Raw genomic sequence first — 83,771 nt, forward strand, 5'->3', positions numbered from 1 at the left:
CCGGGAACACGGAGGACAGGGGGAACAGGTGAAGACCGTCCGGCTACACCCAGCCGGCGCCCTGGGAGATGCGTATGGCGTCGACGCGGTTGCGGGCGCCGGTCTTGCGGGTGATCGCGGACATGTAGTTGCGTATGGTGCCGCGCGACAGGTGGAGGCGGCCGGCGATCTCGGAGACGGTGGCGCCCTTGGCGGCCAGGGACAGGACGCTTAACTCCCGCGCGGTCAGCGGCATGTCCGCGGCACGCAGAAGATCGTGGGCGAGGGACTCGTCCACGTATCTCCTGCCGGCGGCGACGTGCCGGATTCCCTCTCTGAGCTTCTGCGGGGTCGCGTCCTTGTTCACGAATCCCAGCGCCTGCGCGTCATAGGCCCGGCGCAGCAGACCGGGTCTTCCGGGAGTGGCCAGAACCAACAGGCCGCATTGTGCCGAGGACATATGCCGACACAGATCCGCGATACCGCCTCCGTTCGGCGACTCCGGAAGTTCCGTGTCGACGACGCACACGTCGGCCCGCAGGGACCGAAGTCGGCCGGGATCACCGGACCAGGGGACGTCCTTGACTTCCATGTCGGGCGCCTCGTCCAGTAGCGCGGCCAGGCCGGATCGCAACAGGCCCAGGTGGTGCACCAGCAGTACCTGAATCACGTTCGGCTCCTTCAGTGCCCTGTTCGGGTGACGGTTGTCGAACACCCGTCAACAGATACCTATAAAGGCCACCGGATAACGCGCACTTTCGGCCAGTACCGGCCAGTACGGGAAGCAGAGGAAGTGATCAGGGGGCGCGCGTGAACCGGAATGATTATCGGCGTGCGCCCCCGGCGGATTCCGATTCGACGAGCCTGCACACCGTCTCGATGTCCGTCCGCACCTGTTCCGCGGAGGAACGCCCGGAGAGCCAGCCGATCAGGGTGGAGTGCCAGGTGTGCTCGACGACCCGGACCGCCGAGAGCAGCTCGGGCGTCGGCGGCCCCTCCAGACCCGTGGCGTCCAGGATGATCGCGGTGGTGAGCCGGGAGACCGCGTCGACCTCCGCGCCGGCCGAGCGGTCGGCGAAGGTGAACGCGCGCACCATGGCCTCCGCCAGGTTCGGCTCCCGCCGGAGCGCGCGGAAGGCGCGCAGCAGGGTCTCCGCCACGCGCGCCGCCGGCTCCGGCTCCTCCGGCGGCCGCCGGTGCAGCGTCTCGTGCAGCCGCTCCAATTGGTCGTGCATGGTGGCGACCAGCAGGTGGACCTTGGAGGGGAAGTAGCGGTAGAGCGTGCCGAGCGCGACGTCCGCGGACTCGGCGACCTCGCGCATCTGCACCGCGCCGAAGCCACCGCGCCGGGCCAACTCGGCGGTGGCGTCCAGGATGCGGCGGCGCCGCGCCTCCTGACGCTCGGTGAGCGGCGGGGCGGAGGGAGGGGTGGAGTGTGCCGTCATGCTCTCCTGCCATCTGTCCCGGCGGGCCTCCCGGAGCCGGTCCGCGGCGGCCCGGGGTCCGCATCCTCCCAGGACGGAGCCGTGGCGTGAATCACCCGGACCCGGCCGGTCCGGATCTCGTACCGGCCGGTAATCTTGCTGGCCGGGGCCGTGGACGGTCTCCGGAACCGGGTGCGATCGGGGTGCGGGCGGAGCACGGCCGGACCATCCTTGAAACTTGTTCCAGATTAACGCGAGCGGTTACGCTCCCGCGGACGTTTGCCGCGAGGACCTTCGGAAGGGGGCCGTGAGTGACGGCAGAGGCCACCTGGGACGCCGCGCCCGGCCCCCTGACGGGTACGGCCGCCGACGGCGACCGGCCGCTGCGGATCGCCCTGCTCAGCTACAAGGGGAATCCGTTCTGCGGCGGCCAGGGCGTCTACGTGCGCCACCTGTCGCGCGAACTGGCCCGGCTCGGCCACCGCGTCGAGGTCATAGGCGCCCAGCCCTACCCCGTCCTGGACGACGAGGACGGCGTCAGCCTCACCGAGCTGCCCAGCCTCGACCTCTACCGGCAGCCCGACCCCTTCCGCACGCCGAAGCGCGAGGAGTACCGCGACTGGATCGACGTGCTGGAGGTCGCCACCATGTGGACCGGCGGCTTCCCCGAGCCGCTGACCTTCTCGCTGCGCGCCCGCCGCCATCTGGCCGCCCGGCGCGGCGACTTCGACGTCGTCCACGACAACCAGACCCTCGGCTACGGCCTGCTCGGCCTGGAACGCCTGGGCTTCCCCCTGGTCACCACCATCCACCACCCCATCACCGTGGACCGGCGGCTGGACCTGGAGGCCGCGCGGGACTGGAAGCGGCGGGCGTCCGTGCGCCGCTGGTACGGCTTCACCCGCATGCAGAGGCGGGTCGCCCGGCGGCTGCCGACCGTGCTCACCGTCTCCGGCTCCTCCCGCCGGGAGATCACCGAGCACCTCGGGGTGCGCCCCGAGCGCGTCCACGTCGTGCCCATCGGCGCCGACACCCGGCTGTTCTCGCCCGACCCGTCCGTGCCCGAGGTCCCCGGCCGCATCGTCACCACCTCCAGCGCCGACGTCCCCCTCAAGGGACTGGTCCACCTCGTCGAGGCCCTGGCCAAGGTCCGCACCGAACACCCGGACGCGCACCTGGTGGTCGTCGGCAAGCGCGCCGAGAACGGCCCCGTCGCCGCCGCGATCGAGCGGTACGGGCTGGAGGGCGCCATCGAGTTCGTCAAGGGCATCAGCGACCGGGAGCTGGTGGACCTGGTGCGCGGCGCCCAGGTCGCCTGCGTGCCCTCCCTCTACGAGGGCTTCTCCCTGCCCGCCGCCGAGGCCATGGCCACCGGCACCCCCCTGGTGGCCACCACCGGCGGCGCCATCCCCGAGGTCGCCGGCCCCGACGGCGAGACCTGCCTGGCGGTGCCCCCGGGCGACGCGGGCGCGCTCGCCGCCGCGCTGGGCAGGCTGCTCGGCGACGCGGACCTGCGCGCGCGGCTGGGCGCGGCCGGACGGGAGAGGGTGTTGAGCCGCTTCACCTGGGAACAGGCCGCCCGCGGCACGGTGGAGCACTACCGCTCGGCGCTCCAGGACACGGCGGTCCGGCGCACCTCCGCCTCCGCCCTCAGCTAGTTCCCCGCACGTCACCGAGGAAGGCAGACCGCCAGTGCTGACCGTGGACTTCTCCCGTTTCCCGCTCGCCCCCGGCGACCGGGTCCTGGACCTGGGGTGCGGCGCCGGACGCCATGCCTTCGAGTGCTACCGGCGCGGCGCGCGCGTCGTGGCGCTCGACCGCAACGGCGAGGAGATCCGCGAGGTCGCCAAGTGGTTCGCCGCCATGAAGGAGGCCGGCGAGGCCCCGGCGGGCGCCGAGGCCACCGCCATGGAGGGCGACGCCCTCGCGCTGCCCTTCCCGGACGACAGCTTCGACGCCGTGATCGTCTCCGAGGTGATGGAGCACATCCCCGACGACAAGGGCGTCCTCGCCGAGATGGTCCGGGTGCTCCGCCCCGGCGGCCGGATCGCGGTGACCGTGCCGCGCTACGGCCCCGAGAAGGTCTGCTGGACGCTCTCCGACGCCTACCACGAGGTCGAGGGCGGCCACATCCGCATCTACCGCGCCGACGAACTGCTGGCGAAGATGCGCGAGGCGGGCCTGCGGCCGTACGGGACGCACCACGCGCACGCGCTGCACTCCCCGTACTGGTGGCTCAAGTGCGCCTTCGGGGTGCACCGGGACGGCGACGACGCCGCGCTCCCGGTGCGGGCGTACCACAAGCTGCTGGTCTGGGACATCATGAAGAAGCCGCTGGTCACCCGGCTCGCCGAGGACCTCCTCAACCCCGTGATGGGCAAGAGCTTCGTGGCCTACGCCACCAAGCCGCACCTCCCCGTCGCCGCGGCATCCGGTGCGGAGGGGGCGTGACGAGCCCGGGCCGCACCGAACGGCTCGTCCTGCCGGGCGTCCTCACCGCCGAACAGGCCGCGCGGACCGTGGCGGGCATCGCCGCCCTCCAGCGCCCCGACGGCGCGATCCCCTGGTTCCGCGGCCACCACCTCGACCCCTGGGACCACGTCGAGGCCGCCATGGCGCTGGACGCCGCGGGCGAGCACGAGCGGGCCGAGGCCGCCTACCGCTGGCTGGCCGAGCACCAGAACGCCGACGGCTCCTGGTACGCCGCGTACGCCGACGGGGACGCCGACCGCCCCACCGACCTGGGCAAGGAGAGCAACTTCTGCGCCTACGTCGCCGTCGGCGTGTGGCACCACTACCTGGCCACGGGCGACGACACCTTCGTGGAGCGGATGTGGCCGGTGGTCTTCGCGGCGATGGAGTTCGTCCTCGCCCTCCAGCGGCCCGGCGGACAGATCGGCTGGAAGCGGGAGGCCGACGGAACCCCCGTCGCCGACGCCCTGCTGACCGGCTGTTCCTCCATCCACCAGGCGCTGCGCTGCGCGCTCGCCCTCGCCGAGCACCGCGAGGAGCCGCAGCCGGACTGGGAGTTGGCCCTGGGACAGCTCGGGCACGCCATCCGGCACCACCCCGAGCGCTTCCTGGACAAGAGCCGCTACTCGATGGACTGGTACTACCCCGTCCTCGGCGGCGCGGTGACCGGACCCGCGGCCAAGGAGCGGATCGAGGAGGGCTGGGACCGCTTCGTCGTCCCCGGCCTGGGCGTGCGCTGCGTCCTGCCCAACCCGTGGGTGACCGGCGGTGAGAGCGCCGAACTCGCGCTGGCCCTGTGGGTGATGGGGGAGTCGGACCGGGCGCTGGAGATCCTGCGCTGGATGCAGCACCTGCGGGCCGAGAACGGCATGTACTGGACGGGCTACGTCTTCGAGGACGACGCCTTCTGGCCGGAGGAGCTGACTTCCTGGACCGCCGGTTCGCTGCTGCTGGCCGTGGCCGCGCTCGGCGGCGACCAGGCCACGGTGGCGGTCTTCGGCGGGGAGGGACTGCCGGCGGGGCTGGAGCCGGACTGCTGCTGAGGCCGTCCGGTCCCGCCCCGCACCGTCCCCACAGCCGCCCGGGCCGTCAGTACCGACGGACCCGGGCCGCCAGCAGATGGCCCAGGAACAGATAGGCCACCGCCGCGATTCCGTAGTTGATCAGCACCTGGAACCAGCCGGGCTCCAGGTCGAACAGGTCGTGGGACCAGCCCGCCAGCCAGCGGGCGGAGTCCTGGACGAACACCACCAGGTCGTTGCCCCGGTTGGCGTCCAGCACGTACAGCAGGATCCAGAGGCCGATGACGGCCGCGACGATGTCCGCGACGACCCGGATCACCGCGGCGGCCTGGTTGCCTCCGTAGCGCCGTCTGACAGTAGTGACCATGTGCTCCGGGTTGCCGCTTGTGTCGTGGACAAACCCAACTCGCCCTTTTTGAGCGCCTGTTGAGGCTGCTGTCGGGAAATGTGGCGTATGGTGCGCGACGGTGTGCGGCGCGGGGCCGGAGGACGGCCACGGCCCTCCGCCCGAGCGGGGCGGAGGGCCGTGGGTGTGTGTGCCGCCGGACGCCGGCGGGGGCGTCAGCCGCGCTGGATGCCCGAGGTGTCCTGCAGGACGCCGCGGCGGCCGTCCTGCGTCTGCGCCACCAGCGCCTGGCCGCGCTGCTCGACCGCCAGGTACCAGGTGCCCGGCGCCAGTTCGGCGATCGGGTTGGGCGAGCCGTCCTCCGGGAACAGCGGGCGCGCGACCGGCACGGCGAACCAGAACGGCTGGAAGTTCGGGTCGGGGGCGCCGGCCGCCGCCGGGGCCGGCCCGCCACCGCCGTACCCGCCCGGCTGGGGCTGACCGGGCTGCGGGTGACCCGGCTGCGGGTGGCCCGGCTGGGGACCGCCCGGGTAGCCGTACCCGCCCGGCTGCGGGCCGCCCGGGTAGCCGTACCCGCCCGGCTGCGGGCCCGGGCCGTAGGGGTTCGGGGCCGCCGCCCGCGGGGAGGGGGCCGGGAGCAGCGCGCCCTTGAGCGCCGGCACGGTGTTGCCCAGGACCGCGAAGACCGCCATGACCAGGCCGCCGATGAGGGTCAGCCAGGCGCCGACGCCCAGCTCCACCCCGTCGTTGGCGCTCCCGTAGCCGGTGTCCACCTCGGGCACGAGGTCGGAGAAGGCCGACCACAGGGCCGACCAGCCGACGAAGACCGCCAGCGCGGTGCCCCACTGGTCGAGACCGAGCCCGAGGACCTTCCGCTCTCCGGGGAGCATGTGCCCGAGGGCGAGCAGGGCCGCGGCGGCCAGACCGGCGATCGTCACGGTCGGCAGCAGCGGGAAGAGGGCGGGCTCCCAGGTGTTGAACGAGCAGGTCCCGGTGCAGTTGTCGTCCTCCGCCTGGAAGAAGGAGAGGAAGGAGGCGATGAACAGCAGCACCGCTGCTCCGATTACCGCGCCATCGCTTCGGGTGAGCGAGCGGATGTTCACGTAATATCCTTAATCGGTTTCGTCATGGTCTGGTCAGACGGGGGCGGGCCCTATCGTACGGAAGGACGCCCGGCGCGGTCCGGCGGGTCCGTCTTGTTCGTCTCACCGTCGTAACGGTCGTCCGCGTCCCGCAGGAAGGCCGTGATGCCGTCGGCGATGCCGCGGGCCGCGCGCTCCCGCCACTCCGGGTCGGTGAACCGCCGGGCGTCGTGGGGGTCGCGCATGTTGCCGCACTCCAGGAACACCTTGGGCACCCGGGACAGGTTGAGCCCGCCCAGGTCGCCGCGGGTCACCAGCCCGGTGTCGGCCGTGGAGGAACCCAGGTACTCCGCCGGTTCGAAGCCGGTCGCCTCGGCGAAGGCGTCGGCCAGGCGCTCGCCCAACCGCCGTGACGGACCCGTGATCCGCGTGGTGTCGGCGGCCCCCTCCGTCACCCGCGCCGGGAGGATCACGTGGAAGCCCCGGTCGCCGACGGCCGAACCGTCGGCGTGCACGGAGACCACGGCGTCGGCCCCCGCCTCGTTCCCGACCCGGGCGCGCTCGTCGATGCACGGCCCGTACGGCCGGTCCCCGTCGTGCGTGAACTCCACCGTGGCGCCCCGCTCTTCGAGGACGGCGCGGGCGCGGCGCGCGACGTCGAGGGTGAACAGCGCCTCCGCGTAACCGGAGTCCGTGGCCGTTCCGGTGGTGTCGCACTCCTTGCGGCCCGTGCCGATGTCGACCCGGCGCGCGATCTCCCGGGTGTGCTCGCGGTTGTCCGGGTTGTGCCCGGGGTCGAGCACGATCACCGCGCCCCGCAGCGGCCGGCCGTCCCCGTCCGGTTCCGCGGACGCCCCCGGCCCTCCGGACGGCTCCCGCGCGTCGCCGCCGGCCGACGGGGCGGCGGACGCCGGGGAGGGGGGCCGCCCGGGCGCGGGTCCGGCGTCCGTCCGTCGCGCCGCCTGCCACGCCGACCAGCCCACGAGGCAGACGGGCAGCAGGACCGCGAGGACGATGAACAGCCGTCTGCCGAGGGACATGACCGCAGATCGTAGCGGCGGGCGTCAGACGCCCGGACCCGTGCGCCGCAGAACGCGCAGCGAGCGGACCGCGGAGACCTCGGCGAAGGCACCGGACTCCAGGGCCCGCCGGTAGATCCGGTACGGCGCCTGCCCGCCGTCGGCCGGGTCCGGGAACACGTCGTGGACGACGAGCAGCCCGCCCTCGGCCAGGTGCGGCGCCCAGCCCTCGTAGTCGGCGTTCGCGTGCTCGTCGGTGTGGCCGCCGTCGACGAAGACCAGCCCCAGCTTCCCGCCCCACACGGACGCGATCCGCGGCGAGCGGCCGACGAGCGCGATCACGTGGTCCTCCAGCCCGGCCGCGTGCAGGGTGCGGCGGAAGGTCGGGAGGGTGTCCATCAGACCGACCTCCGGGTCGACCAGCTCCGGGTCGTGGTACTCCCAGCCCGGCTGCTGCTCCTCGCTGCCCCGGTGGTGGTCGACGGTCAGGACCGTCACGTCCCCCTCCGCGCGCCGGGCGGCGTCGGCCAGCAGGATCGTGGAACGTCCGCAGTACGTGCCGATCTCCAGCAGCGGCAGCCCCAGCCGCGCCGCCTCGCGGGCGGCGGCGTACAGGGCCATCCCCTCGTCGACGGGCATGAAGCCCTTCGCCGCCTCGAACGCGGCGACCACGTCCGCCGCGGGCTTGACGGACTCCTCCATCGACGACCTCCCCGACCCGATCCGACCGGCCCACCCGGTCCGTCCGGCCCGGTGCCGCGGCCCATGGTGCCGCACCGCCCCGCCGGGCCGGTCACGGGGGGTGGGGGAGAGGGACCGGCCGGCTCGACACGGTCCCGCCACGGTATGTGCGCTATACAGGTAAGACCCGCACAGGCAAGCCGCCGGGCCGGAACGCCTCCCCGCTTCCGGTACGGCCGGGGGCGGGCCGCGGCCCCTGCCCACCTTTCCACCCGTGGTCGCCGAGGAGCGAGCTTCCATGCCCATCGACGCCGCCAAGGCCCTCGCCGCCGAGCCGGTCACCACCGAACTCGCCTGGGGCCACCGGGACGTGCAGCTCTACCACCTGGGGATCGGCGCGGGCACCCCCGCCACCGACCCGCTGGAGCTGCGCTACACCCTGGAGAGCAGGCTGCGCGTCCTGCCCAGCTTCGCCACCGTCGCCGGCGGCCGGCTGACGCTGCTGGACGGGCTCTCCGCGCCGGGCGTCGACGTCGACCTGGCCTCCGTCCTGCACGGCGGCCAGTCCCTCACCCTCCACCGGCCGGTCCCGGTGAACGGCCGGGCCCGGCAGACCTCCCGGATCACGGCCGTCCACGACAAGGGCGAGGCCGCCGTCATCACGCTGCGCTCGGAGGTCGCCGACGGCGACGGGCCGCTGTGGAGCTGCGACGCCGTGATCTTCGTCCGCGGCGAGGGCGGCTTCGGCGGCGAGCGCGGCCCGTCCGTCCGCACGGATCCGCCCGGCCGCGAGCCGGACCTGGTCCTCACCCGGCCCGTCCGCGAGGACCAGGCGCTGCTGTACCGGCTGTCGGGGGACTGGAACCCCCTCCACGCCGACCCGGACTTCGCCCGCGCCGCGGGCTTCGACCGGCCGATCCTCCACGGGCTGTGCACCTACGGCATGACGCTCAAGGCCGTGGTGGACACCGTGCTGGACGGCGAGACCGACCGGGTGCGCGCCTACGGCACCCGCTTCGCCGGGGTGGTCTTCCCCGGAGAGACCCTCCGCATCCGCGTCTGGCGGCAGGACGACACCCGCCTGAAGGCGTCCGTCACCGCGGTCGAGCGCGACGATGCCCCCGTCCTGGCCGACACCGTCGTCCACCACGCGTAGCGCGTCCGGCCGGTCCCGCCGTCCGGCGGGGCCGGGCCTAGCCGACCTGTTCCTGCGCGGCGGGGCGGCGGTGGCGGCCCTGCGCGGGCACCGTCGCCTCCTCGCCGACGGCGGCCGGACCCCGGTGCCTGCCTCGGCTCTCGGCGGTCTCGCCGCTCGGGCGGGCGCCCGCCGTGCCGCCGGGCGTGCTCTGGTTCGGGTTCGGGGTCGTGATCTGGGTCGGGCTCTGGATCGGGCCGTGGGCCTGGGACATCGCCAACTACTCCGTGAATCCGGTCGGTTCCCTCCGTACCCGACCGGATCGTAGTAGTTCTACGATCTTCGCTCCGCGGCGGTCCGGGCCAACGGCGCCTGTTGCAGCGGAACCGGCGTGCGCGCCACCGAGCGGAGCGTGAACACGGTGAACGATCCGCTCTCCTCGCCCGCCGCGGACGGCCCCCGCGGCACCGCCCCGGCCCCCTCCGCCACCGGCTCCGGACGCGGCCTCGGCAGCGGCTCGGGCTCCGGGGCCGGCACCGCGATCCGGGCCAGCCCGCACGGCGTGTGGTCGGTGGAGTACGGCAACCGCAGCTCCCCGTCCACCGTCCACAGCCCCGAGCCCCGCAGCCACCCCTGCGGAGCCGCCAGATGCCGCAGCCTCCGCTGCGTGGGCCGCCACACGGCCACCCACGTCCCGTTCGGCCCGTCCACGCGCAGCGCCACCGCGCAGCCCTCCGGCACCAGCGCCTGACCGGGCTGGATGGCGAACGGGGTCAGCGCCACCCCCTGCGGGCGCAGCGCCTCGGGGAAGCGCACGGGCCGGTGGCTGCCGAGCACCCCCCAGCCCAGCCGCGTCTCGCCCGGGGCGTCGGACCGCACGAGCAGCAGCCCGCTGTCGGGGTCGGCGAGCAGCAGCCGGTCGTCGCTGTCGTCGGTGATCTGCAACAGCGGGGAGACCTCGCCGCGCTCCAGGTCGACGACGACGGCCTTGGTGCGGCCGGAGGCGTCGGTGCGGTCCAGCGCCAGCAGCCGCCCCTCCCGGTCCAGCCAGGTGCCGCCCGAACAGCGCCCGGGCACCTCGGCCACCGGCTCCGGGCCGTAGGAGCCGCCGTGCACCAGCCACACCGCCGTGCCGCGCCCGCCGGAACGGCCGGGGGAGAGGGCGTGGACCGACAGGCCGTCCGGGGCGGGCGGCAGCAGCGTCAGACGCTCGGACTCCACCGAGCCGAGGGGAAGCTCGCCGGTGCGCGGGCCGGAGGGGTAGAGCAGTGCGAGGTGGTGCCGGTCGGCGGCCCTGCGGCAGATCAGCACCCGTCCGTCGGGCAGCGGCAGCACCTGGGTGCCGGGCCCTTCCGGCCGCGGCCCCGGCAGCGGCACCGCGTACGGCTCGGGGCCGTCCAGCGTCCAGCGCTCGGGGATCCACCCCCCGCCTCCCTCGGCCACCGTCAGCCTGGCCGCGTAGGAGCCGTCCGCGGCGATCGCGAAACCGGTGGGCGCCGCCCTCCCGCCGTTCCCCGGAACGGTGTCGACAGCACAGACAGTCATCGACCCATCACCTCCGGTAGCGACGCTAGTTTTCGCCTTCCCGGCCGGGCGGCGACAGCCGGGAGCCTTCACACGTTCGGGGGACGGTGTACGGATTCGCGAGGGGAAGCGGGACGCGGTGTGCTCCATCCGGCGCGGAGACGGGACGCCCCGCCGGCCCGCCGGGCGCTCCGGCGGGCCGGCGGGCCTCCGACCCGGCACTCCGGGGCGGACGGAAGGTAACCTCTCACCCGTGCCTGCACTCTCCGATGTCATCGCCGCGCTCGACGACCTGTGGCCCCCCGAGTGGGCCGAGCGATGGGACGCCGTCGGAACGGTCTGCGGCGACCCCGACGCCGAGGTGAACCGGGTGCTGATCGCCGTCGACCCCGTACGGGAGATCGCCGACGAGGCGGTGGAGCTCGGCGCCGACCTGCTCCTCACCCACCACCCCCTCTACCTGCGCGGCACCAACACGGTCTGGGCGGGCACCTTCAAGGGCCGCGTCGTCCACACCCTGATCCGGAACGACATCGCCCTGCACGTCGCCCACACCAACGCCGACCGCGCCGACCCCGGCGTCTCCGACGCCCTCGCCGGGGCCATCGGCCTGCGGGTCGTGGCACCGCTGGTGCCCGACCCCGCCGACCCCACCGGCCGGCGCGGACTCGGCCGGATCTGCGAACTGGACGCGCCCGAGCCGCTGGCCCGGTTCGTCCGCCGGGTGGCCGCCGGCCTGCCCGCCACCGCGCAGGGCGTCCGCGCCGCCGGCGACCCCGAGCGCCCGATCCGCACGGTCGCGGTCTGCGGCGGCTCCGGCGACAGCCTCTTCGACGAGGTGCGCGCGGCCGGCGTCGACGCCTACGTCACCGCCGACCTGCGGCACCACCCGGCCTCCGAGGCCGTCCAGCACGGTGCCCTCGACGGGGGACCGGCGCTGGTGGACGCCGCGCACTGGGCCACCGAGTGGCCCTGGTGCGAGCAGGCCGCCGCCGAACTCGACGCGGTGTCCGAACGGCACGGCTGGGGACTGCGCGTCCACGTCTCCCGCACCGTCACCGACCCCTGGACCACCCACGCGGCGTCCGCCCCCGCCGACGGCGCCGCACCCACCACCGACACAGGAGCCCCCAACTGAACGCCGAGCCAGCCGACCAGATCCGTCTTCTCGACGTCCAGGCCCTCGACCTGCGGCTCACCCAGCTCGCGCACCGGCGCAAGAACCTGCCCGAGCACGCCGAACTCGAAAGCCTGAACGCCGACCTCACCCAGGTGCGCGACCTGCTGGTCGCCGCACAGACGCAGGAGAGCGACACCGCCCGCGAGCAGACCAAGGCGGAACAGGACGTGGACCAGGTGCGCAAGCGCGCCGCCCGCGACCAGGACCGGCTCGACTCCGGCGCGATCACCTCCCCCAAGGACCTGGAGAACCTCCAGCGGGAGATCGCCTCCCTCGCCAAGCGCCAGAGCGACCTGGAGGACGTCGTCCTGGAGATCATGGAGCGCCGCGAGGCCGTGCAGCAGCGGGTCGCGGAGCTGACCCGGCGCGTCGAGTCCGTCCAGGCCAGGATCGACGACGCGGTGGCGCGGCGCGACGCCGCGCTGGAGGAGATCGACGCCGAGACCGCCACGATCACCAAGGAGCGCGAGGTCGTGGCCGGCTCGGTTCCGGCCGACCTGATCGGGCTCTACGACAAGCTGCGCGCGCAGCACGGCGGCGTCGGCGCGGCGCGCCTGTACCAGCGGCGCTGCGAGGGCTGCCGCCTGGAGCTGAACATCACCGAGCTCAACGAGATCCGCCAGGCCCCGGCGGACTCGGTGGTGCGCTGCGAGAACTGTCGCCGCATCCTGGTCCGCACCCCCGAGTCCGGCCTGTGATGACGGGGTCTCCCGAGTCCCCCCGGTCCTTCGTCGTCGAGGCCGACGGAGGCTCCCGCGGCAACCCCGGCCCGGCCGGGTACGGCGCGGTGGTCCGCGACGCCCGGACGGGTCGGGCCCTCTCGGAGACGGCCGAGTACATCGGCACCGCCACCAACAACGTCGCCGAGTACCGCGGCCTGATCGCGGGCCTGCGCGCGGCCCGCGCGCTCGACCCGGAGGCGACGGTGCGGGTCCGGATGGACTCCAAGCTGGTCGTCGAGCAGATGTCGGGCCGCTGGAAGATCAAGCACCCCGACCTGCGCCCGCTGGCCGCGGAGGCCGCCTCGATCCTCCCGCCCGACGCCGTCTCCTACGAGTGGATCCCGCGCGAGCGGAACAAGCACGCGGACCGGCTCGCCAACGAGGCCATGGACGCCGGCCGCCGCGGCGGGACCTGGCAGCCGTCCGCCTCGACGGCGGAACTCGCCGCGGGGGACGCCGACGCCCGCGCCGAGGCCGCCCCGGCCACGGCCGAGAGCTCCGCCGAGGCACGGGCGGCGGCCCGCGCCGCCGTGCGGCAGGCCGTGCGCGACGGCGTCTCCCGCACCGGCGGGACGGCCCCGGACCCGGCGCCGGGCACCTCGGCCGACCCCACCGCCCTCGCCGCGCGGACCGAGCCGAGGACCCCGCACGCGGGCTGGGGCCCCGACCTGGGCGCCCCCACCACCGTCGTGCTGCTGCGGCACGGCGAGACGCCGCTCACCCCCCTCAAGAAGTTCTCCGGCAGCGGCGGCACCGACCCCGCGCTCTCGGAGGCCGGACTGCGGCAGGCCGAGGCCGCCGCCGCGGCGCTCGCGGCGCGCGGCACCGTCCAGGAGGTGGTCAGCTCGCCGCTGACCCGCTGCCGCCAGACGGCCCGGATCGTCGCCGCGCGGCTCGGCCTGAAGGTCGAGGTCGACGAGGACCTGCGCGAGACCGACTTCGGCGCCTGGGAGGGGCTGAGCTTCGCCGAGGTGCGCGAGCGCCACCCGGAGGACCTGGACGCCTGGCTCGCCGACCCCGAGGCGGCCCCCACCGGCGGCGAGTCCTTCGCCTCCGTCACCCGCCGCGTCGAACGCGCCCGCGACCGGATCCTCGACCGGTACCCGGGCCGGACGGTGCTGGTGGTCTCCCACGTCACGCCGATCAAGGTGCTGGTGCGGCTGGCGCTGGGCGCCCCGCCCGAGTCGCTGTTCCGGATGGAGCTGTCGGCCGCGTCCCTGTCGGCGGTGGCGTACTACGCCGACGGCAACGCCTCGCTGCGGCTGCTCAACGACACCGGTCACCTGCGCTGAGACCGCCGGGGCGCGGGCCCGGCCCGGCGTGCGCGCCGAGCCGGGCGGCCTCGCGGGCCAGGCGCTCGATCCGGGGCCAGTCCCGCGTCCGCACCGCCTCCGGCGGCAGCATCCAACTGCCGCCGACACAGGCGACGTTGGGCAGGGCGAGGTAGTCCGGCGCGGAGTCGGGGCCGACACCGCCGGTCGGGCAGAAGCGGGCCCGCGGCAGCGGCGAGGCCAGGGCCGCCAGATACGCCGGGCCGCCGGCCGCGCGGGCCGGGAAGAACTTCATCTCCGTCACCCCGCGCTCCAGCAGCGCCATGACCTCCGACGCGGTCGACACCCCGGGCAGGAACGGCACGCCCGACGCCCGCGCCGCCTCCAGCAGCCGATCCGTCCAGCCGGGGCTCACCAGGAAGCGGGCGCCCGCGTCCACGGCCGACGCCACGTGCTCCGGCGTCAGCACCGTGCCCGCCCCGACCACGGCCTCGGGCACCTCCGCCGCGACGCGGCGGACCGCCTCCTCGGCCCCCGGCGTCCGCAGCGTGATCTCGACCGCGGGCAGGCCGCCCGCCACCAGCGCCCGCGCCAGCGGCACCGCGTCCCCGGGGGCGAGACCGTCCAGGACGACGACCGGGAGCACGGGCCCCAGGCCCAGCACGGAGGGCGGGGGGACGGACGGGGCGGCGGTCATGGGCGCCATCCTGCCGCCGCCCGCCACATGCCGCAACGGCCGTTGCGCACTGTGCAACAGCGGGCCGTCGGGCTTCCGCCGGGGTGCCGTCAGAGCTCGGTGACGACGACGTCCAGCCGCCAGGGCGTGCCGCGCTTCGCCGGAGGCTCGACCTCCACCGTGTGACCCAGCCCGCGCAGCACCTCGGCCAGCTCCGCCGGACCGGCCGGCTCCGCGCCCGCCTCCAGCAGCGCCCGGACGATCCGCCCCTTGGTGGCCTTGTTGAAGTGGCTGACCACCGACCGCTTCTCCACGCCGTCGACGACCTTCGACTGGAGCACCCGCACCGTCGCGGTCCGCTCGGCCAGGTCGCCCGCCGGCTTCCACATCGCGCCGTACGCCGACGACCGCAGGTCCAGCACCGGCCCGTCGCCGGCCGCCTCGGGCAGCACCGACGCCAGCGGCTCCCGCCAGTACCGGCCCAGGCTCCCCAGCCCCGGCAGTCTCACCCCGCCCGAGCAGCGGTAGGGCGGGATCGGGTCGGTGATCCGCACCGCGCCCCACAGCCCCGAGAACACCAGCAGCCGGCGCTCGGCCCGCTCCCGCGCCGCCGCGTCCAGGCCGGCCAGGTCCAGCGCGTCGTAGAGCACGCCGGTGTAGACCTCGCCGGCGGGCAGCGTCGGAGCCGTCCGCAGCGCGGCGTTCCGGGCCACCTCCCCGCGCAGCCCCTCGCTCAACCCGAGCACCTCGCGCGCCTTGTCCTCGTCGGCCGAGCAGAGCGCCACCAGCTCCTCCAGCACCGCCTCCCTCGCGGCCGTCAGCCCCGGCAGCGACAGCGCGTCCAGGTCGAGCGCGGGACCGGAGGCGCCGGTGGCCTTGCCCTCGGACGGTGGCAGCAGTACGAGCACGGTGGTTCTCCTCACGGGGTGGTACGCGCGCCGCCGGTTCCGGCGCGTCCAGCAGCGTACGTCCGCCACGCGGACGCACCGGCTCCGGATGCCGGTGTCGGCCTCCGGCGACGCGGTAAGTCGGTCAGGGTGAAACCCTTCCGTCCTCCTGGAACGCCCCACGCCGAGAAGGCCCGCACGCCCCTGTGGACGTGGCCCGCCGCGGGAGGCCTGTGCGCCTTCGCCGTGGCGCTGGTGCTGGGACGGATCAGGCCCGAGCGCGGCACGCCGCTCTCGGGCCTGTGGCCCGGCGACAACGACTCCGCCTCCACGGCGCTGCAGGCGCTGGCGACCGGGGCCGTCACGGTGACCACCGTGACGTTCAGCATCACCGTGGTGACGCTGCAACTCGCCTCCCAACAGTTCTCCCCGCGCCTGCTGCGGCGGTACGCGCGCGACCGGACCATCAAGACCGTCCTGACCGTGTTGATCTCCACGGCCGTGTTCACCCTGACGGCCCTGGCCTTCCTGGACGCGAAGCGGCCGGTGCCCGCCGTCGCGCTGTTCGTCGCCGCCACGCTCGGCATCGCCTCGCTGGCCGCCGTGTTGGGGTTCCTGACCCACATCGTCCGCGAGGTGCGGGTGGACTCCATGATGCTGTCGGTCCACGACGAGACCGACGAGGCGATCAGGATGTTCTACCCGGCCCGCACCGACCCGCCCCGGCGTTCCCCGGGCGAGCCGCCGGACCGGGTGCCCGGCACGACGGTGCACGGGCGGAGCAGTGGCTTCGTGCGGTCGGTCCGCGTCGAGGAGCTCGTGGAGGGGGCCCGCCGGGCCGGTGCCGTGGTGTGGCTCCTCGTCCGCCCCGGCGACCTGGTCGTCTCCGGCAATCCGATCGCCGTCGTGTGGGCGCGCGACCCCTCGACGGGAGCGTCGGCCCCGTACCCCGACGAGGCGGGCGCCGCCGACCTGGTCGAGGGGCTCCTGGTGCTCGGCTACGAGCGGACCCTGGAGCAGGACGTGGCCTTCGGCTTCCGGCAACTGGAGGACATCGCGGTCAAGGCGGTGTCGCCGGGGATCAACGACCCGCAGACCGCCTGCACCGCCGTGGGACACATGGCCGACCTGCTGGTGAGGGTCGCCGGAAGCCGGCTGGGGGCGACCGTGCACGAGGACCGGGACGGCGTCGGACGGGCGGTCGTACCGGACCGCGACCTGCGGTACTACCTCGACCTGGCCTGCGGGCAGCTCCGGCGCTACGCGTCCGCCGAGCCCACCGTGCTGGGAGCCCTGCTGCGCATGCTGCGCGACCTGGCGGTGGCCGTGCGCGCGGAGGAGGACGTCGCCGAGGTGCGCCGGGCGGCGGACCTGGTCCGGGACACGGTGGCCCCCTCCGTCCGCCCCGAGGACGCCGAACAGGTCCACGACCTGCACCGGCGCGTCGTGGCGGCCCTGGAGGGCCGGACGGTCGAGGCGTACCTGGACCGCAGCGGCGAGACGCGGTCGGTGTAGCCGCCCGTGTCGGGTCGAGTGGGCGACGACAGGCATACGGACCCCGCCGACGGGCACCCGAGCGCCGGAAAAACCCGATATGCGAATGAAGTAGTCATATGTGTGCTGTTCGGGTTGCCCCGGACGGCCGGGAGAACAGGGGTGATCATGGCCAGGGAGAGCGAGAACCGCGACGAGAAGATGAAGGAGACCGCCCGGGAGCACGTCCGTCACATCTCCGGGGAGACGGCCAAGGGCCGCGTCGACCCGGCCGCGGCGGGACGGCGCGCCAAGGAGGAGGACACCCCCCACGAGAAGCCCGGCAAGGGAACCCGGCAGAAGGGCACCGGGAACGTCCGGGGCAGCGAGGGGATGCCGCGCTCCGGCGCGGACCTCGGCGACCGCAGCACCGGCGGCGAGGCCGCCCGCGAGGCGATCGGGGCCGACCCGGCCAAGTCCGGCGGCGAGGTGGAGGACCGCAGCACCGGGGAGTCCACCCGCGAGGAGATGTTCGACGACAAGAAGAAGAGGAAGTGAGGAAGTCCCGACGGACACCCGGCGACACACGGGCCCGGGCCGCTCCCCGAGGGGCCGGGCCCGCCGCCGGATCAGCCGGCCGGCAGGGGCCTGCGTCCGCCCGCCTCCCGCAGCGCCGCGACCGCCGCCCGGGGGTCGTCGGCACAGAAGCGCAGCACCCGCGCCCGCTCCCGCCCGCCCAGCGGACGGACGACCTCCACGGGGGCGTCCAGCTCCACCGTCACCGTGGTCCTCCCCGCGACGACCAGATCCAGCACCCCGTCGTCGACCCGGATCAGACGCCCGTCCGGGAAGCGGTGCTCGACCCGCGCCGAGACGATCCGCCCCGCGGGGACCCACACGTCCACCAGCGCGCCGTACCGCACCCGCAGCGAGCCGTCCGCGCCCACCACGTGCGGACGCACCACGCAGGCCGCGTGCAGCCCCAGCGCCAGCACCACGCCCCACACGTCCAGCACCAGCACGACCAGGTGCGCCGCGGGGAAGGGGGCCAGCAGCACCGCCATGCCCACCGTCTCCACCACGGCCACGAACAGCAGCCCGTACATCATCGGCGCCTGCCCGCCCGCGTACGGCACGGCCGTGTCCCCCGCGCCCACCCCGTGCGGGCGCCGGGCCGCCCACCGGGCCAGGCTCGCCGCCACCCGCAGCTCGTGCACGACCAGCCGCCGCACCGGGGCGGGCACGGCGGCCCGCACGGCCTCGCGCACCGCCTCCCGGCCGCGCAGCCCCCGCCCGCGCGCCCGCCGCCACGCGCGTCCCAGCACCACCGCCTCCGCGGCGAGCACGCACCCCACCGCCGCCTCCGCGGCCACGACCACCGGCGCCGGCACCCGCACCCCGGCCACCAGGCAGACCACCAACACCAGCTCGAGCGGCAGCACCGCCGCCGCGGCCCACCTCGCCCGCCTCACCGGGCACGCTCCGCCAGCAGCCGCATCGCCCGCCGCAGGGCCTCCGCCTGGGCGGGGGAGAGGTCGGCGAAGAACGCCTCGGCGAAACCGCCCGAGAGGTCCTCGTCGGACGGGACGTCCCCGATCCCCTCCAGCACCTCCTCGGGCACGGAGTCCGCCACCGCCCGCGCCGCCTCCGCCACGCGCGGATCGTCCGCGTCGGCCTCCGCCAGCGCGTCCAGCAGGGCGTACACCTCGTACATCCGGGCGACCGCCGCCGGGTCGCCGCCCATGGACCCCAGCGCGGCGAACAGCTCCCGACGGGCCTCGGGCGGCGCGGTCGTCTCGATCAGGGCCAGCAGCTCCCGCTCCCTGGCCGCCATCGCCGGCTCGGGACCGGGCAGGTCCGCCGTGGCCCGGGCCATCTCCCCGAAGAGCGCGGCCAGTTCGGGGGAGACCGGCCCCTCGGCGGGCAGCTCGCCGCGCTCGGCCAGCCGCAGCAGCTCACGGACGCGGGCCCGGCGTTCGCGCAGCGCCTCCTCCTGCCGGGCCAGGTCGCCGTCCAGCTCGGTCAGCACCTCGTGCAGCTCGCGTCCCGCGTCGTCGGCCAGGACGTCGCGCACCTCGTCCAGGCTCAGCCCCAGCTCGGTCAGCCGCCGCACCCGCGCCAGCAGCACCGCGTCGCGCAGCCCGTACTCGCGGTAGCCGTTCGCGCGCCGCGTGGGCTCGGGCAGCAGCCCCAGCCGGTGGTAGTGCCGCACGGTGCGGGTGGTGACCCCCGCCAGGGCGGCCAGCTCGCCGATTCTCATGGACCCGAGTCAACACATTGACGTCGCGACAAGGTCAAGCGCGGCCGTCCCCCACGGCCGGTAGCATGGGCGGCACGGCAGACGAGTCGTGCGGGCGGTCGCGGCGGAGTCCCTCCGGGGAACCCGCCGAGGAACGTCCGGGCTCCACAGGGCAGGGTGGTGGGTAACACCCACCCGGGGCGACCCGCGGGAAAGTGCCACAGAAAGCAGACCGCCGGGGGCCCCACGGCCCTCGGTAAGGGTGAAACGGTGGTGTAAGAGACCACCAGCGCCCAGGGTGACCTGGGCGGCTCGGTAAACCCCACCCGGAGCAAGGTCAAGAGGGGCTGCCGTCCCGACGAGGGGCGGCGGCCCTGCGCGGATGTTCGAGGGCGGCCCGCCCGAGTCCGCGGGTAGACCGCACGAGGCCGGTGGCGACACCGGTCCCAGATGGATGGCCGCCTCCCGGCGGGCCGCGAGGCCCACCGGAGACAGAACCCGGCGTACAGCGCGGCTCGTCTGCCGCTGGGGCCCTGCCGGGTTTCGGACCGGGACGGTCCTTCAGGATTCCGCTGGCCCCGGTCCTCCGGACCCGATACGGGAACCGGGAGATCAGCCCTCAATGTCAGCTGCTGCGGGAAGGAAACGACTGCTCCTGCCTGTGTAGGACACGTACAGTTCCTCGCGTGCGCGTGTGCAGGCCACGAAGAGAAGGCAGCGTTCGGCCAGCATGTCCGCCTCGTGCTGCAGTCGGTCCACATCCGGTGGTGTGACGGCCGGCGGGAACGGGAAGGTGCCTGCCGTCACGCCGATCACCGCAACGCACCGGAACTCCAGGCCTTTCATCGCGTGCAGAGTGGCGAGCCGCACCCCCACGTCCTGCTGCCCTGGTCCCTCCCTGACCAGGACCGCGGGCAGCCCGGCGCGTTCCAGTCGCGCCTTGACCTTGTCCAGCGTCTGGTGGAAACGGGCGGCTACCGCGATCTCCGCCGGCGCCGCGCCGCCTGCGACCCACTCGCGGATCTTCGCGACGACCGCGTTCAGCTCGGCGTCCTCACTTCCAAAACCCCTCAGCGCGGGCCGACGGCCGTGCAGGAGGGAACGGTAACCGGCAAGTGAGTCCTTGCCGTCGCCCGACAGTGACTCCACCGGTTCGTCCTCCATCAGGGCCGCTGCCCAGCGGAGGATCTCCTCCGTGCTGCGGTAGTTGATGCGCAGCCGGCTGGAACGGCCCGCGACCGGGATACCGAGAGAACCCAGCGAGACACGTGAGTCGTAAATGCGCTGGTGCGGGTCCCCCGTGATGAACAGGTCGTCGGGCCCCGGTGCGACGGCTCCGCGCAGGACCCGCCACTGGACCGGGTGCAGATCCTGTGCCTCGTCGACCACGACATGGGCGTACGGCGGGTCACCCGCCCCTGGTTCGCCCAAGAGTCTGGCGGCCTCCGCGCACAACTGCAGGTAGGTGCACTTCCCGTCCTTGCGCAGGCCCTGCTCGAACATCCTCATGGCCCGCCACACCTGCGTCCGCTTGACCGGTCCCAGGGCCGACCCCCTGCCGCGCCGCACCACTCGCAGATACTCGTCCTCGGTGGAGATCGACTGGGTGAGCACCACATGCCGGTATTCCTGGGAGAGGAACTGCTCGTTCCACTCCAGCCCGAGGTTCTGCTGGACCTTGCGCCAGCGGAAGCGTTCGTCGGCGTCGTCGCACAACCGGGGCACCGAGCCACGGCGGCGGCGCACGACGTCCCGGGCCAGAGCGTCGACTGTGGTGACATCGACCCGCTTCAGCAGGGCCTCGTCCTCCAAGAGCAGCGCGAGGCTCTCCCTGAGGGACTTCGCCAGCGCGGTCGTGTACGTGGTGAGCAGGATCCTGCCTGCGTGCGGCGACCTCTGGAGCAGGTGCTTCACACGGTGCAGGGCCACCACGGTCTTGCCCGTGCCGGGGCCACCGGTGACCTGGGCGGGGCCGGTATAGGTCGCCCGGTAGGCCACTCGGCGTTGGGTGGGGTGGAGAAAGATGCGCCAGGCGGCGAACGGCTTGGTGAGGATGTCCTCCAGTTCCTCCGCTCCCGTGACCACGGTGATACGGCTGTGAGTGTTGGCGATGGCGGACGACAGGTCGTCGGGGTCGTAGGGCCCGGGGTCCGTAGGACGGCGTACGGCTACGACCTCCCGCCAGACCGTGTCTTCGTCGAACCCCTCGGCGAGGAACTGCAACACCTCGAACTGGTCCTCGGGGAACAGTGAGGCGAACGCCTCCAGCTGGGCTTTGTCGGTGATGGTGCGGGCCGCGCGCAGCGTTCCCGCGTCGATGCCGAGCCGGGTCAGGGACGCGTCCGAGAAGCCGTCGAACAAGCGCTCCTGTACCTTCGTCGCAGTCTGCTCCAGCACCGGGGTGAGCTGCTCGATGGCGACGACATTGCGGACTTCCAGGCCGCGCGTGGCGGTGTTGACCGTATAGAGCCGCTTGGCGGCCCATTCGTAGGCTTTGTCGTGCTGTACGACGTTCACCAGGAGGAAGGTGTCACCGCCGTCGTCGGGTGCGAGGACGACACCCCGCCAGAAGTCGGTGATCCTGATGGTCCGCAGGCGCGGATCACGGGCGTTCTCCACGGACTCCAGGTGCAGACCCTTGTCGGCGCGCAGTTCGGCGACGGTGAGTTGCTGAAACTTCTTCATCGCCTTCCGTACGCCTGCCCGGACCGGCTTCTCCAGCTGCTCGTACTTGTCCCAGAAGGTGTTGGCGAAAGCCAGCTGCGGCAACGGACCGTCCTCCCCACGCGGTGCGATGTGCACACCCTACTCAGGGGCCTGTCAGCCGGCAGGCCCCTGACCGGGACCAACGAGGTCCTGTCGGTACTCCATGAGGAGCCTGCGCAGTCGTGTGGACGCCGCCGAACCGGGGAGTCTGCCGTCCGCAATCGCACGAATGATGCGTGCACCGTGGTGTCCTGCCTGCCGGATGAGCGCAGTCCGACCGAGGTGGGACGTCATGCGCTGTGCGGCCAGCTTCACCCCGTCCGGTGAGAGCCCGTCGTTTCCGGCCGAGGGCCGGAACATGCGGGTTACCGGCCTCGCGGCGCGCGGGCGACGCTTCGGCCGCTGCTTGGGGCCGGGGCGTGAGGGGGCCTGCTCTTCCTCCGTGAGGATCTCCTTCAACCGGTTGCGGGCCTTGGTCTCCAGCTGTCGGATCCGTTCCCTGGTGACGCCGTACACGGAACCGATCGCATCGAGGGTCTGCACCTCCTGGTCGATCAGGCCGCTGCGCCGCCGCAGGATGTCCGCCGACTTCGCGTCGAGCTTGCTCAGCAGCCTTTGCTCGATGTCCTCGCGCGACCACTGCGGGGACAGCAGGTCTTCGGGACCTAGAGAAGGCAGGTCGTAGGAGAGGGCGTCGCCGAGGTTGGCGCCCTCGAACAGCTCACGGTCGAGAGAGGCGGTCACCCTGCTGATACCGCGGATCTCCGCCACACGGGTCACCGTGAGACCCGTGGCAACGGCGACGGCCTCCTTGGTGGCCGTACGGCCCAGTGCGTGCAGCTTGGCTTCGGCCGCGGCCACCTTGTGCATCTCCTCGTGCAGGTGCACCGGAATGCGGATGGCGCTGCCGAAGTCCGCGATCGCGCGTGTCATCGCCTGACGGATCCAGTGGTAGGCGTAGGTCGAGAGCTTGAAGCCCCGGGCCGGGTCGAACTTGCAGATCGCGTGCATCAGGCCGAGCACGCCGTGGTGAAGCAGATCCTCGTCCTCCAGGCCCTGGCCCGTGTATTTCTTGCGCAGCTCGTGGACAAGGCCCAGATTGTGCTCGACGAGAGCCTCGTAGGCCTGGCGGCGGACGTCGCTGCGTGGCAGGGCGGCGAGTTCCTCCTCGGTCGGCTCCGGGGAGCCTGAAGTGGTGGGCCACCCGCGCAGCAGAAGGGTCAGCCCGGTTTCCTCCTGTGCCGTCAGGATGCGTTTGGCAGGGCGGCGCAGAAAGCGGCGTTCCGCGAGCAGCGACCTGGCGGCGGAGACCTCGGCCGACCGCTTCTCTCCGATGGGTGGGGACGGTTGGGCAGGGATGGCGGGCAAGGGCTCCAGACCCCGTTTCGCTTTCTGCCCGGCCTGCTGCGGTTGCTCGTCGCGGCTGGGCGCCGGGCGTGGTGGTTTTGTGCGTGTCGCGTCGAACCCGGCCTGCTGCGGCTGCGCGGTGGGTCGACGGACCGATACCGGCGACTCCACGCATGCCGGACCAGCCAGCGCTGCTGCCAGCCGGCCGGTCTCGTCGTCGTCTAGCCCGCACAGTCGCGCAAGTCCCGGTACGACACGAGAGGCCGGGGTTGCGCAGTCGGCGTACCGCTGCGCCAGCCTCAGCACCGCTGTCATCCTCGGGCCCAGGTTCTCGCCCCGCGGTGACGGCCTGGCCGGGCCGGGCGACCGGTTTTCGACCGTATGCCCCACGGCGGTCGCCCTGGCCGATCCGGTGAGAGTCGTACTGTTCCGCATCGGAGCACGGATCGCCGTCGCTGCGCCGGTCACGTTAGTCGCCCGCAGCGGCGCCGAACGGCTGTCGGCCGCAGTCGCCGGACGGCGAGAAGTCGCGACCCTGATGCCGAATTTCCTCAACTCATCTGACAAACGGATCAGTTGGTCCTCGCTCAGGCCGAGGTCGGAGGCGGCTGCGAGGAACTCCTCGCGTGTCACCGCCCCGTCCGTGGCCAGCTCGCGCAGCCGTCTCAGCAGCGCCCCCAGCGCCAGCCGCATCCCCTGCTCCCTGTCCCCCCGGGAGCCCGGCGTCATGCCTGCCATGGGACGACTGTGCCACGGGGATACGACAACTGGCCCAGACGTACCGGAATCGGCGCTAGGATCCCCGGTCTCGGCGTGGGGACGCCGGGTGGGAACGGCCGCGCACGTACCGGCCGCTGCAAGGGGGGCACGATGGATCCACGGGACGAGTTGACCGCGTACCTGCGCAGGCAGCTGATGGGTCCGGCGGACGGTGAACGTGAGGTTCTGCTGTTCCCGCCCGACCGCCAGTACCTCGTCGGCACCCTCTACCCGCGTGATGCGGACTTGCACGGGCAAATGCGCCTGGCGGGCGACATGGAGGACGAGGACGAGGGCCAGGGAACGGAGGAGGTCCGCGAGGACACGAACCCGGCCGTCGACCCGCTGCCCTCCGTCAATTCCTGGTTGCCCTCCTCACTGGGCATCAGCTTCTACACCGACGCCACGGAACTGCAGGTCACCTGCTCCGCCGCCCGCTACCTCACCGAACAGGGGGAGCGGGCCCGGCAGTGGCGGCGTGAGCCGCTGCCCGAGGAGACCAGGACCGTCGGGCCCAAGGGCGACAGTCCCGTCAAGGTTTTCGGGGGGCAGGGCGAACTGACCGTCCACTGGCGGTCGTTCAGGGAAGGTCACCTCGTTACCGTGGGCCTGGTGAACGCCGCCCGGGCCAGTGACAAGGACCGGTGTACACCCCCCTGGGACCGCATGCTGTTCCAGGCGCGCCTGGCTGTCACCGTGCCGGGCGGCCGGATCCGTCAGTATCCGAGCACCACGTTGATCAGCCGGGACGAGGAGGAGCAGGAGCTGCGCCTGCAGTACCGGCACGTCCGCACCTACGCCATCGGTCACGGGTGCGCGGTCGGCGAAGTGTTCGCCGACGGGCGGGTCGTGGGGCTGAAGACCGAGCTGCTGCCGCACGTCGATGTTCCCGATGTCCGGGCCGCCGGGCCGACCGATCTGCCCGTCCTGCGGCTGGCCTGTCTCTCGGACGGCCAGGTGGCCGTCGGCGACCTGCGCAAGGAGCTCCGCGCGTTCGCCACCGGGTACCGGACCTGGTACGAGGAGCAGCGCACCCTCGACGTCCCGCCCTGGGGACGCCCGGCCGCCGACCGCATTCTGGCCAGGATCGAGGCCGCCGTTACGCGCATCGAATCCGGCATCGAGACGCTCTGCGATCCGGAGCGCCCGGAGATCCTCGCCGCCTTCCGGATCGCGAACCAGGCGATGGCGCTCCAAATGCGGCACAGCGCGCGCGACCAGGCCGGTGAGCGCCGAGAACGCCGTACGGCCGTGCTTCTCGAACCCGACCCCGACCCGAAAGCGGCGTGGCGTCCCTTCCAGCTGGCCTTCTTCCTGCTGGCGCTGGACGGCGCGGTGGACCCGGGGCACCCCGACCGGGACACCGTCGACCTGATCTGGTTTCCCACGGGCGGTGGCAAGACCGAGGCGTACCTGCTGCTGGCCGCGTTCGTCATGGTGCTGCGCCGCTTCCAGGAGGACGGCGGCGGCACCGCCGTGCTCAGCCGCTACACCCTGAGTCTGCTCACCACTCAGCAGTTCCAGCGTGCCGCCACCATGGTCTGCGCGCTGGAACGGCTGCGCCATGCGGACACGCAACGGCTTGGCAGCGAGTCGTTCACCATCGGTCTGTGGGTCGGCGACACCACCGTGCCCAACCGCTACGCGGACGCGAAACAGGTTTTCGACAACCTGCGGGACGCGGCGCACCCGGGGGAGGCCTTCATTCTCGACCGCTGCCCCTGGTGCGGCACGCGCATCCTGCCGCACGCCAAGTCCGCGGACCGGGGCGACTACGGCATCCGTGCCACGGCCACGTCCTTCGCGTTCTTCTGCCCGCGCGACGAGTGTTTCTTCCACGAGGAGCTGCCCGTCGCCGTCGTCGACGACCATCTCTACGACCGACCGCCGACCTTCGTCCTGGGCACCGTCGACAAGTTCGCGCGTCTGGCCTGGGAGGCCAGAGCCGGACGGTTCTTCGGCGCCGGGGGAGCGGGCAGACGCCCGCCCAGCCTGGTGATCCAGGACGAACTCCACCTGCTCGCCGGCCCGCTCGGCTCACTCACCGGGCTGTACGAGTCGGCGGTGCTGTCCCTGTGCGTGCATGAGGGACGAGGCCCGAAGGTGGTGGCGTCGACGGCGACCATCCGCCGTTCGGAGGAGCAGGTGCGCCGGCTCTACGGCCGGGAGGTGCAGTTGTTCCCGTCCGCCGGTCTCGACGCACGCCACTCGTACTTCGCCGAACCCGACACCAGCCCTCGCGGCCGGCGGGGCCGCCGCTACCTGGGCGTAATGGCCCAGGGCCACACCGCGGGTCGGGCCTCCGTCGCCACCGCGGCGGCGATGCTGCAGGGCGCGTACGAACTGCCGGAAGAGCACCGGGACGCGTACTGGACCCTCGTCGCCTACCACCACAGCCTGCGCGAGCTCGGCCGTACGGTCACCGCGACCGGAGACGAGATCCCCGCCCAGCTCGCCGGCATGGGCGGTGCCGCAGGCGCCCGGGAGCTGACCGATCAGCAGGTGCAGGAGCTCACCAGCAACCTGAACCGGGCCGAACAGCCCGTGCTGCTGGACCGGTTGGCCAAGCCCTGGACCGAGCCGGGGGCCATCTCCTTCCTCGCCTGCACCAACATGCTGTCGGTGGGCGTGGACGTGAAACGGCTCGCGCTGATGCTGATGCTCGGACAGCCGAAGACGACCGCCGAGTACATCCAGGCCACCAGCCGCGTGGGCCGCGACAAGGTGCCCGGTCTCGTCGTCGCCTTCTTCAACGCCACCCGCCCGCGCGACCGGTCGCACTACGAGACCTTCGGCGTCTACCACCGCTCGTTGTACCGGCACGTCGAGCCGACCAGTGTCACGCCCTGGTCGGTGCCGGCCCGCCGGCGTGCCCTGCACGCCGCGTTGGTGGTGCTCGTACGGCACCGTCTCGGACTCGCGGCGGAGGATCAGGCGGGTGAGCTGCTGGACCAGCTGCCAGGGGCCGTGGTACTCGCCGAGGAGCTCGTCGCCTGGGTGCGCGCGAGCGACCCGCGCGCCGCGGACGCCGTGCGCGACGAACTCGACGGGCTGCTCGCCGCATGGCAGCAGCGTGCCCAGGAGGCCCGGGACGCGGGCAAGCCGCTGTACTACCGCGGCCAGGGCAAGGGACATCTGAATCTGCTGAAGAACTTCGAGCAGTACGGCGGCCTATGGGAGACCCCGCACTCCCTGCGCACGGTCGACCGCGAATGCCAGGTCACGGTGAAGGGAGCCGACCGATGAGCCGCAAACTGAGGGTGCGCCAGGCACAGACCGTGCTGCCGTTCGGTGTCGGGGCCGTCCTCGACATCCAGGGCGAGTCGTTCGTCGCCACGGGCATCGCGGACTGGCCGCGCAAGCGACAGCCGGTGGACTCACCACGGCTGGCCACACGGTTGCGAGTGAGCGGTTTCTTCGCGGCCCCACCGACCCTCAACGACCGCTATGACAACCAGGACGCGCCCGGAGCCCCGTACATCCGGTTCCCGACCTGGCTGTTCTGCGGCAGCTGCCGCCGCATGCGGCGCTGGCGCATCGCCGACGAGACCCCGGGCACTCCTCCGCAATGCCCCCTGTGCTCACCGAGGCGCCCGCTCGTCCCGATGCGGTTCGTGCAGATCTGCAAGGCGGGACACCTCTCCGACGTCGACTGGTGGTTCTGGGCGCACTCCCGGCTCGACCCGGAGGACCGTCAGGCCTGCCCGTCCCGGGAGTCCCGGGACTCCCGGGCACAGCTGAGCTTCCGCGTCGAACAGCGCGCCGCTGGCCTGGAGGCTCTCTCGGTCGTCTGCACGGTGCCGAAGTGCCGGGGTGCCCGGGACCTCCTCGACATCCTCGGCACACACGGCCTGCGCTGCTCCGGACGCAACCCTTGGCAGCGCGCGACGGAGCGGGTCGACTGCCGCGAGACCGTTCAGGTCGTGCAGCGCACCGCCGGAAACCTCTACTACCCCGTGGTCCACTCCGCGCTGGACATCCCCGAGGCCGAGGGACCTCCGGTCTGGGAGGGCGAGGCGGCCGAGCGGGTGCGGACCAGCACCCTGTGGCTCGCCCTGTGCAGTGCACCGAACGGCCCGAACGCGCCGGCCCTGCGCGAGATGATCAAGCAGGAGACCCAGGCCGACGACGCGCTCATCGACGCCCTCTTGGCCGAGGAAGCCGGCACGCCCGTCACCACCGCCGCCGCACTGGACAAACCGGTTTACCCGGACCTCAGCAGCGAGGAGTGGGCGGCGCTCACCGCGCCCGCACCGGAGGCCACCCGTGACTTCGTGGTCCGGCACACCGGCCTGGGGCTGGCCGGGGAGAACCAGGCGCCGTGGACGACCCTGCGGGAGCGGATCGGCAAGGTGGTGCTCGTCGACCGGTTGCGGGAGGTACGGGCGCTGCAGGGGTTCACCCGAGTCGCTCCGGACGCCACCTTCGTGCCCGCCGACACCTCGCGCCGACTGCGCTGGCTCCCGGCGGTCGAGGTCTACGGCGAGGGCGTCTTCCTCACCCTCGACGCCGGACGCCTCGCCGACTGGGAGCGCGACCCCGCCGTACGCAGCAGAGTGCTCGGTATCCGCGCCGACCTGGACCGCAGCTTCCAGAAGGACCGGCTGGAGGCACACACCGGCACGGTGATGGCCCCGCGTTTCATCCTGCTCCACACGCTCGCGCACCTGCTCATCCGGCAGCTGTCGTTCGAGTCCGGCTACACCACGGCGAGTCTGCGGGAGCGTGTCTACGCCCGCGCCGACCGCGACCAGGCCGGACTGCTCGTCTACACGGCGGCCGGCGACGCGGCCGGCACCCTCGGTGGCCTGGTCCAGCAGGGAGAGCCGCCGCACCTCGCCGAGACCCTGCTGCGCATGATCGAGGCCGCGGCCTGGTGCTCCGCCGACCCGCTGTGCGCCGAACACCCCGGACAGGGCTTCGGCAACCTCAACAGGGGCGCCTGCCACGCCTGCACCCTGCTCCCGGAGACCAGCTGTGAGACGGGCAACACCCTCCTGGACCGGGTGCTCGTGGTCGGCGGCGGCGAGGTACCCGGCTTCTTCGAGGACGTGATCACATCGGCCCGTGCGACCGCGGTGGACCAGGAAGAGTAAGACCGGTGGTAGTGGACTTCCTCTCGCTGGCCCCGGACCAGCAGGACGTGCTGGCCTCCCTCCCCTTCGACGGCCATCACCTGGTCACCGGCCCGCCAGGATCAGGCAAGAGCGTCCTCGCGGTACAGCGTGCGGTCATGCTCGCCCTGACCGGAGAGCCCGTCACCCTCCTGACCCGCTCCAACCTGCTCCGCCAGTCACTCGAGCCGCTGGCTGCGGCCCTCGGCCCGGAGGAGGGTCTGGACGTGTCGACTGTCCACCGCTGGCTGCATTCCTGGCATCGCGCCCGGACGGGCCGTCCCGCCCCGCAGGCGGACGACGGCTGGTTCGACTGGGCGGCCGTCTTCCAGGTGGCCGCCGCCCGATACCACGGCACTGGACCGCTGCTGGTGATCGACGAGGGTCAGGACCTGCCGCTGGACTTCTACCGGCTGTGCCGGCTGATCGGCGCCCGTACGACCGTCTTCGCCGACGAGTGCCAGCGCATCACGGACACCCAGTCCACGCTCGCCGAGATCAGCTCCCTTCTCACCGGCCCGAACCGCCATGATCTGACGGCAACCCACCGCACCACCCGCCCGGTGGCAGTCCTGGCCGCCCGCTTCCACGTCGGCGGGACCCGGCCGGCCCTCCCCGACCGTGCGGGCCCGACACCGTCTCTGCATCGCTACGGCAACGCGCAACAGGTGGCGGCACGCGTCGCCGAGTACACGAAGACCCGGCCCGACGAGCACGTCGGTGTGATCCTCCGCCACACCCGGCACCAGATGGAGCTGGCGGAACGCCTGGAGCGCCTGATGCCACGCTCACGCCTCCAGACCTACGTGGGGGAGGGCGCCGGCCGCTACCGCACGCTGGACCTGACCCGCCCCGGCGTGACCGTTCTGAACCGGAGGAGCGCCAAGGGCCTCGAGTTCGACACGGTGTTCGTCCCCGACACCCACCTCGACGCCGGTGACGACCCGACCGGCGCCGGTCTGCGAATGCTGTACTACGTCCTGGTCACCCGGCCCCGCACCCGGCTGTTCCTGGGATACGCGGGGGACAAGGAGCCACCGCTGCTGGTGCACATTCCGGCGACGGAGCTGGTCAGGGATCAGAGCGCGGATACCATCGCCTCATGACCACCCCGGAGATCCAGAAGGCGCAGACGGCCCGTGAGGAGTACTTCCTCGACAAGGGTATGGACGTCGAGGTCGAAACCGAGGCGGACGAGGAACCGCCGGAGATTGACAGGCCGTGGAACCCGGAACAGATCAGGGTCAATACCAAGCAGTTCTCGCTGCGAAATGCCCTGGACATGATCGACGACGAGTCGCTCGAGCTGGCCCCGGACTTCCAGAGGGGACGCGTTTGGAAGTCCGTCCAGAAGTCTCAGCTCATCGAGTCGGTCCTACTGCAGATCCCGTTGCCCGCGTTCTATTTCGCCGAGGACGCGGACGGGTTGCTGCGCGTGGTGGACGGCCTGCAACGGCTGTCGACCATTCATGATTTCGTCCGCGGTGGTGAGAAGTCGGGGTTCGCGCTGAAGGGGCTCGAATATCTGGCCCATGTCGAGGGGAAGCGCTTCGACGAACTCCCCGCGCCCTGGAAGCGGCGTATCAACAATGCCCAGATCATGGCGCACGTGATCGACCCCACGACTCCCCCGGAAGTTATGTACGACATCTTTCGGCGGATCAACACCCTGGGCACTCCCCTCAACGCGCAGGAGATCCGGCACTGCATGAGTCGTCCCCGGAGCCGTCGCATCCTCAAGGAAATGACCTCGACGGACGCGTTCTACCAGGCTACGGGCATGCGGAACCACATCCGGATGAACGACCGGGAAATGGCGCTGCGTTTCGCGGCATTCTGGCTGATGGGCCTGGATGGGTACGTGGAGGACGCCGCCATGGACCCCTTCCTGCACCGGGCGACTCGGTTGCTGGACTCGGTCGGTGAGGTCGACGACGACAAGGTTGCCCGCATCCAGGCGGACTTCAACAAGGCCATGACAAACGCGCGACTGGTCTTCGGCGATCATGCCTTCAGGAAGTGGCCCGAGGACGTTTCATGGCGGAATCCGATCAACCGTCCTCTCTTCGAAACCTGGTCCCTCGCGCTTGCCCGATACGACACTGATGATCTCGTGCGGAGGAAGGACGCGATCGTGGCACAGGCCCGCAGCCTTATGACGCACGACTTCAGGTACCTCGAAGCCATTACGTCGTCCACTGGTGACGTCAGGCGTGTCATGTACCGCTTCCGCCTCACGGAGATGGCGGCGGAGGCCGGCAAGTGATCACCTCCCTGGGCGTGCGCCACTTCAAGCGCTTCGCCGACGCCTCGTTCGCGCTGCGCCCGCTCACCGTTCTCACAGGCCTCAACGGCACGGGCAAGAGCACGGCCATTCAAGCACTGCTACTGGCCCGACAACTGGCGGACATGCACAGCGGCAGCAGCGTGGTACAGCTCAACGGGCCGTACGGACTGGCCTTGGGCGAGGCGCACGAGGTACTGCATCCCGACGCGCCGGACTCCGTCATCGAGATCCGCCTGGACAACGACGGCGGTGACTCCGTCGTGTACCGCCTTGCCGCACCGGACGAGCAGGCTCTCTATCTGGAGTTTCTCGACTCCGAACAGGCCCTTCCCGAACTGAGCGGTTGGGGGAGCGAGTTCACCTACCTCTGCGCCGAGCGGCTGGGGCCGAGGGATCAGCTCGGCGTGTCCGCGGAGCACCCGAACGCCATCGGCGTGGGCGTGCAGGGCGAGTACACGGCGCAGGTCCTGGCGTTGCACGAAAGCGATCAGGTCCCCGAAACGCTGCTTCACCCGGACACCACGGCGACGCACGGCGTGACCATCCTGCGCACTCAGGTCGAGACCTGGGCCTCCGACATCATCCGCCCGATCAAAATCACCGCACAGTGGCCGCCCGGCATCACCGCGAGCACGATCCGGTTCCAGGAGCCGGGCCTGTTGAGCGAGCCGATCCGCCCCACCAACATGGGCTTCGGTTTCTCCTACGCCCTGCCCGTGATCGTCGCCGGACTGCTGGCCCGGCCGGGGGATCTGCTGATCGTGGAGAATCCCGAGGCTCATCTGCACCCGGGAGGCCAGTCCAAGCTGGGACGGTTCCTGGCCAGGGTCGCGGGCACGGGCGCTCAGGTGATCGTCGAGACTCACAGCGATCATGTGCTCAACGGTGCCAGGCTCGGGGTCGCGGAGGACGGGGTGTTGGCTCCGGAAGCCGGCCTGGTCCATTTCTTCGGCACGGAGGAGACCGACTCGATTCCGATCGGGTTCACGGAGCGGGGCGAGCTGACGGACTGGCCCGAGGGATTCTTCGACCAGATCGAGCAGGACTTGGGGAGGCTGGCACGTGCCAGACGCAGGGCGCGGTGAACCGTACCGGTTCGTGGTGGATGAGACGTCCTTCGACTTCCGGAGACTGACAGAGCAGCAGCTCACGGAGCTGATGGAAGAGTTCAGCGACGCCCTCGCGGAGTTACGGGAGCGGCACGAGGTAGCCGTCTCACCGTGGTGGACCGAGGCCGAGTGCGCGGACGGGCGGGAGCTGTTCCATGTCCTGTACGAGGGCGGAACGCCACGCGCGGGCCGCGACGCCCGGGTGAGGATGGCACGCCTGATGGACCGCTGCCCTGCCTGGGACACAGCCCTGCCTGGCCTGCCCGATCAGGTGGAGCTCGGTGGACACAGGCGGGAGTTCGCCTGGTCGGTCGGATACGCCTGGTGGCACACGGTCCATCGGCATCATGTCGCCTGCCTCGTCTTCCCGGCGGTGGATCGCCGGGACTGGCAGCCCGTCTCCGCCGTGGACGGAGCGAACAGCGCGACCGCGGAGGTCAAGGTCTTCTTCTTGGCGGAGCCGGCGGCGCTGACCTCTTTCTGGCGCTCTTTGTTCGCCCGTGAGGACGTGGCCGAGCCGGACTTTTTCGACCGGGCACGGGAGGCGTTTCCGGACCTGGTCCTTGCTGACTCCCTTTCCTTCCGCAAGTTCGATGGGACGTACCGGGAGATGAGGGACTGGGTCGTCCGCGTACTGTCCGTGGTGCACGATCATTTCGCGGCTGCTCTGGCCAAGCATGCCGGGAAACCGGCGGATGTGCAGGCCGAGCTGGGCCGGCACGGGCTCGTATTGTCACCGGAGAGTCCCAGAACGCGATCGAAACCGAAAATCATGAGACAGCGGGACGTGTTGCACGAGGGGGAGATCTATCACTGCGAATGGCACGCGAAGAAGGAACCGCATCGCAACCGCGTGCACTTCAGCCTGCCGGAGCAACGTCTCGGCGGCCGCGTACTGATCGGCATTTTCGTGGATCATCTCGACACGGAGTGATCGAGGATCACCGGCGTTGAAACGCGTGGTCGCCGGCGACTACGGTGTGCGTCTTGAGCAGCGGCTGCCCGGAGACGCGGACCTCCCGGTACACGGGAAGGTCGTCACCTGCCGGTCAACGGCAGCACCGATCCCACCCATGCCGTCGCCTCCTGCGGGAGTGTGCGGGTGTCGACGCCGAGGACGTGGATGTTTCCGAGGCACCCACGCGGGCTGTCGACCTGCAGGGCACGGTAAGAGTGCCCACCGGTACGTGGGTGGACTATTACGGCACGCCGATCGTCGCTCGAGGTGTAGCCGGCGCTGTAGGTGAGGAGCTGGTGAACATCCGCGGCACCGACACCGTGGCGGTCGTAGCGCTTGTACTTGGCATCCACCGGCAACAGCGTGCGCACAGTCGGGTCCCGGCCAGGAAGGCCGAGCAGGACGTCCGGTCGGAAGGCCGAGGTGATACCGAGGTCGCCCCGCACGGTGATGCCTGACGCGCCGCTGCTGGGGACGGCGTGCCCGCCGTGCGGGATGGCGGCGTCGGTGACCAGACGCCGGACGACGGCCTCCCAGAGGGCGGGCATGGCGAGCAGGAGGCCGTCCGCCGCGATGCCGCGGTCGGTGAGGATGTCCGTCACGCCGCCGCCGCGCAACAACAGCCGGGCCCAGGTGTGTGCGGCGCGGTAGCGGGCGTTCAGCCGGGTGTACCCAATGTGGTCCAGGGCGCGGAGGGCGGCGTCGGGAGACGTGGCCTTCGGGAACGCGTCGGCGATGGTGTGGAGGTCGCGGGCCAGGTCGGGGCTCGTGATCAGGGCGCGGGCCACCTGCAGCGCGGTTCCCAGGACACGGTTGTCCCAGATGTTCGTCTCCCGGTCGAAGGTGCGGATGTGTAGCTTGTCCAGCTGTCCGTAACGGCGGGTCGTCTGGGTCGCGACGTCCAGGCGTCCTCGCAGGACCGGTTCCACATTCTGGCAGCGTACGTAGTCCCGGCGCAGTCCCTCCCGCAGCAGCCGCTCGCACTGCTCCAGCAGGGCCGAGGCCACAAGGTCGGCGTAGCCTTCCGGGCCGGCGGCCCAGTGCCGTGATGTCACCGGGAGCGGAGCCGGCGCACCGAGGGCGTACGCGAGCCAGCCCATGAGCCGATCGCCGGAAACGGCGAACTTGGGCTCGATGACCAGACGGATGCGGTCGAGCACCAGTAGGCCGACCGTCGCACCGGCCTTGAGTCGCCATCCTGTCGGAGTCTGTTCCAAACTGAGACGACCGTGCGCCTGCAGGGCGCCCAGACGCATGACGTCACGGGGCGTGAGCTGTGAGTCCGCCAGCAGGGCTGAGCCGTACTCCCCGATCCGTACCGCGGTGCGATCAGGCATCGGGGCCCGGCGTGCCGCTGGTGAATTCGCTGGCCAGTGCGGCGACGAGGTCCTGCGGCGACATCAGCGCGGGACGCCCGGTGTCCGCATCGACGAGACCGCCGAGAATGCGGTGCAGCAGGTCGGCGCGCCCGAGGCAGTAGTCCTCCAGCAGCGGAATCACCTCGTGGTGGAAGGCGGCGGCCAGATCTTCCTCGGTGGCGATCGGCTCGCCGTCGCGAAGCAGGTAGGCGTGTCCGATCTGATGGTCGGTGTCGAGATGCCGGGTGATGCGGGTGTTGAGGGACTCGAAGAACTGTGCCAGGTCCAGTGGACCGACGGTGCCGGACACGACATCCGGGTCGGGGCCGACCGGAAGGAAGGCGAAGCGGCGGCGTACGGCGGCGTCCAGGTGGCTGATGCTACGGTCCGCCGTGTTCATGGTCCCGATGATCCGCACGTTCGGCGGTACCGAGAACGTGCGTCGGCTGACGGGCAGGGTGAGAGGCAGGCCGCGCTTGTCGAGTTCGAGGAGCGTCACCAACTCGCCGAAGATGCGCGGTAGATCACCTCGGTTGATCTCGTCGATGATCAGGAGGAACTCCTCGTCCGGGCGGGCGGAGGCCTGGGTGCACAGCGTGTGGAACACCCCGTCGGTGAGCGCGAGCGTCAGTCCGGGACCCGTGACGTTCATGTCCGGTTTGAAGCCCTCGACGAAGTCCTCGTATCCGTAGGAGGGATGGAAGGTCACCATGTGGACGCGACCGGCCCGCAACATCTCCGCTTGGGCGGCGGCACGCTGCTCGGGCGGAGAGCTCAGGGCGTCCGCCCGACCGGTGAGGGCGAGGGCGGCACCGAGCGCGAGTCGGGTCTTGCCCGTTCCCGGGGGTCCGTGCAGGATCACCTGTCCCTTGCGGCCCAGTGCCTCCAGTACGTTCTCGACGTCCTCGGGCAGCATGACGGGATCACCGGTGTGCGGCTCCGCGGTGTGTGTGCCCGGGGCCGTGATACTCGCGGAGATCCGCGCGAAGAGGGCCGCGTCGACCTTGGCGAACGTGGACCGCCAGCCGTGTTGCGGCTCCGGCAGTTTCCGCGCGTGCGAGACGTCCCACGTCACCGGAACGACGTGCCGGTATTCGACATGGTCGGGCTCGAAGCGGTAGCTACCGCTGACGGTGCCGGTCGCGAGGACCTCGTCCGTCCCGCGGTTGGCGACGATCCGGTCCCCCGGCTCCAGGTCCCGGAAGGCGAGCAACCGCCGGGCGAGTGTCAGGCTGCCTCCGCTGCTGCGTGGCCAGCGCGCGTCGAGTGCCTGTTTGAGTTCGGTGTCGCTCTGGTACTGACCCAGGTCACCGAGCTCGTCCCACCCGACGCGGATCACCGCGCCGTCACGGCACTCCTCCCACAACCGGCCGCGCTCACCGGGTGCGATCTTCCAGATCGTGTTCTGCCGCGGGCGCGGATCGAACCTCAGGTACAGGAAGCGCATGACCTGCTGCCCGCTCCATCCGTCGAACTCCGGGCAGGAGCGGACGAGTTCCAGCAGATGACGGTTGCTGTGCCAGGCCGGTGCGTCGGTATGCGCTGAGCCCCCCAGCAGGGTGATGAACCGGCGCAGATGCTCGGCCGCGTAGATGGGCAGAAAGTGCTCGGGGAAGTACGTGGCCAGGGACTTGGTCACCAGTGCCGGTCCGAATCGCAGCACCTCCAGATCGTCCACGGCGTCGAAGTCCCCGGTACCCACGGCCTCGAAGGCCTGCACGAACTGTTCGCGCAGTTTCTCCCACGCTTCCTGCGGCTCCATCCCGCGCAGCGGAGCGGCCAGCCGCCACTCGCCGGAGTTGTGGTGGTACATGATGTGCTTCGCGGCGCTGCCACCCTTGATGCTGCCGAGGTTCGGGGTACCGAACTCCATCAGTCTGCAGTACGTTGGTCCGTCCGCGGACGGCGCCGGCTGCCCCAGGGCGTAGCGCGACAACGGCATCGTCGCCCACTCTTCCAGAGGGAACCGCGACAGCACCTGCTTGCGTTCGTCTTCGGCTGCTGTCTCGGCTTCCGTCACCGTGCTTCGGTCGAATTGCGCTGCTGCCGTCTGCAGGTCCGGTTCGTCCGCCATGAAGGTCATGATGCCGGAACATCGGCATCCGAGGGCTGGACTCAGGAAGGCCGTGGCTGGTGCCGGAACGGGGAGCCCCGGTGGGGCTTCTCCCCGTCCCGGCTGTGCGGTCACCAGGATTCGAGCACCCGTGTGCCGGGCGTATCGGCGGGCAGCGACGCCTCTCGAGCACGGGAGTTGAGGGCGGTCAGCCTGCCCGTCGTTCGGTCCAGGTGGAAGGCGTACGCCTTGGCCTTGTCGGCGAACTCCGCTGCCGGGCGGGTGAGACCGCCGCCCGTGATGAGGATCAGACGCTTGGGCAATTCCTCGCCGGCCGCCGCGGCCATGCCGTTCAGCCGCTGGATCTCGGGGGCCGACAAGTCCTTGCCGGTGGTGCTGCGCCACTCGATGTGGAACACCTCGGACTCGATCGGGATGCCGGCCTCACCTTCCACGAGGTCCGAGAAACCGAGCGTGGTGAGTTGGTGGAGGACCGCTTCCGTGATCTCCCGAGGGGTCAGCGAGCCCGGGCGGCGTTCGGGTGCGCTCTCCTCGAACCCGTCCAGGAGATCGGGGAACTCCTCCATCCACTCGGGGACGTCGTTCTGCACGGGCAGGTCTGCGAAGAGGCTGTCCTGCATGGCGGATCGGGGCTTTGGAGAGGTTGGGGCGGCGGGCTCCGGCGGTGCCCACGGCGGCTCCGTGTCCCATGCTTCCGGTCCTTTGCCCAGCAAGTCGGCGAGTTCCTCCACGGATACGTCCGTACGTGGCACGCCCGGTGTGGGGGACGATGTGCGGCGGAGGCACCATGCGAGTTCGACACGGCCCCACCCGCCCCACCGCGGTGTGTGCACGTCCACCAGCCATCCGAGGGTGGGCTTGAGTGAGACGCGCACGAAGGCCTCGGGAAACTCGGCTTCCAGGAACGCTCCCTCGCGGGTGTCGACGACGTCGAGCTTCGGCGCGTGGCGTGGCCCGTAGGCGAAGTACCCGTTCCCGGCGACCACCCGTCGCACGCGTACACCCCGCATGTCCAGGAGGTCGGCCAGCTCGGTCATCTCGGACGGCTCGCTCTCGTTCCAGCGCCAGGGAGAAGGCAGCGGCTCTCCGGTGAGCTGGGCCGAGGCATGGGCGTGCACGGCGTCCACGAGCACATCGTTGGGAGTGTTCAGCGGCCAGAGGGACGGCTCGCTGTTCAGGACGGGGCCCATCACCGCCCAGACGATGCTGTGCCCCACGCGTAAGTGGGCCAGGCCGACCGACTGGGTCCCGGACAGGAGGACCTTCAGGATCATCCGTCCTTGTGAGTCGTCGAAGAGGACCCTTCCGGCCAGTTCGGGATGGCGTTCACGCAGGACCTGTTCCAGGGACTGGAAATGCATGTGTAAGCCGAAGGCGGCAACCATGTCACCGGGCGGAAATTGCAAGGGACCTGACTCCTGTCGGGGCGGGCCGCGCGCTCGACGGGCGGCAGTGTCGTGGTGCCTCGTCGTAGCGTAGGCCACTTCGTCATCGGCGCTCGAGGGAGTGGTCACCCACCACTGAGCGGTAGGGCTTCAGGAGCGGCTGCAGTTCCCGCTTGATCAGGGCCGCGTCGGCGTCCGGCAGCCGGAGCGGGGCCCGGCGCATGCGGAAGCTCCAGTGAACAGGGTCGGGGAAGACCTGGAGATCATTGACGAGATTGCGCAGGACGACGCCCTCGCGGAAGGGCGTGAGACCGGGACGCGCAGCCGGCACCCTTCGGCGGAGCGGCGTTCCGGGGCTCGCCGGTGGTGTCAGGCGTTCACCGGGGTCCCTATGATCAGTCGCGGGGACGAGGACAAGGGGGGAACGGCGTGACCACGAGGTACGGCACAACGCCCGACGCGGAGGTCCCGGGCGACCGCGAGGACGACGACCTGGACCAGTCACTGCGGAACATCGAGCAGGCGGTGCGCACCGCACAGCGGGCCTTCGACGAGATCGGCCGGTGCAACCAACTACTCGATCACGCGCAGGAATCCGGTGACGAGGCGATACAGGAACTCGACGTGTTGCTGCGCCACCGCGAGCACGCGGCCGTCCCGGCCCTCCTCGACCGGCTCGACGTGCTCGCGGCCGAGGTGGCCAGGTCAGAGGCGGACCGCACGGTGGTGTGTCGCATTCTGTTCGGCGAGGACGAGGAAGACGGACCGGCCGATGCCGTCGACGCATGGACGGTTCCGCGCCTCACCGCGGACGACCTGCCACGGATCCCCACGGTGCACGACGTGGAGGACCCGGGAGACAGCACGCTGGAGGACATGTGGGAGCGCGATCGGGCGCTCGCCTCACGGCAGCACGAGGTCCGGCAGGAGCGGACCCGGATCGCCGCCGATCACCTGCGCACGGTGACCGCGAAGGCGGTGGACTCCTTCGGCACGCCGACCGCCACGGCCGCACTGCTCGCGGAGGCTCGTCGGGCGTACGTACTGTGGGCGTCCTGCGTCCGGTGAGTCACTGCACCCCGTCGAGGATCCGCCACACCGTCCGGTAGGCCGGGCCCTTGGCACCCAGAGCCGACCGCCAGGCCGTCTCGGGCAGCGCGGCGAGCCGGCTGCGCGCCGCCGCGGGGCCGCTCACGCGGTCCTCGGTGGCGATCGCCGCGGCCATGCGGGCCGCCGCCGAGCGCGGTACGCCGACGAGCCGCATCGCGATGGCGTCCTCGGTGCGGACGCCGTAGAAGGCGTACGACGGGATGTTCCGCAGTTCGCGCTGCGTCTCGGTGGTGAGGGTCGCGAACTCCTGGCCCAAGGTCAGTGACTGCAGTGCCGACAGGCCCCAGGAGACCGTGGGGGCCATTTCCCCGAACAGCCGTTGGCAGCACCGGGTGATGGCCTTGAGGCTATTCCTCTCGCCGGCCTTCATGAAGTGGTCTTCGGCCAGCTGCGGTACGGACGCACCGCCCACCCAGTCCTGGATGACGCGCGCGATGTAGTCACCACTGCGGCCCTCGTGCTCCGCCGTGATGTCCTGGAGGCTGTCCCGCAGTTCGGGCACCTGGAGCATGATCCCGATCAGCTGGGCGAGGGGTCTGCGGTCCCCCTCGAACAAGGGATTCCCCCACACGTCGCGGTCGATCTGCGCCTCCCCCAGTCGTTGCAGCGTGCCCGCGACGCTCTCCCACGAGAAGCCGGTGCTGTCGACCAGCCCCAGGGCCTTTCCGGACAGGCGTTCCGCGTACTCGCGCACGCTGCGCGTCAGCTGGGCGGCCCAGTCGCGGTTGGTCTGCCGCAGGTTCTGGAAGCCCAGCGTGCCGCGGAGGATCTGCTCGGCCTCCTCGGCGAACTCCTCGTGGTCGCCGATCTGGCGGTACGTGTGGGCCAGGTACTGCACGAAGGACGACCACTCGGGCAGGTGCGCCAGGGTGTGCAGGTCGAGGTGGCCGTATTCGCTCATGGCCTTGCGCACCATCTCGACGAGGGTGGAGTTCAGCTCCGCCACCTGCCGGCCGACGAACTGCCGCAGCTTCCCGGCGCGCACCTCGTCCTCCGCGGCCAGCGCGATCAGGCCCACCTCGCCTTGCTCGACCCGCCCGGCACGCCCGACGAGGTTCCAGAAGTCGGGCGCCGGAATGTCATTGCCGTACGGGAACTGGTGCGAGGCCAGGACGACGTTCGCCACCGGGAAGTTGACGCCCTGGGCGATGGTCGTGGTGGACACCAGATGGGTCAGGTCACCGGTCTCCATCAGGTACTCCGTGACGACTCGGATCTCGTCCGGGAGACCGCGGTGGTGGACGCCGATCCCCTTGGCGAGCAGACCTGCCAGCGGGAAGTCCGCGCCGAACTCCTCCTCGACCACCTCCCGCACCGCCCGCAGGTTCTCGCCCTCATCCGTCAGCTCGGTACGCCCGCCCGCAATGGTCTGAGCGATCGACCAGGCGTGGCCCGGCTGCTGCGCCAGCGTGATGGTCTGGCCGCGCGCCGCGAGAACTGTCGCCGTCGCCGCGGCAAGCTTGCCCGGGCTGCTCACCTGCGACCAGGACAGCCCGAGCGGCCGGTATCCGTCCAGGGGCAGCAGGTCCGGCACGCTGAGTGTTCTCCGGCTGGTGACCAGGGGTTCCAGGGCGATCCGGAAACCGCCGCTGCCCGGGGCGCGCTCGCGCTGGGCCAGCGCCAGGATGCGGTCGTTCGGGGTCCAGTCCACGGACAGGCCGACCGACTGGCGGCTGCCGCTGTCCAGCCACTCGGCGATGACGTCCCCGTTGTCGATGAAGGGCGTCAGGAGCAGGAACCCCGCGTCCTGGGCCTCGCGGTTGACTGTGGCGAGCAGCAGCTCCAGTTTGATCCCGCGTTTGTCCACGCCCAGGTGGTGTGCCTCGTCGGCCACGACCAGACACAGCGGACGCCCGATCTTCTCCTGCCAGCCGGACCGCAACAGCAGGTCCAGCTTCTCCGGTGTGGACACCAGCACCCGGAACTGCCGCTCGCTGCGGTCGGTGAGCATGTCCGCCTCCAGGCCGTCGAACTCCAGGGCCGGGCTGACCCGCTCCACCCCGATTCCGAGGCCGGCGAAGTCGCGGCGCAGCCGGCGCGTCACCTGGTTCACGAGTGCCCGGTTCGGGGCGACGTACGCCACCCAGCCGCGCTGCCTGTCGTAGGCGTTCAGCGCCTGGAGGATGCGGAACTGGGCGATCAGGGTCTTGCCCGCGCTGGTGGGCAGGCTGACGACCACACTGCGGTGCGCCGTCCTGATCAGACCCTGCTCGGCGAGGGCCACGCGCTGCGGCGGCAGCACCTCGAAGATGGGGCGCGGCCGCCCCCGGTCGACGAGGGAGGCGACGAAGGCGTTCACTTCCGGGCTGACCGCGCGGGCCACCGTCCACAGACTGTTGTCGACGATCTGATCCGCCGTGGCCGCGAGCAGCCGGACCAGCACTTCCAGGTCCGGATCGGCGGAGGTCATCGCTGCCTCCAGGGCCCGGTCGCAGTGCGCCTGCACGCGCTGGCGCACCCCGTAGTGACGGCTGGGCCGCTTCTCCCGCATCAGGTGCCCGGTCGCCAGGTACTCGGCGAGCAGTTCCGCCGTCTTGAGCAGGTGGTAGTGCGCGGCCAGCGACCAGGCGGCGGGCCGGGCGTCGTCCCCGGCCTGCGACAGGTACGCCTCCTCCCACGCCGCTTGGTCCTCGCGCAGCCCGGCGACGACGTGGTCCAGTGCGTCGAGGTCCTCCCACCCGCGCTTGCGCAGCAACAGCAGCCACGCGTCCGCCGTGCCGCGCCGCACCCGGCCCTCCCAGTCCTCCTCGGGATCCGGTGCGGAGGGCAGCTCGACGTCCGCGAGCAGCCGGGCCGCGAGCGGCGTCTCGTCGGCGATCCACCCCAGGCACGCGGTGCGCAGCAGCTCCAGCCGCGCCTCGGGGGAGTCGCCCTCGGGCAGCCGCGCCCGCGCCAGGGCGAACATCTGCCCGCACAGCCGTCGTGTGGAGGTGGCCTTCGGATCCTCCGCGATGGCGTCCCATGCCAGCAGATCCAGGGCCCCCACCGCGAAGTCGACCGCCTCGCGACTGTCCGGGGAACCCTGGGGAACCTCCGCGTCGACCGCCCGCAGGGCCGAGCCGATCAGCACGCGCTGCGCCCGCTCACCGGCCTCCTGTACGAGTTCCGGTTCGAGCGCGCCTTCCAGCCAGCCCAGATCAGCCAACGTCACCCACCCCCGCGTGGGCGGGCCAGGCGGCCATGCCGATCGGCAGGTACCAGGCGGTCAGCAGCGCGTGCATCGGCTCCACGACCGTCTTGGCCAGCTCGGCGGCGGGCCCGCTCAGGTCCGTGGCCAGGGGAGCGGTGTCCCGCACCAGGCAACCGAACAGCCGGAAGTCCCTGCCCCGCGAGCTGATGAAGCGGTGGGCCGCGATCTGGTAAGCGCTGACGTGCTCGGCGCTGCGGCACCGATGGCGCAGCCACTTCATCAGCGTGAAGTGGTCGTTCCCCTGCGACAGCCGCTTGAGCTGCTCGATCATGCCGTCCGGCCGGGCGGTCATCACCTTCGGCGGACTCTTCGCCTCCGACGACGACTTCACCTCGCCGAACAGCAGCGTCGCCGTCCCGTCCGCCACCCATAAGCCCACCAGGTCGGCACCCGGCAGGCTCGCCTTGCGGGTGCGCCGATCCCGGGCGCCGTCCCACAGCCACACCGCGCCGTGCCAGTGCTCCAGCAGCACCTCGGCCAGGGCCTCGCCGAACTGCCAGGGTTTCGGCTCCGGCTCGGTCGCCAGCAGGGCGCCGATGAACTCGGTCTCCATGTCGGTCGTGGCCAGCGACCGCAGCTCGGCGACGATGTCCCGGGTCGCCTCCAGGTCGCCGGCCCGCTCGGCCCACGGCCCGGCACCTAACTCCCGCATCACCTCGGGCGTCAGCCCGACGCCGCTCCAGGTCACGGCTCCGTCGGTGCCGCCGTACAACTCGATCCCCTGTGGGATGCGCGGTGCGGCACTGCCTTCCCCCATGCGTACGTCCTTCCCCCACCCGGCACCCCCGTGCCGGCCCCGTGTCACCGCCCGACCGGGCCGGGTGGTGCGTCCGGCCACTGCTGAGCACGATGATGTGAACAGGATTCTCTCCACCTCCCCGGCCGTTGTCCACGCCGTGTGTCCGTCTGTGAACGGACTGTCTCGCATTCCCCGTCAGGTGAGTGGGAGACATGCCCAGACGGTCTTTCCGGAAGGCGGCCGGGGCTCCGTGCCCCAGCGGGGGGCGAGCGCGTCGACGAGGACCGGACCGCGCCCGGACTCGTCGGGGTCGGGGCCGGGAACAGTGGTGGTACGGGGCTGGGGTCGGCGCTCGCCGCGGGGGTCGGCGACCTCGACACGGAGGGTGTTCGGCGCCTCGACGACCAGCCCGAGGCGGAAACAGCGGTCTTTCACCCGGCCGTGGGTCACCGCGTTCGCGGCCGGCTCGGCGACCACCACGGCCGCGGACTCCCTGGCGGTGCATGAGGGCGGCCATCCCCACTCCGCGAGCTGCTGCGCCGCCAGGAGCCGAGCCAGGCGGACACCGCGGGGCGTGACGCTGAGGAGCTGGGTGAACTGCCGGGTCACCCCGGGGGTGGAGATGTGCGGCTTCATATCACCGAGCGTGGTCGGCCCGCTCACGCTGACCAGCAATCCCTTCGGTACGGAGGGTGCGTGTACCGGTACGGACGGTGTCCCGTGCGGGATGTCGGCCGTGATCTGAGATGGGGGTGATGGTGTCGGCGGCGCAGGAGTCCTACGAGTCGTACGACGACGGCGAGCTGAGCAGCGACCTGATGCGGGCGATCGGCAAGCAGCCGAAAGTGCTGCGGGAACGGGCCGGGATGGCGCAGAAGGAGCTCGGCGACGCGCTCGGGTACAGCGAAGATCTCATCTCCTCGGTGGAGAGAGGGAGGCGGACGCCGCAGCGGGGGCTGCTGGAGGCGGCGGATGAACTCCTCAACGCCGGTGGGGTGCTGAAGGCAGCCATCGACGAATCTGTGCTGCGGCGCAAGCTCGGAGGACGCAAGGTGCGGCAAGGGCAGTTGGGGCGCCTGGTCGAGCTCGGTCGGTTGCGCAACATCACTCTGCAGGTGCTGCCGCTGGACTGCGAGGAGAACCCCGGGGTGGACGGGCCGTTCGTGCTGCTGACCCCGAAAGGGAAGCAGCAGGTCACCTACCTGGAGGTGCAAGGTGTCGGCCAATTGATGGCGGACCCCGAGGAGGTGCGTATCCTGGCCGCGCGCCACGGAATCATTCGTGGGCAGGCCCATACCCCGCGTGAGTCCCTCGCCCTGATGAAGGAACTGTTGGGAGAGAGATGACCACTGACGCAACCTCGCCGGAACTTGCCTGGTTCAAGAGCAGCTACAGCGGAGCGGAAGGCGGCGAATGCCTGGAGACCGCCGCTACTCCCGGCGCCGTGCACGTGAGGGATTCCAAGGGCCCCGCCCGTGCCCAGCTTGCCTTCCGGCGCCGGGAGTGGGACGCGTTCGTACGGTTCGTCTCCGGACGCTGAGCGCTCAGGTCTTCGTGTTGGTGGGGTGCGGGCCGAGGTAACCGACGTATACCAGGCCGGTGTTGGGGCCGTCGTCGTGGAAGTAGAGCCGTGGGGCCACCATGTTGCCGCCGCCTATGCGGAGGTGGGCCTCCATGAACAGCTTCTTGCTCGGGTGGACGGTCTCGGGAACCGGGAACGTGCGCTCCCGGCGCCAGTTCTCGCGACTCCCGACGGTCTTGGACTCCTTCATCTTGACCTTGCCTGCCGGGAAGGGGTGCTTGCAGTCGTCCGGCAGGTGGGAGCACCAGTGGCGGAAGTCGCCGCCCGCCGTGCCGGCGGCTGACGCGGCGGCGTAGTCATTGAGGGCGCAGAGGGCGTCCCAGGCGACCTCGACCCAGTTGCCGATGCACTGGGCGTCGAGTTCCCTGGTGATCTTCTGGTTGCCCGTGAAGCGCAGATGGGGGAACTCGCCCATCCGGTCGAGGATCTCGGCGAAGGTGGCCGGGTAGTCGGCGGGTTCCTCGACGGGCACGTGCGCGAGGTCGTACTGACCTGCCTTTTCAAGCCGTATCTGCAAGGCCCGTATCTGGCGCTCGGCGTGCTTGAGCTTGGCGTACAGGTCCTGGTTCTCGGCGGCCTGGTCGAATTCCAGTTCCTCGGCGATCTGGAGCTGCTGGCGCAGGTCGCGCAGGACGTCCGCGTTGGCGTTCTCCCGTTGCTCCGCCTCGGCGAGCATCTTGGTCAGGGTGGCGTTCTCCGCACGGAGTTCGTCCAGGCCCGAGCCGTGGGCCGCCGGGCGGGGGCGGGTGCGCTGGACGGGCAGGTTGTCCAGGGGCCCGGGGAGCGGCAGGCGCAGGGCCAGTCGCTGAGGGAGGGCCGCGAGGATGGCCGCCGCCCGTTTCGGATTCGCCTCCAGCGTGGCCCGTGACATCACCGGGTGGCGCTGGGCGTCAGGCTGCCAGGCCGGATCCACGCCGGGGAGGTAGGTGCGGATGCCGCCGCCGAAGACGCGGTGGTGCTCGAAGGTGTCCTCGAACAAATGCTGTGCGTCCGGGCGAAGCACGTACATCACGGCGAGGCCGGCGAGGGGCTTGAAGGCCGGTTCGACGACCTTCTCCGTCCAGACCTCCGGGTCCTGCCCGTAGGGCACGCTCGCCACGACGATGGGGAGCCTGCGGTCCAGATCGCAGAGTTCCTCGATCACCTCCTCCACGTCGTCCGGTTCGATGAACTTCGGGACCGTGCCGACGTCGGCGAGACCGTCCTGGGCGTCGAGCGCGTCGAGCAGCAGCTTGGCGATACCGGGCGTGTTGGCGCGGATGGGCCGCACGGTCGAGGACGCCGGGAGGTGCTCGATGTCGACCTGGATCCAGGTGCGGCGGTCGTCCTCCCGGGGGTCCGAGCGGACGACGAGCGTGGACTGCCAGGTGCCCGGGACCGGCCGCTCCTTCCACTCGCGCAGGCGCCAGCGGGAGTAGGCGCCGTGCCGGCCGGAGACGGTGTCGTAGTCGAGGGTCACCCCCTCGGCTATCTCGTTGCGGCCCTTGTCCAGGGCCGAGGTGTCGTATCGCTTCATCACCCCCAGCCAGTGGTGCAGTTGGCGATCCGCGATGGCGGAGGCCGTGACGAAGTCCTGCTTGGTCGACACGACCATGCGGTAGTTGCGTGGTTCCATGGGCGGCTCCTGGATGGTGCGGCGGCGGGTGCTGGAGACGCCGAGTACGGCGCACCGCTAGGGCGGTGCGCCGGTGGGGGGTGCTCAGGCGTGGTGGTGTGGCAGCGGTGGGCTACGCCGGGTGGCGGGGACCCTGGCCGGGGGGCGGGTCGAGGATGGTCTGGTAGGCGGTGCCGGTGCGCTTGGCTTCGGCCATGCGGTCGTAGATGTCGAGAATCAGGTCCTTGGTGCGGTAGGTGCCGTGGACGGCCTCGTCCTCCCGCTTGACGATGGGGAACGTCTCCATGACGTAGTCGACCTCGTCACGGTCCAAGCCGTACAGGTGGAAGAAGGCGGCGTCCAGCTCGGCGCGGATCAGTTCGCGACGGTGTTCGTTCCAGCGAAATGGAGGGCCATCGATGCCCAGGTCACGGGCGTAGTAGACCATGTCGTGAGCTGTGTATGTGAGTTCTGCAATTCGGTGGATCACCCAAGCGGCGCCGTCATCCAGGTCGTCGAAAGCGGAGGGCAGCGGGACCGGGAGCTGATACAGGTAGCCGTGAGTAAGGTGGGTACCAGCGATCTTCTGCCTGATGACGTAGTCAAGCGCGAAGGCGCTGAAGCATGCTTGAAGAAGGGCTGCAGACTTAGCGTCTTCAGGAAACATCAGGTAGTAAGTGTGGCCAACCGGGTAGGCGGGGAGAGGAGATGCCACCATCGTGCGTGCGTTTGTTGCATTGCTGATATCACGCCAACCCATGAGCCAGCCCCGACGCCATCCCTTCTCCGTCAATCGAGAGGCCATACCTGGCTCTTTGACTGCGTTCCCTTTTCTGTCCTGCTTTCCGGTCTCCACGTCGAATTCTGGCACCCAGTACCGCGGTATCGATACGAAGCTCGGATCGTCGTGCTGCTCCGTCGTCACCCGAGGCAATGTTCCCATGTTGGCCTGGGCTTCCGTCTGGCCGTCATACGTGCCCAGGCGGTGGTCGAAGTGGTGCAGCATCTTCGCCTCGTACAGCGGCAGGTACCGCTTGCCGTCCCGCTCGAAGACGTTGCCGTTCAGGTTCCAGCCTTCGGCTACCAACTGCTCTCGCCTACGGAACAGATGTGCGTCGTCCGACATGTGGAACAACCTCGTGAACGACAAACCCCACGGGTTGCCGTCCGGGTCGCCCTCCCTGATCAGGACCGGCACCCGGCGGTAGATCCCCAGCGTAATCTCGGCGTCCCGGCGTGAGTGGAACAGAGGCAAGGTGCCGGTGTTGGGATTGACCAGCAGGATCTCCTCGGGGGGCATAGTGAAGCGGCGGCTCGGCAAATCTTCCATGTACCGAGTGCCGAAAGCGAAGGACGCCTCCCGCACTCGCTCTTCCCGGCCTGTCACTGTCATCAGGCAGAACCGAGTGAAGTGGTGAACTTCTCGGCTCAGCAAATACGCCTCATTCTCGAACCCCAGGAAGGACGCGACTCGCGCACTTCTCGCCAACTGGGAGAAGAACGGCGCCGTCGTCGCGTCCGTCGCGATGCCGGTCGGCAGCACCAGGCCGAAGCGCCCGTGCGGGGCGATGCCCAGGGACGCCGTCTCGGCGAACACGGCGTACGTGTTCACGTCACCCCGGCCCGCCAGCGGGAAGCGGCCCGAGTCGCGCAGCAGGTGACTGATGCCCTCCGCCTGGCGCTTGGCCGCGACGAAGTCCGTGTACAGCTTGCGCTCCGCCGGCTCCTCGCTCGCCACCAGCGCCTTGATCAGCCGTTCCCGGGCCGCCTTGTTCTTCGCGCCCGCGATCTTCTCGCTCCGCGTCGCGAAGAATTCCTGCTCCTGGAGCTTGACCCGCTCCCACGGCGGATTTCCCAGTACACAGCTGAACCCCCCGCCCCACCCGGTGCGCTCATCCACCCCCGTGGCCGAGAAGTCCGCGTCCTCCGGGACGGAGAACACCTCGGGGAACTCCAGGTGCCAGTGGAAGAACCGGTAGTCGTCCCGCAGCCGGTGGACCTCCTCCCGCGTGCCCTCCGGCAGCTTCTCCCAGCCGCCCTCCCGCAGGGCGAGCAGGCTCTCCAGGGTCAGGGCCGGCGGCCGGGCCTCCTTGGTCTTCTCCCAGACGAACGCCGCGCACCACGCGTCGGCCAGGTCCCGCTCACGGACGTAGTCCGACTCCGGGTCCGCCGTCAGCGCCAGATACGCGTCCCGCTGCCGGTGCACGTGCTCCAGGTCGTCGTTGCGCGCGTTGGTGATGTCCGCAGCCGCCCGAGCCAGCTTCACGTTCGAGCTGGCCAGCGCCGTGACCGACGTGAACAGCTCGCCCTGGTGGACGCCCGACAACCGGGCCTGCCACGCCGCCCGCTCCGCGGCGTTGCGCTTGCGCAGCGCCGTCACCCACGTCTTGTCGTCGCCCTCGATCGGCTTGAATGCCTCGTCGGGCAGGCCCTCCGCCAGCAGCTTCGGTGTCGTGCCGACCAGGCCGTTGCCGTGCCTGAGGTGCGCGTCGAGGAAGCTGAGCGGCTTGCCGGGCTCCAGGGACTCGATCCACAGGGACACCTTGGCCAGTTCCACGGCCATGGGGTTGAGGTCCACGCCGTAGATACAGCGGCTGATCACATCCCGAAGCGCAGTCCTCGTCGCCTCCGCGCTCGGCTCCGGGGAGTCCGTACGGACCGCCGCCAGGCGCTTGGCGATGCGGCGGGCCGCCGCGACCAGGAAGTGGCCGGAGCCGCACGCCGGGTCGCACACCGTCAGGCGCAGCAGCGCCGCCTCCTGCTCCTCGCGGGTCGTCCCCGACTTGACCGCGTCGTCTATCACCGGGTCCAGGGCGGAGTCGAGCAGGCAGTCGATCAGCGAGGAGGGCGTGTAGTACGAGCCGGTCGTCTTGCGTTCGTTGCCGGCGAGCGTGCGCAGCTCGAAGCTGTTCGCCGCGGGGTTGAAGCGCGGCACCAGCTCCAGCAGGGACTCGTAGATGGAGCCCAGTTCCTCGGCGCCGAGGTGGCGGTAGTCCACGCGGCGCGGGCGGTTCAGCTTGGGGTCGACCACGACGGACAGGGCCTTCACCGCCGTGAACAGGGCCTCGTTGGACAGCTCCAGGCCGTCGAGCACCGCGTCCTTCTCCGTGCGCTCGAACAGGCCGCCCAGGCCCGGCAGGCCGAGCTCCGGCAGGCCGCCCTCCTTGCCGAGGCCGTCCAGGACCAGGCGCAGGGCGTGCCACTGGTCGCCGTGCGGGCTGCCCGTGCGGCGGGTGGCCGTGCGGCGCAGGCGGGCCGTGGAGAAGTACTTCTCGTAGCGCTCGCGGGCCTCGGCCGGCGCGTCCGGCGGGATCAGCAGGTCGCGGTCCTCCGCCACGAACAGGAACAGCAGCCGGTACACCAGGTTCAGCAGCGCCGGGTGCACCTCCCGGACCGTGACCTCGGACGCGTGGAGCTTCTCGCGGAGCCCGCCGTTGTCCGGGTGGGAGATGAATCCGGTGCCCAGGGTGACCAGGGCCTTCTCCACGCCCTTGCGCAGCTGGTCGAGGGCGCGGGTGCCGCTCGCGACGGCCTCCGTGCGCCACTTCTCCAGCCAGCAGCCGGCCGGGCCGCTGTCGCCGCGGGGTTCCAGGCGGGAGCGGTGGGCCAGGCGCCACAGGAGCAGGAAGTCGGCGAAGCGGTCGCCCTCGAAGATGCCCTCGACGTCGAACTCGACGTACGCCGAGCCGACCAGGGAGGTGGAGTCGCGCAACAGGCGCAGCAGTCGGCCGTTGGCGAGCACGCCCCACAGGGCCTGGTCGCCGCTGCGGTTGAGGTACTCCTGGAGCAGCGACTGCGGGGCCGGGCCCGGCAGCGTCGCGTTCCTGCGGTCCAGGTCGACGTTCCAGCCGGTCAGGTGCACCGGCGCGCCCTGCCACACGTGGCTGACCGCGAACCGCTTCTCGCCGTCCGCCGACGGCAGGCCCTCGGCGGGCGCGTCCGGCAGACGGCCGTAGCCGAACTGCTCGAACAGCGGCAGCAGCCAGCGCTCGACGGTCACGCCCACGGCCGGGATGCCGTCGTTCCTGTCGGCGCCGTCCTTGGCGAGCTGGTCCTGGAAGGCCGCCCACACGCCCTTGAGGTACGACCAGGAGCGCTCGGCGGCGTCCCGGACGGTGTCGTTGACCGCGAACAGGCCGTAGTCGGCGGGCTGGGCTCCCGGCACGTCCTTGCCGTCGCGGATGCGCATCAGCATGTCCGGCGGCAGCAGGCCGCCGACGGTGAGGACGGAGTCGGTGACGATGGTCTTCGCGAGGCTCATCAGCGGGCTTCCCCGTTCGTGGTGGTGCCGGTGAGGACGGGGACCGGCAGGTAGTGGTACACGCCGAGCACGTCCGGGCGACCCTGGACGGCGACGCGCAGGCCGCGGCGGGCCGGGCCGGAGGCGCCGCGCACGTCCCGGAAGGCGCCGCGCACCCGACGGTGCGACTCCAGCAGGCGGGCCGCCAGCTCCTCGCCGTGCTGCTCCAGCGTGGGCATGAGGGAGTCCAGGGAGGACAGGATCTTCGTGATGTGGTCCTGGGCGAACTGGCGCTCGGTGTTCTGCGTCGCACGGGCGTCCAGCAGCGCGAACGCCTCCTCCTCGGGCAGCCACTCGGGGTTCGCCGCGCCGCCGCGGAAGGCCAGCAGGCGGGCGTCCTCGGCCAGTTGCTGATGGTTCTTGCCGTCGCGGCCGGGCAGCGTGAGCTGGAAGCGGTAGCGGACCAGGAGGAGCGTGGTGCGCTTGGTCACCGCCGTCGTACGGACCACCCCGCAGCGGCGGGCCGGGCGCTGCCACTGCGGCATCCGGTCGTCGAGCGCCGCGTCGAGGACGAAACGGGCGACGGCCGCCACGACCGGGTCGGTGCGGGTGAGCGCCACCTCACCGCGCGGGGCGGTCGGCGCGTCATGGAACGCCACCGGCCGGGGATGGCGCGGGCCGAGCAGCGTGTCGAAGGCGTCGCGGAGCGCCGCGGGCAGGGCCTCGGTGTGCAGGGTGAAGCCGTCCGGTTCGCCGCGCAGCGGGCCGGCGACGCCGCGCAGCGCGGTCAGAGCGTGACGGGTGAAGCGGCGTACCTCCTCGCCCGTGCCGAGCGACGCCCGCACCTCGGCGACCTCCCTGGCCACCTCGTCCTTCTTCACTGCGTGCTGCGCGTACCGGGAGCGGGAGGCCTTCTCCCGCTCGGCGGCGCTCTGCCAGGCCTCGTGCAGGTCCGCCGCCTGCTTCCCGGCGACCGACTCCACCGCGAACAGGCCCTCCTGCTCGAACTCGGCCCGCTCGCCGCGCAGGATGAGCCCCTCCAGGACGGCCTGCATCACGTTCTCGGACGAGTCCGGCACGGGCACGGAGATGCCGGTCGCCTTGCGGATGCGGGCGTGCTTGCGCAGCAGCACGTCCAGGACGATGCCGTCGATCGCGTTGTCCGCGCCGTACAGCGTGACCGCCTTGACGACGTCCCGGCGCTGCCCGAAGCGGTCGACGCGGCCCTCCCGCTGTTCGTGCCGGGTCGGGTTCCAGGCGAGGTCGTAGTGGATGACGGCGTCGAAGCTCTCCTGGAGGTTCACGCCCTCGGAGAGGCAGTCGGTGGCCACCAGCACCCGGCGCTCCGGGGGCGCCTCGCCGTCCTCGCCCTCCTCGGTCAGCGCCGCGATACGGGCCACCCGCTGGTCGGGGGAGAGCTCACCGGTGACCGCCTCGACGGCGTACGCCTTCTTCCCGCTGCCCTTCTTTCCCTTGCCGCCCTTGTTGAGGGCGGCGTCCAGGTGATCCTTGACGTACTCGGCGGTGGAGATGAAACGGCAGAAGACGATGGGGTTGTAGCCCTCCTCCAGCAGCTCCCGCACCGTGGCGATGAGCTGCTTGAGCTTGCGGTCCTTCGCCGGGCCGGCGAGCGCCTCGGCGGCCTCGGCCATGGCCAGCAGGCGGGCGCGGTCCTCCTCGTCCAGGGACTGGGCGTCCGGGTCGGTGTCGCCGGGGACCAGCAGGGTGCCGGGGACGGCGTCGGCGGACTCGGCCGACTCGTCGTCGGCGGGGTCGGTGACGGTGCGGCTGCCGATGGCGTCTGCCTCGGTCACCGAGTCGGCGTCCTGCACCCCGGCCCGGGTGCGCAGCGTCTTGCGCACGGCGGCGGGGGAGGAGCCGAGTGCGCGCAGCAGGGCGAGCGCCGACCACCAGCGGATGCGCTGCTGGAGGGCGCCGTCCGCGCCGCGCACCGTCTCGCGGGCGTAGCCGAGCACCTCCCCAAGGAGGTTCCGGTACTCCGGGTGCAGCGTGTAGGAGACCTCGCGGGAGAGCCGGTCGCTCGGGAAGTTGGCGTCGTCGCGGAAGTCGTCGCGGATGTCGGCACGCCGGCGCTGCACGAAGTGCCGGGCGAGCAGGGCGCGGCCCGCCTCGTGGTCGAGGCTGATCGACTCCAGCTTCTTGTCCAGCAGGCCCAGCAGGTTGCGGAAGGGCTCCTCCTTGCCGCTGTGCGGGGTCGCCGTCACCAGCACCAGGTGGCGTGCGGGGTCGTCGGCGAGGGCACGCAGCAGGGCGTAACGCTGCTGGCGCTGCTGGCGGCCGCCGCCCGGGGAGGAGTCCGCGACGCAAGTGTGCGCCTCGTCGACGATCACCAGGTCGGGGCAGTTCTTGATGAAGTCGTCCCGGTGCCGGGGCGACTTGATGAAGTCGGTGGAGACGACGTAGTTGCGGTCCGGGCGGAACACCGACTGCCCGTACAGGCGGCTGCGCTCCAGGCGTCCGATCGTGGAGGCCAGCACCAGCTCGGCGTCGATGCCGAACTTGCCCCGCAGCTCCGCCCGCCACTGCTCCGCGAGTGCCGGGCTGCACAGCACGACCAGCCCGCGGGCGTCGCCCTGGGCCAGCAGCTCGGCCGCGATCAGGCCCGACTCCACCGTCTTGCCGATACCGACGTCGTCGGCGATCAGCAGCCGCACGGTCTCCTGCCGCAGCGCCATCAGCAGCGGTACCAGCTGGTACGGGCGGGGCTCCACGGAGATGCCGGCCAGGCAGCGGAACGGGCCCGCGCTGGAGCGGAAACCGATCCGCAGGGCGCTGCGCAGCAGCCCGGCCGCCGCCTGGTCACCGAGGTCGGCGGGGCTCGGCGGGGCGAAGCTGGCGTGCTCCACCGTCTCCAGGGCCGGCAGCACCCCGGCGATGTCGTCGTCCGTGCCGCCCAGCGGGCGCAGGACGAGCAACTCGGGCTTCGACTCGGGCAGTACGACCCATTCCCGGCCGCGGGCCCGCACCAGCGAGCCGACCGCGAACCGCGTCTCGCCGTCCCGGGCGGGCGCGGCGGTGGTGGGCGACGTCATCGGTGGACCTTTCGGAAGAAGCGTGCGTGGTGTGAGACTGAGCAGGTCAGGAGGCGTCGGTGCCGAACACCGAACGGTAGCGGCCCACGACCTCCGACCAGTCGTCGTCGTGACGGAAGCGGATGACGTCCCAGCCGTCGTCGTACAGCCGCTCCTGCGCGTCCTCGTCCCGCTGGGCCTGTACGTCGCCGTCGTGGTGCGGCCCGTCGATGAACACTGCCACCGGGCCCGTCTTCGTCTCGTACACGAAGTCCGGGCGGGACAGCGCGCTGGGCACGAAGACCTGCTGCTTGTCGGGCAGCTTCAGGCCCTTCCGGGACAGGAAGGCGATGAACCGCCGCTCCAGCGAGCTGTCGGCGGCGTCGGTGAGGGCCTGGGCGTGCTCGTCGCGGGAGACACCCGGGCCCGCGTCGGCGACCTTCGCACCGGCGAAGCGCAGCAGCAGGTCCTTCACCAGCTTGCGGTCGATGACCTGGTGCCAGCGCTGGTTGCCGAAGGACAGCAGGCAGTCGTAGCAGCCCATCTCGCAGCGCGGGCCGCCCTCCCGGCCGCCGGTGTCGGCGCCGTCGGGCCGAAAGTGGGCGATCTCCAGGGCCCGGGCCGCGGCCCGGCGCAGCGCGTCCGGCTCGGCCTGCAGGCGGCGCAGCACGCCCGCCCCGCCCTCGGCGCTCTCGATGAACAGGATGCGGTCCCGCGGACCGTCCAGCGGGGGCAGCTGCTCGGTGTCCAGCTCGCCGTCCTCCAGCTGGAACTCCGCCTCGATGCCGCGCTCCAGGGCGTACTGCAGCGTCACCGCCACCTCGGGAGCCACCTTCTCGGCGAGCCGGAGGACCAGGATGTTACGGGTGTCCTGCACGTACGGGATCACCGGCACCTTGCGGTCCGCCTTCTCCGCGCTCTCCAGCCCGTCCTGCTCCTCGGTGGTCTCCTTGCCCGGCTTGTCCTGGCCCTTCTTGGCGTCCAGCCACTTGCCCTCGACCGGGTCCAGCCAGAAGCCGGAGCGCTGCTTGCTGCGCCGGTAACCGAGGTTGGTGAGGCGGACGGTGGCGCTGTCGCCGTAGGTCAGCTCGGCGAGTGCCGCGCCGTCCGCGTCGACCGCCGTCGAGTTGAGCGAGCCGTCCCGCGTGCCGTGCTTGTTGAACTTGTACGACACCTCGACCCAGTAGCCGGTGCGCTGCCGCTCCTCCTCGTCCGAGGAGATCCGGTCCCGGCGCTTGGTGAAGACCGTGCGGAGCTGGAGCAGGTTGTAGCGGGCCTCGGACAGCTCCTGGCCGCAGAAGTCGCAGGTGCTCTCCAGGGTCTCGCCGGTGTGCAGGTAGCCGCAGTGCTCGCAGACCTTGGCCTCCTCGGTCTGCAGATCGCCCGAGGCGCTGGTGGGCAGCTGGATGCGGTCGACCTGGAAGCGGCTGCCCTCGTGGTAGATGAAGGCGCCGGGGCCGAACTCGCGGATCGCGATGAAGCGCGAGCGCTGCAGGTAGTCGCCGTCCCGGCCGCCGCGCGTGGCCCGCCCGGTGCCGGGGATGAACGCGGCCAGCGGCAGGCGGGGGAAGGAGTACCCGGGCAGGAAACCCTCGGAGGCCAGATACCGGTACGGCGTGAAGTCCGACAGCAGGGTGCTGCCCGAGGTGTCCTCGTTCTTCAGCAGCTTCAGCTGCGTCTCCGCCTGGTGCCGGCGGCGCTCGGCCTGCGCCGAGGCCTCCTTGCCCAGGGTGTTGTCGAGGATGCGCCGGTGCTGGACCTCCCGCTCCCGCAGCGCCTTGCGGAACAGCTCCCGCCAGCGGCCCAGCGCGTTGTCGAAGCCGCCCGGCGCCCTCTCCACCGTGCGCTGAAGCCACTGCTCGTCCCACCAGGAGGTGGCGCTCAGCCGGTCCAGTGACTCCTGCAGCACCGCGGTGGCCCGCTTCAGCGCCCGCCGCTGTGCGGCGGGGTCGCGGATCTGCTCGACGACGTGCGGGAAGAGCCGCAGCGACGGTTCCTCGCCGTCGGCGTCCAGGATGTGCGGGATGCGCCGGCCCAGTTCCAGGCCCGTCTCCGCGAGCCAAATGGCGTGCACGTGCGAGCGCACCAGGTCCTCGTTGGCGAGGTCCAGACGGGGCGGGGCCACCTCGCCGGCCACCATCAGATGGGACAGGCGGAAGTAGTACTGGTCGTGGCTGTTGCCGGTGGCGCAGTACGTCGTGACCAGCGCCGGCTGGCCCTGCCGGCCGGCGCGGCCGCTGCGCTGGGCGTAGTTGGCCGGCGTGGGCGGGACGTTGCGCATCGCGACCGCGTTCAGGCTCGCGATGTCCACCCCCAGCTCCATGGTGGGGGAGCAGTAGAGCAGGGGCAGCGGGGTGCCGGCGCGGAAGTCCGCTTCACGGGTCTCGCGGACCGGCGCCGGAACCTGCGCGGTGTGCTCACGGGCGAGCAGCCCGGCGAGCGTGCCGGCGACGTTCTTGTAGAGGTTCTTGAAGAACGGGTTCACGCGGGGCCCCCGGCCCTTGCCGTACGTCCGGCGCAGCCGGTCCACCGCACCGAACTCGTCGTCCCGGGCCGTCCACACCACCGCCGTGTGGTTGATGCGGTACCCGGGCGACTCCCCGCGTCCCGCGGGCACCTCGGTGAGCAGGCCGCCCTCCTCCAGCACCTCGACCAGGTCGGCGATCACCTGCTGCGCCTCGTCCAGGGTCAGGGCCCGGCCCAGCGCCGGGAACCGACCGGGGCGGCGCAGGAACTTGCCGAAGGCACCCCGGGCGGTGATGTTCATCTCGCTGCGGGACCGGTTCGGGCGGCCCGGGCGCACGTAGGCCGTGCCCGGCGGAGGCGGGGTGCGCTCGGTCTCGGCGAGCCCCCACGCGTCGTTCAGCAGATACGACACCCTGCGCAACTCGTCGAAGCCGGACTGCTCGAAGTACGGGAAGTCCACGGCGCGCACGCGCCGCAGCTCGTCCAGCAGGATGCGGGACAGCTCCGCGCGCGTGGCCGGATCCGCGGTGCGCAGCGGCCCGGACGCCTTCGCCCAGCGGTCCTCCTCCGCGGCGATCTCCTCCAGGTCCGCGTACTCCAGCCGCAGCAGACCGGTCTGCTCCAGGTTGGGCATGGTGACCCGCCAGCCGCGCTCCAGGTCCAGGTACAGCCGGTACTCGACCACCTTGGCCAGGGCCCCTCGGGTGCGCCGGGCCTGCAGGGACCCCTCCTTGGGGTTGGCGGAGTAGTCCCGCGGTTTCAGACCCAGCTTGTCGACCACTGCCGGTGCCAGGTCCTCGTGCAGCAGGCCCTCCTCACCGGCCTCCGTCATGGCCTGGTAGAGGGCCCCGCGCAACTGGGTCACCAGGACGAAGTCGTTGAAGTGGCCCGCCTGGAGGCTGGCGTCTTGGCGGTTGTCGACGAAGGTGAGCAGCTTGCGGGCGTCCTCGTCCAGCTCGCTCGGCGGCAGTTGCTTGAGGTGCCGCACGATGCTGGAGCTGATGACGGAGGTGGCCGTGGAGCGGCCCTCCTGGTCCATCGTCATCAGCTTGCTGAAGTCCTTGCCGCGCGCGGATTCGTAGCTGACCCCGCAGTTGAGGCAGAACATGAAGGGCATGGGGATGTACGCCGCGTACAGCCCCTGGTCCCGGTCGACGACCGAGCCGTCGGGCCTTGCCCACACCGGCTGCGGCACGCGCTTGCGGCGGCTGTCGACGAGCACCTGGACGCCCCGGTCCTCGTCCGTCTTCAGCCAGCTGTCGGGGAAGCGCTGCTCGTCGATCGCCTTGCCGGTCTCGTCCGGCCAGGGGTTGTCGGCGCTGACGTACAGGTAGCCGTTGTCCTCGTCGTCCTCGGTGCGCGGCCGGAAGCGGTACGAGCCGTCCGGACGCTCCTCACGCGCCACGGTCAGGTACTCCTGACCGCACTCACGGCAGAAGGACAGCGGCAGCAGGATCTTGTCCTTGGCGCCGGGCACCCGCACCTGGTAGGTGCGGGTGATGTACCGGGTCTGCTCGTCCTCCAGGGAGACGTACACCGAGTCCCCCTTGGACAGGAACTGATGGAGCCGGAAGGCGAACAGCGGACGGCCGGTCTCCGGATCCCGGGCCTTCGAACCGGCGTGCAGCGTGTCACGGATGGCGGCCACGCAGTCCTCGTAGGACTCTCCGGTGCGCCCTGCCAGCTTGCGGGCCGCCTTCTGCACCGTCGTCGGCTCGGCCCGCACCAGAGTGCCCTTGTCCGGGCCGTCGGTGAGCGTGCGCAGACCGAACTCGGTCTCGATCCAGGAGGCGAGCGGGTCGGCGGCGAGGACGTGGTAGTGGGTCGAGGGCGCGCGCGTCCGTATGCGCTCGGCCAGTTCGGCGTCCGCCGGATCCTGGTCGCGGGTGGCGCGCACCAGCGTCTCGCCCACGACGCGCTCCGGGGTGACCGGGGTGGCGAAGAGGGTCGTCGCCACGTCGGCCACGGCCCGCCGCCGGTCCTCGAGGGTGCCCTGGGTCGACATGGTCGCCGAGGTGCCCACCACCTGCAGATCCGGCGCGGCACAGGCGTCGCGGACCCGGCGGACGAGCAGGGCGACATCGGCGCCCTGGCGGCCGCGGTAGGTGTGCAGTTCGTCGAGGACCAGGAATCGCAGCCCCTGGGCGGCGCGCATGAGGGCCTTGCGCTCCCGGGGCCTGGTGAGCATCAGCTCCAGCATCACGTAGTTGGTGAGCAGGATGTCCGGAAGGCTCTCGAGGATCTTCTCCCGCTCGTCCTCTCTCTCCTGACCGGTGTACCGCGCGAAGGTGACGGGCTCCCGGCCCTCGCCGTAGCCGTGCTGCAGGAACTTCTCCAGCTCGTACTTCTGGCTGTTGGCCAGGGCGTTCATGGGGTAGACGATGATCGCCTGGACGCCGGAGGCCGCCCCCTCCTGCTTGGCGCGCAGCACACGGTCCACGATCGGCACGATGTAGCCGAGGCTCTTGCCGGAGCCGGTGCCTGTGGTCAGGACATAGCTTCCGCCAGCCCGGGCCACCTCGATCGCGTCGCGCTGATGCCGGTGGAAGACGATGGGGCGCCCCTGCTCCGGCGGGCCGTTCTTCTCCTTGCCCACGCGGAAGATCCGCTCGCACTCCGGGTGCAGCAGCCCCTCGGCCACCAGCTGGCTGACGGTGCCGCCGGGAGCGAAGCTGGGATTCAGGGAGAGCCAGGGGTCGGGCCACTGGTTGCCCTGCACGAGCGCCTCGCGGACGGTCTCCTCGATCCGCGCGTTCTTCACGACGACGGATCCCGTGGTGAAGTCCTGGTAGTCGGCGATCAGCTGCTCGTGCACCTTGAAGACGTCCACAAAACCCTCACTCGTTCCCGCGCCGACCCGCACCGCTCACCGTAGCTGCTCCGGTGCTCGTGACGGACCGGTGTCTCCGGGCTCCCATGAGAGCATCGTTCGTGAACTCAGTCAACAGAAATTCCGTTTTCCGGGCGCGTACGAAACCGCAGGGGTGTGATTCCTGACCGTGCATGACAGTGGCACACTCAGTCGCCTATGGACATCGGAACGCTCATCGCCAAGCGCTATCGCATCAAAAGTCCCATCGGCCGCGGAGGCATGGGGCAGGTGTGGATGGCGGACGACGAACACCTGGGCCGGCCGGTCGCCGTCAAGACGATGACGCCGACGAGCGGGCTGACCCCGGACCAGATCGCTCATGACGCCGGGCGGTTCGAGCGCGAGGCGAAGGCGGTCGCGCGGCTCGACCACACGGGACTCGCGGCGGTGTACGACCTGGGTGTCGAAACGGGCACCCACTACCTGGTCATGCAGTACGTCCAGGGCCTCGACCTGGGCGATTACATCGCGGAACGCGAGACGCTCACCCTGGAGGAGACCGCCGCCGTCGGTGTGCAGATCTGCTCGGTGCTGGCCGCCGCCCACGCCCGGAGCGTCGTCCACCGGGACCTCAAGCCGGGCAACGTGCGCATCCGTACCGACGGCGTGGTCAAGGTGCTCGACTTCGGTGTCGCGGCCATCCTCGACGGGGACACCAAGAAGCTCACCACTACCGGCGAGCGGCTCGGCAGCTTCCAGTACATGGCGCCGGAACAGGTACTGGGCGAGCCCGTGGACCGGCGCACGGACCTCTACGCCCTCGGCTGCCTGATCCACGAAATGCTGACCGGCCGCCCGGTTTTCGAGCACGAGTCACCGCTGATGGTGCCGAGCCTGCACACCGAGGCCGCCCCCGAACCGCTGCGGACACTGCGGCCCGACATCCCGGAGGACGTCGAGAGCCTGGTCCTGGAACTCCTCGCCAAGAAACCGGGCGACCGCCCCGCGCACGCGGGTGAGGTGTATCGGCGTCTCGCCGCTCACCTCCCCACGCCCGGAAACCCGGAGCGGGCTCTGGTGCCCTGGGCCGAGGCGGATCCGTGCCGACCGTTCCGATTCCCCATGGCACCGGACGCGCGGCCCGTCCGCCAGTGGGCCAGGGAGGCGGACGGGGCGCGGTAGCGGGCATCAGCGCGGCTCGGTCTCCCGCACCTTCTCCACGGACGCGTACTGCGCCGGGATCGCCAAAGCGAGCTGCTCCCAGTCCGTCTCCTCCGGCTCGGGAGCCGTTTCGACGCCCGGAGCCGCCCCCGTGTCCGGATCGGCGTCGGAGGCGGAGTCGACGGCGTCGCCCCCGTCCCCGCCGTCCTCGCTCTGGGTCGGCAGTACGTACTCCTGCGCGAGCCCCGCGAGGTGCAGGGGCAGCGGCAGGCTCAAGGCGTCCGGCAGGTCGGGGGCCTGCCGGAGCTGATGCACGGCGAGCGCGAGCGCTTCCGGGACATCGCCGTCGCCGGGGTGGCACCCCAGAACGGCGATCTCCACCAACCCGGGGTTCCAGGCGGCCTTGTCCGTGTCGATCGTCACCCTGCCCTTGGTGTTGACGCGGGGCGCCAGCTTGTCGGCGGCAACCGACAGCTTGAAGGTGCGGGCCTTGGGTGTCGTGGACCAGAAGACGCGGGCCTTGTCGGGGTCCGCGGTCGGGTCCGTCCACAGGTGGGCGGCCAGACCGTTGGGGCCGTCCGGGTTCACGCCCCACCACTGGGCGGTCTCCCGGTTGCGTGCCGTACGTACCCGTACCAGCCGCAGGTCCGGGTCCAGGCGGCGCGAGGGGGCGTGGCCGTCGCGGAACTTGTCCGCCACCACGGTGCCGTCCTGGAGCCACGTCCAGTGCGAGCGCATGTTCTGTCCGTGGGCCAGCAGCACGGTCGGCGTGTCGCGCAGCGTGCGGCGCACTCGCTGGAGCCACTCCTCGGTCGCCCGCCGCTGCTCGGCCATGTCAGCCCACCAGGACGACCGGGCCACCGGGGCCTCGCCGTCGCGCGGTGCGGGAACGGCGTCCTTCGGCACCTCGCACTGCCTGGTGAGCTTCAGCAGCATCACCGGGTACGGCACCCAGGCACGCGCCTCGTCGTCCCAGCCCTCCACCCGAGCCAGCCCCTCACCGGACGGATCCGGCGTGACCAGCACGGCAACGGGCACATGCCCCGCCCACCGGGTGCGGCTGCGCCGGTTCTTGCGCACCATCCACACTGCCGCGTACCGCATGCCGACGGGCAGACGCTCGCCGAGGCTGTGCTCGGGGTGGACCCGCACACCCAGCTGCCGCAGTCCGTCGTCCCAGGCCTTCGCCGCGCGGAATTCCTTGTTCTTCTCGCTGTTGTAGCCCCTGGTCTTCTTCGGCACGGCCATGAACTGGGTGAGCACGCCGGCGTCCGCGCAGCCCAGCCGCATCGCGAACTTCGCGTCGTGGTCGGGGGAGGAGAAGTCCTGGGCCCGATCGATCTCCACCAGGGCGAGCGTGGGCGCTGGCGAGGAGACGCCCTCCTCGGTGAGGAAGGCCGCCATCTCCCGGCGGCGGTCGCGGATCGCGGCGGTGACCGCGGCCCGCGAGTGCCGGGACCCCTCCGGCAGGGCGAGGTCCTGGCCGAGGGAACGGGAGAGCCTGCGGCAGCGCAGGCGCACGGTGAGTTCGGGGGACTCCCACTCCAGGACCACCGTGCCGTCGTAGGCCTCCTCGGCCGCCGGCGCACCGCCGTCGCCCTTCAGATCCAGGTGTGTGACGAGCGCGCTGATCGCGGTGTCCCGCATCAAGGAGGTCTGCCAGAACAACCACGCATCAAGGGTGGGAAGTTCACCCGCAGAGAGATCCTGGGCCAGGTGGTGCAGCGCGAATGCCGTGCCGCGCCGCCGGGCCTCCGCGCGCCTGCGCTCCTCCTCGGCCTTCGCCGGCTTCTTGGAAGGCTCCTGGCGGGGGTTGCCGGGCGTGCTGCCCGACAGGCGGGTGCGGACCAGCGCGGGCACCGGCTCCAACTGCTCGGGAAGGGCCTGCAGGGCCCACTCCACGATCTTCGATCGCTGGTCCGTCATCAGACCGGCTCCGACCTCGTGCGACCCCATGGCCGTGCTGTAGAGGACAGCCGCACGCATGTCGTCGGTCAGCCAGCCGGCCGGATCGGTGAGGATGGCGTCGGCGTCCGGGAACGACTCCGTGAGGGACATGCTCCGGAGCATTCCGGCGGGCCCGCCCCCGACCCAGTCGTACCCGCCCCGGCTCCAAGCGAGCCGCGCCACCGCGAACCGGTCGCTCGCCGGCGCTCCGGGCAGCCACGGCACCCGCGGGCGCAGCAGTACCGTGGTGCGGCGGCCGAACGGCAGGTACAGCCGTCCCGTCCTGGCGCTCACCCGGGTCGCGTACCGGCGGATGTGGCTGTGCACGTGGAAGCGGGGCAGCGGGTCGAAGGGCACCGTCTGCAGCGTGACGTTCAGGACGACGGAGTACCACTCGGAACCCCGGCTCCCCTCGAACTCCAGGGCTTGCGAGACGAGCTCGGCGCCCCGGTCCATCGGGCCGCGCGGCATCGCCCGGAAGCGAAGCCGCCCGCCCGCGAAGTCATAGGGTTCCAGTGCGAGGATCCGCCGGGCCAGCCAGTCGGTGGCCAACTGGAACTGGCGCGGCTCCGGGGCGGCCGTGCCACCGTCGGTGGGCCGCTCGTGCCGCAGCAGTTCCACGGGTACGCCCTCCTGCCACCGGGGAGGGTTTCCCAACAGCGCCGAGCGGGTCTCGGACAGCAGCGAACGGAACTCGGGCTCCGGCCGCAGGTCCTTCAGCCAGGCACCGAGGAGCCCCTTGAGTGCCGCGTCGGGCAGCGGATCGGGCACGTCCTCGGGGGCGTACAGCCAGAAGTCCCGGCCCTCTCCGCGGTGGCGGTTGGGGCGGGGCCGCACCAGGACATCAGGGGCGAGCGCCTGCACGACCTGGTCCATACGGAACGTGGGCACCGTCTCCAGCGGCTTGTCACGGCCCGCGTTGCACAGGGCCAGCAGCGCCCCGGTCCACTCCTCGGGAAAGGGCAGTGCGCGGTACCGTTCGACCACCGAGGCGTCCGGGGAGACGGGACGTGCGGCGGCGGTGCGGATGGAGTCGTAGGGGCGGGCCATCAAGGGTCCTCTCGGATGCGGGTCAGCAGGTGCGGTGTTCGATCTCGCGCAGCGCCTTGTACAGCGGTGCATACAGCAGCCGGGCGACCGCGGGGTCCGCTGGATCGGGGCAGTCGGGCGGCGGTGCGCCCTCCGCGAAGTAGGGGGCGAGCACGTCGCGCAGACCGGTCAGCAGACCGTCCCCCTGGGGAAGCGGCGCCGCCGCAGAGCCGGGGGACAGCAACTTTGCCGTACGCGGCGCGAACCGGGCGTCCACGAAGACCACGCGGGCGGGCACCCCACCTCGCACCAGACGGCCGATGACCTGCCAGATCGTCACCAGCTGGTCCCACGTGAAGGACCTCTTCTCCTGGTCGGACAGGCGGGAGTAGATGTAGCGGCGGGACAGCAGCCGGCGCCACTCGGCGCGTGCCACGTGGCGGAAGGCCAGCCCGGCCGCGTCCAGGTCCGTCGCGGCCATGACCAGCTTGCTGAACGTGCCCTGTGGGAGCCCGGGTTCGTCGCGGGTGAACCGGGCCGCCCAGTCGTTGATCGCGAACACGGCCAGGGCGAGGTCGTCCGGGCGCGGATGCGGCCGGGCCAGGAACAGCGCCGTGCCGAAAGCCGCGTTGCGCTGGGCGTTGAGGATGTTGTGCCCACGCTCCACCGCCATCAGCGGGGCCACGAGGATCTCCGCCGTGGGGTCCTGGGCGAACGTGGCGAGATCGCCCCGGCGCAGCGCCGTGACCCGGTCCGGCTCCGACCTGGGCGGTGCCGAGCCGCGTACGGCCTGGTCCAGGTCGGCGTCGTCGGCCGTCAGCACACGGACGCGGCCGTGCCAGCGCTCCATCCCGTGTAGGACCTCCGCCGCGGTGTGCGCCTCCTTGTAGCTGCCGACGAGGAGGATCGCCCGGCGTCGGCGGCTGTCGGCGACCCTGGCCAGTTCTTGCTCCAACGGGCTCGGGGCGCCGCCCCGGCCGGGAGAGCCGAGCCGGCTGACCATCGCCCGGCAGGCGGCGGGCCGGGCCTTCGGCTCGGTACCCGACAGGCTCAGGGGGCGACCCTCGTCGTCGTACAGGAAGTGCGTGCTGAATTCCGACTCGCTCACGGCCTTGAGAAACCGTGGTGAGGGGGTGAGTACGGCTCCCACCGGGACGACCACGTGCGCGCGTGTCGAGGTTCCCGCCCAGCTGGTACCGGACATGAGCACGACGTGCGGCCCCCTGCGCCCGCGACCTGGGTCGGCTCCCACCTCCGGGAGGGAGAGCAGGAGCTCGCGGCCCACGCCCGCGTATCGGAAGAAGCGCAAGGTGCCGCTGTGCCGCCCCTCGACATCGCGTTCCCGCTCGTCGGGCAGGTACTGGAACCCGAGGACGTTGCCCATCGGGGCCTCCGGGACCAGTGGGGCGTAATCGAGAGGCGGACGGCGGGACAGCTCGTTGCCGGTCGAGTCCAGGTGCAGGGCGGCCTCGACCTGGGGCCAGAGGAAGACCAGCCGGTCAAGGCGCTGGTTGAGGGCGCTGAGCAGCAGCATGAACTCCAGACGCCGGGCGGCCAGGTCGAGCCAGGTCTCATCCTGGGCGCGGTCGGCCGCGGGGGTGCCCGCGAGCAGCGGGCGCAGCACGACGAGGACGCGCTCGCGCGTGTCGGAGGAGGACAGCGTGGTCAACAGGTCTTGGGTCAGGCGCACCAGGTCGTCCGTCAGGTTGCCGTACGGCCCTCGGCCACCCAGGGGATCGTCTCGGAAGTCGTCGAACCGGTCGGTCAGTTCGGCACGTTGGGCGTCCACTTCCGGTCCGGCCGACTCGGGCTCCGGAGCGTCGTCCTCGTACGCCTCATACAGCTCCGATTCATCGGACACGCCGTCCGGAGCGCTGGAATCGGTACCGGCCGCGAACCAGGAGGCGAGCAACTTCTCCTGGAGCGTCCAGGGGCTGAAGTACTCGATGTCGGCCCACTCGCGCAGGTCCGCGTCGGAGATCAGCAGCTTGTACAGGCGGTCCGTGGCGGCATGGACGACCGTGAGCGAGGCGGACCAGCGTTCGATTTCCTGGTCGGTGAGCGGCAGTCGACCCTGCCGGGACAGCTCCTCGATGCGGTGGGTCTGCACCTGGTCGAGCCAGGACTCGGGGCCTGGAGAGACGAGCGTCGCCGAGGGGGCGAAGATCTCGTCCAGCTTCATCTGCACCGAGTCGGCCTCGTCCACGACGATGATGTCGCTGCGCAGGCAGGCCAGCTCCAGGTGGCGCAGCCGCTCGTCACCCAGGTGGCGCGGCACGGCCGACTGCACGAGGCTCGCCGGGTTGGCCACCCAGACCAGGGAGTCGACCAGATCCCGGGCCGCGCGGTGACGCGGGCACGCATACCACAGGGGGCACCCGTGCGGGGTTCCCTTCACTTCCACCGGGCGGTCGTCCTCGGACGGAGACCGCCGCTGCCCCGGCCGGTAGGGCTCGGGCAGCGCGCCGGCGTCCGGGTTCGTGTCCTGCGTGCGCTTCTTCTCCGGATGGAGCGAGGTGCACGGCGCGTCCGCGAACCGCAAGGGCTGCGCCGCCTCGGTGCCGCGCAGGGCGTCCACCACGCACACCGTGCTCAGGTGGTCGAAGCCCGGGTCGTCGTGGTCCAGCAGGTTGTGAACGCCACGGGAGGCGAGCCGTCGGTGCAGCCGCTGCACATGGGTTTCCCGCGTGGTCAGACCCAGTACCGGCGTGGCGGTCAGTCCCAGATCGCGGAACAGAGCCGTCAGGCGCAGCTGTTCGGCCACGTCGCCCACGACGAGCGTGGTGCGCAGCGCTGGAGTCCGGCGGGCTCCCCAGACCGCGAGCAGCGTCATCAGGGTCGACTTGCCCGCACCGACCATGCCGGCCAGGTGCAGCAGCCCGTCGAGACGGAGATCACCCTCGTGTGAGAAGCCCAGCCCGTCCGCGTCGCGTGGGAAGATGTGCAACTCGGTGAGGCGGTCCTCCCAGCGGCCCGGATTCTCGACCCCGTTCTCCCGCTCCGTCGAGTCCATCCAGCGGGCGGTTTGGAGGAGTTCGGCCCGGCTGATGGTGAGCGGCTCACCCGTCCCGGGCCGCCCCGCCTCCGGATCATGACCGGGAACCGGATCGGGACGCAGCCCCTCGGGCAGGGTCACGGAGGCGGGTCGGCGCCGGTCGACGAAGGTGGCGCGCCCCGCCGGGGCCAGGGGCAGCTCCTTGCGGGCCAATGGAGGCAGTACGGCGAGGGCGGCGTCGTACACGACGAACCGGTCCGAGGCGACGGTCGGCTCACGCCGCCGCGCCGGCCGGTCGAGCGCGAGGACCTCGTAGGCCCGCAGCCGGTCCGGCAGGTCCCGATAGGTCTCCAGCGTACGCTCCCAGGTACGACCGCGGCGCAGGTGCCAGAGCAGATGGCGGCCCGCGATGAGCATGACCTCGTGCTCGGGGGAGGTCACGTATCCACGGGCACCGGCGAACCCGTAGCCGCCGAACAGGACGTAGGCACCGCGGGCGGGCTCGTGCGGCGCGATGCGCTCCAGGATCCGCAGGGCCAGCTCCGCCTGACACAGCAGGCCGGGCTTCACATCGCCGAGTTCGTCGGGCACCTCGTCCCACAGGCGGGCGAGCTCCCTGCTGACCGGATGGTGCCAGCTGTCGCGGTCACGCATCGCCGGTCTCCTCCCTACGCGTGGTTCCGCCGACGCGCGCGAGCCGGTCCTCGGCGCGGGCGAGCAGTTGTGTGTCGGTGAGCAACGGAACACGGCGGGCGGCGGCCGGGCGGTTGCGCTCGTAGGTGGCGATGTAGCCCGGCCGGTCGTCGACGCGGTCCTGCGGCACGACCCAGAACGCCTCGTCGTACCGGGGTTCCTGCGGCACCGGTCGGGCGGCTCGCCCCAGGAACGCCGGATGGGCCCAGTCCTTCACGTCCACCGCCCACACCCAACCGTCAGGGAAGGTGACGTGCACGTCGTACGCGTCGTACGCCGGCCACATCCGCACCTTCAGCCCGAGCGCGGTGAGCCGCCCTTCCAGATGCACCTCCGCCTGCCCGGGGCCGGTGACGAACTGGCGCAACGGCCTGGCCAGCTGGAGCAGTTCGCCGGCCTCCTCCTTGGGGATGCGACGCCCCACCGGGGGACGGCCCCGGCGGCGGCAGCGGTCCCGCTCGCACCACCAGCCGCCGTCGTGCAGCGGTGTCAACAGGGTGAGGCACCGGCCGCAGGTCGTGTAGACGTCGCCGCGCAGATAGCTGTCCGGGACGGGGCGGTAGATACGGCTCAGGAGTTCTTTCACCGGGTCGAGCACGTGGTCCATCGACACGGCCCACTCCTCGGCGGAGGTGAGGACGGGCCGGGTGACCAGCAACCGCCGGAACTCGGTGTACGCGTCCTCCTCGCCGTACTCGCGGCACAACCGCAGCGCGGCACGGATGATTTCACGGTCGTAGAGAACCAGCGCGCTGTCCGAGAACTGCTCCGCCCACTCGTAGCACAGCTCGGTGGGGCGCGAGGACTCCGGATCGAGCAGCAGGTCGTCCGGTCCGGCTGCCTCGGTCGGCAGATCCACCGGCCAGTCCGCCACCGGCCGCTCGCGGCACCACGACAGCAGGTCCGGCAGGCTCACCGGAGGCTGGGCCCCGCGCTCCAGGCAGGCCAACACCGTTCGGTCCAGGGCACGCTGGACCTCGGGCGGGTAGGGCAGGGAGAAGGCCTCGGGACCGGTGGCCGCGTCGAGCACCGTGAGCGCGGTGGCGAGCGTGCGCATGAGGGGGATGCCGCGGTGGGCGGACCAGTCGGTGCCGTGGCGCGGCATGCCGTTGTCGGTCGGCGCGGTCACCGTGCCTCCAGGTGCGCGCGGCCGGCCTCGCAGTGCGCGAGCACCTCGCAGCCGCCGCAGTGGCCGCCGGGCGTCGGCGCATACGTCTCGTCCACCGCCCAGGGGCCGGCGAGCCTGGCGATGATGCGGCGTGCTTCGGCCCGGGTGTCGGGATCACCGGGATCGATCTCCTCGCAGCGCGATTTCCCGGCCCCTTCCGCGTCCAGGTACAGCACCTCCAGCTCGATCAGCGACCGGCGCGGATCACCACCGGGCACTCCGGCGGACATCATCAGCACCGCGAAGGCGAGCTGCGGGTACGTCTCCAGCAATGCTCGCCCCTCCCAGGGGGGTTTCGCAGCCGTCTTCGTCTCGTGCCAGATCCAGCCTCCGGACCGGGTGTACAGAAGGTCGGGATCGGCGATCAGAACGACGTCCAGTTCGGGGTCGTACGCGGTCAGGCGTGGCTGCACCCGTACGACCTCGTCGGACGGCAGGTCGTCGAGAGGGCAGGCCCGCTGGTGTTCGGCGAGCAGGGCGAGAGCGGTCGGCAGTTCGGCGGAGGAGAGGCCGGGAAGGGCGTCCGGGAGGGGGGCCGTGCGGCAGCATCCGTCCTCATGACGGAGATTGAGCCACTCGTCGACCGCGCGACCCCTGCGGACCGGCTCGCTCTCCGGGGTCCCCGACCTCAGGTGCAGTACGCGGGTGAGGTGGAACTGCGCCGGGCAGCGCGCATGGACGCGCAGGTCGCTCGCGGACACGGAGCGGCGGGCACGAGGACGGCGTGGCCCGGGGACGCCGAGAACGCCGGGAGCCCGGGGTGGCTGTTCGCAAGCAACCAGACCTTCGCAGCGCGTGCAGCTGGAGCCGGGGTTGAGCCGGTCGTCGTCGACCACCCGGCGCAGCACGGGCTTGGCGTGTTCGGTGAACCGCCGCTCGACCTCGTCGGCGTCCCAGTCGGCCAGCACGTCGTGATCGCCGCTGCCACAGCCGACGCCCACGATCCGGACGCGCTGCGGGCGGACAGTGCTGCCAGGCGCCGGGCGGAAGATGTCCCGGAAGGCCGACTGGGAGGGCATGCCCGTCACCGCCACGGCCGCCGCCTCCGCGATCTCGGCGGGCGGCCGGTCCTCCTTGACGGAATTCACGGACAGCAGCCAGAGCTCGCGTTCCGACCCGTCGGCGGACGTGTACCGCCGTCCCCACGCCGTGCGCTCGTAGCGGATCGCCCCGCGGGCGTCCGGGGCCTCGCTCTGGGTGATGGCCGTCCACTGGGCGCGGACCGGCAGGGTCGGCGGGCGTCCGAGCGCGCGCCGCTCCGCTTCGCGCGCCGTGCGCGCCAGCAGGTAGGAACGGATGGCTGATTTCGCCCAACTCGCGTGTCCCGCATGGTACTTCTGATTCTTCAGAAGTCGCGTCAAGGCACTGTCGACATCTTGTCCGTCGTGCTCGATCGCGTCCAGGACCCTCATGACCGGCCCGAGGGCGAAGTCCTCGAGGGGCTTGCCCCGAGAGCGCGGCGGAACCTGACCGAGCAGTGCCCTGGCGCGCAGGGCGTTGCCGCGCGGGCAGTCCTGAGGGTCCTCGCGCAGGAGTGGCAGCGAGGTGCGGATGAGCCGGATGTCTCCGTTCGTTCCGGGCGGAGGCAGGCGGAGCGACACGATGCACCCCTCATGGGCGTGGTGGGAGAAGAACGTCAACGCACATCAGGGAAGCGTATGTTTGTGAACTGAGTCAAGCGATTTGCTTGATGTGACCTGCGAACCGCTACAGTGCGGCTGACACTGTGTCATGGGCAGCCGGGGGTGAAGCGTGGAAGCGGGGGAAGTCCTCGACGACCGCTATCGAGTCGGGGAGGCACTCGACCAGGGCGGCGTGGGCACCATCTGGACGGCCACCGATCTGGGAACCGGGCAGTTGGTCGCAGTCAAGGTGCTGCGGCTCGACACTTACACGCAGGGCCGATTCGCTCCGGCAGAGCGTGCGCGACGCCGGGTCGAGCTGCTGAAACGGTTCGAACGTGAGGGTGCCATCCTCGAAGAATTGAAGCACCCCGGCATCCCGCGCCTGCTGTACCGTGGCTACCTGGGTGAGGAACCCTACCTCGTCATGGAGTACGTGGAAGGGGTCAGTCTGCGCGAATTCCTGGACATGCGCCGACCGTTCCCGCTCGACGTCGCCGTCGCCGTCGCCGTCCAGGTCGCCGAAGCCCTGGGGCACGCGCACGCGCACGGCGTGGTGCACCGGGACCTGAAGCCGGGCAATGTGGTCGTCGCCTTCGCGGGCGGAGCGGTGAAACTGCTCGACTTCGGCATCGCCTACCTCACCGACCTCGACGCGACCCGCTACACCGCACTCGGTGCGACGCCGGGCAGCGCCGGGTACATGGCCCCGGAGCAGCTGCGGGGTCAGCAGGACATCTCCGCCTCGGTGGACCTTTACGCGTTCGGCTGTGTGCTGTTCGAACTCCTCACGGGTGAGAAACCCTTCGAGGACAAGCCGGACCGGAACAAGGACACCCAGCATCTCGAGGACCTGCCGCCGCGTCTGCGGAGCATCAACGTCGGCATTCCCGAGGAACTGGACGACCTGGCCTGGGACCTCCTCGCCAAGGCCCCGGCGGACCGCCCCGAGACCATCGACGAAGTGCTGGACGTTCTTCGTGACTTCCTGCCGAAGCCGGGCGACCCGGCCCCGGACCCGGAACTGGATCCGGACCCGACCGCACGCTATCGGCTGCGGGAAGGGTCGACGGCCGGCACGGCGGACACCCGGCTCACCCCCCGTACCGCACCGCGACGTCCGGTCCGCCGTCGCGGCGGGTGGCTGGGGCGCAACCAGTTCGCGGGGCGGATCGCCCAGGCCCGGGCGGAACTGCTCGCCGATGGTCCTGGCGACCGCTGCGCCGGACTCCTCGACCTGCTGCCCAAGGCGGTATCGGACTGGGGTGCCCACGAGCCGCTCGTCCTGGAGGGGCGGTTGGTGTGCGCTGACGCCGCCCGACTGGACGGTCGCACGGGGGAGGCGAAAGAGCAGTACCAGTACGTGGCCGAGAACGGAGATCCCTCGGATCCTCTTGTGCTGGAGGCCCGCCTCGGGATTGCCGAATGCCTGATGCCCGAGGGGGACTTCGCCGGAGCGTTCAGCGGCTGGCGCGCGGTGGTGTACAGCCTGTCTCCCGTCGAGATACCGGGTGTCGACCGGCTGACGAGCCGCTGCCGCGAGGTCGCTGTCGAGCTGGCTGGATCCGGTTACGAAGCGGAGGTGACCGACCTTCTCGCCCGGCTGCCCGAGCCGTAGCCGGATCGGTTCCGGGGAAGGTGCCCAGCGGCCAGCAGGTCCCGCAGCGCCCGGCTCAGCTCGCCGCCCACGCTCTTCATATCGGTCACTTCGCGTTCGAAGGCGGCGATCCTCCGGTAGATCTCCCCGTACCGTCGCTGCTCCTCCAGCGAGAGCCTCGGGGTGTGCAGACGCCGTACGTCGGTGCGTGACGTGGTGGACGCGTGCGTGCCGGCCCTGTGCACATTGGCCGGGGCACGCAAGCAGCCGGACAGGAACCATGGGTCGAGTACCGCGGGATTCGCTCTGAGCGCCGCGAGCCGGGGTTCCAGGACGGACGGGGCGTCCGTGTCCACCCGTACGTCGAAGGACCGGGTCGGCACCGAGACGATGACGTCCTGGGACGCTGTGACCGTGAGCGAGCCGTCCTGCTCACCCGCCGCAGGAAGCCACAGCTGCGCCTGCCCGGACAGCGGAGCGCCCGTGAGGACGCACGCCTCGCCCTCCTGGCGTTCCCCGCGGCGCACCAGAGACTCCGGCAGTCCCTGCCTGGTCCGGATTTCCAGAGCCCCCGGCTCGTTCCAGCTCTCCGACGCTGATGAGCGGAACCGTCTCGTCGCTGTCCGCGGGTACGGACGCGGACAGGGCGTCGGCGGCATCGCGCAGTTCCCTCATATGCTCGTCGAACCGCGTCCAGAGGCGCCTGAGGTCGACGATGGTGGCGGCCCGTGTCCTCGGAACACGCCGTGCCGGCGTGAGGTCGACCTGTTCGTCCAACAGGTCGACCACGGGCACCGAGACGCTTCCCAGCGTGCTCGTGCCGCTGAGGACCTGCATGATCTGAGCTGTCACGGCGGGCCAGTCGACGCCATTCTTGTCGACGGACACGGGACGAGCGGTGTGTGGTGTCCACGAATGTGAGCTTCGTGCGGTCCGCTCCGTCCCCACCCGCGGCACCGTCCGCGCGCAGGATCCACAGATGCAGCCCGACACCGTAGGGCGGAGCAGCACCGGGCGGCAGGGCGATCACGGCCCGGATCCGGCGGCCCGCGCGGTGCGCCGCCACAGCGGGCGGCAGCACGAGAACCGTGACACCTCCAGGAGCCAGAGCCGCCACGACATGCTGAACCCAGGCGAGTTCTGGCTCGGTGCGCGGAGGCTGCCCCTACACCCAACGCGGGTCTATGGCGAGTCCCGCATGACCCCAGTCACCTTCGTTCAAGGGCGGGTTGGAAGGACCACATCGGCCTGCGCTCCAGGGTGGGCATCGACCCGCAACGCGTCACCCGCTGCCAACGAGACGTTGGACAGGTCACGGTCGGCGAACCCGCCGACCGTCAGGCGCGCCTTGGCCAGCTCCACAAGAACCGCATCGCTGCCCTGGCCCAGGAAGCGCGATCCCGCCGCATGGTCAGCGCCCCACTGCCGGCCGGCTGCGACGAGCAGCGTCCCCACTCCGCACGCAGGATCGAGCACGCTCCGTGCAGGAGCCGGGTGGCTCATGGCTGCGGCTTGGGCCATGAGTCCGGCCAACTGCACCGGAGTCGTCGTGATCTGCCGCGCGTGCGTCCGAAGCCACCGCTCCAGGAGGAGGTCAAAGGCCCTGTGCTCCTCGTCCTGCTCTGCCAGCTCGAGAGTGCGTTCAGAAGGCGGGTCTGACGCTGATCAAGGAGCGGCCCCGCCGTCGGTCCGCCTGCCTTGACGCCACTCTTCCGGAGCCCTACCTGAGCCATCAGCAGACCTGTCGTATTCCGGTTGCCCAGGGACTTGTACTCCGGCCAGAGCCGGTCGAGCGGACTCAGCGCGGTCTCGAGTTTGTTCTCGCGCCTGAGCCACTCCTCGACTTGCGGAAGGGAGAACTGCGGGCTCGTGTCAGTGCCACCGACAGGAGAGGGGAAGTTGTCGTACCGTCGCCGCCAATTGCTGACGGCGGTGCGCCCGACCCACGCGATACGGGCGATCTCTGCCAAGGTGACGACAACCGGGGGCGGTCCTGCGGTCGTGGACATGGTCTTCTTCGGAGCTCATGACGGCCTCGCGCCCAATGGCTCGGTGATCGCCTGCGTATGAGGGGACGCATTGTTTGACTGAATTTATGCACATGCTGGGGGCCCCACTCTGCGCGTCCTCGCATTGCTCGCTCGGCCGCTTCGAGGCAGTCGCATGTCCCGGTGATGCGAGGCCTACGCCCAAGTGGACAAGCTGGCGATCCCTTGAAGTGGCTGCTCGAGACGTGGGGTCGATGGCGACCGTGGCGTGGGGTCGGCGAATGGCGGTCGGGTAGGGCGCGAGGCGGCCCGCACCCCACGGGCGCATGGGGCGTGGCGAGTACGACGGAGCTGGTCAAGAGACTCCTTGGGGATGATCGGGCCGCCGAGCTGGATGCGGGCACGGATGAGCAGGTCGCGGAAGTCCCGCCGACCGAAGCCCTTCGGCTCGTTCTTGCGGCCCCGATGCTCGCGACCGCATAGACGAGCCGGGATCGCCGGCGTGGCTTGAAGCAGGCCATGCCCGCCATCGACACCCGTCCGGAGCCGCGGCTCCCGCACCCGTACGACCGGTGTCTGGCCGATCCGACCCCAGGTCCTGGCACGCGGCGGAGTCATCGACTGCCCGGCTTCGTCATCGAAGACGATCCAGGCGCCGCGCTCCGCCGCAGTGCTCTTACCGCGGCCAGGTCTCCGTCTTCCACACCTCGACGGCATCGTCGTCCCGCTCGATCGCCCGCCTGACCGGCTGCTGCCAGCTCCAGCCGTGCCGCTTCAGTAACCGCCACGTGCCCTCGATGGGACTCCGCCCTTGCCTCGCTCGCGCCAGGCCCGGCGCCACCGCTCCACCGACCGCTCGCTCACCCGCAATGCTGTGGCAACCTCGCGGTTCGTCTCTCCACCCTCGAAGCAGACGACACCTGCAGCCGGGTCCGCCCGCGCGGCTCTTTCTGCGTCGGTCAGCCCGCCATCCTGCGCGTATCTCACCTTCCAGGAGCTACCGAAGCCAGCACGCCGCTGTAAGACGAGCCGACCCGACATCACTCAATCGAATTCAGTAGCTATCGCCGTGGCTGTGAAAGCGTTCTGCATTTCTGTTTGCGTGGCTCATGTGACTGATCCCTGCGGGGAGATCCAGGAGCTTTCGCGCCTTTTTCTATCGCACCGCCGAAGTTCATCTCGAACGAAGTCCGAGATCGGCACAGAGCCATTTATTATGCCCACGTGTCGTTGCTCGAGCTCTTTTTGGATAGCGGCGTTCGCGCATCTTGCGGAGCAGTTGCCAAGGCGGGGTTATAGGCGAGACCGCGTCGTGCGGCATACAGGAAGCTCACTTGGTCCTCAGTGTGGCCTGCGAGCCCGCTGAGGCGGTCGTTCGGGCAGTCCTCGAAGAGGGACAGCGAATTCATCACGTTCTGAGCTGCCTCTCGTACCGGAGGTGGTGCGCACATGTGGATTCCCAAGTTTGGAGGCTTCCGTCGTTGACGCTACTGGTGTCTGACCCACGGGTGCGGCCGAGTCCGTCCGGGCCTCCGGTGAGGAGAAGTACGTAGCCATCAAAGTAGCCACGGAAGTGCCTCACCCGCATGTTTGCGCAGCTCATAGCGCTGCCGTGACTGTTCCCGGCGTACAGCGCGGCTCGTCTGCCACTCACTCCTCTGGGCGCCCGCCCTCCCGCCGGTCCCGTCCTCAGCGCTTCGGTCGTGCGAGGTGGGTGTGGAGCAGCGTCGGGGACGGTGCGAACCCGTGGCGGAGGTAGGCCGGGGCGGCCCGGTCGCTGGAGTGGACCGTCACACGTTCCAGCCCCGCCTCCCGCGCGAGCTCCAGGACCGCGTCGACGAGCCGCCCGCCCAGCCCGGCGTCCCGCTCCCCGGGCACGACGTACACGCACTGCACGTCGCCCGACCTCCGGTCGAGGGCGCCCGGGAACGGCACGCGCGGGACGACCGCCAACCACGCCATGCCGACGACGGTGCCGTCGCGGACCGCGACCAGGCAGCGGTGGGAGGACGCGTTCTCCCGCGCCCACGCCGTGAAGCCGCGCACGAACTCCTCGCGCGCGACGGCGGGTGCCTCCCCGTTCTCCAGCACCCACTGCCACCGGAGCCGGGCGACGGCGTCGAGTCCGCCGGGCTCGGCGGGGCGGATGGCGATGTCGTCCATTCCGCCATCCTGGCGGCTCCGGCCGGCGGCGTCACCGGCGGGCGCGGGAGGGCACGGGGCTGGACCGCCGCACCGGGGCGTGGTAGGAAAGCCGGATGGATCATGTCCCCGTCAGCGGTCCGGAAGGTCCCCTCCGCGCCGTGAGCACCCGGCCCGGGCCGCCGCCCCCGGTCCGCGCGGTGCTCTTCGACTTCTCGGGGACACTGTTCCAGGTCGGGACGTACGCGGACCGGATCCGGGCGGCGCTGGGACGGCCGGTGGACGAGGCCGCGATGGACCTGATGCTGAGCGGGCTCGAGGCGGGCCTGTCCGATCCGGCCGTGGTGGTGGCACAGCGGGCGCGGGACGTGTCCGCGGAGGCACACCGGCACGCCTTCACCACCTGGTACGCCTCCGTTCCGGAGCTGGCCGAGGTCGCCGAGGTGCTCTACGGGCAACTGCGGTCGCCCGAGCACTGGGTGCCCTATGCGGACACCGGGACCACGCTGGCGCGCCTGGCCGACGCCGGGCTGGCGCTGGGCGTGGTGAGCGACGTGGGGTGGGACCTGCGCCCCACGTTCGCCCACCACGGCCTGGACCACTTCTTCTCCTCGTGGGTGCACTCCTACGAGCACCGCTCGGAGAAGCCGGACCCGCTGCTGTTCCGGCACGCCTGCCGGGAGCTGGGGGCCGATCCGTCCCGGACGCTGATGGTCGGCGACCATCCGGCCAAGGACGGCGGTGCCGCCGGCGCGGGGCTGCGGGCCTACGTGCTGCCCGCCGGCGCCTCCCCCGGCGCGTGGCGGGGGCTGGACGCCGTGGTCCGGCTGGCCGCCCCGGGGCCGGGGTGACGGCCGGGGAGGACCGGAGCGGCGTTCCCCGTCGGGGAGTTGACGGTGCCGATAATGCCGGTACGTGATGGAAGGAGCACCACCATGAGTGCCGAGGAGTTCCAGGGCCACGGGCCGCAGCCGCACGTGCTGGACATCGAGAAGGCCACCCTGGCCAACGACACCTACCGCACCGCGCTGTGGACCGGGCACCACCTGCAACTGACGGTGATGAGCATCGAGCCGGGCGGTGAGATCGGTCTGGAGATGCACCCCGACCGGGACCAGTTCCTCCGGGTGGAGTCCGGCCGGGGGAGGGTGCGGATGGGGCCCGCCCGGGACGACCTCGCCTTCGACCGGGAGGTGAGCGACGACTGGGTCGTCCTGGTGCCGGCCGGTTCCTGGCACAACGTGATCAACATCGGCGAGGAGCCGTTGAAGATCTACTCCCTCTACGGCCCGCCCGAGCACCCGCACGGCACCGTGCACCGCACGAAGGCCGAGGCCGACGCGGCCGAGGAGGAGTAGGAGCCGGGCAGGTCCGGGGAGGGGGACGGGCGGACCGTCCCTAACCGGCGGCCAGGGAGACCCGCACCTTGATCCGTTTCCCGACGGGCTCCCGCTGGACGTCGAAGCCCTCGCACAGCGCCAGGACGATCTCCAGCCCGTGCTGGCCGACCCGTCCCGGTTCGGCCGCGCGGGCGACCGGGAGCACCGAGTCGGAGTCCCACACGGTGATCTCCACCGAGTCGCCGATCAGCTCCAGGTCCATCAGGCAGGGGCCGGGGGCGTACTTGCAGACGTTGGTGATCAGCTCGCTCACGATCAGCTGGACCGTGTCGATCGCCCGGGGCGTGACGGGGACGTCGTGCTCGTCCCGCAGCCGGGTCAGGAAGTCGGCGGCGAAGTGCCGTGCGGCCGGGATGGTCTCCGGCCCTCCGTCGTACGCGGCACCGGCCCGTGCCGAGGACACCGGAACCGCCGCCCTGTCGTCGGCGCCCAGCGTGATCCGCTCCATGAACCCACTCCGATCAGGCGTTTTCCGCCGCGTGCGGGCGGCGGCCGTTCACCCGTTTACCCGCTCGGGCACGCGGTATGCGGTGGTGTTCGGACGGTGCGGAACGGCCCGGCGGTCGTCGGCGCCGTGCTTCGGCACGGTGCCCGACGTTCTCGTGGACGGCCGGGCCGGGTGCGGAGGCGCCGGACCGGACCGGTACGGACGGGGAATGGATGGGGGAACGGATGCGGAGAGGTGACGTGCGGGCAAGAGCGGCGGCGCCGCGGTGAGGGGCACGGAGGGCGAACGGACCGGATCGGCCGCCTTCCGGCCCCCGGCGGCGGCACGGTTCCGGCACCCCACGCAGGTGATCGCCGGCGGGTTCGCGCTCGCCGTGGCGATCGGTACGGGGCTGCTCTCGCTTCCGGCGGCCGCGGAGTCCGGTGAGCGCACGGACCTGCTCGACGCGGTGTTCACCGCCACCTCGGCGGTGTGCGTGACCGGCCTGGTCACGGTGGACACCGGAAGCCACTGGTCGACGTTCGGCGAGATCGTGATCCTGGCGCTCGTCCAGGCCGGCGGTCTGGGCATCATGACGCTGGCCACGCTGTTCGCGGTGCTGATCTCCCGCAGGCTGCGACTGCGGGCGCAACTGGTCGTGCAGACCGAGACCAAGGCCCCCGGCAGGGGGGACATGCGCCGGATGGTGCGCAACATCGTCCTGTTCGGCCTGTGCTGCGAGGCGGTCGTGGCGGCGGTCCTCACGGCGGTGTTCCTCGTCCGGTACGACCGCCCCCCGGGCACCGCGCTCTACGCCGGCGTCTTCCACGCGATCTCGGCGTTCAACAACGCCGGTTTCTCGCCCTACCGCGACAACCTGATGTCCTATGTGGGCGACCCGTGGGTGTGCCTGCCGATCGCGGCGGCCGTCATCGTCGGCGGGCTGGGCTTCCCGGTGGTGTTCGAGCTGGCCCGTTTCTGGCGCAGGCCCCGGAGCTGGTCGGTGCTGACCCGCCTCACGGTGGGGCTCACCGTGACGCTGCTGGTGGTGGGCACCGTGGTGATCACCACGGCCGAGTACACCAATCCCGAGACGCTGGGACCGCTGGGGGAGCCGGAGAAGTGGCTGGCGGGATTCTTCGCCTCCACCGTGGCGCGCACCGCCGGCTTCAACAGCATCGACATCTCGGCCATGGGGTCCGAGGGCCTGCTGGCCACCGACATCCTGATGTTCATCGGCGGGGGCAGCGCCGGTACGGCGGGCGGGATCAAGCTCACCACGTTCGGCCTGCTGGCGTTCGTCATCTGGGCGGAGATGCGCGGGAATCCGAGCGTCCGGATCGGGCACCGGCGGGTTCCGGAGGGCAACCAGCGGCAGGCGCTGGCCGTCGCGCTCCTGGGAGTGGGGGCGGTGGTGGTGTCCACGTTCGTCCTGCTGGGCCTGACCGCCCACAGCCTGGACCGGATCCTGTTCGAGGCGATCTCGGCCTTCGCCACGGTCGGCCTGTCCACGGGGATCACCGCCGACCTCCCCCCGGCGGGCCGGATCCTGCTGATCGTGCTGATGTTCGCGGGCAGGATCGGTCCGCTGACCCTGGCCTCCGCGCTGGCGCTGCGCGAACGCGGCCGCCGCTACGAACTTCCCGAGGAGAGGATCATCGTTGGCTGACCGCAGCAACGAACCCGTCGTCGTGCTCGGCCTGGGCCGGTTCGGCACCGCGCTGGCGCTGGAACTGACCGAGCGCGGCACCGAGGTGCTCGCCGTCGACAACCGTCCCAAGGTGGTCCAGAGCCTGGCCGGTCGGCTCACCCACGTCGTCACCGCCGACGCCACCGACATCGAGACACTGCGCCAGCTCGGCGTGCCGGACTTCTCCCGCGCCGTGGTGGCCATCGGCACCGACATCGAGTCCAGCATCCTGACCACCTCGCTGCTGGTCGAGTTGGAGATCGGGGACATCTGGGCCAAGGCGATCAGCCACCAGCACGGCCGCATCCTGGACAGGATCGGGGCCCACCACGTGGTCTATCCCGAGTACGACATGGGGGAGCGGGTGGCCCACCTGGTCTCCGGCCACATGCAGGACTACATCGAGCTGGACGAGAACCACGCCATCGCGAAGGTCGGCCCGCCCAGGGAGTTGGTCGGCGTCCCCCTCGGCGAGGCCCGGATGCCCGCCCGGTACGGCGTCGACGTGATCGCGGTCAAGCCCGTGGAGGGCGGCTTCGAGCCCGCCGGGCCCGACACCGTCCTGGCCTACGGGGACGCCATCCTCGTCCTCGGCCCCGTCGACAAGGTGGAGCGCTTCGCGGACGCCGTCTGACGGACCCTCCGACGGGATCTCCGACGGAATCTCCGACGGAAGGGGCGGGGCCCGCCCGGGAACGGCGGCGGGCCCCGCGCCTCACGCGCGCCGCAGCGACTCGGGCGTCAGCTCCGCCGGGGAGCGGTGGCCCGACAGGCCCAGCGTCAGGTCGAGGTCGGCCAGCAGGCCGCGCAGCACGTGCCGGACGCCCTCCTCGCCGCCGTGGGCCAGACCGTAGGCGAACGGGCGGCCGACCAGGACGGCCTTCGCGCCCAGCGCCAGCGCCTTGAGGACGTCCGCGCCCGTGCGGACCCCCGAGTCGAAGAGCACCTCGATCTCGTCGCCCACCGCCTCGGCGATCTCCGGCAGCACGTCCAGGGAGGCGACGGCGCCGTCCACCTGACGGCCGCCGTGGTTGGAGACCACGATGCCGTCCACGCCCGCCTCGACCGCGCGCCGGGCGTCGTCCGGGTGCTGGACGCCCTTGAGGACGATCGGCCCGTTCCAGTGCTCGCGCAGGAACGGCAGCCGGTCCCAGGACCGGTCGGTGCCGGTGAACAGCGACACCCAGCGCAGCACCGCGGAGACCGGGTCCTCCTCGGGGGACGTGGCCAGCCCGGCCCGGAACGCCGGGTCGGAGAAGGGGATGGCCGTGCCGACGCCCCGGATGAACGGCAGGTAGGACAGGTCCAGGTCGTGGGGGCGCCAGGCCAGCGTCCAGGTGTCCAGGGTGACCACCAGGGTGGTGAAGCCCGCCGCCCGCGCCCGCTTCAGGATGCCGGCGCAGACCTCGTCGTCGTTGGGCCAGTAGAGCTGGAACCAGCGCGGTCCGTCGCCGCTCGCCTCCGCCACGTCCTCCAGGGTGTGGGAGGAGGCGGTGGAGAGCACCATGGGCACCCCCAGGGCGGACGCCGCCCGCGCGGTGGCGAGTTCGCCGTCGGGGTGGACGATCGACTGCACGCCCACGGGCGCGAGCAGGACGGGGGCGGGCAGCTCGGTGCCCAGCACGGTGGTGCGCAGGTCGCGGACGGTCGCGTCGCGCAGCATCCGCGGGACGAGCCGCCACCGGTCGAACGCCTCCCGGTTGGCGCGGGCCGTCGCGCCGGACCCGGCCGCGCCCGCCACGTACCAGAACGGGCCGGGCTCCATCCGCTCGCGGGCGGAAGCCTCCAGGGCGGTCGGATCGGTGGTGAACGGGGGCAGCCGGCCCGCCAGGCCGTCGAGGTAGATCTCGCTCTGGTAGGCGCCGAAGTTCGTGCCCACCACCGTCCCGGCCGCCTCGGCCGCCGCCCCGGCGGCCCGCTCCGCGTCGCTCATCGCCCGTCCCCTTTCCCGAGGTTGTCCGCGGTCGCCCCGCGGCTTCCCCGCGCCTCACCCGATGCGGGCCGCCGTCCCCGACACCCGCACGCGCGGGTCGTCCTCGCGCAGCTCGACCTCCAGCAGTCCGGGGCGACCCATGTCGTGGCCTTGGTGGAGGGTGAGCACCGCCGGTGCGGTGATCAGGCCCAGGGCGCGAAGATACCCCCCGAACGCCGCCGCTGCCGCCCCCGTGGCGGGATCCTCCACGACCCCGCCCACCGGGAACGGGTCGCGGACGTGGAAGACCGTCTCCGCCTCCCGCCACACCAGGTGGAGGGTGGTCAGGTCCCGGCGGAGCATGAACGCCTTCAGCCGCTCGACGTCGTAGTCCAGCGCCGCCAGCCGCTCCCGACTCGCCGCGGCGAGCACCAGGTGCCGGGCCCCGGCGAAGGCGATCTTGGGCGGCAGGGCCGGGTCCAGTTCGCCGGCCTCCCAGCCGAGCGCGGCCAGGGCCTCGGCCACGTCCCCGCCGTCGACGTCCTCCACCCGGGGCTCGACGCTGGTGAGGGTGGCGCGCAGGTCGTCGGCGACCGTGACGGGGACGGCGCCGGCCGGGGTGGCGAAGACCAGCTCGCCCGGTCCGATCCGTTCGGCGAGCGCGACGGCGCTCGCCACCGTGGCGTGCCCGCAGAAGGGCACCTCGGCCAGCGGACTGAAGTACCGGATGCCGAAGCCGCGTCCCGGCTCGGCGCCCAGGCCGGCGGGCGGGGGAGTGAGGAAGGCGGTCTCCGAGTAGCCGACCTCGGCCGCGATGGCGAGCATCTCCGCGTCGGTCAGGCCGCTCGCGTCCGGCACGACTCCGGCCGGGTTGCCGCCGTCCGGGTCGGACGAGAAGGCGGTGTAGCGCAGTATCTCCACCTCGGGGGCGCCGCCCCCGGTGCTCTCCGTGGTCATGCCCGCTCAACTCCGTCCCCGGGGGCGGGTATTCCGCGCGGCCTCCCGGAGCGCCGGGTCCGCTCCGGGCCGCCGGCCGTCCGACGTCACCTGTCGGCCATATAAGCGTCGTGTACGCGCCAACATCGCGCAGCCGGGGCGCCGCCCCGGAACCCTGTAATCGTGTACATGACGCATACACCGGGTGCCACCGCCGAACTCAGAGCCGCCGCGCGCCATCTGAACCGCCGGCGGTTCCTCACCGTCTCCGGGGCCGCCGCCGCACTGGCCCTCGGTACCAACCTGCCGTCCCCCGCCCACGCCGCCTCCCCCCTCGACCCCCGGCGGATCGGCGAGGACCCCTTCACCCTGGGCGTCGCCTCCGGAGACCCGCGCCCGGACTCCGTGGTGCTGTGGACCCGCCTCGCTCCCGAGCCGTACGAGCCGGACAGCGGGATGCCCGCCCGACCGGTCCCCGTCCTGTGGGAGGTCGCCCACGACGCGCGCTTCCGCCGCACCGCCGCCCGCGGCGGGGCCATCGCCCACCCCGAGTTCCACCACTCCGTGCACGTCGACGTCCGGGGCCTGGAGCCCGGCCGCGACTACCACTACCGCTTCCGCGTCGGCCGCTGGACCAGCCCGGTCGGCCGCACCCGCACCGCCCCCGCGGCCGGCTCCTCGCCCGCCGCGCTGCGCCTCGGCCTGATCTCCTGTCAGGCGTACCACGACGGCTACTACACGGCCCTGGGCCACCTCGCCCGCGAGGAGGACCTCGACGCCGTCTTCCACCTCGGCGACTACCTGTACGAGTACGCCGTCTCCGCCGTGGGCGGCAGCCGCAACCACACCGACCGCACCCTGCCGGAGGTGTTCGACCGGGAGACGGTGACGCTGGAGGACTACCGGCTGCGGTACTCCCTGTACAAGACCGACGCCGACCTCGCCGCCGCCCACGCCGCCCACCCGTGGATCGTCACCTGGGACGACCACGAGACCGAGAACAACTACGCCAACGGCGTCCCGGAGAACGGCGTTCCGACGGAGGAGTTCCTCATCCGCCGCGCGGCGGCCTACCGCGCCTACTACGAGAACATGCCGCTGCGCCGCCCCCAGCGCCCCCAGGGGCCCGACCTGCGGCTCTACCGGCGGTTCCACTACGGCGACCTGGCGCAGTTCGACGTCCTCGACACCCGCCAGTACCGCGACAACCAGGCCAACGGCGACGGCTGGAAGGTCCCCACGCCCGAGTCCGAGGACCCCTCGCGCACCATGCTCGGCGCCGCCCAGGAGCGCTGGCTGATCGACGGCTGGCGACGGTCGCGGGCGCTGTGGAACGTCGTCCCGCAGCAGGTGGTCTTCTCCCGCCGGCGCAACCGGATCGAGGGCCCCTGGCCGCTGTCGATGGACGCCTGGGACGGCTACCCCGGCTCGCGCGAGCGGGTGCTGGCGGGCGCGGACGAGGCGGGCGTCGAGAACCTCGTCGTCCTCACCGGCGACGTCCACGTCCACTACGGGTTCGACATCAAGCGGGACTTCGACGACCCCGACTCCCGCACCGCGGGCGTGGAGATCGTCACCACCTCCGTCACCAGCGGCCGGGACGGAGCCGCGAAGCCCGCCAACTGGCAGACGCTGATGACCGCCAACCCGCACCTGAGGTACTACAACGGGCAGCGCGGATACGTCCTGCTCGGCCTGGACCGGGAGGGGCTGCGGGCCGACTACCGGACGGTCTCCGCGGTCACCACCCCCGGCGCGCCGATCACCACCGCGGCGTCCTTCGTCTCGCCGGTGGGGGAGCCGGGGCTGGTGCCCGCCTAACGCCCGCACGGCCCCGTCCGGCGTCCGGGGGAGGCGTCCGGCGGGGACCCGTGTCCCGCCTCTCGGAACGCGATGGGGCGGCGGCGGAAAACCTGGGATGATCGGACGGTTCCCGTCGACTCTTCTGGAGAGGTGCATGTCCGACCCCGGCCCGTCCCAGGCCGCCGAAGCCCCGGAATCCCGAACCTCCCGCGGAACCGTCACCCCCGGAACCGCCTCCGAAACGGCGGTCGGCGCCCCGGCGACCGC

Annotated in this window: 60 protein-coding genes, 1 other RNA gene and 3 pseudogenes; 27 read left to right on the top strand and 37 right to left on the bottom strand. The window is 71.5% G+C overall.

The window, feature by feature from the left end:
• Window positions 1-214: pseudogene (locus ABD335_RS30785) on the top strand (ABC transporter ATP-binding protein); the annotation flags it as partial.
• Here ABD335_RS30785 and ABD335_RS13590 read toward each other — a convergent pair.
• Together ABD335_RS13590 and ABD335_RS13595 are read right to left on the bottom strand one after the other, a co-directional pair.
• Window positions 128-571 (bottom strand): annotated as a pseudogene (locus ABD335_RS13590) (LuxR C-terminal-related transcriptional regulator); the annotation flags it as partial. The pseudogenes ABD335_RS30785 and ABD335_RS13590 overlap by 87 nt on opposite strands.
• A 232-nt stretch (window positions 572-803) precedes the next feature.
• On the bottom strand, window positions 804-1,424 hold the full coding sequence (locus ABD335_RS13595) for a TetR family transcriptional regulator (RefSeq protein WP_344322543.1): 621 nt from the start codon (window positions 1,422-1,424) through the stop codon (window positions 804-806).
• A 290-nt stretch (window positions 1,425-1,714) separates the two neighbouring features.
• On the opposite strand from ABD335_RS13595, the gene ABD335_RS13600 reads away from it, so the two are divergent.
• From ABD335_RS13600 to ABD335_RS13610, 3 genes are read left to right on the top strand one after another with little or no spacing between them, the layout of a single operon-like run.
• Window positions 1,715-3,061, top strand: a complete 1,347-nt coding sequence (locus ABD335_RS13600) for a glycosyltransferase family 4 protein (RefSeq protein ID WP_344322544.1) — start codon at window positions 1,715-1,717, stop codon at window positions 3,059-3,061.
• Window positions 3,062-3,095: 34 nt separating this feature from the next.
• The gene (locus ABD335_RS13605; RefSeq protein WP_344322545.1) at window positions 3,096-3,854 is read left to right on the top strand and encodes a class I SAM-dependent methyltransferase; all 759 of its coding nucleotides are present in this window, start codon (window positions 3,096-3,098) and stop codon (window positions 3,852-3,854) included.
• Window positions 3,851-4,918, top strand: a complete 1,068-nt coding sequence (locus tag ABD335_RS13610; RefSeq protein WP_344322546.1) for a prenyltransferase/squalene oxidase repeat-containing protein — start codon at window positions 3,851-3,853, stop codon at window positions 4,916-4,918. Before ABD335_RS13605 ends, ABD335_RS13610 begins: the two co-directional genes overlap by 4 nt.
• Window positions 4,919-4,964: 46 nt before the next feature.
• Here the strand turns inward: ABD335_RS13610 and ABD335_RS13615 are convergent, their stop codons facing one another.
• The 4 genes from ABD335_RS13615 to ABD335_RS13630 form a co-directional block, all read right to left on the bottom strand.
• On the bottom strand, window positions 4,965-5,264 hold the full coding sequence (locus ABD335_RS13615; protein ID WP_344322547.1) for a hypothetical protein: 300 nt from the start codon (window positions 5,262-5,264) through the stop codon (window positions 4,965-4,967).
• A gap of 194 nt (window positions 5,265-5,458) precedes the next feature.
• Window positions 5,459-6,346, bottom strand: a complete 888-nt coding sequence (locus tag ABD335_RS13620; protein WP_344322549.1) for a DUF5336 domain-containing protein — start codon at window positions 6,344-6,346, stop codon at window positions 5,459-5,461.
• 50 nt (window positions 6,347-6,396) lie between these two features.
• Window positions 6,397-7,365 (bottom strand): N-acetylmuramoyl-L-alanine amidase, encoded by a 969-nt coding sequence (locus ABD335_RS13625; RefSeq protein ID WP_344322550.1) that lies wholly within the window; start codon window positions 7,363-7,365, stop codon window positions 6,397-6,399.
• A 24-nt stretch (window positions 7,366-7,389) separates the two neighbouring features.
• Window positions 7,390-8,046: a class I SAM-dependent methyltransferase gene (locus ABD335_RS13630; RefSeq protein WP_344322551.1), complete on the bottom strand. Its 657-nt coding sequence runs from the start codon at window positions 8,044-8,046 to the stop codon at window positions 7,390-7,392.
• Window positions 8,047-8,323: 277 nt separating this feature from the next.
• Here ABD335_RS13630 and ABD335_RS13635 point away from each other — a divergent pair, with 277 nt between their 5' ends.
• Window positions 8,324-9,181: a MaoC/PaaZ C-terminal domain-containing protein gene (locus ABD335_RS13635; RefSeq protein ID WP_344322552.1), complete on the top strand. Its 858-nt coding sequence runs from the start codon at window positions 8,324-8,326 to the stop codon at window positions 9,179-9,181.
• Window positions 9,182-9,218: 37 nt separating this feature from the next.
• Here ABD335_RS13635 and ABD335_RS13640 read toward each other — a convergent pair whose 3' ends face one another.
• Both ABD335_RS13640 and ABD335_RS13645 read right to left on the bottom strand, forming a co-directional pair.
• Window positions 9,219-9,434: a hypothetical protein gene (locus ABD335_RS13640; protein WP_344322553.1), complete on the bottom strand. Its 216-nt coding sequence runs from the start codon at window positions 9,432-9,434 to the stop codon at window positions 9,219-9,221.
• Window positions 9,435-9,493: 59 nt separating this feature from the next.
• Window positions 9,494-10,705: a hypothetical protein gene (locus ABD335_RS13645; RefSeq protein ID WP_344322554.1), complete on the bottom strand. Its 1,212-nt coding sequence runs from the start codon at window positions 10,703-10,705 to the stop codon at window positions 9,494-9,496.
• A 232-nt stretch (window positions 10,706-10,937) separates the two neighbouring features.
• Between ABD335_RS13645 and ABD335_RS13650 the strand changes: the two genes are divergently transcribed.
• The 3 genes from ABD335_RS13650 to ABD335_RS13660 are packed head-to-tail and all read left to right on the top strand — an operon-like array spanning window position 10,938 to window position 13,878.
• Window positions 10,938-11,822, top strand: a complete 885-nt coding sequence (locus ABD335_RS13650; protein ID WP_344322556.1) for a Nif3-like dinuclear metal center hexameric protein — start codon at window positions 10,938-10,940, stop codon at window positions 11,820-11,822.
• Entirely contained in the window at window positions 11,819-12,562 is a 744-nt protein-coding gene (locus ABD335_RS13655) for a zinc ribbon domain-containing protein (protein ID WP_344323031.1), read from the top strand. Before ABD335_RS13650 ends, ABD335_RS13655 begins: the two co-directional genes overlap by 4 nt.
• Window positions 12,562-13,878, top strand: coding sequence for a bifunctional RNase H/acid phosphatase (locus ABD335_RS13660; protein ID WP_344322557.1), 1,317 nt, complete (start codon window positions 12,562-12,564; stop codon window positions 13,876-13,878). The genes ABD335_RS13655 and ABD335_RS13660 overlap by 1 nt, the downstream gene beginning before the upstream one ends.
• Here ABD335_RS13660 and eda read toward each other — a convergent pair.
• The gene (gene eda, locus ABD335_RS13665) at window positions 13,853-14,554 is read right to left on the bottom strand and encodes a bifunctional 4-hydroxy-2-oxoglutarate aldolase/2-dehydro-3-deoxy-phosphogluconate aldolase (protein ID WP_344322558.1); all 702 of its coding nucleotides are present in this window, start codon (window positions 14,552-14,554) and stop codon (window positions 13,853-13,855) included. The genes ABD335_RS13660 and eda overlap by 26 nt on opposite strands.
• A gap of 89 nt (window positions 14,555-14,643) precedes the next feature.
• A complete protein-coding gene (yaaA, locus tag ABD335_RS13670; protein ID WP_344322559.1) occupies window positions 14,644-15,441 on the bottom strand; it encodes a peroxide stress protein YaaA in 798 nt (265 codons plus the stop codon).
• A gap of 129 nt (window positions 15,442-15,570) precedes the next feature.
• Here yaaA and ABD335_RS13675 point away from each other — a divergent pair, with 129 nt between their 5' ends.
• Window positions 15,571-16,935, top strand: coding sequence for a DUF2254 domain-containing protein (locus ABD335_RS13675; protein WP_344322561.1), 1,365 nt, complete (start codon window positions 15,571-15,573; stop codon window positions 16,933-16,935).
• 147 nt (window positions 16,936-17,082) lie between these two features.
• A complete protein-coding gene (locus tag ABD335_RS13680; protein ID WP_344322562.1) occupies window positions 17,083-17,451 on the top strand; it encodes a hypothetical protein in 369 nt (122 codons plus the stop codon).
• 71 nt (window positions 17,452-17,522) lie between these two features.
• On the opposite strand, the gene ABD335_RS13685 is transcribed toward ABD335_RS13680, so the two are convergent.
• The gene (locus tag ABD335_RS13685; protein ID WP_344322563.1) at window positions 17,523-18,365 is read right to left on the bottom strand and encodes a hypothetical protein; all 843 of its coding nucleotides are present in this window, start codon (window positions 18,363-18,365) and stop codon (window positions 17,523-17,525) included.
• Window positions 18,362-19,153, bottom strand: a complete 792-nt coding sequence (locus ABD335_RS13690; RefSeq protein ID WP_344322564.1) for a MerR family transcriptional regulator — start codon at window positions 19,151-19,153, stop codon at window positions 18,362-18,364. Before ABD335_RS13690 ends, ABD335_RS13685 begins: the two co-directional genes overlap by 4 nt.
• 82 nt (window positions 19,154-19,235) lie before the next feature.
• Here ABD335_RS13690 and rnpB point away from each other — a divergent pair.
• Window positions 19,236-19,654: RNase P RNA component class A (rnpB, locus tag ABD335_RS13695), an RNA gene on the top strand.
• A 90-nt stretch (window positions 19,655-19,744) separates the two neighbouring features.
• Here rnpB and ABD335_RS13700 read toward each other — a convergent pair.
• Together ABD335_RS13700 and ABD335_RS13705 are read right to left on the bottom strand one after the other, a co-directional pair.
• On the bottom strand, window positions 19,745-21,901 hold the full coding sequence (locus ABD335_RS13700; protein WP_344322566.1) for a UvrD-helicase domain-containing protein: 2,157 nt from the start codon (window positions 21,899-21,901) through the stop codon (window positions 19,745-19,747).
• A 51-nt stretch (window positions 21,902-21,952) separates the two neighbouring features.
• Complete coding sequence (locus ABD335_RS13705) at window positions 21,953-23,878, bottom strand: sigma-70 family RNA polymerase sigma factor (protein ID WP_344322567.1); 1,926 nt, start codon at window positions 23,876-23,878, stop codon at window positions 21,953-21,955.
• Window positions 23,879-24,055: 177 nt separating this feature from the next.
• Between ABD335_RS13705 and ABD335_RS13710 the strand changes: the two genes are divergently transcribed.
• Genes ABD335_RS13710 through ABD335_RS13735 form a run of 6 tightly spaced genes read left to right on the top strand, consistent with a single transcriptional unit; the run spans window position 24,056 to window position 33,388 of the window.
• The gene (locus tag ABD335_RS13710; RefSeq protein WP_344322568.1) at window positions 24,056-27,190 is read left to right on the top strand and encodes a helicase-related protein; all 3,135 of its coding nucleotides are present in this window, start codon (window positions 24,056-24,058) and stop codon (window positions 27,188-27,190) included.
• Window positions 27,187-29,040, top strand: a complete 1,854-nt coding sequence (gene drmB, locus ABD335_RS13715) for a DrmB family protein (RefSeq protein ID WP_344322569.1) — start codon at window positions 27,187-27,189, stop codon at window positions 29,038-29,040. Before ABD335_RS13710 ends, drmB begins: the two co-directional genes overlap by 4 nt.
• A gap of 5 nt (window positions 29,041-29,045) precedes the next feature.
• Entirely contained in the window at window positions 29,046-30,164 is a 1,119-nt protein-coding gene (locus ABD335_RS13720) for an AAA family ATPase (protein ID WP_344322570.1), read from the top strand.
• Complete coding sequence (locus ABD335_RS13725; protein ID WP_344322571.1) at window positions 30,161-31,324, top strand: GmrSD restriction endonuclease domain-containing protein; 1,164 nt, start codon at window positions 30,161-30,163, stop codon at window positions 31,322-31,324. Before ABD335_RS13720 ends, ABD335_RS13725 begins: the two co-directional genes overlap by 4 nt.
• A complete protein-coding gene (locus ABD335_RS13730; RefSeq protein WP_344322573.1) occupies window positions 31,321-32,430 on the top strand; it encodes a DUF3696 domain-containing protein in 1,110 nt (369 codons plus the stop codon). The genes ABD335_RS13725 and ABD335_RS13730 overlap by 4 nt, the downstream gene beginning before the upstream one ends.
• 13 nt (window positions 32,431-32,443) lie before the next feature.
• Window positions 32,444-33,388 (top strand): hypothetical protein, encoded by a 945-nt coding sequence (locus tag ABD335_RS13735; protein WP_344322574.1) that lies wholly within the window; start codon window positions 32,444-32,446, stop codon window positions 33,386-33,388.
• A gap of 104 nt (window positions 33,389-33,492) precedes the next feature.
• Here the strand turns inward: ABD335_RS13735 and ABD335_RS13740 are convergent, their stop codons facing one another.
• From ABD335_RS13740 to ABD335_RS13755, 4 genes are all read right to left on the bottom strand, one after another.
• A complete protein-coding gene (locus ABD335_RS13740) occupies window positions 33,493-34,749 on the bottom strand; it encodes an McrC family protein (protein ID WP_344322575.1) in 1,257 nt (418 codons plus the stop codon).
• A complete protein-coding gene (locus ABD335_RS13745) occupies window positions 34,742-36,844 on the bottom strand; it encodes an McrB family protein (protein ID WP_344322576.1) in 2,103 nt (700 codons plus the stop codon). The genes ABD335_RS13740 and ABD335_RS13745 overlap by 8 nt, the downstream gene beginning before the upstream one ends.
• A gap of 110 nt (window positions 36,845-36,954) precedes the next feature.
• A complete protein-coding gene (locus ABD335_RS13750; RefSeq protein ID WP_344322577.1) occupies window positions 36,955-38,358 on the bottom strand; it encodes a hypothetical protein in 1,404 nt (467 codons plus the stop codon).
• A complete protein-coding gene (locus tag ABD335_RS13755; RefSeq protein ID WP_344322578.1) occupies window positions 38,333-38,560 on the bottom strand; it encodes a hypothetical protein in 228 nt (75 codons plus the stop codon). Before ABD335_RS13755 ends, ABD335_RS13750 begins: the two co-directional genes overlap by 26 nt.
• A gap of 98 nt (window positions 38,561-38,658) precedes the next feature.
• Between ABD335_RS13755 and ABD335_RS13760 the strand changes: the two genes are divergently transcribed.
• Window positions 38,659-39,297 (top strand): hypothetical protein, encoded by a 639-nt coding sequence (locus ABD335_RS13760; protein ID WP_344322579.1) that lies wholly within the window; start codon window positions 38,659-38,661, stop codon window positions 39,295-39,297.
• A gap of 1 nt (window position 39,298) precedes the next feature.
• On the opposite strand, the gene ABD335_RS13765 is transcribed toward ABD335_RS13760, so the two are convergent.
• The 3 genes from ABD335_RS13765 to ABD335_RS13775 all read right to left on the bottom strand — a co-directional run bounded on the left by ABD335_RS13765 (window position 39,299) and on the right by ABD335_RS13775 (window position 43,904).
• Window positions 39,299-42,490: a DEAD/DEAH box helicase gene (locus ABD335_RS13765; protein WP_344322581.1), complete on the bottom strand. Its 3,192-nt coding sequence runs from the start codon at window positions 42,488-42,490 to the stop codon at window positions 39,299-39,301.
• A complete protein-coding gene (locus tag ABD335_RS13770) occupies window positions 42,477-43,286 on the bottom strand; it encodes a hypothetical protein (RefSeq protein ID WP_344322582.1) in 810 nt (269 codons plus the stop codon). Before ABD335_RS13770 ends, ABD335_RS13765 begins: the two co-directional genes overlap by 14 nt.
• A gap of 177 nt (window positions 43,287-43,463) precedes the next feature.
• Window positions 43,464-43,904 carry an ATP-binding protein gene (locus tag ABD335_RS13775; RefSeq protein ID WP_344322583.1) on the bottom strand — a complete coding sequence of 147 codons (441 nt, stop codon included), beginning with the start codon at window positions 43,902-43,904 and terminating at the stop codon, window positions 43,464-43,466.
• Window positions 43,905-44,014: 110 nt separating this feature from the next.
• On the opposite strand from ABD335_RS13775, the gene ABD335_RS13780 reads away from it, so the two are divergent.
• Both ABD335_RS13780 and ABD335_RS13785 read left to right on the top strand, forming a co-directional pair.
• Complete coding sequence (locus tag ABD335_RS13780) at window positions 44,015-44,614, top strand: helix-turn-helix domain-containing protein (RefSeq protein WP_344322584.1); 600 nt, start codon at window positions 44,015-44,017, stop codon at window positions 44,612-44,614.
• Window positions 44,611-44,808, top strand: a complete 198-nt coding sequence (locus tag ABD335_RS13785) for a DUF397 domain-containing protein (RefSeq protein WP_344322585.1) — start codon at window positions 44,611-44,613, stop codon at window positions 44,806-44,808. Before ABD335_RS13780 ends, ABD335_RS13785 begins: the two co-directional genes overlap by 4 nt.
• Window positions 44,809-44,812: 4 nt before the next feature.
• Here the strand turns inward: ABD335_RS13785 and ABD335_RS13790 are convergent, their stop codons facing one another.
• The 4 genes from ABD335_RS13790 to ABD335_RS13805 form a co-directional block, all read right to left on the bottom strand.
• A complete protein-coding gene (locus ABD335_RS13790; RefSeq protein WP_344322586.1) occupies window positions 44,813-46,465 on the bottom strand; it encodes a hypothetical protein in 1,653 nt (550 codons plus the stop codon).
• A gap of 112 nt (window positions 46,466-46,577) precedes the next feature.
• Entirely contained in the window at window positions 46,578-50,705 is a 4,128-nt protein-coding gene (locus ABD335_RS13795) for an Eco57I restriction-modification methylase domain-containing protein (RefSeq protein WP_344322588.1), read from the bottom strand.
• Window positions 50,705-53,737 (bottom strand): helicase-related protein, encoded by a 3,033-nt coding sequence (locus tag ABD335_RS13800; protein WP_344322589.1) that lies wholly within the window; start codon window positions 53,735-53,737, stop codon window positions 50,705-50,707. The genes ABD335_RS13795 and ABD335_RS13800 overlap by 1 nt, the downstream gene beginning before the upstream one ends.
• Before the next feature lie 46 nt (window positions 53,738-53,783).
• Window positions 53,784-59,012 carry a DEAD/DEAH box helicase gene (locus ABD335_RS13805; protein ID WP_344322590.1) on the bottom strand — a complete coding sequence of 1,743 codons (5,229 nt, stop codon included), beginning with the start codon at window positions 59,010-59,012 and terminating at the stop codon, window positions 53,784-53,786.
• 198 nt (window positions 59,013-59,210) lie between these two features.
• Between ABD335_RS13805 and ABD335_RS13810 the strand changes: the two genes are divergently transcribed.
• Window positions 59,211-60,176 carry a serine/threonine-protein kinase gene (locus ABD335_RS13810; protein ID WP_344322591.1) on the top strand — a complete coding sequence of 322 codons (966 nt, stop codon included), beginning with the start codon at window positions 59,211-59,213 and terminating at the stop codon, window positions 60,174-60,176.
• 6 nt (window positions 60,177-60,182) lie between these two features.
• Here ABD335_RS13810 and ABD335_RS13815 read toward each other — a convergent pair whose 3' ends face one another.
• From ABD335_RS13815 to ABD335_RS13830, 4 genes are read right to left on the bottom strand one after another with little or no spacing between them, the layout of a single operon-like run.
• Window positions 60,183-63,152: a pPIWI_RE module domain-containing protein gene (locus ABD335_RS13815; protein ID WP_344322592.1), complete on the bottom strand. Its 2,970-nt coding sequence runs from the start codon at window positions 63,150-63,152 to the stop codon at window positions 60,183-60,185.
• 22 nt (window positions 63,153-63,174) lie between these two features.
• Window positions 63,175-66,780: a pPIWI_RE_Z domain-containing protein gene (locus ABD335_RS13820; protein ID WP_344322594.1), complete on the bottom strand. Its 3,606-nt coding sequence runs from the start codon at window positions 66,778-66,780 to the stop codon at window positions 63,175-63,177.
• Window positions 66,773-67,948 (bottom strand): pPIWI_RE_Y domain-containing protein, encoded by a 1,176-nt coding sequence (locus ABD335_RS13825; protein ID WP_344322595.1) that lies wholly within the window; start codon window positions 67,946-67,948, stop codon window positions 66,773-66,775. The genes ABD335_RS13820 and ABD335_RS13825 overlap by 8 nt, the downstream gene beginning before the upstream one ends.
• Complete coding sequence (locus ABD335_RS13830) at window positions 67,945-69,588, bottom strand: PD-(D/E)XK nuclease family protein (RefSeq protein ID WP_344322596.1); 1,644 nt, start codon at window positions 69,586-69,588, stop codon at window positions 67,945-67,947. The genes ABD335_RS13825 and ABD335_RS13830 overlap by 4 nt, the downstream gene beginning before the upstream one ends.
• 151 nt (window positions 69,589-69,739) lie before the next feature.
• Between ABD335_RS13830 and ABD335_RS13835 the strand changes: the two genes are divergently transcribed.
• Window positions 69,740-71,227 (top strand): serine/threonine protein kinase, encoded by a 1,488-nt coding sequence (locus tag ABD335_RS13835; RefSeq protein ID WP_344322597.1) that lies wholly within the window; start codon window positions 69,740-69,742, stop codon window positions 71,225-71,227.
• Here the strand turns inward: ABD335_RS13835 and ABD335_RS30790 are convergent.
• The 5 genes and pseudogenes from ABD335_RS30790 to ABD335_RS13850 all read right to left on the bottom strand — a co-directional run bounded on the left by ABD335_RS30790 (window position 71,179) and on the right by ABD335_RS13850 (window position 75,357).
• Entirely contained in the window at window positions 71,179-71,733 is a 555-nt protein-coding gene (locus ABD335_RS30790; RefSeq protein ID WP_425583627.1) for a restriction endonuclease subunit S domain-containing protein, read from the bottom strand. The two genes, ABD335_RS13835 and ABD335_RS30790, sit on opposite strands and share 49 nt — an antisense overlap.
• A 691-nt stretch (window positions 71,734-72,424) precedes the next feature.
• A complete protein-coding gene (locus tag ABD335_RS30795; protein WP_425583628.1) occupies window positions 72,425-72,745 on the bottom strand; it encodes an N-6 DNA methylase in 321 nt (106 codons plus the stop codon).
• 333 nt (window positions 72,746-73,078) lie between these two features.
• Window positions 73,079-73,522 carry a putative ATP-grasp-modified RiPP gene (gene tgmA / locus ABD335_RS13845; protein WP_344322598.1) on the bottom strand — a complete coding sequence of 148 codons (444 nt, stop codon included), beginning with the start codon at window positions 73,520-73,522 and terminating at the stop codon, window positions 73,079-73,081.
• 44 nt (window positions 73,523-73,566) lie between these two features.
• Window positions 73,567-74,181, bottom strand: a pseudogene (locus ABD335_RS30800) (winged helix-turn-helix domain-containing protein); the annotation flags it as partial.
• Between the two features lie 702 nt (window positions 74,182-74,883).
• Entirely contained in the window at window positions 74,884-75,357 is a 474-nt protein-coding gene (locus ABD335_RS13850; RefSeq protein WP_344322599.1) for a GNAT family N-acetyltransferase, read from the bottom strand.
• A gap of 140 nt (window positions 75,358-75,497) precedes the next feature.
• Between ABD335_RS13850 and ABD335_RS13855 the strand changes: the two genes are divergently transcribed.
• The gene (locus tag ABD335_RS13855; RefSeq protein ID WP_344322600.1) at window positions 75,498-76,187 is read left to right on the top strand and encodes an HAD family hydrolase; all 690 of its coding nucleotides are present in this window, start codon (window positions 75,498-75,500) and stop codon (window positions 76,185-76,187) included.
• 84 nt (window positions 76,188-76,271) lie between these two features.
• Window positions 76,272-76,694: a cupin domain-containing protein gene (locus ABD335_RS13860; RefSeq protein WP_344322601.1), complete on the top strand. Its 423-nt coding sequence runs from the start codon at window positions 76,272-76,274 to the stop codon at window positions 76,692-76,694.
• A 40-nt stretch (window positions 76,695-76,734) separates the two neighbouring features.
• On the opposite strand, the gene ABD335_RS13865 is transcribed toward ABD335_RS13860, so the two are convergent.
• Window positions 76,735-77,184 carry an ATP-binding protein gene (locus tag ABD335_RS13865; protein ID WP_344322603.1) on the bottom strand — a complete coding sequence of 150 codons (450 nt, stop codon included), beginning with the start codon at window positions 77,182-77,184 and terminating at the stop codon, window positions 76,735-76,737.
• A gap of 265 nt (window positions 77,185-77,449) precedes the next feature.
• On the opposite strand from ABD335_RS13865, the gene ABD335_RS13870 reads away from it, so the two are divergent.
• Window positions 77,450-78,832 carry a TrkH family potassium uptake protein gene (locus ABD335_RS13870; protein ID WP_344322604.1) on the top strand — a complete coding sequence of 461 codons (1,383 nt, stop codon included), beginning with the start codon at window positions 77,450-77,452 and terminating at the stop codon, window positions 78,830-78,832.
• Entirely contained in the window at window positions 78,825-79,487 is a 663-nt protein-coding gene (locus tag ABD335_RS13875; protein ID WP_344322605.1) for a potassium channel family protein, read from the top strand. Before ABD335_RS13870 ends, ABD335_RS13875 begins: the two co-directional genes overlap by 8 nt.
• A gap of 81 nt (window positions 79,488-79,568) precedes the next feature.
• On the opposite strand, the gene ABD335_RS13880 is transcribed toward ABD335_RS13875, so the two are convergent.
• Both ABD335_RS13880 and ABD335_RS13885 read right to left on the bottom strand, forming a co-directional pair.
• Window positions 79,569-80,786, bottom strand: coding sequence for a lactate 2-monooxygenase (locus ABD335_RS13880; protein ID WP_425583629.1), 1,218 nt, complete (start codon window positions 80,784-80,786; stop codon window positions 79,569-79,571).
• A 54-nt stretch (window positions 80,787-80,840) separates the two neighbouring features.
• Window positions 80,841-81,722, bottom strand: a complete 882-nt coding sequence (locus tag ABD335_RS13885; protein ID WP_344322606.1) for a PhzF family phenazine biosynthesis protein — start codon at window positions 81,720-81,722, stop codon at window positions 80,841-80,843.
• A gap of 168 nt (window positions 81,723-81,890) precedes the next feature.
• Here ABD335_RS13885 and ABD335_RS13890 point away from each other — a divergent pair, with 168 nt between their 5' ends.
• Window positions 81,891-83,522, top strand: coding sequence for an alkaline phosphatase D family protein (locus ABD335_RS13890; RefSeq protein WP_344322607.1), 1,632 nt, complete (start codon window positions 81,891-81,893; stop codon window positions 83,520-83,522).
• The last annotated feature ends 249 nt before the right edge of the window (window positions 83,523-83,771 follow it).

It is taken from the genome of Streptomyces macrosporus, assembly GCF_039533145.1.
GTDB lineage: Bacteria > Actinomycetota > Actinomycetes > Streptomycetales > Streptomycetaceae > Streptomyces > Streptomyces macrosporus.

What these genes read in the sequence shown, in the direction of transcription:
- ABD335_RS13790 (WP_344322586.1), bottom strand. Translation starts at nt 46,465, where the DNA reads ATGGAACCACGCAACTACCGCATGGTCGTGTCGACCAAGCAGGACTTC.
- ABD335_RS13815 (WP_344322592.1), bottom strand. Translation starts at nt 63,152, where the DNA reads ATGGCCCGCCCCTACGACTCCATCCGCACCGCCGCCGCACGTCCCGTC.
- ABD335_RS13615 (WP_344322547.1), bottom strand. Translation starts at nt 5,264, where the DNA reads ATGGTCACTACTGTCAGACGGCGCTACGGAGGCAACCAGGCCGCCGCG.
- ABD335_RS13850 (WP_344322599.1), bottom strand. Translation starts at nt 75,357, where the DNA reads ATGGACGACATCGCCATCCGCCCCGCCGAGCCCGGCGGACTCGACGCC.
- tgmA (WP_344322598.1), bottom strand. Translation starts at nt 73,522, where the DNA reads ATGCGCCCGTGGGGTGCGGGCCGCCTCGCGCCCTACCCGACCGCCATT.
- ABD335_RS13890 (WP_344322607.1), top strand. Translation starts at nt 81,891, where the DNA reads ATGACGCATACACCGGGTGCCACCGCCGAACTCAGAGCCGCCGCGCGC.
- ABD335_RS13800 (WP_344322589.1), bottom strand. Translation starts at nt 53,737, where the DNA reads ATGACGTCGCCCACCACCGCCGCGCCCGCCCGGGACGGCGAGACGCGG.
- ABD335_RS13690 (WP_344322564.1), bottom strand. Translation starts at nt 19,153, where the DNA reads ATGAGAATCGGCGAGCTGGCCGCCCTGGCGGGGGTCACCACCCGCACC.
- ABD335_RS13705 (WP_344322567.1), bottom strand. Translation starts at nt 23,878, where the DNA reads ATGCGGCTGGCGCTGGGGGCGCTGCTGAGACGGCTGCGCGAGCTGGCC.
- ABD335_RS13810 (WP_344322591.1), top strand. Translation starts at nt 59,211, where the DNA reads ATGGACATCGGAACGCTCATCGCCAAGCGCTATCGCATCAAAAGTCCC.
- ABD335_RS13680 (WP_344322562.1), top strand. Translation starts at nt 17,083, where the DNA reads ATGGCCAGGGAGAGCGAGAACCGCGACGAGAAGATGAAGGAGACCGCC.
- ABD335_RS13865 (WP_344322603.1), bottom strand. Translation starts at nt 77,184, where the DNA reads ATGGAGCGGATCACGCTGGGCGCCGACGACAGGGCGGCGGTTCCGGTG.
- ABD335_RS13645 (WP_344322554.1), bottom strand. Translation starts at nt 10,705, where the DNA reads ATGACTGTCTGTGCTGTCGACACCGTTCCGGGGAACGGCGGGAGGGCG.
- ABD335_RS13660 (WP_344322557.1), top strand. Translation starts at nt 12,562, where the DNA reads ATGACGGGGTCTCCCGAGTCCCCCCGGTCCTTCGTCGTCGAGGCCGAC.
- ABD335_RS13635 (WP_344322552.1), top strand. Translation starts at nt 8,324, where the DNA reads ATGCCCATCGACGCCGCCAAGGCCCTCGCCGCCGAGCCGGTCACCACC.
- ABD335_RS13885 (WP_344322606.1), bottom strand. Translation starts at nt 81,722, where the DNA reads ATGACCACGGAGAGCACCGGGGGCGGCGCCCCCGAGGTGGAGATACTG.
- ABD335_RS13625 (WP_344322550.1), bottom strand. Translation starts at nt 7,365, where the DNA reads ATGTCCCTCGGCAGACGGCTGTTCATCGTCCTCGCGGTCCTGCTGCCC.
- ABD335_RS13860 (WP_344322601.1), top strand. Translation starts at nt 76,272, where the DNA reads ATGAGTGCCGAGGAGTTCCAGGGCCACGGGCCGCAGCCGCACGTGCTG.
- ABD335_RS13725 (WP_344322571.1), top strand. Translation starts at nt 30,161, where the DNA reads ATGACCACCCCGGAGATCCAGAAGGCGCAGACGGCCCGTGAGGAGTAC.
- ABD335_RS13820 (WP_344322594.1), bottom strand. Translation starts at nt 66,780, where the DNA reads ATGCGTGACCGCGACAGCTGGCACCATCCGGTCAGCAGGGAGCTCGCC.
- ABD335_RS13710 (WP_344322568.1), top strand. Translation starts at nt 24,056, where the DNA reads ATGGATCCACGGGACGAGTTGACCGCGTACCTGCGCAGGCAGCTGATG.
- ABD335_RS13795 (WP_344322588.1), bottom strand. Translation starts at nt 50,705, where the DNA reads ATGAGCCTCGCGAAGACCATCGTCACCGACTCCGTCCTCACCGTCGGC.
- ABD335_RS13630 (WP_344322551.1), bottom strand. Translation starts at nt 8,046, where the DNA reads ATGGAGGAGTCCGTCAAGCCCGCGGCGGACGTGGTCGCCGCGTTCGAG.
- ABD335_RS13780 (WP_344322584.1), top strand. Translation starts at nt 44,015, where the DNA reads ATGGGGGTGATGGTGTCGGCGGCGCAGGAGTCCTACGAGTCGTACGAC.
- eda (WP_344322558.1), bottom strand. Translation starts at nt 14,554, where the DNA reads ATGACCGCCGCCCCGTCCGTCCCCCCGCCCTCCGTGCTGGGCCTGGGG.
- ABD335_RS13740 (WP_344322575.1), bottom strand. Translation starts at nt 34,749, where the DNA reads ATGCCTGATCGCACCGCGGTACGGATCGGGGAGTACGGCTCAGCCCTG.
- ABD335_RS13640 (WP_344322553.1), bottom strand. Translation starts at nt 9,434, where the DNA reads ATGTCCCAGGCCCACGGCCCGATCCAGAGCCCGACCCAGATCACGACC.
- ABD335_RS13770 (WP_344322582.1), bottom strand. Translation starts at nt 43,286, where the DNA reads ATGGGGGAAGGCAGTGCCGCACCGCGCATCCCACAGGGGATCGAGTTG.
- ABD335_RS13745 (WP_344322576.1), bottom strand. Translation starts at nt 36,844, where the DNA reads ATGGCGGACGAACCGGACCTGCAGACGGCAGCAGCGCAATTCGACCGA.
- drmB (WP_344322569.1), top strand. Translation starts at nt 27,187, where the DNA reads ATGAGCCGCAAACTGAGGGTGCGCCAGGCACAGACCGTGCTGCCGTTC.
- ABD335_RS13785 (WP_344322585.1), top strand. Translation starts at nt 44,611, where the DNA reads ATGACCACTGACGCAACCTCGCCGGAACTTGCCTGGTTCAAGAGCAGC.
- ABD335_RS13775 (WP_344322583.1), bottom strand. Translation starts at nt 43,904, where the DNA reads ATGAAGCCGCACATCTCCACCCCCGGGGTGACCCGGCAGTTCACCCAG.
- ABD335_RS13595 (WP_344322543.1), bottom strand. Translation starts at nt 1,424, where the DNA reads ATGACGGCACACTCCACCCCTCCCTCCGCCCCGCCGCTCACCGAGCGT.
- ABD335_RS13880 (WP_425583629.1), bottom strand. Translation starts at nt 80,786, where the DNA reads ATGAGCGACGCGGAGCGGGCCGCCGGGGCGGCGGCCGAGGCGGCCGGG.